The sequence below is a fragment of the Lunatimonas sp. genome (genome assembly GCF_020832325.1).
GTDB lineage: Bacteria > Bacteroidota > Bacteroidia > Cytophagales > Cyclobacteriaceae > Lunatimonas.
This window is the reverse complement of the sequence record NZ_JAFIEU010000044.1, coordinates 57,672-139,754: the sequence shown is the minus strand read 5'-3', so window position 1 is coordinate 139,754 and position 82,083 is coordinate 57,672. Positions and strand designations below refer to the sequence as shown.

Genomic DNA, 82,083 nt, shown 5'->3' with positions numbered 1-82,083 from the left:
TACTCCGGATTATAGACCTGGGGGGTCAACATGCTCCGGATTATTCAAAACGAAGGGGTCAGCATCTGCCGGATTGGCAGCTACTTTTTCACTATTTTTATGTCTCCGGATCGGGGGGTCAGCTTAGTCCGGAATATCCACTTTATAGGTTCGGCGGTGCTTTTCGTGACATTTCGAATGTAGGGAGGGTTAAATTAGGTTGGTTATGGCAAATGGGTTACAGAAAATCTGGGGTGAGTAGTGAAGGTCTTATTTATATTTAACATAATATAAATTATGTAACAAATGAAGATTTCCCAAAACGACTTCCCAGAACAAAAAAGTTAAACTGGTTTTTTGTATCATTGAGCCTGAAAGGTTTTTTATCCCCTTGTTTAACTAAATATTTAACAATAATATGACTGAATTAACCGAAAACGATAAAAAATGGATGAAACAAGCCATTGAATTAGCTAACCAAGGGATGATGCATGGCCAAGGCGGGCCGTTCGGCTGTGTCGTCGTCAAAAATGGCCTAGTAATCGGAAAAGGCTTCAATTCAGTTCTTGCCACCAACGATCCGACTGCGCACGCCGAAATCGTAGCTATACGCAATGCGTGCCAAAACTTGGACTCCTTTCAGCTGACCGGTTGCGACCTATATACCTCCTGCGAGCCCTGTCCCATGTGCTTGGGAGCCATCTATTGGGCGCGACCGGCCCGTGTATTCTATGCCTGTACCAAGCAAGAAGCCGCTGCGGCCGGTTTTGACGACGCCTTTATTTATAAGGAACTGGAACGGGCTCCCGCTGATCGCAAAATACCGTTTATACCTTTCCGAATTCCAACATCCGAAAAACCCTTTCAGAATTGGAAAAAAAAAGAAGACCGTACAAATTACTGAGGACAAAATTATGTAGGTCTCACAACGACGTTTTTCGGAAAAGGCTAGTAATCAGACCTGGTAGGTAGACGGACGCTTATAAAGCGCCCATTCAAACAACGCATAAAAAACCAAGGCAATCCAATACCAATCCGGCTGAAATTGAACAATAACCGCGAGATGCAAGAGAATAAATCCTCTTACCGTGGATTTGATTGGGATCAACGCTCCTACCTCGTTTTTTTCGCTGGTCAAATGGGCAGCCACTTGGCCAAAGACCATCACCGTAGTTCCGGTAACACCAAAAAACCAAAACCAACGTTCCCCTAGCGGTTGTAGCCAAAATAAAAAGAGCGCTAGCAACACAAAAAGATCTCCTACCCAAACCGTTTTGTTCCAACCATATACCACCGGAAAAGTCCGGTAATTGGTGGCTCTATCGGCCTCAATGTCTTTCAGGTAACCGATCAGCACAAAATTGGCATAGCTGATCAGGGTTAGGAATATATATCCATAGCAGGCGGAAGGAAATTCCCAGTCAGTGGGCACGCGGACACCAAAATAACCCATCATAGGAAGTAAAGCAACGATCCAACCGTTGTAAAACGGCCCTCCGAACCAAAAATGCCTCTTGACATAGGAATAGGTGGATAATCCCACCACCGCCGTCAAACTGAAAATGAAACTCAGTGGATGTAGCCAAAAAAGGATCAAGCCAGATAGAAAAAGCCCCAACACACTGGTAATCAAAACCGAACGTATGGAGATGATTTCTTGAGACAAAGGCCTATAAGGAGCCGATAGCTTATCTGTATCGGTTTGAAAACAATCGGTTAGCGCCTGACCAAAGCCATATCCCAAGAAAAAAGGGACAAATGCCAGACACCACTTCCACACAGCCTCATCGCCCTGACTGCCCATAGCGATACCCGTTGCCCCTGCCGCTCCGGATACAAAAAGCAGATAAGGGCGCATTTGAACCCCATAAGCCTTCCAAAAAGGCCATTCGAAAGCGGTAAAAACGGTAGTTGGTGTTTTCATAGGCTAGTCGGTACCTAGTAGTTTGATTGCTTGGTTTTTTACCGAAAACTTTAGCATGCTCCCTTCGGCTGTTTCCCCGTCACATTCAAAAACAAGAGGGTTACTGCAAAGTATCTCTAATCTGTCTGTAAGGGTTGACAGCCGGTATTCGCTGGGCTTAAAATTACCTTTTCCCAGTTGAATCAACGTTTGGATCAGCTGCCATTTGCTCATGCTCCTACAGATATGCAGGCACAATAACCCTGCTTCTGATTGCGGGCCTTGAGGATAACGCAGGTTTCCTGATACAAAGCGGGACCTCAGGAGATGGATATTGGATACCTGCATGTCCGAGTCAACGTCGTTGTATCTGATGCGCAGCCTTCTATTTCGGTGGGTCAGAATGGTCGATAATGCGGTTAATGGTATCGCCGCATCGGTGCTTCTTTTCTTAAGCCATTTGATGAAAAACCCTGGATGATTGAAGCGTCGGTTTCCCTCCGCGGTCACCCCTATGCTGGCGTTTATCAGGAAATATTTCTGCTGTGGTGTCCGAAAACTGTCTTGGTACGAGACTTCTCCTACATCTTGAAGGGTATCCTTCACCACATTAATACGGACGGGAACTTTTCCTATACATGCTTGAAAAGGTTTTAGAAAATCATTGCTCGATCCGAGGCCCACAGCGCCCAAACCTATGTTGCTGGCCCGGCCTGATCGCAAAAGCACATTGGCGAGTTGGTGCATGCTACCATCGCCACCCGCAGAAACGAACGTGCCCTGATGAATCGTGGCAAGGATCTCCCCTACCCGATTGGCCATTTCACTTACACTTTCCGTAATAATTTCCGTTGCGCCGGGAAGTCGCTTTCCCACCTCATCACGAATAGCTTTCCATCTTTTCCATCCCTCTCCTCCGTGACAATAAGGATTGACGAACACAAATACGGGCTTATGCATGTCTGTGGTTAAATGCTGTTTTAAACTAAAGACATCGTACATCAAGTTGCACAGCGTCGCTCGACCGCAGCGGAAAATCAGTTACCAAGTAATACCTGTACCGATTGATCGCTAGGTGGCGGATTGACCGATAGACCATGTCCCCTTTGCGGCAGCATACGAGCAGATGGGTAATTCCGGATTGTTCAAGATCCTCCAATACAAGATTCAAGTGAGCTATGTTGCTTGCCGACTGATTGTAAAGGATGGAAAAGGACAGGATACCTCCTTCGTTTGGGACATCCTTGTATTTGCTCGGATAGAGCCTTTTAAGAATTCCCATACCCCATTTGATTATACCCTGTATCTTTCTGATTTTCAAGGTATATACATGATGCATATGAAAGCACCCCAGGCCACTCCTATAGGCAGTGTAGTACCTATCAGGTATCTTTTCCGCATCGAACAAGCGTACGCCAAAAAGCTCCTTTCCCGCCTTCATATGGGGTATTCCATTGATTCTGGCCTTCGTGGGAATGGTCAGGTAGACAAAATCATACAAGCAGATACGAGAAAGAATTCCTGCCGTCATCCGGATGACAGGGGCATTGGACAATTTGGCTGTAATGAAATTTTTTGTCAATCCATGGAGAGAAAAAAAACGCCTGTACATTTCTTTTGCCATATGTTTACCCACACCCCTATTCCTGGCGCTAGTAGCAACCTTTGCATCCAAACCAAACCCTACAGGCATCGTAGTGCCGTTAATCTGAATCGTGGTCCTTGCAGCGATGGCCGTTCCCAGGATGTCGCCATGCACATCAATAGCCATTCCGGCATAATGCTCTTCAAAAAGCAACGCTCTACTCAGAAAATGTGTTTTTACCATTTGCAATTGGATGTTTGTGCCTTGGACGATGGAGCTTTCAAACTTCAAAAGTTCCTCGTCATAATCTTCCCGATAGGGAATTATTTCGTAGTTAGACGGGCTCATAGACTATTTACATAAGAAAACACCTGATACATCCCTGTACTTTCATCAGAGGTATGATCCCTTACGGAGTTATTGCCTGGAAGCCTGTCCTGCCAACAACCAACCATTCGGTTACGTAGAAAGGTGCGCCACACCAAAACATGTTCTTGGTTGGTTAATTTATCGATCAATTGATACAGGTAATCCGTGTCCTCAAAACTCAAGATATCTGACAAGGAATAAAACACCGGTTCAGTAAGCCCCCAGGTGTTTTGGGTTATAAATCGTAATACATCAACGTGGTGGTATTGGATGGTGATTGATGTTCGTAATAGGTTGGATTTAACCTCGGAAAGCACGGCTTGACGCATAGAAGGCGGCAGATCCGTATCGTCCATGTTATGTAGGTTTCCCTTGAAAATCAGATGAGCCATAAAGCAGCGCTGCATCTTATTGGGGTTGCTCAGTTGCTTCAGCCCTTCAGCGATATAATTCACTTGTGCATCTTTGCTGACAAATGCCATGTCTTTGTTGCCGGCTATGCGGTAAATGGCCCTGAAGGAAAACAGGTTAAGCAACAGGTTCCATCTTATCCTAAGTAATCCTTCGAATGAAGTTCCTCGGTGGAATGCATCCCGAAAGCCCTTTCCAAGATATTTGATCACCCAGGGCCTCAGGCGGCCCAAGAACCGTTCAACATGTCCTGCATGGATAACTCCTCTTTTAATCAGCCTTTTTTCTTCTTCCCAGTAGGCTATACATGAAAGGGAAAGACCCGCTTTCAGTTCTTCAAACCATTTTATTCGGATGGAGGCCGCGGCGGGACTGTGCCCACAAAAACGTAGATAGTCGTCTACACTTAGCATCTTCAGTGCGCAAATTTTTAATTCCAATAGGAAAAGCGCTGCCGCATTTACATCTACAGCATGGACGGTCTGAAGCCCCTTCTTGTCCAACAAGGCAATGACCCGTTCCCCGCTACCGGTTACAGCGACCAGGGTTTTGCAGGATGTCTCCGCAAGCAAGGCCTTTTCCACCCGATTATCCTCGTTTACGTGGGTATAAAACAACCTAGTCATAGTGCGTAAGCGGTTGGGTCGTTCCAGACTTCATCGAGCGCGGTAGCGAGCCCATCGATATCTTCCTTGGTATGAGTGGCCATCAGGCTGACCCGGAAGCGTTGCTTATTGGCCGGCACGGCGGGATATTCAACGGAGTTGACAAATATTCCCTTTTGGTGCAACAACCAAGCTGCTTTTCGAATATCCATTCCAGCCGGTATAGCTAAGGTTAGGATCGCAGCCTGTGGCTCTGCGTACAATCCCAAGTGTCTTAGTTTGCCCACCGCATAGGCCATATTCTGAAGTAACTCAAAACGTAGCCACGGTTCTCGCTCCATCACTTCCAATCCAGCCAATACAGTGGCTGCAACCGGTGGTGGAATAGAGGCTGAAAACATGTACGGTCGGGCGTAGTACCGCATGTATTCCGCCAGAGGCTTGGATGCTGCGACGAATCCACCACAGGTAGCGAAAACTTTGCTGAATGTCCCCATAGAGAGGGCTATTTCTTTTTCGCAGTTCAATTGGGAAGCTGTACCTCTACCTCCTTCACCCAAAACCCCTGTACCATGGGCATCATCGACGATCAATGCAGCACCATGTTGCAGGCACAACGCTGCGATTTCACCTAGCGGGGCCATGTCTCCATCCATGGAGTAAACGCCCTCTACACAAACGTAAACCGAGCCTTCCGTGTCGGCGCCGTAGCTCTCCAGCAGGTGGCTTAGATGGCTTACATCGTTGTGCCTAAATGCATGCGATTTTGCTTTGGTAGTCATCAGGCCATCGTAGAAAGAAGCATGGCTTAATTCATCGTAGATTATGGTATCCCCGTGCTCCGTCAAGGCTCCCAAAATGCCCAAATTGGTCATAAATCCAGAAGAAAACAGTATAGCAGATTCTTGCTGCTTGAATGCGGCCACGCGTTCCTCTGTCTCTTCTATGAGCTTAATGTAGCCATTGAGCAACGGAGGCCCGCCAATTCCAGCGCCGTACCTGTCCATCGCTTTCTTCACTTGTTGAATGACGTAGGGATGGTTGGCGAGGCCGAGGTAATTGTTGGATGCAAACATGAGCATCCTACGGGGCAAACGGGTCAGGGGATCAACCACCTCAACCTCCCTTTCTGAAGCACTGCAGACGGTTCGCCTATAGGTATGTTGCAGGACCGCCATAAACCGTGAAAATTCATCGACCCTTTCCGGTAGTTTTTTCCGCCTAGTCTGTAGGTGCATTGTTTTTAGGTTGGCAAAGGTAGTGTTTGTCATGGCTAAGTTCATTTTTGTGAGCACCAGGAGGTATGCTGCGCGTACAATCGTTCTAGGTAATTGGAAAGGTTGCCCTCTGCTCCAGCATATAAGTTAGGAATAGTGGCTGGCTGGCATTGCACCCGTAGGCCGTCTGTATCAAATGAGAGGTATGGCTCCGCAGTTATCCTTCCCAGATATACCGGGGCCCATTCATCAATCACACAGGCCTTCAAAAACGGCGCATTCAAAGCTTCCGAGACGGTAAATACCAATTCATAGTCTCCGTGGGGCCCGGCCAACAGGATCCATTCGGGAAGATCGGCATGCCTTTGTACAGTCAATGCCTCATCTATCAGCAAGTCGATCACCGGCACCTCCAAGCGACAACCGATGTGGTTAATTTCACATAATACTGCCAGCGCAGGAAGCAACCCATCGCTGCTGTCCATGCAGGCACTTGCAAAACCCCGAATGGTCTTGCTTTCCTTTAGTCTGGCAAACGGCTGATAGCGCAAATCGACAGATGCATCAAAAAAACGGGCATACGCAAATGCATTGCCCGCTCCTGCAAGCGATGTGGTATAGACATGGTCATCGGGAGCCAATCCACTGCGCATCAAAGGCCTGCCCGTTTTGATATGGCCAATTGCTGTTGCGCTGATCGAAAACCCATCGGCAAAGCTTGTGTCTCCACCCAGCACGTAGACGCCATAGAAGCTGCAGGCCGCGCTGATTCCCTTTTGAAGCGCTGTCTCCCAGCATTCCTGCCGGTGTTTGGTTGCCTGCAAGGAAAGTAACAGTCCCCATGGGACTGCACCCACGGCAGCCATATCACTTAGGGGGGCGATAACTGTCATCCAGCCGATCAGAAAAGGATCCGTATACAGCCCGAGGGTAATCTCCTCGTGTATGCCATCCGTCTTTAGCACCAGATACTCCCCGTTGCACCGAATGATCTCCGCATCAGCTTCCATCAGACCATTTACCTGCAAAGGATGTCTCGGAAATACGCCGGCAAGCTTTCGGATGAAGTCAATTTCGAGGTTATTTTCCATGGTATACTACGTCAACACGTTGATCTACTCGGATTAGGCCAATTCCGTTGTCGTCCTATCCCTGTCTTAAACGTTGTTAAAAATCTAAATTAATGTCCGGTAATGGAAATTGAATATTGCTAATCGATCGACTATTTTTTGCAGAAAATACTAAAGTATTTATAGCAATATCTAGCTATATTTGATAGGACGCTAACCTATTAGATATACTAAGTCCCATATATATATCCTATGTTTTTAAGTTCATCTAGCATATTGTCCCATGAAAGAAGATCCACAAAGAAGTGTTTATCCCGAAAATAACAAGGGATTGGAATTTGAAAAATTCAAGTACAAGGTTGAGTTGGTAAAATGGTTTATTGGCAGCGTGACGTTGGTGATCGTTTCCATGGTTATCGAATGGGGATTCCGGGATCGTGCGGCTGGATTAAGTGAAATAAAGGAATACGATAAATATGCAACGGAACTCATAATCCTAAACCACGACCCCGTCAAAAAACGGATGTTGGCGCAATATTTCTCCACGGTCACTCCCTCTGAAAAGCTGAAGCAGGGTTGGCTGGACTATTATAATCAAGTGGATAAGGAATATCAAGCGTTTATGTATCAGGATTCCCTTGATAGGGTTAGAATAGCGCAGCTAAAGGCTGATTCGAAAGCTTTGCTTGATCCAACGACAAAGAATGAACTACAGGAACTGGAAGAACGAATTATCGAAAGCAATAGAATAATGGCGCAACCGCTGATTCTACCCGATAAGCCAAAAGTGCAGCCAGTTGTCTACATACAAATTGGAGATAATGCCGGTCGAAGTAAGGCTAATATGCTAAGGGCAAAGATCGCAACAACCGGAATGCAGGCACCTGGGGTGGAAGTTGTGGAAAGTGCCAAGGGTTTAGCGATACATGAAATTCGGTATTTCTGGGAGGCCGATGCGATCTTTGCCAACACGCTAAAATCTTTACTGGACGCAGATGATATTACAACTGTTGTGAAATTTATACCAGCATTTAAGAGTACTACGAAAGAGGGCACCATAGAATTGTGGTTGAACTCAAATTATTAATAGCCAAAAATCATCCCATTAATTTGGTGCAAACGACGAATTGGGAAGAACGCGAGTCTTCCCAATTCCTTCAAACCCAAAAGACACCCACGGCAGGTGCTTCCCTCCTGATATGGGCAATTCGGGTTATTGGGTGTAGCAAATACTGATATTTCTACGTAGTTTGCAAAGCATTTCTCATTTTAATCCACAAGCCCAAACCACTTCACCGCATTTTGGTAGAAAACCTTATCTACCACTTCCCTGGGCAAAGCCAGCCCTTGAAAAGGCGTATCTATCAGCGAACTCTCCATCGTATTCGAAGTGACAAAAAACTCCCAATCCCTTTTCCAGTTATCTTCCATGGCCTGATTGAGTTGTTCCCGGGTTCGTTCACCGTTATCTGCCAAGTCTGTTCCGTACAGGATGCGGTCCTGATACTGAATAAAAAAATTACGTACTTTATCCCTATTCTCCGCTGTTTGGTAAAACACCTGCCCCATCCTAGCGGCCAGGTCCACCGCCATAGTGGGGAACCGATCGAGGCGCTTGGCCAGTTCATCCACGTCATATTCCAGACTGCCCAAGTGGGCACCCACAAACTTCAGATCCGGGTATCGTTCTAATACCCTATCCCTACGTGCAATCAGCTCTTCGTGGGAAGGCATGTCGGGGTGCAAATACATGTGATACTCCGGATGCCGCCCATAATACCGTCGGTCATTGTTGGTAGTCATCTCTTCAAGCGGCAACCAGCAGTTTTTGGGTTCGGCCAAGTGCCCCATCAGCACTTTGTCCCTCTTCTGAATATGGCTAAATATAGGATCAAACTTCGGGTCGTCGATCTGAATCAGGTTTCCCGCTGTGTCTCGGGATACCATGCCGATATTTTTCCACACCTTCACCCCTACCGCGCCTGCATCAAAGCAAGAATTCAGCCAAGCCAAGGTTTTCGACTCCCATGCAGGGTCATCCCAATCCGACACCGCAAAAGCAGTGACCATATCCACCCATGCCGGTGCTGCCCGATGTTGCGTCAGCCCGAACGAGTACTTGCCGTACACGTCTTCCCATCCCTTCGTATATTCCAATGAGACATTTACCAGTCGGAAGTTATGTTCCTTGGCTAATTCCACAAACAGAGAGCGCTCAGTTTCCAGATGCACGTGCACATCTGCCTTTTTAACCTTGGAATAATCCTCTATCCGATAAAATGTCCCATTTGTTTCACACGAAATCAAAATAACAAATAGAAGCAAGAAGATTCCGTTCTTTCTGATAGTCACGACAAATAAGTTTTGGGGTGAATTGTACTTAAATATATCAAATGAAACGCTATTACAAAAGAAAATTCCAATCGGATTGACCGCAAGAAGCACCTATTTCTGAAATATTTTTTGCGGGTGGTTCCAAAAATAGAGCGTCAAGACTATATTTGCAGGTGTTGCAAATAAATTACCTGAGGGTTAATGGGCTTTGGCTTCTTTTTTGATATGCCGTAGCAACAATATGAATCTTGTGTATTTTTTCTTATTTCACTTACCTTTTGATAGGAATGACAAACATTACTCAAATTACTCCAAAGCGCCATAAATCAAAAAACAATGATTTGGAAAGGATTTATGTTTTGGATGTTCTTCGCGGCCTAACATTATTTGGTATATTGGTTATCCACTCGTTTAATGATTTCACCACCATCCGAGAGGAGTCCATGGATGCTTCGTTGTTAAGCCCTCAGGATCGGATTCTCGACATTGCCATATCCAACTTATTTTCAAAAGTACTCTACAGTATCTTTTCCTTTCTATTCGGATTGAGTTTTGCAATCCAAATGAACAGTGCTATTTCAAAGGGGCAATCATTTTCGGGTAGATTTTTGTGGAGGTTGACTGTTTTACTAATGATTGGGTATGTGCACAGCCTCTTCTTCCCTAGAGATATTCTTCAGTTATACGCATTATTGGGTATGGCATTGATTTTAGTAAAAGATCTAAGCCCCAGCCGACTATTGTGGCTTTCTTTGATTCTATTTGGTTTGAGTATTGGCATTAGTTTTTTCAATGCGGATATAGAAAAAGAGGTAGTCCATCTTGCATCAAAAACCCGGGAATTTATTGTTGTCCAGTTTTTGGGGCTTTCGAAACTAGATTATTTGGTGCTTTCTGGCCGTTTATTTACGGTTTTCTCGCTTTTCATTCTAGGATTATATGCGGGTAAAAGAGGTTTGTTTAATAAGAATCCAGAAAACAGTGTTTTTTTTACCAAGCTGATGTATTGGAGTTTTGGCACAACCCTAGTTGTTGGGGGCATTTACCTCTATTTGAAACATACCTTCGAAGTCCCTGGCAAATACGTTGAGGCGGTGTTTTCAATAGAGCGCATGACACAATCGATTTTCTACGTTTCGCTACTAGTGTATTTGTACCGGTTTAAAATTCTCAAACGATTTTTCGACATGTTGATACCAGTCGGCAAAATGGGTCTTACGGTATATGTAACCCAATCTTTCTTCCTTATTTGGTTGTATGCGAAAGATCCTGCTGAAATTCTAGATTTTGGACTTGTTGGCGTCATGGCAGTGACCACTGGTTTTTTTCTAATACAGCTAACATTTGCATGGGTATGGATGTCAATATTTCGTTTCGGACCTCTGGAATGGCTTTGGCGCTCAGCAACATTTTTACAAGTAATCCCGATTTTACGACGCTAAATCAATCTGTTTTTTATTTAACTGCGAATATTTATTGTTCGGATCCTAGCCGATTTTTATCCGAACGGGATAAAATTTTTCTCAAAATTCCCTTAATTTAGCCACCTGAGCCCAGTGTTCCCAAGTGGCCTTGTCTCATTGAAGTAATATTGAATCGAAAACTCTCTTCAAATTTAATGAAATACACGAGATTTGCGCTGTGTGGCGCCTTTTTTGCGCTATGGTTTAGCGTAGGATGTAATCAGACTACCCGCCCGGCGGAGGAATCGCCTTTGGATAGACTGGATCCAAAACGGGCAGAAGCACCTTATCCACAAATTAATCTTCCCGAAGGAGTTGACTTAGAATCGCCCCGATGGCAGGGGATAGACCTGTCCCCTGTCCCCCCAGTAATGCCGCTTTCTGCCTCCCAGCAAAAAGAGACTTTTATACTGAAACCTGGTTATCGCATTGATCCAATCCTAACCGAGCCACAAATTAAGGAACCGGCAGCCATACAATTTGACGGCAACGGACGCATGTACGTGTTGGAGCTACGCAGCTATATGCAGGACATCGATGCTACCGGTGAACTGTTACCTATCTCCCGAATTTCCCGCTGGGAGGATAAGGATAATGATGGCTATTACGAGACGGGCGTTGTTTTTTTGGACAGCCTGGTATTTCCAAGGTTTGTGGTTCCTTTTGGCCCAAATACCATCCTGACCATGGAATCAAACGAAGACCATGTGTATAAATACACCGATACGAACAATGACGGACGAGCTGATAAGAAGGAGCTGTTTGCCACCGGTTTGGGAAGATCAGGGAATGTAGAACACCAAACCAGCTTCCTGACCTGGGCGATGGACAATTGGATGTACAGTACCTACAATGCAAAACGAATCCGTTGGACCCCCGATGGAGTACTACAAGAACCTACCGGGAACCCTTGGGGGCAATGGGGTGTGACACAGGATAATTATGGGCAGGTATGGTTTCAGGATGGAGCCGGTGGAGTTCCTCAAAACTTCCAGTTTCCCCTCGTATACGGTAATTATCGGGTTGAAGGCCAATTTCAAGAAGGCTTCCGTGTTCCGTACAGTTTGGTGAAGCTCGCTGACTTCGAACCAGGTATGCGGGAAACCAAGCCCGATGGATCGCTGAACAACGTAACCGGAGCCGCTGGAAACGATGTATTCCGAGGAGACCGCTTGCCCAAGGAATTGGTTAACCAGTATTTTTACGGAGAGCCTGTAGGACGGATCATTCGTCAGGTACGTTCGGACAAAAAAGAAGGTCTTACGTATATCCAAAACGAATACATAGAGTCGGAATCGGAATTTATCCAATCCATAGACCCGCTTTTCAGACCGGTAGATATCGCTACGGCACCTGACGGTACCATGTACATTGTAGACATGTATCGAGGGATCATACAAGAAGGAAATTGGACGCAGGAAGGAAGTTACCTGCGGACAAAGCTACTTCAGTATCAGATGGATGATATCATCGAAAACGGGCGTATCTGGCGTGTCACCTACGACGGAATGCCTCGAAGTAAGGAAAAACCCCGAATGTACGAGGAAACCTCTGCCCAACTGCTGAGGCATCTCTCCCACCCCAACGGCTGGTGGCGTGACATGGCCCAGCAGACCATCATCTTAAATCAGGATAAATCGGTTGCTAAGGAGTTGGAAAAACTGCTAAAAACCTCAGACAACGAATTGGCTAGAATCCATGCGCTTTGGACGCTGGAAGGCCTGGGTGTTTTGAATGTGCAACTGGTTAAGTCCCTTTTCACAGATCCTAGTGCTAAGATGCGGGTTCAGGCTCTTCGGGCTGCGGAAACACTGTATAAATTTGGTGAAAAGAGTTTAGAACAGTCTTTCAAAGAGTTGGCCCGTGATAGCGATCCAGAAGTTGCCATTCAGGCTATTCAGAGTGCCTATGTGCTGAAAATTGACGGGCTGGAGGAGTTGCTGAAATCAACCCAACAGACTGTCAAAGCGAAAGGACCCCAGTTGGTCGCCACGCAGTTAGCAGAGCGCATGGAAGAAGCGCAAAAATTGGCAGCTACTCAATACACTGCCGAGGAACGATCGCTGTTTGACCATGGAAAATCTATCTTTGATAGCTATTGTGCTACTTGCCATGGTCCGAAAGGACTAGGAACGCCGACGGGTGGCGCTGGAGGAGAACTGATCGCTCCGGGATTTTCAGGTTCTCCCCGGATTATGGGGCATCCGGAATATGCAGTTAAAGCCCTCCTACATGGGCTTACAGGTGCTATAGAAGGAAAAGAATACGAAGGGGTGATGATTCCCATGGCCGAAAATGATGATAAATGGATCGCATCCGTGGTTTCCTACATACGAAACGACTTTGGTAACAAAGGGAGTTTTGTGTATCCTGATTTCGTGGCTGAAATCAGAAAACACACCGGTGACCGAAAGGAAAACTATCGCTACGATGAGCTGATTCAGGAAGTTCCCAAAGCCCTTTTTCCCCAGGATAACTGGCGGGTGACGGCTAGTAGCACGGCTTTGCAGGGGGTAGGTTCTACGAGAGATCCCTCCTATGCATTTACCTATAAAGGATGGAAAACAGACGGGCCCCAACAGGAGGGCATGTGGTATCAGGTCAGCCTGCCTTCTGCAACTACCGTAACGGAAATCCAATTTGATACGGATGGAGATCAGTTCCCTGTGGCATACAGTGTGGCCGTATCTTCGGATGGGCAATCCTGGCAAGAGGTTGCTGAGGCAGCTGGATCTAAAGGGCTAAACTTCCTCGCTTGGAACCAAGAAGCACCTGTGAAAGCGGTACGCATTCAATCCAAGAAGAACGGGGAGCATCCCTGGGCCATGAAAAAATTAACGATTTTTGCACGGTAAACGCGATGAATGAAAGATAAATAACAAAACTGACTGTTGATTAGAATAATTAAACAACGGTCAGTTTTGTTCAAACCGATATCTTACATGTAGAAAGAGAAGGACGCTCCATTAATTGGATTGTTCGGAACCTTTTAGCCATAGCTTGAGCCAATAAGCATAGAGGGAAACCCTAAGCGGTAACACAAACCGCTCTTTTGCAATCATCTCCTGAATTTCAAAGAGAGAGCTACCTTCCATGAATTTCGCCTGCATTCGCGCTCGAACCTGCCGTTTTTGGAATGCAAAGAGTTTCCGATATTGGCCCCAACGAAATAATACGCCCAAACGGTGCCGCAAATGAGCAATTTGCTGAATACCGAAGCCTATTTGCAACAATGCATCGGTGTTTGCCTTTAAATTCAGCCGCTCTTGGGCTATTTTTCGCAGCTCCAAACCGTCTTGCTTGCGGTATTTGCCAATCTCCCGTTTCATTTCTGATTTCGAAAACTTCCGTTTGGAATAGCGACCGGAACAATTATACCGTACAAACGCCGCAAAGGTATCTGGCTTTAGGTAGCCGTCCCCAAGGTTTCCATTGTAGGAGCGCTTGTCAAAAAGAATACAGGGCCGGCCACATGCCATGGCATCATACACAGATCGTCCGATGCCAATGACTAAATCGGCGTTATTTATTTCCTTGTTTACCCGAAAACTGGGGTTTCGGTGCTTATCGATGGCGCTGAACCGCAGGTTTTCCTCTTCACAGATTTCGGACAGCCATTCGTTTGCTTCCTTGCTTTGGCAGAGTGAGAGAATTTTTCGAGGTTTTTCCGAGATGGGTATTTCCGGAGCAAAGGTCTCCAAATCTATACCGTTCAGTACTACTGTAGATGGAAACCCCAAAGATCCCAAATGGGCTCTTACTTCCTCCGAAACCGCTATGTGATAATCCGCCAAGGGCGAGGGCTGTTCCATTTCCGGAATCGGGCCATGACAAACCTGCAAAATTGGACCCTGCCCAAAAAGGAAATTGACGGTAGTATTGTGGCTCGCGATAATCAGCTCAAATTGGCGGCCTGATTTAAACGGTACACCCAATTCATCCTCGATACGTTCAGAGATCGCACCTCTGACATGGGTAAAATACGAGATTTCGTACTTTCTGAGTTTTTTTAGCGCCTTGATCAGGTAAAAGGTATAAAGCTCCGATCCTCCCACCGTTGCGAGATGATTGCAGGCCACCAGAATGCGTTTTCTTCTAGGTGTGGTCATCCGAATGATATATGGGTAAGTTTAGTTAAACGTAAGCCCGCTGCTAAAGGTTACCCATCTCTACCTATTGCTTTGTCCCAGACCAAGTACCATTTAAGCCGTTTGCGGTGTTTTCCCAGGTGCCTTGTACACTATGGGTTGTCAACGTACCGGTGAACGTGGTTCCGGTAGTTGCGGATCCTGCTGTAGCTTGGAAATCGCCATCCGGAGATACGGTCCCTGTGACTCCATAGGTTTCAGACATGGGCGTAGAGGTCGCAGTACCAGAAATGGTACCATCTTCGATGATCGTCACCTGCCAGGTTCCGTTGTCAACATTTCCTGAATAGGTACCGGACCATATCCCCACAAATTGCTCTACCCCTTCTTCAGGATCGTCGTCGTTGATGCATGAGGAAAGTAGCATGGACGCACTGAAAAAAAATGCTACTAGGATGTGTCGGGTAATAGTCGATCTTTTCATTTTTTTAAATCGGGTTAGTTATATACTTTCACATCGGACAACCGTGGATTTGTCATCATTGAAAGTAGCTTTCGCAGCAAAAAAAAACGTTTTCTGAAACAAACCGATTAATTAGAACCAAAAAAACCTACCTATTATGCTAGTACGACTGATTATTTGCCTAGGTCTTTTCTTTGCTATTCAAAGGGTACATGCCCAAGAACCGGTGAAAAACGATTCCATCATGATCACCATCTTCATGAAGCACCACCAGGATAAGAATATCGATGAGCTAACCGAAATACGGGAACGAAATGGATTTACCGAAAACTTTCCACCTGCATCGGCAAGGGTCATGTCTTGGTATGTCATGATGGGTATCGGACAGGTGGTCACTGTCAAAATTCCGGCATCAGAGCTTCGAAATCTGAATATATCGGTAGAACGAAGTGTTTGGGGTGCCTTTTCTACGGAGTTTTACCCGACTTACGATCTGTATCCGGTGATATTGGAAAATAAGGCAAAACTGGAAAAATAAGCAATCCCTATCCTTTAAGTCTAGGAGTATCCCTTTTTTGCACCAATCGACGCAAATCAGTGATCATTTGTTGTACTGTTTGTCGCTTACAAAAATACGTCTCATCACTGAAAAACTATTTCAGTATCGAAAATTTGCAATAGGCAGGTTAATGCATTTTGCCCTCTTTGCTGAGCTCGTTTTTAATGGCTTGAAAAAGCAGTTCTTTTTGAATCGTTTTTCCTCCGTTGGCCAAAGTTTTTAGCCCCACCTGCTGTACAATGTTCACGATATTCGCGCCGCTAAGGGTAAACCTCCGTGCGAGTTCTTCGATAGCTAGCCCATCTTCCCATGGCACGGAGTCGGGCAGGTTATTTTTCCAAAGGGTATAGCGCTCTTTGTAGCTAGGCATTTCAAAATCCACTACGGTCTGAAACCGCCGTAAAAAGGCTGTATCTATATTTGATTTAAAGTTGGAGGCCAGAATAACCAACCCCGGATGACTTTCTACTCGCTGCAAGAGGTAGGACACTTCTTGATTGGCGTATTTGTCGTGGGCATCCCGCACGGCCGTTCGCTTGCCAAATAACGCGTCGGCTTCATCGAAAAAAAGGATCCAGTCCTTATGGGCCGCCTTGTCGAATAATTGGGAAAGTTGCTTTTCGGTTTCTCCGATGTATTTGGAGACAACCAAAGACAAATCAATTCGGAACACATCCCTTCCAGTATGCTTGCCCAATAAGCCCGCGGTGAGCGTTTTACCGGTACCAGGAGGACCAAAAAACATGACCCGATATCCTGGTTTCACAGCCCGACCCAAGCCCCATTCGTCCATCAAGCGCTCGTGGTATTGAAGCCAATGTTCGATTTCACGGATTTGCTCCAACGTTTTTGTTGGAAGAACCAAATCCTCCCAATCCAGTTCAGTTTCGATGTGTTGGGCAGGAAACTGACTGCTGAAGGCGGGCTTACGGAGTCCTCCAAAAAGCAATTTCTCGAGGTATTCCTCATCCATCAACAAGGCTCCTGAATAGAATGGCTCCTCCTCTCCTGCTGATCCTAACCTGATAATCCCCTTTCTGAAAAGGATGGAATCTTTAAAAAGCGGCAGGTATTTTCTTCGAACATGCACATCCGTACCTGCCAGTAGATACAGGAGCGTTTCCCCAGTCGGAATGATACCCCGATGATTTTTGGTCCTGAGCCCTCCAAACTCCGGAAATTCTCCCCCTTTGGGAATGTACTCTGCCATTTTTTGGGACAAGAACTGAGGCGCCAGATAAGGCAAAAGTGTCAAAAACAACACCAAAAGGTCTTTGTTTTCGAGCTGAAGGCGATTAATCAGGTCCGCCACGGGGTCCTTTTGATCTAGGACGACGTTTGCCTTTGGCTTTATCAGTTTGTCTGATCGCCCAAATTCCCGATCTAAACGAGCTGTCAGTACAGCATCCAGGTAGCTTAGTATGCCCTCCATCCTAGCTTTGTTGGATTTGTTTGATCCGGTCTTTATAAATCAATGCCTTTTGGTGGTCCGACTGAATGGTCAGTGCGCGGTCCAGATAGGTAGTGGCTTCCTCAAATCGTTCCATCCCACATAAAACAACAGCGGTATCCGTCAGTAAATCTGTGTCATCGGGAAAAAACTTCAGTAAGAAGAGGTACTGTTTTAGCGCTTCCTCCCTCCTTCCCATCGCTAAGAGGTTTACCGCTAAAAAATTTCGCGAAGCTTTATCGTCTGGGTTTTCTGCCAGGGCTCGTTTAAATGCACTCTCTGCCCTTCCGTAATTCTTGGCTAAAAACTCAGCCCTTCCTACCTGAAACCAAATTTCCGTGGATTCCCGATTCCTTGCCAGTTTGTAAAGAAGCTGTAGTGCGGTATCAAATTCGCCTTGCTGGATTTGAAGCAGGGCAAGCTGGAAGGGATACTCCTGTTCCTGGCTGATCTCTGTCAATCGTTGGTATGCAGCTATGGCCTCGTTCGATCTGCCTTGATGGGTGTACAGCTTTGCGAGTGATGCAAAGGCAGGGACATAATCATCCTGAAGGTCCAACGCCTTGAGGTAGTTGGCCTCAGCCCCATTTAGATCTCCCTGCATGGCCAGCGCATTGGCCTCATTTACCAAGTAGTTGGATTTGGGTTCTAGTTCAAAGGCCCGCCGAAAGTGCGCGCATGCCTGCGGGAAATTCTTTTGCTGATGCGCCAGAAGGCCTAGGTTATTCCACACTGCTGGGTTCTGTTCATCCAATTCAAGCGCCCTTTCATAACATTCTCTGGCCTTTTCCCACTCCTGCTTGAAGAAATGCGCTACTCCTTGATTGTTCCAGTTAATCGCTTCTTCTCTCATCTAACCAAATAAGTCATTTTTAATGGATCGAGCAAGTCCTACCGCTGTATCTACCACTTGAATATCCGGGTATATAACTTCAATGTCATCGAGCGACATATCAAACGGTTCTCCTTCCTCGTAGTGAATGGGAAAGACAATCCCAAATTGAATGTCGGGCCCCCAATTGAATGAAGCCAGGTTATGCCTCCAGGTTTCCGAAATAGAAAACCAGCCAATACCCAAGGAGGCTCGGGCAAACGCATTGATGTCGAAGGTAAATTTGGGATTTACTATAATACTGCCTCTCGCATCAAGGATCAGTCCTTCCTGAGGTGTCCAGTTGATTTCTACTCCCGCTGCCGCTTCTCCCTCCAGTCCCAAGGTTCCGGCTATTTCTATTCCACCAGAAAGGCTGGCAATAGCCACGCTAACTCCCAGACCAAGGTCTCCACGGAGCGTTAGGCCAGCATCTGCGGGGATCACGAAGCTTCCGCTACCCCGTACGCTGGTTTCTTCTTCGTGATCTGGATTGTAAGTAATCTCAGCCGATAAATTTCGAAGTTGGCCTGGACCAAAACCTGCTTTGAAATCCAGTCCGCCACTTATCTGAGCCACCAAGCCCAAACTACGTGGCCCCAGTGGAATCGCAAAGAGAGGTATCTCTATCGTAGGTGCCCGAAATAGGTTTTTGGTATATTCCTTTCTTGGAAAAACGTCATATGTATCGGTTGCCAGTCGCGCGGTAACCTCCATTTCTCCGTTGGGAAGAAACTTTACCCCGGCAGTAGCGGCAAGCCAAGGGGTAAGCTGAAGGGTGAGCGTGCCACCGCCAAATACCCGTATGGTATCGTCAGGATCTCCCGAGGGTTGCCCATCTTCGCCGATGGTTCGATTGGTCGCACCGACTTCCAAGGATCCGCTAAGCATACCCCGGGAATAGGCAGCGTTGCCCATGATGGTCAGTGCCCCATTTTCATAGGTCACGGATAAGGTCGAGTTGATGCCGGGAATATCGGGTTGGGCCGTGCCGGAGACAAATACGCTGTAGCCTTCTTCTTCATTGCTTTTGGATACCCTGGCCTCTACGTTCCCGCCACGAATGCCGGGCACATCACCGCTGATGGCGAAGTTTCCTCCGATCGAAAATCCGTCCTCTCCATAGGTAACACTCATAGATCCCTTTTCGATACCGGGTATATCCAGCTCAGCTTCCCCTTCTGCGCTGAAGGTGTTTTCGCTGTAGGTAGCAGTTATCGTGGCAGATTTGACGCCGTTCACTTTCCCAGCCGGTATACCGATGGTACCACCGATTGTCCATACGTTGTCTTTATACTCCACATTGATTTCAGCAGGATCAAAAAGTTGTGAGTCAAAATTGAACTTACCGGCCAGTTCAAAAACTCCGGAGGTAGAGGCAGAGGCACCAATAGAGCCTTCTCCTACCCGCTGAATACCAAAATCAATATTGCCGGCAACGCCAAAACCTGAACTGCCCAAAAACACTTCCAGCGAAGATGAATTGATCTCAAATGGGGCAGGAACATCCAGTTCTCCAAAATCAAACAGTTTTCGAAGGCGTACTTGCTGCCCTTCAAAAACGACGTCTATATCCGCTTCGCTTATGAGAGGAATCGACGGGTGCACTTTGCCGATGGCATACAGGTTCATTCCCCCCACGATGTCAATTGACTCTTCATCCAGCTCAACGGGACTCATTTTTTTTAATTCAAAAAAGTTACGCAGGCGGTTTCTTAAACCGGAGACCAAAAAGACGTCAGTCTCTTGTTGTTCTACGTCATAGGGATGAGATTCCGATACTTCGACGTTTTCCTCATCAACCAATGGAATCATCGTAATTGAGTTGATCTGATGGGCTGCTGCGTCACCGTCGACTGTGATACGGAAACTTCCGGATTGGTAACCGTTTGCACTATATGGCACCACATAGCCTCCCCCCCGCTGCGACGTTTTTAAAAAGAAATGACCCTCCGGTACTTCAAAATTGCGTATGTCAATTAAAGCCTCTTTCAGTGGGTTCTGGACCGCCGTTGGGTTCGTAATTTGGGATTGAACAATGGTCGAACCCGCTACATCTATTTCCGGAGAGACCGACTTTACGTAAATATTGTAGTTCTGCACGGCCTGATTGGGATCTTGGGTCACTCCAGCGTTTCTATAATGGTTTAATACTCGTTCGATGTGCTGATTTTTTAAGGTCCTTACCCGCTGACCAAGGTCGTTGTTTACCCCACCTTCCAGCAAAATTAGGTTGCGAATGTCGTCTACGTTTTTATCCCCTCCCGCAACTTGCCAATCGACAATGTGTTCTACTTGATAGGTAGTAGCATTGCCGCCATTGTCCCATTTGGGGATTAATACTTCGTTTACGAGTTGAGTTAGGGTGCCTCCGAATGTGACGGTTGGATTATTTTTTAATACCAACGTATACTTGTTATCTGGAGCAGAAAGACCAGTTATTTTGCTTTCTATAATCTGTCGTACATCTTCTCTAACACTCCGGTTCCAAACCGATATTTGTCGGGTACTGCGTTCTCCGGATTTGGGAAGTTTGTAGTCTGGGCCGTCCCACATTGCACTCAGGTTGCGTTTCACCTTGAAGTTGTTCAGTTCCATTTTATAGGAGCCACCTTCTTCGGAAATTTTCCCATGGGGGGAAGCGGGAATATCGTCCACACTGACGGCAGGTGCCGGATTGGAAGCCTGTCGCTGCACATTTGGTTTGCTGGCCCCCTGCTGCAACGTATGGGTAAGCTCATGGGCCAATAGGTGCTGGCCATCTTTTGAACCGGGATTGTATTTGCCTTCGTTAAAGAAGATATCGTTGCCATGCGTAAATGCCTGCGCCCCCAATTCGCGGCTTAATTGCACTGCATGGCTGTCGGTATGGATGTTTACACCACTAAAGTCGGCCCCAAAGCCACTTTCCATATGTTTCCGCTCGCTGGTACCCAAGGGGGATCCCATGCCTTTGGAAGAACTAATCCCATGCTCCACGGCGGGGTGAAGCCGTCCACCGGAAGAACCGCGGGCCTGTACCTCTTCTTCCTCCTGCCTCTGCGCCTCCTCATCGGTGGATTTTTGGGCTATTTCTTCTTCTTTCGGCTGAACAACATCCTCAGCCTCTAGGGGCTGCTGCTGTACATCCGAATCGGTAACATCTTCCTCAAGAGCTGCCTGAACAGAAGCCTCCTCCTCGTATTCCTCCCCCATTTTGTGTACGGTGTCCTCTTCGGCTTTCGCTTGGACAGGCTCCTCTTTCTCTTCTGATCGCATCAAGGAGTTCCCAGTAAAAAAAGAAGCGTCACCTGGCTTCCGTGCGACCACCTGGTCAGCCGCTGCGTCTGCCTCTTGCTCAAAGGTATCATCGGGCTGATTGACCTCCATTTTAGCTTGAGGAAGGAAAAAATCAGCACTTCCTCCTTTTCTGAAGTAGCTATGCCCTTTTGGTTTAGATTGGGGGTTGGCCTTTTCCATGGTTTTATTGAATTATCACCATTCTACAAATACAAGTTTTTTCTGCCAAGGCAGCTTTACTACCCCTAGGGTAAAGGGCAGACCGTTCAACAGCACATCTTGTGCTTTTCGCTCTACGACAAGGCGGTAGCCATCGGCTTCTTCCAATAACGTGCCCTCTCGCTGGAGAAAACCGTTTCGTACCGTTTCCTTACCTGTGTTCTTCAGCTTCTTCCAGTTTTCCATCAGCGATTCTAGCAGAAGGTCGCATTTATCGAGTTGCTCAACGGTGAGCTCGACCTGCTTTTTAAAGGGTATCAATCCATCCCAACCCACTAAAAACTTCTCAAATCCAAGCTCAAATTCAAAGGGCTTTAGCCTGCCTGTAGCCACATAATGCAGCAGATGCATACCCAAAACCGGCCTTACTATCTTTTTTTCATCTCCTAGGACCCCCACATCTTGAAAAAAAGCGCGCAGAAACGGATGGATAAGGATTAGCCCGGCATGCAATACCGGGAGACTCCTATCCAAATCGGAAAGGGCTGTGTCCTGATTAACTATAGCAGATTTCGAGGAAAGCGTTTGCTCCTGAAATGCTTCTGCATGTAACCTTTTCGCGCCAGATTTTATATTTAAATGAGACTTGTCCGACATGACTAGTGATGAAATCGCATCGGCTGGAGGCTGAAAACCATAAATCGTACTCACCTGCTTCCAAAAAACAGCCCATGCTCTATCCGGTACGGAGAAGTCATCAAACAGTGCCAGAATGTGTTTGGATGAATCTGCAGATTTTGCACCAAATTCTTTTCTCATCCGTATCTCCAACCAACTTGTCAGAAACCATACGCGGTTTATGTGCTGTATGGTGCGATCAAAGGATTTATTCAACCGGTGAAACTCATCCAAATTGGTAGGCAAGTCCATTATATGGCCCATTAAATGGACTATCTCTTCTTCTCCGTGCTGTAAAACGAGCCTGTGCAGGGCCTGTGGCAAAACCAACACCTTACCAGTCAACTCCTTGAATTCTTTCAGTAAAACCCATTGCTTGCCACATGCTGCATAGGTTATATGCTTGGGCTCCATCCCAATCGCAAACCACGGCTTGGAGCCGAACTGAAGAAAGTAAAGCCAAGCATAAAAGCCTTTTTGAATATCATTTATGATCCTATATTTACCTGAATTTAAATTAGATAGGTACTCATTATTTAAGTCTTTTATGGGATGTGGATCTCTCCCCCATGGAGACTGTACGCTATAGATTGCCGATGCATCGGTCTTCTCAATTGAGGAAGCCGAATCGGTGAGTAGCCCTTGCATTTGATCCATTAACTGCTCCGTTAGCACCTGCGAAAGCGCGTTTCCGGAATCTTCGGAGTCCAGTTGCCGAGGATCCCATGCAATGGAAAGAGAGAGATCCGAAAGTTGAAGATGGTAATGTGGGGGAAGCTGAACATTCTCTGATAGCCATTTTTCGATTTGGGGAAATACTCGATTTTCCAAAAAAGTATGGATATTGCTTTCCACAGATTTAGCGGTCTCGGTAGATGCCGTGGTTACTTCAACGGTTACTTTTTGAATGAATATTTCCTCGCTAATCGTAGACATATTATTTGTTTTGTTCCCTTTTTTTTCTACATTTATACCACGGCGACAGTCGATTTTACTGGCAATGTAAGGCGGAGATGGAAAAGGTCGGTATGTTCACAATCTGGGTTTTTGGTACAAACGTTGAGCAGAGTTTCAGTCGTTAAGCTTCTGACTTCAGGTAATAATGTGACGATAACAGGCAGAAGTACAAGGAAGCATGCCCATGAGGGGTCATTCACTATCCGGAAACTAGCTGAATGGCCCCTTTCATCTTGATACTATGTTAGAGGGCCCTGCTATTGTCCCTCCCGTCGCACTTATTCGGATTCGCTCCATTCCATCAATTATCAAATTCCGACGGCCTACTCTTGGACCATCTAGGTAAATATCTACCGCCTCACCTAGGGTCGTAATCAAATTTTCAAAGAATCGCCTGTCCGACTCCCTCCCTAACACCAGAAACAACGAAGCTTTTGTCGCCTGCGTTTTGTGGTGAAGGTTTTGCCTTAGTCGCAAAAACCTAACAATGGGGTCATTTGTATTGGAACTTCCCCCGTACCGGTTGATCATTTCGATACTGACCCAGCTTCCGTCCAGCCAATCTCCCGTTAAGTAAAGCTCAAAGGGTCTACCGGTCGCATTCAATCTATTGAACACACCCATGATGATATTTCGCACGGAAAGAGGTAACTGGTTTTGGCGGGTGATGAACCTAGGATTCACCAAGGAATTTCCGGTTCGGGACAATTGATCGATCAAGCGGTACCACTCCGCCCATTTTCCTTGGTACTTGCCATAGTCATCATCTTTGTTTATGGGAGCAAATTCGCTTTGAAGTTGCCTATAGGTGCTATCGCGATACCTTCTTCGTTCTTCGCTTCGGATCGCGTTCAGTCTGAAAAGTCTATCAGAACGGAACATACCGTCTTCGGTATAGGTAAACGCAGGAGCATTTAAAGAAAGCGTGGTGTCCGCAAAAGTTACTCGAAACTGATCATCGTATGCCCGAATGATTACAAAACGCTTCAGTTCCTCGTTGAAATCAAAAACCAACCCATTGGGAAAGCGTTGGTTGAGTGCTTCGGTAATGGCATGCATGCGGCGCATCAAGATTTGTTCCAAAGGTACCAGCACTTCGGTGCTTCCGGCAACCTGAGACACGCCATTGATGGTGTATTCCCGCACTACCAGCCGGTATACCCTAGGCATTACCCCCACTCTTCGGGGTGTTCCCCGCAAGCTTCTAGCTAAATTGTTTAGGTAACTCAGCGTGCTTATCCAAGGGTACCTGGATTCCGCAACCTTGATATGACTTACGGCTTGGGTCTCTTCAACCACGGAAACCCGATAATCCAATGCCAAGTCCCCGATCACTTCATTGTTGTTACTTAACAAAATCAGCGTACCCGATCGGGGCACCCCCGCCATATGGCGGCAGGATCTGTGAGTCTGTACGAAACTTCTCAGCCTCTCATATTGCTGATAATCAAAGTGAAATAGACTAAAATCCAGGCCAAATTGCCGTTGAATATTGGTGATTGTCTGAAAGACATTTTCGCCATTTCCGCGTAGATGACCTCCTAGGTAGTAAAAATTGCTGTACTCACTTTCATTCAGCAGCGGATTTTCTCCCAAATTGTACCGGTAGGAAATTGGCGTAACCTTAGGTTGAATGGACCAATTTTCAAGCAAGCCAGGCTGATCTCGGTAATAAAAAGGGATACTGCCTACCACCCCACTTGCCGGTTGATCACCGCTCGGAATAAGCCGCACTTCGGTTGCTTCCTGTACGCCGAATGCACGCATCATAAAATAGAGTTTTCGAAGGTAACTAAGGATGCGCTGCTTCCTTTGCTGATACTCGGAATTGGCCGGTGAAGGGTAAAAATCATGCCGATATCCCGTCCCCACCAGTGTACCTAGTAAAAGGTGCTTCGGAAAAGCCCGAATGGAGGGGTTTTCCAGTCCGGAAAAAGTCGCAACCTCGGAAAGTAACCGGCGGTAAACATCCAACAAATCGCTCAGTAAGCGGTACCTATACTGATTGTACTGATACGGAACGTTGGCGGGGAAATTAAAATGTTGGCTCAAAAGGGTTTCAAGCTCCTCGCTAAAACTGGCCAAAGCTATATCCCCCTCCCAAAGAAATTGAACATGGGTTAAAATAGTTGACAATCCATCAGTAAACTCTTCTATGCTGTTTCCTTGTACAATGGCATCACGGTATAGCCGATCTAACTGCACCGGAGTTTGCGCGTTGGTTTCATTCAAAACTACTTTTAATGGGTGGATATAAGAAAGCCCGGATACTGCATTTCGAAGTTGATCGAACCGCTGAAAAATGGTGTCGGAAGCCACCAATGCATCCATTGCATCTGCTTCAACCAGTAGGCACCGTAGGATCGCAACCTGCTCCAGGCCTTGGTTGTCGCAGTTTATGTCTCCACAGATGTCCTGGTCTCGGGAGTAACTTTCCAAATAAAGCACCAGCACCCATTGAGCTAGGTTAGTAAGCCCGGAAAGTGGCAGTGCGCCATCGGCATCTCCATCACATAGCTCCCAAAGCGAAACCACCTGCGTGCCCTCCTCGTGAAACAAGGGGTATTCAGCTTTATCATCTTCAAAGGATCGGTAATGTGTGAATGTGAGCTGATCAATGTCGATAGATGTTTGATTCCGTGGACTGCCGGGAATGTTGGTCTTTAAGGTGAGCAGGTCTCCATCTGTAGTGATGCCATACCCTTGCCCTACTTGAATTTGTCGCACCCCTGCATCTTCTGCTACCGTTACCTTCAGCCCGTTCACGATACCTACGCCTATCAATCCGATGCGGGTGAGTCTATCCTGATCCTCAAAATAAGCTATGCTCTCATTTAACTGCGTATGTGTCAATACCTGATCTGCCTGATATTGCCGATAATGGGTAAGTATGCTGGATAACTTGTTAGTCATGGCCGTAAACTGTTAAAGGGTACCTAAATTCGTTCTGCCTAATATGATTTTTTCCTCCCAATCCCGATCATCTTCCGAGGCGCAATCAAATAGACTGCCCTGTGGGTAGACCGACTTCAAGTTGGAAAGCACCTCAATAAATGCCGCATCTGCGGCCTTGCTACCTCTACCTAGATGTTCCAGGAAGGCTCTGAATGCATTTTCAAACTGCACCAAGGGATGTTGATCATCTGGTATTTCCGGATTGGAAGACCCAATCCAACAGATCTTCGCCAGTACATGGCTAGGCAGTTCCTCTCTGATCAGATTTTCCAGGTAATCCCTAAATACCAAATCCGCTAATCGAAAACTATTGCTTGGAAGCACTACCGTTACCCTGAATGAATAGGGATCCAAGATGCCGTCTGCCTGGCAGTCCTCAGCGCAGAATGGCATAAAACGCCAGTTATCTGCCTCGGAGGGCTCAAAGGAAGGTCTTAAGAGTATATGTTCCACCAGAAAGATCCCTTCATCAAGTGTCTGGTCTGACACAAACTGCATAAATCGCAAAATCGCAGCTTTGATGTTTTGCCTCGAATAATAGCGATACTGACTGGCTATGATTCTCCTCGAATCTCTGGGTCGCTGTATGGCCGGATTAATAATACTGAACGAGTACCGGCCAGAAGGCGATTTGGTGATCCGGAAGCATCCCACATCCTCGGTTTCGTAACCAGATTCCTCCGTTTGTAAGAAATGATCATCAATCTGTTCCGGTGTCATCTGAGAGACTAGCTGCATCACGAGATAGATTTCCTCATAGGCTTGGTTGGGATTTCGATAGTTTTCGGTGGCGGAAAGCAGAATACTTCTATTGGTATCCAACATCCGCCAGCGAAACACCCGCTCACCTCTGGCACTGGTAAACTGATAGAGCTGCACAAAGGAGTTAGAAAGGTGTCTTCTCAAATAGGTCTTAAAACCCGCCAACAAGGAAAGCCGCTTTTCAAACCCGGAAACATTTGGACTATCCCAAACCTGTTCAGGGCGCTTTCGAAAGTAATCAAACGCATTTCCAGACTCTCCACTGATCGCCCCATACTCACGTAAAAAATAGCTTTGTGCTGCCAATACTTGGTCTTGAGCAGCATCTCCATATCTTTTTTTCATCACAAAGGCATATTCGCTGAACTGTTCTCCAAATCGAGCAATCAGGTGATCCAGCAGCATCCTACGTCTTTCCACAGGTTGATCCAAAAATCTCATTAACATATCGGTCAGCTCCGTATTTTCATACCATTCCCCCAAGAATTGACGGGAATCAGCCATATCGAGCACTGCTTGTGTAAAAAGGGTTTTCCGTTGATTGCCATGAACCGAAAGCAGATCCTTTACGTGGGAAAGGTGCTTAAAATACGTCGCCAGAACCTGGTCAAAAAACTGCAAGTAGCCTTTCAATTGCTTCGCCTGCGCCTTACGTAAAGTGCTTACATTCTCTGAAAGACCGGTTTTACCAATGCCGTAGTTCTCTGGAAAATCATTTCGGATGCTGAAGTACCTGTCTATGGCTGTAGAGCTCACCGAGGGTAGCGGAAAAGTGCCCGATTCCAGGGTATACCGCTCCTCCAAGGCTGCAAGGTTCATTTGCGCTTTGTAGCTATTCACCTTATCCAAATCCACGTTCAGCGGTAGCAAGCCTTTGCTGAAATTGAACTTACTCCTGTCGCATAAGTACGGCTTGCATCCCTCCCTAACAGGCACTACCCACCTGTTTTCATCAGACGGCTGATCACAATCCCCCAGCTGAATATCTTTGATTAGCTGAACTCCTGGAATATCCATGATTCGCTTGACAATGTCAGAAAGCCTGACTTCCGTCCGAAGTCGCGCAGCTATCACTTCACCGGGGTCTAAAAACCCGTGACGCAGACTGGGTCCCTCAAGGATTTGATCTGTCGATAATCCCTTTTCGACCATCTCGGCAAACGTGTAGCTTCTAACAGGCGGGGAAAAATAGCGTGAAAGTACGTTTTCAATCTGCGCATGGATCAATTCTTCGTCAGCCGTGGGCTGAATCTCGATTAATGCACAAACGCGCATGGGATGCCTGCCTATCTCGATGACATCTACCAAGTCCTCGCAAAGGTTGCGGTTCTTGTGGTATCGTTGGAAAATTTCCCTTCTCACCTGTTCCAGTGGCATGCTTCCATCCAGATCCAAAAGCACCCTGTGGAGCCCCTTTAGCTCAAAAGTTTTTTGGTGCTTAGGGTCCAGTCCTTCCCACAGGCCAGCGTCATAGGACATTTGACCTCGTTTACAATCCACATAAACCCGCTTGGAAAAGGGCACTAGCCACGCATTGCGGACGCCTTTGCAGTCGATAAATAACATCCGGTAATCCAGTTCGGTAAAGGCTCTTATCGGAAAGATATCTTCTGCCAAATGAAATTGGTCCCCCCAGCCACGTCGACGATCTCCGGCCAACAATTGATGCATAGGAAGCGAAAGCCGGTATTCCAAGTCGGTAATGGCATAACAGACGGCCTCCAGAATAGTAATGCCGGGATCATGGGTATTGTAGTCTGTCCATAGACGGGAGGAAAGAGACTCGATGTACTGCATACCCAGTTCCCGCAAAAAATGGAAATCTTGTCCGTCATTTCTGCGGATATTTTTGGGAATTGAGCTATGTTCGGGATTTGCTGCCATGACTGCTACCTAGGAAATGATCGTAATGCTATGGCTTTTTGCAGATACCAAAATATGTCTGGGGCTGGAAGGCATCACCTGTTTTTGGACAGAAATACCGTTTTTCATCCATACCAAATCACTGATATAAGCTACATAAGCAAGGTTTTCCAAGTAATAAATAAAGGGGCTTTCATGCAGGGAAACACCAAATTCAATTGAATTTTCCCTCCTAATTGCCCAAGGTGACAGGTACCCAATGATGGCCTGCTCTAGCAGATTCCGATGCAATGCAGGATCAAAACCCTGCCGAAACTTTACCGCTATTTGTATCCGAACTTCCTCGTAGACAGGATTGTCTAGGTACAGGTTACTAGCAGGAGATATTTTTGAGATCAAAAAAGTTCGCATCTCATTCAGCCTTCCCGTGCTAAAACGCGGTTGAAATCGATCAAACACATTTTTGTCAACCGTGTCGGGTATTACCAATAGGGTCGTCTCTCCCGGTGCCATAAAGCTGGACGGGCTAGTATGGTTTAGACATTTTGCCTTATAGACATCCGGAAACGCCTCCAGGATCAGGTGCTCGTAGTCCCACAAACTAACTGCACGGTTTTTATGCCGAAGCCGTTCACTCACCCGTATATAAAAGGCTGTGTCCGCTTCCTCTGGTCTACCTCCAAATGAATTGTAGGGCTGAAGTACTGATTTTACGCCGGCCAGCCGTTCGGTCATTTTCGCAATGCTGTTTGCAGGTAATCCTTGGGCCAAATGCTCTAAGCTGTTACCTCTATTTTCAAATTGAACCTCCAGCGCCTGTGGCAAGATGTTCATCAACTGACAGGAGGCATCGAACGCATTGGTTGATACGGCCCTAAGCCAAATTCCTGCCTGACCCATTCGGCTACTTAAATCAAAAGCTGTTTCCGGCAACTGAAAACGGATGATTCCGGACTTGAGCAAATTGTCGGTCCCGTCCGCAATGATTTGCTGGCTACTTAATGAAATCCAGTGATTCCTGATCAACACTTGCCATCTTGTCCTGTTTTGGGTCGCAGCGGGAGTGTTCAATGGGTTTTCACTTCCATCCACCACTTGAAAAAGCAACGAAAGTTGCTGATTGGGGGCCAAATCCCGTATTTGAATAAAAAGCTCTCCCCTTGCCAGTCTGGGAAAAGAAGCTAAAAACACCCGTCGCTCCGATTGGGGGAGGTGTGTTTTTTGGGCTACACTTTCCTCAAAATACCCAAAATCGTCGAACAGAAATAGTCTTAGTCCACTTGCCTGTTGCATGGGAAAGTTCTCCGATGTTTCGTATCCCAAGGTGATTTCCTCCGCCAAAGGCGTGTAGGGTTCATTGGGAATCAAAGTTTCCGGATGCTCACTGGCCATGGCCATGGCGTAAAATCGCGGAAATAGCTCATGCAAAAAAGATTGGTTTAAGGATAGCTTTATGCCCTTGTCAACAGGGAGCTTTGCAGCGGAGCTTAGGTTTAACTTGGTTTTATATACTCCTCCTTCTTTGGAAAACAAGGTTCGCTGACCTGGCTCTGCTTTGATCCAATTCAAACCCTCTCGTGTGTGCAGGTCATAGGTAAAATATCCATCGCCCGGTACCAACAGGTTGGTCGGGGCTGCATTCACCTGCACCTTGGATTCCTTCAGCGCCGTGTGGAGTGCCAAAGGCGTCAAAATCAGATGCTTTAGGTTGGTGATAGAAGCATGATTTGCAACGAAGTGCTGGGCCACATAGGCTTCTTTACTGAAATTTTGGTTGGTAAGGTTCCTATATCCAAAATACAGTGTTCTAAAGTCTTCGGATGTGTTAGCCCATTTGATTTCCAGGGATACGTTGGTAACCCGCTTATTTTCCCAAGACGGTTCCTGAACGTAGAAGCTGCTTCCCTGTTTGGGATAAGAAGAAAATGGCATGAAGGGCTTTGCTGCCTGGAGGACTCCCATATCGCTTTCAATCTGAGGAAGGCGGATGCCTTGGACAGAAGACCGCACTAGAATGGAGGTGCATGGGTTGGAGGAAAGGCCAAGCAGAAAGTCGTACATTCTAGAAGTAGTAACCGGAAAGCCAATACGCACCAACGGGTCGGCGCCGGATTCAAAGCCTTCGTGAACCTTTAAATCTGCATTCACCACACTTGGCAACGCTTCACTGAGCAAAAAGGCAAGCTGGAGGGTATTTCCCTGGCATCTACTGTGAAAGGCGCCGGCATTTATGACTGGATTTACGCGCATCCAACCTTTGGCCATTGTCCAATCCGCGGTCATTAGTGCGGTTATTTCTCCGGGATTTAAGGGAGACGCCAAAGGATCTCTAAAGGTAAAGGTAACTGAAAACTGCCGCGTGGCTCCTTCCGGACTCCTAAAATGCGTATTTGATAAGATGAAACCAAATCTCGCCAGCTCCAAACCCGGGTGACCAAAGGGCCACCACCTGGGAAATTTATCTGGAAATTCGGATCCCTTTCCATCCAGTGAATCGGCCTGCTGACTGAAATAAACCCGTTTCCTTATCGGGTCGTTACATCGGTTTTTGATGGCGACTACCTTTGCTTGATTGGCTGAAAAACCGTGCATGGTCCTGTAAAACAACTTCTTTCCAAGCCTATCCTTCCCTCCCTCAAATACAGTCCCCTCCGGGATATGCACCTGGTTGATTTTCGCCAATTCTAGGATTAAAAAAGCCCGGTCACCCTGTGCCGCTTTTTTTTCAAGGCGCAGAATATCCCGGTAGTAAAAATCCAAGTGGCGCTTCGTCAACATGTTCATGGACTTGGAAGGCCAATCCATCAATTTCAAAAACGCATAAAATAAACTCAAATGAGGCGCGAGGTTTGCCTCTGATTCCATCAACTTAATTTGGGATTTAATTTGGCGTATTAACCGCTGATAGGCATCTGTACCCTTGGTGGGTACCGCTTGCCAGGTTACCAACGAATCAAAAAATCTTGTCCAGTCTCCAATAACTTGCTCTGGGTATTTTGTATCAAAAAACGGAATGTACTCAGCAAAGTTACGTGCAAAGACCAACCAGTCTTCCGCTTCCAAATCCATCAGCCTGACATGGCTAGGATCCAGCTCGGGAAGAAGTCGGGCAGCCTGTGTAGTGCCGGATCTCCATAGTGGCTTTATTTTTTCCAATTTCTCAATAGCCATAACTGGGTTACCTTGCGTTTGCTTCTAGTTTATAAAAAGGGTACACCATGTTCTTGCGGGAATTCGTCGCTCGGATGATATAGTGCAATTCGATAAGGATGATACCCACCTGACCGGGCGCTTCGGACATGTTGATTTTTTCTACACCGATCCGAGGTTCGTGATAGAGAATTGCCGTCTCGATCAAGTCTGCCACGTAGGTGATGGTAGTCCGATTTAGCGGACTGAACTGTAGTTCATCCAATTGGCACCCAAAGGATGGCTGCATGATCCGTTCTCCTAACTTGGTAGAAAGTAAAATTTCCAAGCTGCTCTCGATATCTGCTTCACCGTTAAGCAGGCTTACTTCACCCAAGTTGTAGTCAAATGATGGAGGAAAACTCCATCCCCTACCCAAAAACGCCTGTTCATTTTCCATAGTCCTCTCAATTACTTATCCGATTAACACCGTAGGCTCCCCGGCAAGGATTGTTCCCCCGTGCGCCGTACTGTCGCCCATCCGTGCGGCAGGCATCCCTCCTATCAAGACCGTAGCAGATCCAGCCACGATACTATCGGGAGGCCCGGTACAGGTAGCCATATCTCCCACCCGCGCAGCAGGCATCCCCCCTATCAAAACTGTTGGTTCTCCTGGAGGCAATATCGGTCCTCCCACATGCGGCACGGTCCCGGTTGTCATCGGGCATACATGCATATCGGTGATTCTTGCAGCGGGGCTTCCCATTTCTATTGACTTAGATTTAATTAATTTGAACGATGGACCCCTTCAACACCGCTGCCCCGGAGGTTGTAACTTCCGCACCGCTATTTCCTTCGGCTTTAAATTGTGCTTGGGCCATAAGCGTCACGTTGTTGCCTTCCAATACAATATCGCCTGTACTTTTAAGCGTAATATCTTTACTGCTTTCTAGGGCAATGCCATCCTCCGAAAGTGTAATTTGATGACCGTGATCATCCTTCAGGGTAAGGACATCGTCTTGTTCGCTAATTGTAATTTGCTTTCCATTTGGCGTTTCCAGTTTGACGGATTTTTTCTCGTCGTCAAACAGCAATTGCAGACCACTTCTGCTAACATATCCCTTTTCATGATTGTCGTCCGTTGCAGCAATAGGTGTAGGATGTGCACTGCTAGGAAGCATCCCCAAAACTACCGCCTGATTGGGGTCTTCGTTTATAAACCCTACGATCACCTCATCCCCAATCTCCGGCCTGAATACCATGCCCCTTTCTGAACCTGCATCCAAGCTGCTCCATCGACACCAAATTCCCTGTTCTTGCTCATTGATTATGGGAATCCGCACCATGATTCGTTCTTCTGCCTCGGGGTCATCCTGTAGCTGAGTAACCACTCCGGTTTGCAAACCCCGGATCGCAGCGTACAACCCTGATGCTGGCGCAGCGTGAATGTTATGAGATTCCGAAAACCACTCCGGATTCATGCCAAACTGAATGTCTACGGTCCAGTTTCCTTCGGCGAATTGGTGAAATACGCCACTTACAAAGACATCCCCACTGAAACGATCTCCCACACCCTCCAGGGTGATCAGACCTCCCGGAATCACCTGTGACACACCCTGTACTCGGACACGTCCCCGTGTTTTGGCAAGCTGTTGGAACAGCCATTTGGCGTTTGCCCACTCCTGCAGCTGCACGTCGCCTAGCTTTCCACCGTGTTTCAACTCCAGCGTTTCGTGCTTCATAGATTCAGCCAACGTTGCCACAGATAGATTACCATTCAGTGCCAAACTAGGGTCAGCTCCTTCTACATGTACTATTCTTTGATCGGTCAAACTCCATCCCTGGGCATTGACCTCGGGGTATTGATTTCGCCCATCCATCTCGGCATCGAATTCCAAGATGTTACTTCCGAAACTTGCTGTACCGGTACTCTCTTGATCCAAATTGGGCTTTTTGATCGAAATCTCCCCTCCGTCCACCGCACAAACCATCCCATTGGCTTGGGCTCGAGTGACCATAAAATCCCAGTCTGAACAATGGTATTGTATCAATTCTGGATGAGCATAAGCGGTATCTTCAATCGTCGCAGACAATCCATTCCGAGTGATAAGCGATTCCATCACCTCACTGTCCTTATTATCGTAAAAGTATCCACTACGACGGGTCGATGTCATCTTGGTAGCGGCATCTCGGCACTCCACCATGAGTTGGCTTCCCCCCTCTCGAATACGAACTCGCTGGGAAATAACAATTCCCTGAAATATCCGATCCGTGGCACCATGGTATCCTAAAAAAACCGAGACTTCTGCTCCCGGAAGAAAAAGGGATTCGTTGCTAACCGGAAAATCGGATAAGGATGGATCTCCGTCCAATATCGTAAGCTTGGCATAGGGTACACGATTTAGCTCCTTATGGATCACGACAGCTAGAACCTGTATGGATGCCGGCAGTTCGGTACCATCCACCTTGATCGTATGGGATACAAGATCCATGCTTTCTGCTGCCGACAACAATCTTCCAGAACTCATACCTATTACTTTTTAATGGGAGGAAAGTAAATTTCCTGACCTGGCTGAAGGTTTCTAAAATCCAACAGCTTGTTTGCTTTGACCACTTCCAAGTAATAAGAAGCATCCCCGTAGATCTGAAAGGCCATTAGCGGCAAGGATTCGCCCGCGCGAACCACCCGGTAATGGGTCAGATCAGGAGATTGGTTATTTTCCTTGGCAACCCTCAGGTCATCCTCGACGAACCCCTTGAATTTGGCTTTGGCAACCGCACGCAGGGGGGTTCCGTCAGACCGAAAGAGTTTAAATTCCACGTTCATCTCGGTGAGCGATCCTTTGAACAGGAGGCTGCCCCAGGAGATCATCACATAATTGGGTTTGTGTTGGTCCCCGTTGTAATCCAATACTACCTTTTTGAATTTCTCCAGATCATCGATGATTCCATCGGCTGTCCGTGGACGTTCTGGAATAATACCTGTTCGGTCAAACACAAAATCTATCTGCAATTCCTCGGGAAGCTTCTTGTTAAAGCGCGGAGAAGCTGCGCTAGTGCCGGTTGCTTGCTGTGCATCCTGTTCGATTTTGTAGGTATACACGTACTTTTCCGGGTTCAACAATGTAGAAAACTCTCCGTCCCCCACTTTATTGTTGAACTTAGGATCACTGTATGCGACCACTCTTAGTTTTTCCAACTTGCCTTCCGACATGACTTTACCGTTCTTTTTGAAGTCTCAAAACTTCCATCAAATCCTCCATCAGTTCAGCCTTTTTTTTATTTCCGTCTTCCTGAGTACCCCCGGGCCGATTGGGACGCTGACCTTCCCCACCGTCGGCGACATGGATACGAATCGTGAGCTCTTTAATTTCTATGGGCATCAGGACAGGGTTTTACAGTATTGGTAAGCCAATTCAATGGTTTCGACTACAAGCTTGCTTTCCTGCGCGTTAAACTCATCCACTTCCCACTTTATCGGAAACGCATGGACCACATTCCATGTCATTAGAGGTTCATGTTCTTCGTTTAAAAGCTTGATGGTCAAATCCCGCAGCTCGAACTCAAAGTTCTCAAAGCTGTCCATGCACCAGTCGATTAACTTAGAATTTACCCGAAGTCCTCTCTTTAGCACCAGATTGGCGTGTTTCGTTCGCACGGGCAATTTGTATTTAAACCGGTTTTCTCCTCCCTCTGCTATTTCCTCGGTGTCGATACTCACGGAAAGCCCAGAAACGGACTGAAACTGAGAATCTGCCGTCTCCCCATCCATGCCGGTGAACTCGACACTGAAATGAAAGCCTACAGGAGGATAGTTATTCGTCATGATCAGTCGTTTTGAATGCTTAGCCCTTCGTGAACCAACTCCATTGACTCGATGGCTACTTCGTTACCGTCTGCCTTTAAGTCCGTCGATTGTACTTTTGTAGGCCACGCATTTTTAACCTTCCAACTCACTACCGGCTCGTGCTCTTCGTTTAGCAGGTTGATGGTGATATCTCTTCGTTCGATTTGGTTAAGTGATACAGAATTCCACCACGCATAGAATTCGTTATCGCTCTTAAATGTGCCTCGCTTTAGCGTAATGTTGCTGAACTTCTGAAGACCTGGCATTTTGACTTTGCTGTACTCGGGACTAGCCCCATGACGGTATTCGATGACCTCGGTTTCCACATCCAGTCCGGACACTTCCGTAAAACCAATTTTTGTTCCTCCCCAATCAACGGAGAAATGAAACTTTGACAATGGATAACTCATGATTGAAATGATTTATAGTGAAACCTCTTATGACTCCTGCATTTTATGCGAAAATTTCAAAATGATAAATTCAGCTGGTCGGACGGCTGCCATGCCGATTTCTACGTTCATGCGGCCCTCCAGAATGTCAAGTGCCGTCATCGTTTGTCCCAGGCCTACCCGAACATAAAATGCATGCTCCGGCTTGGCTCCTGCCAATGCTCCGGCCCGCCACTGCAATACCAAAAAATTCTCAATCATCGCCCGCACCTTCACCCAGGTATTGGCATCGTTGGGTTCAAAGACAAATTGTTCGGTTGCTTTTTTTACCGACTCTTCCACCATGTTAAAGAATCTCCTAACCGGCACATAACGCCACTCATTATCGTTTCCAGCCAAGGTACGGGCACCCCAAATAAGTGTACCTTTGCCGGTAAATGACCTTATCGCGTTGATGGACTTGCCAGAGGTAGTATCCACATTGAGCCTGTCCTGCATTTCGTTGGTTACCTTTACAGTTGGCTTAACCACATAATTGAGGGACACATTTGCAGGGGCCTGCCAGACTCCCCGAGTTCCATCAACCCTTGCGTATACACCTGCCACAATTGCCGAGGGCGGCAGTACTACCTTCAGTTTATTGATCCCCGATTTTATTTTGTTGTAGGTCGCACTATCCACTTCTTCTATTTCACTCATCGACATTCCGTCTAATACACCATCAGACTCCATATCCATGTCTTCAATATCCAAAAGTGCATCTACCAATGCAGGGTCAACCAAATCCATGATGCCCTGGAGCAAAGTGGCTACATTGGCGGCGTTGATGGCTGCCAAAGCATCGGCGGAGGCTGTTTTTACCTCGGCCCCATCCGCAGCGCCGGTAATACTCGCCTGTTGATCCGTGAGTGTTTGAATGAGTGTGCCCAGATCTGCATCTGATTCCAATTCAGCGGCAACAGCCGAAGCCGCATCTGCCGCCGCATCTGCAAGATCCGCATCAGAAACAGCCATGGCTGCTACGTTGTTGGCGTTGTCGACGATCTCCTGCATCAGATCGCTATATTCTGAAAGCATGGTAGCTAATTCACCCAAGGAATCTACAACGGAATTCCGGTTAGTGAAGGCATCGGCGTCATCAAGCGCCTGCAATGCTGTATTTGCATCGGTAATCGCCGCTACCTGGGCAGGTATACCAGCTATTATGCCGTCGCCTTCCGACATAATATCGTCCACTTCATCCAAGATATCTGTCACCGGGGTGGAATCCACCACGGTATGGCTAATTGTAATTTCTTCGGGATCGTAGGCATAGTTTAGGATGGTTTCCAGATACGGATAATATACAGCCCCATACTTTCTGTATTCAATTTCCGACGTAATCATATCCCGGACTCCTTCCGGAGCTCCTATCTCTGTAGCAAGGTGATCGGTATAGGTATCGATAATGGCAAATCGGTCACCTAGCTTGCGGCACTGAGTAAGTGCACTGTTGTACACCGCATAAAAATCGGCTGAATCGGGTAAGGAGGTAGCATCGGGAAACAAAATGAGCGTAGGCTCATCTTCCTTTTCCAGCGCCTCTAAACCCGTAACCAAGGCCGCACGCGTAACAGGGTCCACATCCGGTGCATCCTCATATACTCCCACGGAAACTATATAGCAAGGTCCTCCTCCGTTGGCAAAGTAGGCCTGCATCGAATAGTACATCAGAAAGGGCGATTTATCATCCGAATCAGGGGCTTCTACCAAGATACTTCTGTCGCCACTCTGCTCACGCACTGTAACCTGAATACCGATTTCCGCTTCCGGACCACCAAAATACCCCTCGTACTCGAGCATGGATACGATTCTGGTCGGAATATTGATCAGGGTATGGGACGAGTCCTCCTCCTGAGCCTTGGCCTTTTCGGTATAGCCGATAAATGCCGGGATCGCTGTTTCTACTTGTGCAACAGAAGGAGGAAATTTGGATATTTCCTCTATGTACACGCCGGGGGTTCTGTAGTTAGTTGCCATGATTCCTAGAATTATAAATAGATTTCAGATATGAGCTTGTCTCCTTCTCGTTTAAGGAATTGAATATCGGGATTCGGGAAGGGGTGTTCACTGGGCCATTGCGGGCTACCGGAAAAATCCGACTCCAAATCGATGGGTACAAAGCCATCCCGTGTCAGGGGCTTTACGTCCGTAGTTTCTACAGAAAATGCGGCTTCCGGTTTTACGTACCTCCAATAGGTAGCTCTATTGGCGAAGTTTAGGTAAAAGTCAGTCGGAGTCTGCTTTAGGGTACCATTTCCATTCAGAATATTATAAGCACCACTCTGCCCTTGCATCGTTAAAATCAAAAGGCCTTTGCAGTCTGAGGAAAGAGTGATCCCCAACTGTTCGCAAAGTGACCTTTTGACACTGGCATCAGCAATTATTCCCTCGTTAAAAAATATATCCTCTTCCACCGCAATCGGATTATGCGCATCGCCAAGCGGAAAGCGCTCCAGATTATTGCACCAAACCATCGCCTCATCGCTAAGAAAAGGCATCTCGGTGTAGTGCTCGAAAAACGGGTCTTTATAATACAACCCAAAAACCAACGTAAGGTCTGGGGAAACAGGAATAAATGATTCCTGCATATTTTCTGAATCCCTTCGAATCAATGCATCCCAGCGTGTAGGGCTGGATTTGACGACTATTTGGTGGCCCTTTAGCAACCGAGCCGTATTTCCTACAGGCATCCAGGAAAAAAATTGCCGCCAATCATACCGTTCCAATTGCCGATCTCTGGCTCGATCGTCCAACTGCTCAAAGCTGCTTGCTCCCAAGTCTAAAAAGAACCGGTGAAAAATCCGAACAGAAAAGAGCGTATGGTATGCAAGGACAGTCATGACTCCCGGTGTTTGAGTGAATTTTCTACGGTCTCTATTAATGGACCTGTTCCCGATGCTTTTCCAGACTGTATAGGCAAGAGGCATATTTTATATAGAACCGAAGGCAATTGCCTGCCTCCGAGCGTTCCCCATATAAAGTTCAACTCCTCAAAGGAAGGACTAAATAAATCTACCGTAAACCGGAAGGGACCAACGGATGCCATGGAACTTACTTCCCGGTCGTAGGAAGTGTTAGCCTGTGTAAACACCTTCTTGGACTGAAAATATTCCATCACTACAGAAACGTCCTTTAGTGCTTGCGCATACTGCGTTCTGTTTGCACTGAAAAGTGCAAATACATGAATATTTACAATCGGGTTTCGATAGACCGTTTGACTATCGCCTTTTAGATGATTGGGGAAATTTTTGAGTGCGGGCTCTTCCTGAAAATTAACCATGCTCATCACTACCTTATCCCGCATAGCTTCTGCCATATCGGTTGGGCCATCCACAAAAGCAATATTATCCAAAACTACTTCAGAATCGTCTAAACCGACTTCTCGAAAGTAGCGGTTTACCTGCTCGGTCAGTATTTGAAAAATTTCGAAAATCATACAAATGACCAAATTTCATTAGTAGTCCGACATAGAACATTCATTGTGGCTAATTAGGATATTAGGCTTTTTATTACGATAAACTAAACGTTTCTTCACAAAATCAGTAACCAACCCCATAAAAATGTCGATAGCTATGATAACCTTTTATCTGAGTTTTTCGCAAACGACAAAATTAATTACCGAACTACTCAAATTTGGTATTATTAATTCGTAAATCCTAATCGGAAAAAAGATATTTTCTGACTTTCGAAATTTTTCCTTTTACAAAAAAAAAGCTTTATAAACAGCTACTGTATTTATTAAAAATATTATATATCCAAAAAAATTTCATATAACTTTTTACTAATAAAGCGTACTTCAAAGGTTCCGAATGGCCACAACAGTCCTAGCACACTGGAATAGGCTGCCAAACGAGCCTCCGTGTGAGAAAAGCAGAATTAATTAGCGATCAGGAGCTTCCTGGTTTGTCCCTTTGGACTAAAAGGTTTCTCCTACCTTTTCTAAGATCTTATAGGTAATCAAGTAGGTGGGTCGAATTCCTTCCATCCCCAGGGCACCCGAAGCCAATGTGCTGCCAGTTTCCAGGGGATTATCGGAGGCATAATAGGCATAGAGGACTTTCACATTTTTTCGGATACTATTTCGGATTTTACTGGAGGACTGTATCGCCTTTTGATAGTGTGCCCCCTCCATTTCCAATCCGATGGCTTTCCAGGAGGATTCCATAAAGTATTGAAGTACATCTCTGTTTTGCAGGGATGTACCGAGTACCGATATCATGGGTCCCTCAAATACCTGCAATCCATACCCTTCAAAATCTACAGATTTTAGCTCGTTTTTAAACGGATAATTGTCCGCTGTACCCTCGAAGACATGACTACTTGGAATCATTATATCTCCCTTATTGCCTTTTAGGATGCCCGCCTTACCCATGATAGAGGCAGAGATGATGTCCAAGGGAATCTTTTTACCATTTTTTTCAAAGGGCTTAAGGAGTTCGTCAAAACACTCGTAGGCCTGTTCTCCAAAAGCATAATCCATCACGATCAGTACCGGCTTCTTTTTTTCATCCGTTGGAAGGACCACATTCGGTATCAAGGTCTTAGATACCATTTTACTCGTATCAATAAGTTGAACACCGATATTGGTACCGCTTACATCGGGAAGTTGGATTAGTCCATGTTGTTTCGCATAAGCCTCAATCTCTCGAGCTTTGCTGTTTTTTCCGGCCGTCCCAATCTCAAGCGCCTCTTTTTCAATGGCCTCAAAGGAATCCAAGCCAAGTGCTTGATGACCATAAATGGTGTTTAAAAAGCTATGAAGGTTCGCGCTGATAATGTGAATTGGACGGTTGATAAGTGCTTCCTCGTCGAGCACCTGCTTGATCCTCTCTGCCCAAAGTTCGCCATAGACGTGGTGCCCCACCCGCTCTCTCAGCGTTGCCGAAAAGCTGATTTGTCGGTCCTTCTCATCTTTTAACTCCATCATCGATAACTTACCCAAGTGATAAACAATTGAGAAAAGGCTATTGGTGTGGTTGGAAGATTCAAATTTTTCGACCGCCTGATGGGTTTCTTCGAAGGTTCTGCCGGTGATATGGCTAAGGTAGGAACAGGCTGCCTCCCTACTGAAATCCTCGTCTCTTTCTTCCTTCTCCACAATTTGCTCCAGCATCTCCCAGTTTAAATTGGTAGCACCCTTGGGCTCCATACTGTTTCGGGCAATCTTTTTGGATTCGATAAACAAAAAAGTCAGATGGGTAAGAATATCATAAATGTCACTTTTTCCACGGGTCATTTCCACGTACATCTGATCCTCGTCAACCCGGTAGCAGTTTCGGCGGCGTTTGGCGGGAACAATGGGGGTAAATCCGGATTTTTCATATCCCTCCCTACTGATAAGCCTGATATACCGGCATTCTTCTATACCTCTTGGAAGCCGCTCCATCACATAAAGCAACCCATCCAATTCGATTTTTTCGGGGTCTGTCACCGAGCCATAAATCTCCGGACTCAAAATCAACAAGGAGTCAATCAGGGATTCCCCAGAAACGCCGGTTGGCTTGTAGGTACCTCTCGTAAAAAGGTGCCGCATCGTGATGTATAGACGTTCAATGGCGGATCTGGATTGTTGGGCTTTGGTTCGCTTCATAGGTAACTCATTTTTGCTTCAATAGTGTCGTATCTCTTATCGGCATAACCGGTTGACCTTCAGTAAACAGGCGTATTTCAGTTCGAAAAAAACTCCGATAAACCCGGTTTATTTGATTGGATCGTGCATGCACCTGACTGGATCCCTAGCCTGCAAAGATAGCCGAAATCCTTCGGTCACGGGACTATTTAAGTTGGTCACCAAACATTTTTTTAAACTTCTCCACCTTCGGTCGTACCACAAATTGGCAATAGGGCTGTGTTCCGTTCAGCTCAAAATAATTGGTATGATAATCTTCGGCTGGATAAAAATTCGCAAAAGCGGTCACTTCAGTTACAATTGGTTCCTCAAATGCCCGCTCTTGCTGCAATCGATCGATTAGTCGCTGTGCGATCTGTTGTTGTTCCAGAGTATGGTAGAAGATCGCTGACCTGTACTGAGGACCTACATCTGCTCCCTGTCGGTTAAGGGTAGTGGGGTCATGTATGACGAAAAAGACCGCCAATAGATCCTCAAAGCTCACCACTTTCGGATCAAAATGCACCTGCACCACTTCAGCGTGGCCTGTGGTTCCGGTTACCAGCAATTTGTAGCTTGGATCAGTCACATGGCCACCCGAAAACCCCGATCTGACCTGAACAACACCCTTTAATTTCTGAAAAACCGCTTCGGTGCACCAAAAGCACCCAGCCCCTAATGTGGCTACTTCCATACCCTCCGGTGTGTTCACCGCTGTTGTTGGCAATGTTGTCATGACTGGTTTGTTTTTTTGATTGGTTGAATTCTAACAGGCCCCTTTGGTAAAAAGTTTTTGTCCACCTCAATTCCTGCCTGGGTTACCGAAATTAAGTTGTCCCGGTACAGCTTCATCATCGCATGGTGGACGTCTGGCATGAAATGCCGCCAAGCATTTGGGTACATCCAACGTACTACTTCTGATGGACAAAAACTAGCCATCCCACGCATTCTACACATCTCCAATATAGCGATCTCCAAAATAGCTAGGCTCATGATGGAAATAAACTAAGTTGGCCGTTCCCTCTGAATGCTGAAAAATCATAGTCTGGCATGGTTCGGTTGGATAGGTATTTGGTGCTAGCTGCTTGAAACATCTGCCGAATGAGTTCGGCCATCGTGCCCTCCCCTTTCATCCGTCTACCCCAATTGGCATCATTTAGGGAACCCCCGTGTAACGATTGAATCTGATTCAATACTTTGGACGCACGGTCAGGGAAATACCTCTCCAACCAATCCCGAAACAGATCACCCAATTGACCGTTGAGTCGAACCACCGTGTAGCCTGCTTTTAGGGCGCCGGCATCTGCACTTTGTTGTACGATGGAGGTCATGTCTTGCAGGTTTATCCCCGGGATAATCGGGGCCACCATGATACCGCAGGGAATCCCATGTGCTGAAAAATCGGCGAGCAATGTCAATTTCTTTGCTGCTGAGGCTGTTCTGGGCTCCAACATGGATTTAAGTGAAGGATCTAAGTGGTTGATGGAAAAGTACACATGAACAAGGCGATGTTTAGCCAACTCAACGAGTAAATCCATATCACGTTTTATCAATACATTTTTGGTGATAATGCTTACCGGATGCCTGTAGGCAAGACAGGCTTCCAATATTCCCCTCGTAAGTCGATAGGTACGCTCTGCCGGCTGATAACAGTCCGTATTGCCGGAAAGCAGAATGACTTGCGGTTTATAGGATATACATTCAAAGGTTTTCTTTAAGGTTTGGACGATGTCCTTCTTTACCAAGATGGTTGTTTCAAATCCCAAACCACTATCGTAGCCCCAGTATTGATGGCTATTCCTTGCGTAACAATAAATGCAACCGTGCTCACAACCCTGATAAGGATTTACCGAGTAATTTAACAGCAAATCGGGGCTGTCGTTTTTGCTTAAGGGATTCTTCACCTGTACTTCAATAAATTTAGTAGCAGGTTTTTCCGTCAGGATTTCTTCATCCAATCCCTCTATAAATTCCTGAACCAACTCACTTTGTTGGAATTTATTGGGTGGAGAATACCCAGCTCCTCGGCCTTTGGTTAGGTGACGGTTCATTTGGGCCAATTTAATACTTTTGAACCAAACACACAATCAACTCCACGCAATCAGGGCTTGCAAATCATGATCAGCGTAGGAGGGAAATTCTTTAGGGTGAAAGTTGTTTTGATACTTTTAAAATAGGGAGCAAACTGAAACTTTAGTAAATAGGAATAACAAATTTGGATAAATGCCCCGCCATTTTTTAATCCAGAACTTGATTTTTCGTAAATGGCCACCCGGGAATCCTTGGGTATCAGTGAAAATGGCAGCGATGATAAAATCAGGTCTGCTTTTTGCCCTTTTAGATACTCATCAAGGTTTTCTGCCGAATCACAGATCACTTGGATGTTTGGCTGCTTGAACTGCTTTTTCAAATTAACGCAAAAATGTTCGTTGATCTCAAACACAAAAAGTTGCGCCTCGGGATGCATTCTTTCGACAATACCCTGTGTGATACTGCCGTCACCGCCACCTAACTCCACGATGAGGCGCGCATCTTTAAAATCGGCAAATGAAAGCATCTTATTGACCAATGATTTGGAACTAAAAGTCACCGCTCCGGTGGTTTTTATGTTAACAAAAAGCTCTTTAAAGAGAGATCCTCTTCCCATATTCCTTGTGTGATTGTTTTTTGAATAGGGACAAATATAGTTAAAGGAAATCTGACATCTATACTGCAGGGGAATATTACCTATATCAGGAGCGTTTAGCCGACTTACTTACCGTTTAAATACATGCTTTGTAGGAAGCAGGCACCACTCTTCCAAAAGATACCTATTTCTGAATAAAACTATTTTTATATGTAAACCGGCCGGTTAAATTTGAAAGCTCATTGTTGATGTTCCTGTATGTCCTGTAACAAACGTTTCGGCTTAATTTTCATTTTAGGCATTTTTGCTTCTTTTTCTTTTGGATTTGCACAAAGTGACCCTTCCGGAAAAAAGCCTGTCACCCAAACCTACTTGATTCGAAATGCAACGGTCATTTCCGAGCCGGGAGTTGTACAGGAGCGGCAGGATATTCTATTCAAAGACGGGATCATTACATCCCTGGGGAAAAACCTTAGTGCTCCCCCGGAAGCAGCAATAATAGTAGGTGATTCGCTGTTTGTATACCCTGGGTTCATTGATATGGCCAGTAAGGTGGGAGTTTCCAACCCGCCCACGATAGAAAAGCCCAAAGATTTTGATAGCTCCAATCCAGACAACTACTTGGCTGGTATTCATCCTCAGATCAGTGTGCTCGATCATTTGGATACCCAACACCCCCAGCAGGCGGAATGGCGTAAGTTGGGGTTTGCGATGGCACACAAAATCCCGATGGGAATGGGCTTATTACCCGGCAAGACAGCGGTTCTCGGGTACACCCAGCCCCATGAACCGATGGTGTTGATGGACGATGCAGCTGTCTATGCTCGATTTAGTACGGTTGGTGGGATGTATCCGGCAAATAACTTAGGGGTAATGGCCAAGTTTAGGGATCTGTTTGAAAACGCCAAGTTGTTGGATATTCATCAGACCCAATATGCGTCCCAAACGGGCGTACGAATTCCTGAAAAAAACCCTGTGCTGGAGAGTCTGATTCCGGCTACAGATAGAAAAAAAGCACTTTATTTTGAAACAAACACGGAACTAGATATAGGTCGAGCCTTACGTTTGCAGGAAGAATACGGGTTTAAGTTAATTTTGGGTGGGGTAACCGAAGGTGAAGATTACATTTCTACTATACAGGCCCGTCAGATAGCGGCAGTATTAAGCCTGAACCTGCCAGAGGAACCCAAGCAAAAGGCCGACTCCACGCAGAGCGAAGCGACCCAAATCCTTTCTAGTAGGGTTTCCGAAGCATACGAAAGCCGGTTAGCATTAGCCGCTAAATACGAAAAGGCTGGAATTTCTTTTGCTTTCACTACAAAGCAGCTCTCCAAAGAAAAATTATTTACCAACCTTCGCCTACTGATCGAACATGGACTTTCTGAGCAAGCGGCACTCGCCGCACTGACGGTCAATCCGGCTAAAATACTCGGCATAGAACGGACCGCAGGAGATATCCGAGTAGGCAAGCTGGCGAATTTCGTACTATCCACCAATCCGATCTTCGACCGCGAGGCGCAGATCAAATACATGATTGTGAATGGCCACGTATACGAGTTCGATATCCAAAAAAGCGATGCCCTGGAAGCAACGAATGGTGTGGAATATTGGAATTACCATGCCAGTACTCCCGCTGGCGAGTCATCTGGGAATCTCGCGATCTGGCGTGAATCCGGAAAATGGAAAGGTGAAATCACCATCGATGATCCCGAAAAGCCAGGTCAAAAAACCATCCCACTGGAGGATATTAAAAAATCGGCTACCATGTTGAGTTTTGGGTTTAGCTTGGATTCGAGAGATCGGAAAATAAAGCTGTCCGTGCATGGCGATGTGACAGGAGCTAGCTTTAACGGAACATTGGATGTAATGGGTACGGAAAGATTTCCATTCAAAGCCAAAAGGACGGAAAAACCCACTACGTGACGCAGTACCTGCCAAATACGACTCACTATGGGATGACCGAGTTGTACTCGAAATTCCCTCTTAAAAGAAATTCGAAGTAGACCGTCCTCAGTAAATCGGGATAATCTACCTCATCAAAAAGCAATTAGACGCACATGCAACGTGTTAAATTATTGATGACTCTTGCCGCATTGGCCTCCTTTCCCAATTTCCTGCTAGGGCAAGAAACAGCGGCTAACAATTACCTGATCAAAAACGCGACGGTACTGACCATTACCAAGGGTATCATGGAAGATACCGATGTCTGGGTATCCGATGGCAAAATTCGCCAAATCGGAAAAGGCCTTCGCGGATCGAACGCATCCGTTGAAATTGATGCCAGTGGCCTGTTCTTAATGCCGGGAATTATCGATGCCCATTCACACATCGGGTTGGAGGCCGTCAATGAACCTACCAGCCCCATCACTTCAGAGGTAAGTATGCGGGATGTCATCAACCCCTTTGACGTAGGGATCTATCGGGCATTGGCCGGTGGGGTGACCATTTCCCATGCCATGCACGGATCTGCCAACGCCATAGGAGGGCAAAATGTTACTCTCAAACACCGGTACGGTACCAAAGACCCTTATGCCTTGGTAATGGAGGATGCACCCCGAACCATCAAATTTGCACTCGGGGAAAACCCCACAAGGGTACATGGCCGGGGTAAGGGATTGCAGCCCAGAAGCCGAATGGGCGTAGAGGCCGTCATTCGCAACGGATTTGAGGAAGCCATTCAGTACAAAAAGGCCTGGGAAACCTACCGGAATGCCAGTAGCCAGAAAAACAGTACCGAAGCACCTCCAAAATTTAACGCCCGCCTACAGACCATTAGCGATATCTTGGAGGGGAAAATCATCATCCACTGCCACTCCTACCGTGCAGATGAGATTTACATGCTGATCGAGCTTTGTAAGGAATACGGAATTGATAAGATTGTTTTTTCGCATGTCAACGAAGGTTTCAAAGTAGCCCCGGAACTAGCCAAATACACCATGGGTGCTTCGATCTTTTCCGACTGGTGGGCCTATAAATTTGAGGTGTATTACTCTACTGCCTACAATGCTGCCGTATTGGCGAAAAATGGCGTGATAACCTCCATCAATTCCGATTCAGGAGAAGTGATCCGCCACCTATATCACGAGGCGGCCAAAACGCAGCGATATGGAGGACTCAGTGATCAAGAGGCCTTAGCCATGATCACCATCAACCCGGCCAAGCAACTCGGTATAGATGATTTGGTTGGATCTATTGAAGTAGGCAAGCAAGCCGATTTGGTTCTCTTTGACAAGCATCCCCTATCGATTTACGCGATACCGCAAATGACATTCGTAGATGGCATCAAGTATTTTGACCGGAAAGAGGATGACTCGGATCAGCGACTTAAAGTAAGCCCAACCGAAATCGTGGAACCAATTTACCTGTTTTCCCAAGACCATAGTTGCATGCAGGACGTGGAGTTTTATTTCAGCAACTTTGGCCGAAATCTCTTTGAGCACCGACACTAATTCGAAAATGCAGGTTACAAACAGCTCCAAGGACAAGTAATGACCGCTAATAGACACTTAATTACGCACATGATATTTTCCGCAAAATACTTCCTCACCCTAGCAGCCTTCGTAGCGTCCATTTGCTGTCTGTTCGCACAGGAGGAAGGCACCGTGCTGAAAGCAGAAAAGGGAACATTTTTACTGAAGGGTGGTACATTGGTTACTGTAACCCATGGAATCCTTTCGGATACCGACCTGCTCATCGCAGACGGAAAAATCAAGCAAATTGGTAAAATGCTCTCTGGAGACGAAGCGCAAATTATAGATTGCAGGGGTAAATCTGTCTATCCTGGCCTCATAGATTCGGGGACCCGACTTGGCTTGGTTGAGGTGAATTCTTTGGAGGAGACTAGAGATTACCAGGAAATCGGCCACGTCACTCCCAATATGCAGACGCTAGTGGCCATAAATCCCAACGCTGTAGCCATTCCCGTGACACGTGTTAGCGGAGTTACTACCACGCTGTCCTTGCCCTCCGGTGGGCTTTTCCCCGGGACTTCCGCATTGATCCACCTGAACGGATACACCCCGGAGCAAATGTATGCCGGATTCAAAGGAATCGTACTGGCGTTTCCCCACACGGGGAGAACAGGACCCAATGACACCCGCAGCGAAGAAACCGTCGCTAAAGAGGCAAAAGAAGCCATCCAAAAATTGGATGAGGTATGGAAAAATGCAGTGGACTATCACACGTTGCAGGCAGCGGGAGCGTCTTTGGGTTATTACCCTGAAATGGCCCAATTGGCAAAAGTCCTGCGAAAAGAATTACCACTTATCATCGAAGTGAATGCCGCTAGTGATATCTTGAGTGCCCTGGCTTGGGTTAAAGAAAAGGATATACAGATTATTTTTAGTGGGGTTTCGGAAGGTTGGCGGGTAGCCGAACACCTGGCTGATGCGGGAATTCCAGTTATTACCGGACCCGTACTCGCAATTCCTTCACGGCAGTCAGACCGATACGATATCGCCTATGCCAATGCTGGGTTGATGACCAAGGCTGGGGTAAAAGTTGCTCTCCGGACCAATGAAGCGGAGAATGTGAGAAACCTCCCTTTTCATGCGGGCTTTGCCGCAGCCTACGGCATGGGGCAAGAAGAAGCGCTAAAAGCCATCACGATCAATCCCGCCCAGATATTTGGATTGGATAAAGAAATCGGATCATTGGAAGAAGGTAAATTAGCCAACCTATTTGTGTCGGACGGAGACCCCTTTGAGCCGAGGACCCAAATCCACCATGTTTTTATACAGGGATATAAAATTCCGCTCACCAACCGGCAAATTCGACTTTATCAAGAATTCATGGACAGAAGTCCCGGCTTAGCGAAGTGATTGCACACATTAGTATGCAAAGACTGTCTGTTTTTTCCGAATGACCGGTATATTTGCCTAATGCAAACTGGGTTGTCGGCTTTTCGGCCTTTAGAGTCTTAGTTTGTTGCCTTGACCAATGACAACTACCCGTAGAATGAAGAAAGCCACTTACCTCATTTTGTGCGCCATTTCGGTTTTTTGGGCCTCCTGCAGCGAGCCTAGCCACGAAGCGACTATAGTTGAAATCATTTCCTCCATTAAATCGGACTATGCTCCTGACAAACGAGTGGCACTCTGGGAGATCACTTTTGAGGATGGCTTACTCAAAGGAGAAACCAACCTACCTGATGCGCTGATGGAGCTAGTTAGACGGATTGATGAAAGTGGCGTATCTTACCAAAACCAGGTAAATCTACTACCCGATAAGGAACTAGGCGAGCAGACCCAAGCCCTAGTTACCATCTCCGTGGCAAACATTCGCAGCCAACCGAAGCATTCTGCCGAATTGGCCACCCAAGCGCTATTGGGCACTCCTTTAAATGTATTAAAGAAAGAAGACAGCTGGTACCTAGTACAGACCCCAGAAGGGTATATTTCCTGGGTGGATGCAGCGGGAATTGCACTGAAATCCGCGCGGGAAATGGCCCTTTGGTCCGAAGCAGAGAAACTGGTATATACTGAAATGCTGGGTACGGTATTTTCCAAACCGGACAGCTACCAATTGCCCGTTTCAGACCTAACAGCCGGCAATATTCTGAAGAACCTCGGTGACGAAGGTGGTTTTTACTCGGTTGAATTGCCGGATGGCAGAAGGGGATTTGTGCCCAAAGAAGAAACTCTGCTCTATGTATCTTGGCTAGCTTCCAGGGAATTGTCGGACGAAAACCTAATCGGAACGGCAAAGCGCATGATGGGTGTTCCTTATTTATGGGGCGGTACCTCACCCAAAGGATTGGACTGTAGTGGGTTTACCAAGACCATTTTCTTCCTGAACGGCATGATTATTCCCCGCGACGCCTCCCAACAAGTACATGAAGGGCAAGAAGTGGATACGTCCAAGAACTGGGATGACTTAGAGGTCGGCGATTTACTCTTTTTCGGAGTGCCTGCTACAGATAATTCGCCTGAACGGGTAGTGCACGTAGGTATGTGGATTGGAGACCAATCTTTCATCCATTCACGGGGAAGGGTGAGAATCAGTAGTTTTGATCCCAATGATGAAAACTATGACGAATACGAGTTAAACAGGTATCTACGTACGAAGAGAATCCGCAATACTACTGGAAATAACCTTTGGAAAGTAAATAGCCTAATCCAATAGCTGCGAAACAATGTACATTCAAATCATTCCACTAACACGCAATAACAAACTATAATGAAAAAATCCTTTGCCATTTTTCTACTTACCCTTGCTTTCTTTCAGGTAGAAGCACAGGAGCTGCATTACGGTTTTACCAAAGATAACCTGGCAACCCAAAAGCAACTGGAGGCAAAGTTCCTTGAAACGGTTGATTTCTCCCGTTTTAGAGTACATCTCGAGACCATCAGTTCCGAGCCACATGTGGCGGGCAGTGAAGCAAACCACAAAGTCGGAAGGTATCTAGGCGAAACCATGAAAGCTGCCGGATGGAAGGTCGATTTTTATCCCTATGATGTCTATCTGGCGCCAGAACCAGGCGAATCACTCGTAGAAATCATTACGCCAATAAGGAAGCCACTCAATCAGCAGGAATATGTCTTACCGGATGATCCATACTCCAACCATCCCGAACTAAAGAAGGGATGGAATGCCTATTCAGGCAGTGGCGATGTAACGGCTGAGGTAGTGTATGCCAATTACGGTACAAAAGCCGATTTCGAACAATTAAAGACGCTCGGTGTCTCGGTAGAGGGAAAAATTGTCATTGCCAGGTACGGTGGTAACTTCAGAGGCTATAAGGCAAAGTTTGCCGAAGAATACGGGGCCGTGGGCCTGCTTATTTTCACCGATCCAGGTGACAGTGGCTATGCCAAGGGGTTGGTGTATCCGGATGGAATATACTACAACGAAAGTTCGGTACAGCGGGGATCCCTATTGACGGTGCCCTTCACAGGGGATCCCTTGACACCTTTTGAGCCTGCGTTGCCCCTTGACGGAAAGAAACAGGTAACTCGAAAAAAGCCAGAAGACACGGAGCTGCCCAAAATTCCTGTTACTGCCATTCCCTACGGGTCTGCACAGGAAATTATTGGAGCTATGAAAGGCAAGCCGGTGCCTACAGGGTGGCAGGGAGGATTGCCTTTCACCTATCGGGTAGAGGGTGGAGATGCACTTACCGTTCGGTTGAAAGTCGAACAAAAACGGGAATTTGTTCGGATCAATAACGTGGTAGGAATGTTAGAGGGAAGTACGTTTCCCGACGAATGGGTTATCCTTGGGTGTCACTACGACGCATGGTCCTTCGGTGCCACCGATCCCAACAGTGGAACCTCCATGTTATTGGCGCTCAGTGAATCACTTGGAAAAATGGCCAACAGTGGCCAAAGGCCCAAAAGATCTATTCTCATTGCCCATTGGGATGGCGAGGAGCATGGGGTGATCGGTTCTGCTGAGTGGGTAGAGCAACTGAAAGAGGAACTACAGGCCAAAACAGTTGCCTACATGAATTTTGATGCAGGCGTGGCCGGAAGAAATGTCCGAGGATCCTCCTCCCCCAGTCTAAAACATCTCATGGCAGGAGCTACGCACGCGGTTACTCTCCCCGACTCAGATCAAACCATTTTTGATTCTTGGGCAGGAAATAACGCAGAACCGACGATGGGGGCCTTGGGTGGAGGCTCAGATCACATCGCATTTTACATGTTTGCCGGAATCCCTTCGCTAAGTGGCGGTGCAGGTGGCCCCACGCTTTACCACACGAACTACGATAACCTTCACTTTTACGAGAAATTTGCAGACCCCACATTTCAGATGGGTGGAACCGTGGAGCAATGGGTAGGAATCATGGCCCTTCGCGCGGCAAATGCAGATGTAATACCCTACAAACCTAGTCGCTATGCTCAGGACCTAGTCACCCATTTCGAACAAGCAGAGAAACAAATCCATGCATTTTCCGCAAACTTCTCAGGGTTTTCCCGTTCAAAAGCGGCCATCTCAGACTTGGCATCTACGGCTGAAAGGTTTGAGCAGGCACTTGAAAGTGCATTAGATAATAATACACTGTCTAACAAGCAGTTGATACAACTGAACAAGAAATTACTCGAATGGGAAAAAAGCTTTCTGATGAAAGAAGGTATGCCCTTCGGTGGCTGGTATCAATCCTTGTATGGATCGATTGATCCTTTTAGCGGTTATGCTTCCTGGGTACTCCCCGCAATTCAGTATTCCATAGAGTTAAAAGACGTCTCCTCCATGGAAAAGTGGGACCGCACTTACACCGAAGCCATAAAAAAGTTGTCACAGCGCATCGCAAACTCCATGGATCTAATGAAAACAAACTAAAACCGTGGGAAATGTAAAGGTATCGGCCACTGCCACTAGTGAATCCACGGTATATCCCATCCTGTTCACGATCAGCTTTGCACACCTGTTAAATGATTTGGTGCAGTCGGTTATTCCGGCTATTTATCCCCTGCTCAAGGATAACTACGTATTGAGTTTTACCCAGATTGGGTTGATTACTCTCACCTTTCAGGCCACTGCCTCCCTACTCCAGCCTTTTGTCGGATACTTTACCGACAAAAGGCCCCAACCTTTCTCCCTGGCTATCGGCATGGGCTTTTCCTTGCTGGGTTTGCTGCTCTTGGCTTCCGCAGCTTCGTACTGGGTGATTTTGTGCGCGGTTGCTTTGGTAGGCATGGGATCCTCGGTTTTTCATCCCGAATCTTCCCGTGTGGCTTATTTGGCATCGGGCGGCAGACGGGGTTTTGCGCAGTCAGTATTTCAGATTGGCGGCAATGCTGGCTCCGCCATTGGTCCCTTATTGGTGGCCTTGGTAGTTATGCCCTACGGACAGGGAAATGTTCGCTGGTTTGCCCTAGGGGCCATGTTGGCGATTTTGGCATTGTATAAAGTAGGTCATTGGTACCGGGCTAATATAGCCGCGCGAAAGGCCTCGGTGGGAAAATCCTTTACGATTTCCCATCATGGACTGTCCATCGGAAAGGTCAAAACTTCGGTTGCAATCTTGCTGGTACTGATTTTTTCCAAGTACTTTTACATGGCTTGTATGACCAGCTATTTCACCTTTTTTCTCATTGAAAAGTTTCAGGTCAGCGTAGCCACGTCCCAGGTCTACCTGTTCGTATTTCTCGCGGCGATAGCGGCGGGTACCTATTTAGGTGGGCCTATGGGAGACAAATACGGGAGAAAATACATTATTTGGATTTCCATACTTGGATCCGCTCCTTTTACCCTACTCCTACCCCATGTTGGCTTGGCATGGGTGATCATCCTTGCCGTAGTGATTGGGGTGGTATTGGCTTCTGCCTTTTCCGCTATTTTGGTCTATGCCCAGGAGCTCTTGCCCGGCCGCGTAGGCATGATCTCCGGACTGTTCTTTGGCTTTGCCTTCGGGATGGGGGGATTGGGTTCTGCCCTTTTGGGCAAGCTTGCCGATCAGACGGATATCCAATTTGTGTTTTTGGTTTGCTCCTTCTTACCACTGTTGGGCCTGATCACTTGGCTGCTCCCCAATCTGAAGGAGAAGAAGGGACAAGCCTAAATCGTACCTTTTACCCGTGATTATACAGGCCCAAGCATCAATTGGCCTAATATGAGATTATGGCGTATATTTATGGTAGGCAGCAGTAGTCTTTGATTAACCAACCCAAAATCACCATGACGCATCGATTTCACGTAGTCACAGCTACATTTCCGGTAGTCTTTTTTGCTGCCCTCCTTCTTTCCGCCGAGTCCTCTGAGCGGCAAAAAACCCATCCGGTTGAACCATTTTCGAACACCGAAACTGACACTACTGGGCAAATTTCTACGCTTACCTACCAAAATCCTTCATTAATGGTTGACCTAGGTGTGGGTCTATGGGCTTGGCCATTACCCATGGATTGGAACGGCGACGGCTTAATGGACCTCGTCGTTGCCTGTACCGATCGCCCTTCTAACGGCGTTCATGTGTTCCTGCACAGCGGAAAAACAGACCCCGCTACCTTGCTGCCCATCTTTGAACCCAGCTTCCGCATGGGACCCGCAGGAAGGTCACCGCAAATTTCCTACGTGAATAACGAGTGGCGGGTAACCACGTCCGGTGCCTACTACCCCGATTTTAAAAACTCCGGGTTTGAATATCCCCAAGTACTCGGCGATCCCGATCAAATCCATTTAGGGGAGGGCCGTATACGGGCAAATCAATGGAAGTTTGTCGACTTTACGGGAAATGGGGTACTGGACTTGGTTGTTGGTATTGGCTTTTGGGGGGAATACGGCTGGGATGATGCGTGGGATGCAAACGGCAAGTGGAAAAACGGTCCCCTGAGAGGATACACGTACCTATTGGAAAACCGTGGCACCGATGAGCAACCCGACTACGCAAAACCCAGGAAAATTTACACAACTGCCGGTGAGGCCGTTGACGTGTACGGGATGCCTTCTCCAAATTTTGCGGATTTTGACGGAGATGGAGATTTAGACTTACTGTGTGGGGAGTTTCTGGATGGCTTTACCTATTTTGAAAACGTAGGAACCCGTGAAGATCCGAAATATGGACCCGGAAGGAAACTTTCAGTTGCCGGAGTACCGCTTCGAATGGAACTTTGCATGATTACCCCAACGGCCGTGGATTTTACAGGCAATGGCATTGTCGATTTGGTCGTAGGTGACGAAGATGGACGGGTGGCCCTGATTGAAGGAACGGGCGCCGTTGTTGACGGTTTGCCGCAGTTTCTACCCCCTAAGTATTTTAAGCAACAGGCTGATCGGGTAAAGTTTGGAGCACTCGCCGCACCGGTGAGTGTGGATTGGGATGGAGACGGTCTGGAAGATTTGATCGTGGGAAATACAGCGGGATACCTGGGTTTTATCAAAAACCTGGGAGGAAATCCCCCGCACTGGGCACCACCGGTGTACCTGGCAGACCAAAATGGCGTTATTCGCGAACAAGCCGGCCCAAACGGCTCTATTCAGGGACCTGCGGAAGCCAAGTGGGGATATACCAATCCTTCCGTAGGAGATTGGGACGGAGACGGACTGCCGGACATCGTAACCAATGGGATTTGGGGTAAGGTGCTTTTTTACAAAAATATAGGCACTAGGACAAACCCTAGGCTGGCTTCTGCTATCCCATTGGAAGTAGACTACGCGGGTGTCACCCCTACCCCAGCTTGGACATGGTGGAAGCCTAAGGGAAAAGAATTGGTCACCCAATGGCGCACTACACCTCACCTGATAGACTGGAATGAAGATGGCCTGATGGACTTGGTTATGTTGGACCAGGAAGGATTTTTGGCACTATTTGAAAGAACACGAAATGCGGATGGGTCTCTAGGCTTGGCACCGCCACAGCGCGTTTTTTGGGGCGAGGGAGTTTCAGCATACGATGGAAGCGGACGGCCCCAAAACGAAACTTCGGGACTGTTGCGGATGAATCAACGCGATGCAGGAGGAAGTGGTAGACGAACCTTTACTTTTTTTGATTGGGACGGCGATGGCATGTTGGATATTTTGGTCAACAGCGCCACCAATGTGAATGTATTAAAAGGACTTGGAAAGGATTCTGAGGGGATGTGGCGGTTTAAAGACAACGGTCCCGTGCACCATCATCTGTTAGCAGCCCATTCCACTACTCCTACCATTGCCCAATGGGAGGACAAGCGCTATTTGGTCATCGGTGCGGAAGACGGCTATTTCTACTACCTACCTGTCCCCTAGGCAGCTGACAACTACCCTAGTGCACCATATGAAATGTAGCATGCTATAGGAAATCGGGATCTTAGCTTATTGCAGAAGGATCTTGCCATCTTTCATAGTCAACATTCGGTCTGACATCTGAGCCAGGCTTTGGTTGTGCGTCACAATAACGAACGATTGGCCAAACTCATCCCTAAGCCTGAAAAAAAGTTCGTGCAGGGATTGGGAGGAATGCGTATCCAGGTTTCCACTAGGTTCGTCCGCAAAGATGACCGTCGGATTATTTATTAACGCACGGGCCACCGCCACGCGCTGTTGTTCCCCTCCCGATAGTTCAGAAGGCTTATGTTGCAATCTAGGGCCTATGCCGAGCAGATCGGCCAATTCCGCAGCCCGGACTTTTAACGAGTTCTCCTTTCCCCCGGCAATCAATCCCGGGATAATAATATTTTCCTCGGCGGTAAACTCCGGTAGTAGGTTATGAAACTGAAAAATAAAACCGATTTTGGCGTTTCTAAATGCCGCCAATTTGTCTCCCTTGAGGCCGGACAGGTCTATGTTATCTACCAAAAGGGAGCCTTGATCGGCTTCATCCAGAGTGCCCAGGATGTGAAGCAGGGTACTCTTTCCCGCCCCCGATGCCCCCACAATCGACACAATCTCCCCCTTTTTGATTTCCACATCAACGCCTTTCAACACGTGGAGATCTCCATAATACTTGTGTATGTCCTTTGCAACTACTAACATTTGGAATACTTGCTTTTACTTGATGATCAAAATCCGGCCTACGGGGATCCCCCCCAAACTTTAAAAGTAACGGTTTTTCGGCTAAATTCTCAATCCAAGACAGTCATTACAGTATTTTAATTATATCGGCTTGACTGATAAACAGATAAGGAGAGGTCTGAGAATCCAAGACGGTTAATTTAGCTAACAATTCACAAAAACAGGAAAGGAAACCTTGAATTATCGGAGTTTAGCCATTAACTTCGAGCAAAAATTTTACAAGGATGAATATACACGAATATCAGGCGAAGGAAGTTCTCAAATCATACGGCGTAAAAATTCAGGAAGGTATGGTCGCATCAAGCCCAGAGGAAGCGTTGGAAGCAGCCAAAAAGCTACATGCAGAAACCGGTACTTCTTGGTATGTTCTGAAAGCGCAGATTCACGCGGGTGGACGTGGTAAGGGAACAATTAAAGAAACAGGATCGAGGGGTGTGGTTTTGGCCAAGTCGTTGGATCAGGTTCCTGAAATTGCGAAAAACATCCTTGGTGGCACCTTGGTCACCATCCAAACCGGAGAAGAAGGAAAGAAAGTAAAGAAAATCTTGGTCGCTCAAGATGTGTACTATCCGGGTGATTCTGAGCCTAAGGAATATTACCTGTCCATCCTTTTGGACCGTGCCACAGGCAGCAATGTGATCATGGCCTCTGTAGAAGGTGGAATGGATATCGAAGAGGTAGCGGAGCATTCTCCGGAAAAAATAATCAAAGAATGGATCGATCCACAGATCGGCATACAGGGTTACCAAGCCCGTAAAGTAGCCTTTAAATTGGGGCTGGAGGGGAATGCCTTTAAGGAGATGGTTAAATTCATCCTCTCCTTGTATCAGGCTTATGAAAATACCGATGCGTCCCAGGTGGAAATCAATCCAGTCCTCAAAACATCTGATAATCAGATTTTGGCGGTAGATGCAAAAGTGAACTTGGACGACAATGCGTTGTATAGAAACAAGAAACTGGCTGAAATGAGGGACTTGGATGAAGAAGATCCCTTGGAAGTAGAAGCCGGTGAGTCAGGACTGAATTACGTAAAACTAGACGGCAATGTTGGCTGTATGGTAAACGGTGCCGGCTTGGCCATGGCTACCATGGATATGATCAAACTTTCAGGTGGCGAGCCTGCTAACTTCTTGGATGTAGGCGGAGGGGCCAATGCGCAGACAGTGGAGTCGGGATTCCGCATCATATTGAAAGATCCCAAGGTAAAAGCTATTTTGATTAACGTATTTGGAGGTATCGTGCGTTGTGACCGAATTGCAAGTGGCGTGGTAGAAGCTTATAAATCCATCGGAGACATTCGGGTGCCAATCATCGTGAGGCTTCAGGGCACCAATGCTGAAGAGGGAGCAAAAATCATCGATGAATCTGGTCTCAAAGTAACTTCTGCCATCACGCTGAAAGAAGCTGCGGAAAAAGTGCAACAAGTATTGCAAAATGCTTAACTAACATTTTTGAAAGCGCAAAGAAAATCCTATCTTTGCGCTCGAATTGCACCCGTAGTTCAACTGGATAGAATATCGGATTTCGGCTCCGAGGGTTGAGGGTTCGAATCCTTCCGGGTGTACATCTGAAAAAAGGCACGCTTAACGTACGTTGAGGTGCCTTTTTTTTTATGGCTATCGTTTTAGGATTTTGATTCCGATATCTCTTCCATGTCCCTGCACCATCGCCAAGTTAATCCAAAACCAGGCTAGTTGTTCTAAAAGACCAAAGCGGTCGTTACCGCCTATGTCGTAGCACTCCGCAAATCCCGCATCCTTGGCCAATTGGCGAGCCACCAACTTACCTTCCAAACTATCTCCAGCCATAAACATATCCAGCGTTAGTTCTCCGTACAGAGGATTGGCCATGTTGTTGTAGCCTGTAGTGTTAAAACATTTTACCACATCCCTGGTGTTGGTATGGGCCAAGATCGCCTCCGAGACCGTATTAAAACCTTGTGGTCCCCTCCCCAATATGATATTGCCTGCATCCAAGATTACTTTGCCGGTAGTATCTCCCAGCGACTGGGTGATCTCCACCGCATTGGTGGCAGGGGTTGCCATCAGGATCACGTCGCTCTTCGATACCGCATCTGCAATCGGAGATACGGATGTACGGGGATTTGCGAGCAACTCCGTCCCCTTGAAACGCTCCATATCCCGAACTCCCAAGTTAATTTCGTGCCCCTTTTGGGCCCAAGCGGTGGCCAACGCTCCTCCTACGTTGCCCGTACCAATGATGGCGATCTTCATGATGTATCCGATGGTTTATTTGTTACATGATACGGTATGTTTTGTTTGATTACTAGCTTTCCTTAAATCTCCTTGCAAATTCCGCTAGGCCCTCCTGTATTGTTTTTTCCAACTGATCGGGCAATTTCACGATACCTCCCCCTACCGCATACCTTCCGGAGGATGGTTCATTGATCCAACCTAGTACGGCCCATCCGTTATGTAATAAATTCGCTATGTAGCCTAGGTCTTCTTTCACAATCTCTTCCTGAGTTTTTCCACCGAAATCGCTATAAGTTAGCGTCGTAATCGGAGCAATACGTACCTTGTTTCGGATGGGTTCAAATTCCATCGTATCCAAAAACCCTTCCAACTCTCGCATCACTGCTGCTTGGTTAGCTCCCTGTGTGAACGTTTGCCAATCCCCACTGGCATAGGTCTCCCTGATCTTATTCCGTTGCTGAAAGTTCGCTGAATAGGTAATTGCTACTCCCACGTACCCTAGCTCCAGGGTTTCCTTTGCTTTTGCGAGAATTCTTCGTACCTGGTCTCTAGCCGGAATGATGCCGGCGTTGGCTTTAAAAGGTAATTCGAAATCTATAAAACATCCCCGCATAGGTTCTAGTGGTCTTTTCCAAGTTCAACAAAAAGTATCCTACTTGCCTTTCGTCACGTCCATCTGACGAATCGCTTTCTGTATAGTAAGATAATAACAAACATTTAAATAGTTGATGCATGTGCAAAATTTAGTTTATGGATCTGAGACCATTTGACAATGCGCAAAGGATTTTCTAGCAATCAAGAAGTCAACTATCAGCCCTTATTTACCGTATTCGGCCAAAAAAGCAGCATAAACCTAAAAAATTAATCCTAATAAATTAGGTTTTACTAATTATTTAATAGTATATTTATGGTACCGATAGAAAGATTTAGTTTCCAAAAAAGTTGCATACTAAAAACTAAGTGATTAAGTTGTAAGAAAAAAACATGAAAGCATTAACGAAAGCAGAAGAGCAGATCATGCAGATCCTGTGGGATCTCAAGGAAGCATATGTAAAAGATGTATTGGAGCGCATGGACGACCCAAAACCTGCCTACAATACGGTATCTACCTTTATCCGTATACTTGAGACAAAGGGTTTTGTAAAACACCGTCCGATCGGCAAATCACACCAATATTATCCAATCGTGACCAAAGACGAGTACCGCAGCTTCTCGATACGTCGATTGCTATCAGGTTACTTTGGAGGATCCTTTACCAAGATGGCAAGTTTTTTTGCCAAGGAGGAAAATTTGGATGTAAAAGAAATAGAGCGCATTATGGAGGAAGTGAAAAAGGATGTAAAGTAACAGGCTGATGGCTGAGTTTATCAATTACTTCTGGCAAAGCTTTTTTTGTTTATGCTTCTTTTTTGGGGTGTATTGGGTGTTCCTGCGGAATGAAAAAACCTTTCGGTTTAATCGTTTTTACCTATTGATCACTCCTGCACTCGCACTGCTGTTTCCCTTAGTGGAGATTCCCGTAAGTTTTGATAAACCCAGCATTTCCCTGGAAAATACCTTATTGATCAAATCTCTTCGAGACCAGGTAGAAGCGGAAACCATCGGCACATTTGGATTGCCGGAGGTAACAGTTACCGACACCAAACTTCCCATTCTGTGGGAGATACGGGATTACTTGTTGGCAGGCTACCTGACCGTGGTGCTGTTTCTGGCGTTCAAGTTGTTTTGGCAGTACCTTTTGCTGAGACAACTTGAGATGAAAGGGTGGTATCAAACCAAATACAAGCTGAAAGGTGCGTATTTCCTGATTCCCACCTTCGGGCTCGCACCGGTGTTCTCCTACTTTAATAAGCTGTTTTGGGACGATACCCAGCAGCTTACCCCGCAAGAGGAATCACATATCATAGCGCATGAACTGGAGCATATCCATCAAAAGCACTCCTGGGATGTGATGTACTACCAGGTGCTTAGCATCCTGTTTTGGTTTAACCCAGTCATACACCTTATGCGGTTGGCGCTGGTAGACCTACACGAGTATTTAGCAGATGAAAAGGTTTTGGGCAAGGTGGAAGATAAATCCAGCTATCCCAAACTGATCGCCAAAATGGCTTTTAAGGGACTGGATCTTCCTATCGGTAATTACTTTATCCGATCTACTACCTTAAAACGAATTGTCATGATGAAAAAATCCGCTAAAATTAACCGGTTTAAGTTACTGATGGTCATTCCACTGACAGCAATGCTCTTTGGGCTGGTCAGCATGAAAACTGAAAAGGGGCTGGTATTTCTTACCAAGTACCATACCTTGGCACCCAATGCCATCAAGCAACAGGTGTTGGGTTTGAAGGATTCATTGGACATTGGCATAAGCGTACGCACCTTGAAACAGCCGGTACATTATGAGAAGATAGGCATCTTGGAAAATGGCACCTTGAAAGCCCAAATCGGAGAGTTGGAGTATGTTTTCTCCGGCATCTCCTCCGATGACGAATACCTGAAGGTGAGAGAGCTGATCCAAATCTTGCGGGCCAACTCACAGACGCAAAAGTCCTATGAAAATGCCTATCAGCGCACCGCGGTAGAATCCTCACCAAAACCTGAAGCAGGTTGGAGGGAGTTTGAGGATTTCCTTCGATCACAGGTTATTGTCCCTGAGAAAGTTCAGGAGCTGGGTCTCAGTGGTGTGGTGGATCTGGAATTTGTGGTGAATCAAGAAGGAAGAATTGAGTACCCCGTGATCCGAAGGAGTTTTGGTGCAGGGATCGACGAGCAGCTCCTGAGCGCATTGTCCCATCCGGATGCTCCTAAGTGGGAGCCCGGCAAGAATAACCAAAAGGCAGTGGCCGTGGTGATGAACTATCCGATAGGCTTTAATTTTAACAAGGACAATCAACGGATAGCTTCGTTTTTCCCTCTCCCTTCCAGCACGGTACGTCAACCGATCCCTTCTGCTACCAATAATGGAGAAGTCTTTGACGTGGTGGAATCCATGCCCTTTCCTCTAGGAGGTATGGAAGGCTGGAATTCCTACTTAAGCGAAAACCTAGAATACCCAGAACGTGCCAAATTAGGCAATGTGCAGGGTACTGTGTACGTGGTATTTGTCGTAGACCGAGAGGGCAATGTTACCAATCCAGAGATCTTGAGGGGCATCGGTGCCGGCTGTGACGAAGAAGCAATCAGGATAGTCAAAAACTCTCCTAAATGGACACCCGGTATGCAACATGGCCAACAGGTCGATGTCAAGATGCGGTTACCCATCCGTTTTAAACTACCAGAAAACCTAGGTACGAATGCATCCTTTGACGAACTAGTCGCTCTAAATCAAGACAGGCAATTGGAACGAATAGCCCCAACCGATGAATTTAACAAACATCTGCAGAAAAACCTTAAATACCCCAGCGTAGCTAGGCAAACCAACACTACCGGAACGGTACTCACGAAATTGGTATTCGATAAAAGCGGTAAAATCACCGATTATGAAGTGGTAAAAGGGATCTCGGAAGAGTTGAACGAAGAGGCTATTCGGTACCTCAAGAATGCTCCAAACTGGCAGGTCAACGATTCACGTGGCAGCTACCAGGTAATCTATCCCATAAAATTTAAATTGGCAGGCAAAGAATCCCATGATCAACACTACGAAAAGCTTCTGGGTTCCGGCGTGGTGGTCGTTGGTTATGGCACAGTTTCCAGCCTAAAATCGGGAAAAATTGCACAAGGAGAAGTGATGACGATTCGGGTAGTAAATGAAAAAATCGTCAACTTAGGCGGCGAGATCCTAACGATCGATGGGGGGTTATCCAAGTCAATCGCTTCGTTGCTAAAGCAATACGAGCTGGATCCAAAGCAGATTACCGCACGCTTTGAGGCCGAACCTGAGGTGAAAATGGGAACCATTCAGGACGTTCAAGCAGCTTTGAGACAAAACGATATCAACCGAGTTCTCTACACATTTTCGAGTCATCAAGGCAGTGAACCGATCAATGATATTCCCAATGCAAAACCCAATCAACCGCTGTATGTTTTGGATGGAACCGTTATAGGTTCGATCGATGTCTTAGATCCAGTAGACATCGAATCAATCAGTGTCATTCGGGATGCAAAAGCCATCAACCTGTACGGAGATGCGGCTAAAAACGGGGTGGTTATCATTACCACCAAAAAATAGCCTTCATTTCACGGCCACCCTTTACAGATGATTTCAAGGGTGGCCCTATTTTTTTGCCTTGGTTCCGCTTTCTTTTTCCTGACTATCGCTGCGATCAACCCACCTTGACTTGCTCTTTTTTATTTCCGGGAGAAGAGTCGAAATCTCGTGAGTGTCCCAATGGTTTACCACTGCTGCGATCGATCCGCATTTATTCCCTTTGACATCCCAGCAAAACCTGTTAACTTAAGTCGCTAATTGATGTAAATACCAGATTATTCAAGCATAAAGTCAACCATAAAAAGATGAAAACGCCATTTTCACCGTACTTTTTCAGCATTCTACTCCTATTGGGGGCTACGCACCTATCGACAGCCCAGCAAGCTGGCTTCAACTACGACGAATCCAACGTCCCCTCCTACTCCTTGCCTGATCCTTTTGTGAGCACTACTGGGAGAGAGATTACCTCCATCGCTGATTGGACATTCATTCGCCGACCAGAGATTATTTCGCTTTTTGAGGATCATGTGTACGGTAAGCTTCCCCGTGATCTAGATGGGATTGGTTTTACGCTCGTAAACCGGGATGAACAAGCCATGGATGGCCAAGCCATCTTGAAAGAGGTGGACATCGCAGCCCAACGGAATGGAAAATCCATTACCATGCGGCTTACGATATTTATCCCAAAGCAGCAACAGGGGGATGAGGCACCTGTTTTTCTGCTGATTACCCATCGAGCGCCTGAGAATATCGATCCCACCCGCCAAGAAAAATCTGATTTCTGGCCTGCTGAAATGCTGATTAGCCGGGGATATGCAGCTGCGGCCTTTCATGTGCAGGACGTGTCAGACGACAACAAAGAAACATTTAAAGAGGATATCCTAACCACGCTCTATCCCGAGCAGTTAACCATGTCGAATGGCATGCGTGGACTGGGCGCTTGGGCTTGGGGAGCCATGCGGGCCATGGACTATTTTGAGAATGATCCCGACATAGATGCAAAGCGCGCGGGCGTGGTAGGCCACTCTAGAGGAGGAAAGGCCGCTCTCTGGACAGGCGCACAGGATACCCGCTGGGCCATCACCGTCTCCAATGAATCGGGTTGCGGCGGTGCTGCTATTTCCCGCCGTCGTTTTGGCGAAACCGTGACGCGGATAAACACCAATTTCCCATACTGGTTTACAGACAATTTTGACCAATACAACGACAACGAAGATGCCTTGCCTGTAGATCAGCATATGTTGGTGGCGGCCATCGCACCCAGAGCGGTGTATGTGGCGAGCGCGGCGGAGGATCAATGGGCAGATCAGAAGGGGGAATATTTATCGCTTAGGCTGGGATCTAGGATACACCAAGCCATCTATCAAATCCCCGCCAATTTGCCGCAGGAACAGCCAAAAGTCGGAGAATCCATTCATATGGGTCCATTAGGATATCATATGCGGGAAGGTGCCCACAATCTCACGGCATTGGATTGGTCAAACTTCTTAGATTTTGCGGATAAGTTGTATCAAAAATAGCTAACCGATCATGGCAAGAAATCGCAGAGATTTTCTGAAAATGTTCCTACCATGGAGGGCGACAGTAACGATAAACCGGGCTACAGCACCATTGGTACGCTCTTCGCCATGGGATATATGCGAGGATTGATGGAAGGCGTGGTTAAAGAGAACTCGTAACCAATATCCTACCAATAAAAAAATCGTGGCCTTTTTTAGGGGCCACGATTCATATTTAAATTGGAAATTCCTCAGGAACCGAAATTAAAAGCGGTCTAGGTTCATCACTTTTGTCCATGCAGCTACGAAATCATGTAGGAATTTTTCCTTCGCATCATCGGTAGCATACACTTCGGCTATAGCTCGCAACTCTGAATTGGAACCAAAGATGAGGTCCACTCGGGTACCTGTCCATCTTACCTCTCCGGTCTTACGGTCTTTGCCCTCGAACACATCCTTTGCATCGGAAGTTGCTTTCCAAGTAACACCCAGATCCAACAGGTTTACAAAGAAATCATTGCTCAACACACCTGGTGTATCGGTAAATACCCCGTGAGCAGATTGACCAAAGTTTGCATTCAGCGAACGTAGGCCACCTATCAACACGGTCATCTCGGGAGCGGTAAGCGTCATCAGTTGTGCTTTATCAATCATCAACTCTTCCGGCTTTACGGCAAGCCCCGACTTAGTATAATTGCGGAAAGCATCTGCAATCGGCTCTAGCACGGCAAAAGATTCCACATCGGTAAGCTCTTGGGTCGTGTCACCCCTGCCGGGAGTAAATGGTACAGAAATTACATGTCCTGCATCTTTAGCCGATTTCTCAATAGCAGCAGCACCTCCCAATACGATAAGGTCTGCCATGGATACCTGCTTAGCACCTTGTGCATTGAATTCCTTTTGGATACCCTCAAGTACCTCTAGCACTTTGCCTAATTGTGCAGGCTCGTTGACTTCCCAATCCTTCTGAGGGGCCAGTCGAATCCGGGCCCCGTCTGCTCCTCCTCGCTTATCCGAACCTCGGAAGGTAGCAGCAGAAGACCAAGCGGTGTAAACTAACTCTGAAACAGAAAGTCCTGAGGAAAGAATTTTCACCTTCAAACCTTCGATGTCAGCATCATCGACCAACTCGTGCGTAACGGCCGGTACGGGGTCTTGCCAAATAAGGTCCTCGGCCGGAACTTCTGGTCCTAAATACCTGGATTTTGGCCCCATATCCCGGTGCGTAAGCTTAAACCACGCTTTTGCAAAAGCGTCCGCAAACTCATCCGGATTGTCCAAGAAATGCCTAGCCACCTCTTCATAAGCCGGATCCATTTTCAATGCAATGTCTGTGGTAAACATGATAGGCGTATGACGCTTGGATTTATCATGCGCATCCGGCACAGTACGTGCTCCCATACCATGCTTTGGTATCCACTGATTCGCACCAGCAGGACTCTTGGTCAATTCCCAATCGTACCCAAAAAGGTTCCACAGGTAGTTGTTGCTCCACTTCGTTGGCGTGGTAGTCCATGCTCCTTCCAATCCACTAGTGATGGTATATTCCGCATTTCCGCTACCATAGGAATTCATCCAGCCCATGCTTTGCTCTTCGATACCAGCTGCGGCAGGTTCTCTACCAACGTACTCACCTGGGTCTGCAGCGCCATGAGCCTTACCAAAGGTGTGGCCTCCTGCGATCAGCGCTACTGTTTCGTAATCATTCATCGCCATACGGCCAAAAGTCTCCCGGATGTCTCTAGCTGCGGCAATGGGATCGGGATTTCCGTTAGGTCCTTCTGGATTGACATATATCAAACCCATCTGTACCGCGCCGAGTGGGTTCTCCAACTCGCGATCACCAGTATACCGTTTATCTCCCAACCATTCGGTCTCTGAACCCCAATACACATCTTGCTCAGGCTCCCAAACATCTTCTCTACCGCCTCCGAATCCAAAGGTTTTTAAGCCCATAGACTCAAGGGCCACATTGCCGGTCAACACCATCAAGTCAGCCCAAGAAAGCGCTTTGCCATATTTCTTTTTTACAGGCCACAATAACAGCCTTGCCTTGTCCAAGTTTACGTTATCCGGCCAGCTGTTCAGCGGTGCAAAACGCTGCGTACCGTTCCCTGCACCACCACGGCCGTCATGGATACGGTAAGTACCAGCGCTATGCCAAGCCATACGGATCATGAAAGGACCGTAGTGTCCGTAATCGGCAGGCCACCAATCCTGAGAAGTAGTCAATACTTCCTCTATATCTTTTTTAACCTGCGCCAAATCAAGTGCTTTGAACGCCTCTGCATAATTGAACCCTTCATCCATGGGGTTGGATAACGATGAATGCTGACGCAAAATATTCAGCTTCAACTGATTAGGCCACCAATCGTTATTTCCGGTTCCTCCTCCGGCTACTTGGTTCAACGCCCCGTTTAAAAATGGACACTTACCGGCAGATGTGTTCATATCCGCCATTTTTGCCTCTCCATTACTGTGTTTTTCCATGAGTTATTGATTTATTGTTGTGTTCAAATTTCAACTACTAAGTTACTTATAAAAACCCGCAACTAAATAAAAATTCCATAGATAATATCTATTGGTGTTGTCGTTTCATCTATCCCTATACACCTCTCTTAAAGATATTCGTTTTTTACCAGTTATCAAAAGTTCATCCTTCTTCTCGCGCTTTTTATCCCAAATAATCCGATAACCACCCCCCTACGGCAGCAAAAAGGATTCGTCAAGCGCACGATTGAAATTAGCCGGCCAAATTTTCTATCTAAAATTTGAAAATTAACATCTTGTCCTTCGTAATTACGGATAAAAATAAATACTTTTAACCAATCAACTTTCCGCATAACCCACTTACTTTGATTATGATGCAGGCCCTGCGATACCTTGCCTTTTCTTGGATAGTTTTCTTTGCCTGCCATTCTGATACGCCTTTAGATCCTAGATTTCAGGAGGCGTTGGATAACGGCTACTTAGCCCACGAAGGATTTGTGCGATCGTTGCGGTTCGTAGAAGACTGGTTGGTGTATGCCGATCCCGCAACCGGACTTATTCCCCGAAACTTAACGGTGTCAAAGGACTTTTGGAATGCAGAAGACGCCGCTGCCGACAACTATCCTTTCATGGTCCTTACCACCTATTTGCTGGACAAGGAACTGTTTGAAGGTAAGATGAAATCCATTTTAGCCAAAGAAAAAGAATTGACAAACCGGGTCGATCGGCTCCCTGATGATTTTTCATTTAGCCGACAGGGATTTCGAAAGGATGAAATCAATATGGACGGTATTATATTCGGAAGTTCTGAATACATCAAGGATGGATTGCTCCCGCTTACCGAGTATCTTGGAGAAAGCCCTTGGTCAGACCGCATGATTGGCATGCTGGATGACATTTGGAAGCACGCTGTTTACGATACGCCATTTGGCAAAATACCCTCTACCAACGTGGAGGTTAATGGAGAATTGCTCCAGGCGCTTTCCCGGGTGTATTGGATGACCAATGACCCAAAGTATCTTGAATGGGCTATCCGGCTGGGCGACTACTACCTATTAGGGAATCAGCATCCCACGCGGGATTTGTCGCTAATTCGGCTCCGGGATCACGGCTGTGAAATAGTCTCTGGACTGACCGAATTATATGTCAGCTTAGCCTACACCGATCCAGAAAAAAAAGCGCGATACCAACCCCATCTGTATGAAATGTTGGATCGAATTCTCGAGGTGGGCAGAAACGAACACGGTCTTTTTTACAATCAGGTAAACCCCATTACCGGAGAAATTCTGGACGCAGGAATTGCTGATACATGGGGGTATACCTTAAACGCCTACTATTCCGTGTTTTTGGTAGATAGCCATCAGGCCTATAGAGAGCCTGTGCTGGAGGTCTTCCGAAACCTAAATCACTACGAATATTTTGATTGGGAAAGAGGCAGCGCCGACGGGTATGCGGATGCGATAGAAAGTGCCCTAAACTTGCTTAATCGGGAGCCAAGTCCAAAGGCCGAACGCTGGATAGACTCCCAAATGCAGGTTATGTGGTCCATGCAGGACTCTGCCCATCGGACCCAAACGGAAGAATTTAAAGGAACCGGTATCATAGAGGGTTGGCACGGAGATGGTAATTTTGCACGCACCACAATCATGTATTGCCTGTGGAAAACACAGGGTACCACGTTGGACCCTTGGCGTAAAAATGTATTTCTGGGAGCCAAGCTGGACGGAGATGAGTTGGAAATTTCGCTGCTAGCAGAGGAGCACTACTCCGGTAAATTGCAGTTTGATTTTCCGCGTCATAGCGTCCATTTTAACCTACCCTTGGACTACCCCAGAATTAACCAGTTTCCGGAGTGGTTTGTCATCACGAAAGACTCCTCCTATCTGGTCCACTTCGTAAATGACGGCAAAACCCGAAAAATGTCTGGAGCAGAAATACTGGAGGGAATACCTGTTGACTTGGTCCAAAACGTAGGATACTACCTAATCGTGGAGCCTGCAGAAAACTAAGAGCGGGTATTTATCCCGCTCTGATTTATAACAACTGAAACGTTTTTCGAAGTGCAAAGGTCTTCTTGATCTGATCTGCCAATAGGGCACTTTGCTGGAAATTAAGGGTTTGCTGCCCATCGGAATACGCCTTGTCGGGGTTTTCATGGGCTTCGTAAATAATGCCATCCGCACCGGACATCACCCCCGCAAGTGCCATTTGGGGTACAAATTCCCGGATACCAATCCCATGGGAAGGGTCCACGACGACCGGTAGGTGGGATTTAGATTTTAAAATCGGTACGGCATTTAAGTCCAAGGTATTTCTGCTGGCCCGTTCATAGGTCCGGATACCTCTTTCACAAAGAATGATTTTTTCATTACCTCCGGAAAACACATATTCTGCCGATTGCAGCAGTTCTTCGATGGTACCGGAAATGCCCCTTTTGATCATCACGGCTTTATCCACCTTTCCCAATTCATCAAGCAAATTGAAATTTTGCGTATTTCTGGCACCAACCTGGAACACATCCACATAGTCAAGCATCTCATCTATTTGCGAAACCTGCATGACCTCTGTCACGATTTTAATGCCAGCTGCCTTCGCATGGGCATACCAGAGTTTTAGTCCCTCCAAGCCCAACCCACGAAAGGCATAGGGACTGCTTCGGGGCTTAAAAACACCCCCTCGCATCATGGAAATATTGCAGGCTTTGAGGTGTTCAATTACGCGGGCGATTTGCTCCTCTGACTCAATGGAACAGGGACCAGCGATTACCGCCATGGCACCGTCTTCCACCCGGATGCCGTCACCCAAATCGATACTGGTAGGCTTCACCTTCCACTTTTTGGACACCAGCTTATAATCGTCCGAAACGATGTGAATGTCCTGTATACCTTTCAGGTGTCCGATTTTACGAATGTCAAAATCTTTGTTGCCTATACCGATGAGGTAATCCCCCATTTGCGTGCTAACCTCGGTCACTTTGATACCAAAAGCACCGATTTTTTCCTTCAGGACTTCCCGTTCTGATGCATCGGTATGTTTAGAGAGTTGAATGATCATGCTTGGTCTCTTATTACGCTCTGAATATAATCTTTAATTTCCCGCTCCAAGTCTTTCGAATTGCTTAGCACATGGATAAAGGCACTTCCAATAATTGCTCCATGTGCATAGTTTGCGGCAGTCTGAAATCCTGTTCTGTCGGAAATTCCAAAGCCGATTAACCGGGGATTGGAAAGGCCCATGTTTCGGATTCTTTCAAAATAAGTAATCTGCTCTTCCGTAATACCCTTTTTGGCGCCGGTTATACTTGCCGATGATACCATGTAGATAAATCCATCCGAATGCTCGTCAATTTCGCGGATACGTTCTTCGCTGGTTTGTGGCGAAATAAGGAACGTGTTTCTAAGGCCGTATTGATCAAAAATGGCTTTGTATTCCCGAAGGTACTGCAGCATAGGCAGATCGGGCAAAATCACGCCATCCACGCCTACTTCTTGGCATTTTTGACAAAATTTCTCCACTCCGTATTGCACCACCGGATTCAAGTATCCCATAAGGATCACTGGAATGCTGACTTCATCTCGCATTTTCTCCAGCTGCGCGAAGAGTTTCTTCATACTCATCCCGTTGGCTAGTGCGACCATGTTGCTTTCCTGAATAGTAGGGCCATCAGCGATGGGATCGGAATAGGGAATCCCAATTTCGATGATATCGGCCCCGGCAGCTTCAATGGATTTCATAATGGGAAGGGTATCTTCCAAGGAAGGATACCCTGCGGTAAAATATATAGACAGGATATTTTCGGACTTATCCCGAAAAAGTTTATCGATACGGTTCATTTGATTCGTGCTTAGTAGTTGCCCCATTTGATATAGGTTTCCAGATCTTTGTCTCCCCTTCCAGATAGATTGATGACAATCACATCGTCAGGATTATAGGTTAGTTGATTAAGCGCAGAAAGGGCGTGAGCGCTTTCGATCGCAGGAATGATACCCTCTAGTCGACTTAACTCAATGCCGGCTACCATGGCGTCCTCATCTTCTACGGCTACAAACTCACCCCTACCGCTTTCGAAGAGATGCGCATGAACCGGCCCTATTCCTGGATAGTCCAATCCAGCGGAAATGGAATGTGGCTCCACGATCTGCCCATCTTCGGTCTGCATCAGCAGGGTCTGACTGCCGTGCAGGATGCCTATCTTTCCCAGGGCCGTGGTTGCCGCAGACTTGCCCGAGGAAACACCCAATCCAGCCGCCTCGGCAGCTACCAAACGAACGGAAGGTTCATTGTAGTAGTGGTAGAATGCTCCTGCCGCATTGCTTCCTCCGCCTACACAGGCGATAACCATATCGGGGGTTTCCCTACCTTCCTTTTCCAAGAGCTGTACCCGCATTTCTTCGCTGATTACCGACTGAAACCGGGCCACCATCTCGGGATAAGGGTGCGGACCTACCACCGAACCGATGATATAATGGGTGTCCACCGGATTATTGATCCACTGCCTCATGGCCTCGTTGGTGGCGTCTTTTAGCGTTCTGCTTCCCGAAGTTGCGGGTACCACCTTCGCCCCCAGTATCCGCATGCGTTCTACGTTGGGCTTTTGCCGTTCCATATCCACCGATCCCATGTACACGGTACAGTCCATTCCCATAAGGGCACAGACTGTGGCTGTAGCCACGCCGTGCTGCCCGGCACCTGTCTCAGCGATGATACGTTTTTTGCCGAGCTTCCGAGCCAAAATAATCTGGCCTATGGTATTGTTTACCTTGTGTGCACCCGTGTGACAAAGATCCTCCCGTTTCAGGTAGATTTTTGCCTTGTACTTTTCGGACAACCGCGCTGCCAAAAACAACGGGGTGGGCCTGCCCACGTAATCCCGCAACAGATAGCGGAACTCATTTTGAAACTCCTCGGTCTCAATGATCGGGAGGAAGTTTTCCCTCAGCTCCTCGATGTTTGGATACAGCATCTCGGGAATAAAGGCCCCACCGAACCTTCCATAAAAACCGTTTTCGTCAACTTTGATCATATCGTATTCGCTTTGCAACCAACCGGGGTTAGTAGGTTAATCTTAGTTTTTGCATAAATGTTTTGACCATTGCGATATCCTTCACTCCAGGAGACAGTTCAAACCGGGAATTGATGTCTACCCCATGCATAGCAGGAATAGCTCCCATGAGCGCTTTGATTTCCTCCGAGTGGCTCTCCGTGATACCCCCGCTTAGTAAAAACGGCTGATCGAAGGGGTAGCTACGTAGAATATCCCAAGAGAAAGCATGCCCAGAACCACCATATTGAGGTGTTTGGGTATCAAATAGGAACCAATCCACCTGATTGACAAAGGGCTCTGCGTATTTCCACTCCCAAGTAGTGTCAATCCGGAACACCTTGATAATTTTCACTGGAAGAACCACCCGCAAAGAGGCTATATATGTCAGGTCCTCATCACCGTGTAACTGCACGTATTCCAGACCATATTCCCTCACGGCATCCACCAACTCACCGATATGGGCGTTTACGAACACTCCTACTTTGGGAATATCCAGTGAACGGTAAAAACCACGATCTTCGGCTAATTCCGCCACATAGCGGGAAGACTTAGGGTAAAAGATAAGCCCCATAAGATCGGGTTTAGGTGCTTCTATCAATTGCCGGATATTTTCGGGATCCCGCATGCCACAGACCTTGATGATCATGGCAACGACTCCGTAGATTTGAGCGCGAGAAGCTCCCGGTAGCTATTCATGAAGTTGTAAGCTGCCTGATGCGGTCGAATATTTCTCATGAAGTTTTCCCCGATCAGGAATCCCTGGTATCCGGCATCCTGCAAGGTCACCAAAGTACCCGGATCGGAAATACCACTCTCGGAAATCTTGACAAATTCGTTTGGAATCTTATCTACCAATGTCAGCGATGTTTCTACGCTGACATCAAATGTCTTTAGGTTACGGTTATTAACCCCGACGACATCCAAGTAAGGATTTAAGGACCTCTCCAGTTCCGTTTCATCGTGCACCTCCATCAAGACCTCCAAGCCAAGACTTTTCGCGAACTTAGCCAATTCCTCTAGCCTTTTTGGCTCCAAAATGGCGGCAATCAACAAGATACAATCCGCTCCGATCGATTTGGCTTCGACAAACTGGTATTCGTCAATCATGAAATCTTTTCGAAGGATGGGGCAGAAATTAAACTTTCTGGCTGTGATCAAATCTTCATTGCTCCCTCCAAAGAACTCCCTGTCGGTCAAAACAGATAAAGCCGATGCGCCAGCCTGCATGTACCCGATGGTCGTTTTCTCTACCTTGGCGGTTGCGTTTATCCAACCTTTAGAGGGTGATTTTCGCTTAAACTCCGCGATAATGCCTGTTTTTTCGGGATTCAGAAGGTATTTCCGCATGGATACCGTGTGCCCATCGAAAAAAGGACTCTTTTCCAATCTCTTCAGCGGCACCAAAGCCTTATTTTCAGCAACTTCTTGTAGCTTGTGCGCTACAATCTTATCCAATATATTCATCTGTTTATAATTTGTCTTTAAGCGGTCAGATGGAATCTCGCACGTATTACAATCGTTCCTCCGTGTGTCGTTTGCGTCGTACTCGATTTCATTTCTACTTTCAACTTACAGCTACTTTCTTCTTTGGATCAATCAACGCATGAAACACCTTTAAGGCTTGCCCACTCTTTAGTGATTCCCGCGCTTTGAAAACTGCCTCCTGCATGCCCAACGTTAGATCGGCGGTTGCAAGAGCGGCAGCCGCATTGGCGATGACTACTTCTTCCTGTGCAGTGGTCCCCTTTCCTTTTAAAATCGATAAAAACAGGTCTGCCGATTCTGCTACGGTCGCTCCACCCTTGATTTCTTCTGCAGACAACGGACTTAATCCCAAGCTTTCGGGTGAGAGTAGTTTCTCGCCGTGGTTGGAGATCATTTTGAAATTCCCCGTCAGGGATATCTCGTCGTATCCGTCGATAGAATGGATGATGCTAAATTGGGTGTTACTATTTTGATAAAGGTACGCATACATCCGGGCTAATTCCAAGCTAAAGACACCAACGAGCTGCTTACGTGGAAAACTGGGATTTACCATGGGACCAAGCATGTTAAAGAACGTCTTGACGCCAAGTTCCCTCCGTATAGGGCCTACATTTTTCATGGCTGGATGAAACAGCGGTGCATGTAGGAAACATATTTTCGCTTCGTCCAAACTCCTGCGGATCTTGTCCAGGTCATTGGTAAACTCATAGCCAAAATGCGCCAACAAATTAGAAGATCCACAAATGGAGGACACCCCTACATTCCCGTGCTTAGCTACATGCTGCCCAGCCCCGGCAACGATGAAAGATGCCAGTGTGGATATGTTGAAGGTATCCTTTCCATCACCACCTGTACCGCAGAGATCAATCGCATCGTATTCCTCTATTTCCACGGGAATGCACATCTCCAACATGGCCTCCCGAAAGCCCATCAACTCTTCAACACGAACACTACGCATCAAAAAAACGGTCATAAATGCCGCCATTTGACTTTGATTGTAAGCCCCTGAGGTAACTCCTTTAAGTACCTCCTTTGCCTGTTCCTTAGACAGGGTTTTATGCTCAATCAAATGGTTTAGTATTTCCTTCATCAGTTCATTGTTTTATTTCCGCAAAAAAACTCCCATTATCCTTCTAGCCAATTTTGCATCATGGCCACCCCATGCTCGGTGAGGATGCTCTCTGGATGAAACTGTACGCCCCGCACTCGATGCTCCCGATGGCGTACCGCCATGATCTGTCCATCCGGGGTTTTAGCAATTACCTCCAACTCATCCGGGAGTGTGCTTTCGTCAATCACCCAGCTGTGGTACCTGCCTACCGTAAAGGATTCCGGAATTCCTTCAAACAAAAGATCTGGCCGTACTTTAATCTTCGAAGCGACACCGTGTACAACCTCCGTCAGGTTGATCAGTCCTGAACCGTACGCTTCTCCGATTGCCTGATGCCCCAGACATACACCCAATATATCCTTGGAACTGCCATACCTTTTGAGAAGCTGCGGCATGATTCCAGCATCCGCCGGAACACCCGGTCCCGGAGATAGAAGAATCTTATCGTAGATGGCCACATCCTCCAATGACAACTTGTCGTTTCGATAGATATCTAACTGATTGGCGTAGCCAAGGTCTCGGATGATATACACGAGGTTGTATGTAAAGGAATCGTAATTGTCCAGAACAAGTATTTTCATATTTTTTATCAGTGTCATTTAAATCTCTTCTGCTCGCAACAATGCTGCCCGTAACGCCGCCAACTTGTTGCTTACCTCCTGCAATTCTGACTCGATGGACGATTTGGCCACAACCCCTGCCCCTGCCTGAAACCTCAGGAGATTGTTTTCGGATACAAAAGACCGGATCAGGATCGCATGGTTAAAGTCTCCGTTAAAACCCAAGTAGCCGATCGCCCCACCGTAAAAGCCCCGCGCGGTGTTTTCCAGGTCGTCTATCAACTCCATGGCCCTGTATTTTGGCGCGCCGGACAGGGTACCTGCCGGAAAGGTGTCTGCTACCAGCTGTAGCGGGTTAGATCCATCGGGCAACACCCCGGTTACCTTGGACACCAGGTGAATCACGTGCGAGTAGTATTGTATTTCCTTAAACACCTCAACTTCAACCTTTTCAGAAGATCTACTTAAGTCATTTCTAGCCAAATCCACCAACATCACGTGCTCGGAATTCTCTTTTGGATCGTCGTAAAGCTTTCGGGCCAACTCGGCATCTGCCTGATCATTCCCTGTACGCTTGAAGGTTCCTGCAATCGGATAAATGGTAGCCTTATTTCCCTTGATGACTATCTGTGCCTCGGGAGAACTGCCGAAAATTTTATAAGAACCGTAGTCGAAATAAAATAGGTATGGAGATGGATTGATAGACCGGAGGGCTCTGTATACGTTAAACTCATCCCCCTTGAATCCCGACGAAAAAGAACGGGATAAGACGATCTGAAACACATCGCCTTTGAAGCAGTGATCCCTCCCCTTGCTCAAAATATCCAAAAACGCTAAATCGGTATAATTAGACGTTTCCTCACCATCCATTTGGAAGGAATAACTGGGGATATTCTTGTTATTAAGGATCATTTCGATCTTCGGAATACCCGATTCCCCCTTTTCTCCGTCCAGGTAGTGTTCAATGATGTAAAGCTCATTTTTGAAATGATCCACCACGATCATATTTCTGTACACAGCGTAATGCATCATTGGAATACTCGATTCCTTTGGCATTTTCAACTGGATGTCTTCAAAATAAGAAACGGTATCGTACTGGGTATACCCAAAGAGACCTGAGGTGATGAATTTAAACTCCAATTTCTCTTCGTGAAACCGATGAGAGAAGGCCTGCAAGGCATCCATTAACCGGTCTCCCTTTTCCAGGGCGTAAGAAGTGGAAGATCCATCAGGCAAGGTTTCCCGGATCTTTCCGTTAACCAAAGAAAACGTTGCAATGGGATCGCAGCAAATATAGGAGTAGCTGTTTTCGCTGCCATGATAGTCCGAGCTTTCCAATAGAATGGGATTGGCGTATCGGTCCCTGACCTGCAAGTATACACTAACTGGGGTCAATGTATCTGCCAAAAGGCGCTTAAATCGGGTTTTTATGTTGAATGTATGCATCGCTTTGTAATTTCTTTTCAATGGTTAGCTTGAATTTCGGATGATCAATAGCGAGCCCTTTGTATGCCGCTACCGACTTATCTTTCTGTCTTCGGAAGTCTGAACCGTTAATGATGACGAAATGCATTAAAAAAGGCTCACTGGTAGTCCAGCGAGCCTTTGTATGTTGTTTCAAAAAAGGGCAATAGGTAGCTGAACTTCCATCATTTGAAGTAAAACCACCACCAATTTTGAATGTAGAATGCCTTTTTCATAATCTGTGACAAATATAGAAACCACGATTAATTAAAAAAACAATTGTCATTTTTATTTAACCCAATTAATTGCCCTATTGGCGGGGAGGTGCAGCCGGATTTTCCTCCATCATGCGCTGCTGTTGCCAAACAGGTAGCAATTCCTTTTCCTCCAATTGGGTAAGAACCCCCTCCTCAAAAGTCACCAACAAATAGAAACGCTCATCGGTATTGACCCGGTATACTTTTCGTCCGTCACCCAACTGACTGATGACCGCACTCCGGTTTTGACGGAGGAATTTGGATTCCGACATCCCTAATTGGTAAGGAATCCGGGGCTGAAAGATGGTACAAGCACCCATTAGCAATACAAAAGACAACACAAGGAATCCTCTCACTATACGCATCATTTTTTTCGGTTTATGAACAATCTAATCGTAATCCAGCTTTCGAAACATTTCTATACCCTGAGATCCGTAGCTTCTACGGAAAAATAAGCGATACAAAAGACGCTCCGCTAGCCGTCCTATTCAGTATCAATTATGGTGCCGCAAAAGAACGTATGTGCCAAAATGCCCGAAAGCGCGGATGGGGCCTTTGCTATGACCATCAACCAGCCTACCAAGAAAACGCCAAATCCAAAAATATTTTGGATTTGAGAATGAGTTTTTTACACCTTTTTCCGCTGAAATCCGTGGGATCGGCTTGCAGGAAAGGGTAAATTATGTACCTTTGTATCGAGCGGCACGACCAGCTCCTGCTGAATCCCCCAGGTCCGGAAGGAAGCAAGGGTAGGCGGTTGTAGCGGTGCGATGCCGCTTATTTTTTTCTTTTTTTTCCACGTTCCGGTAAACACTGACGCGTTTTAACCATAGAATTATCAACCAAATAAACCATAACTAGCATGAAATTCTTTATTGACACGGCTAACCTAGACGAAATTAGGGAAGCCTACGATCTGGGTGTATTGGATGGCGTCACCACCAACCCCTCCCTCATGGCCAAAGAAGGTATTAGTGGAGACGAAAACGTCACGGCACATTACAAGGCCATTTGCGATATTGTCGACGATAAAGTAAGTGCCGAAGTAATTTCCACCGCATTTGAGGGAATGATCAAAGAAGGCAAGGAATTGGCCAAAATCGATGATAAGATTGTCGTAAAGATCCCCATGATCAAAGATGGTATCAAGGCAATTAAATATTTTCACAGCGAAGGAATTCGGACGAACTGTACGTTGGTCTTCTCGGCTGGACAGGCCATTTTGGCGGCAAAAGCCGGAGCTACCTACCTCTCCCCTTTCATAGGACGACTGGATGACATTTCGTTCGATGGACTGGAGTTGATCGAGCAAATAGCGCACATCTACCAAAACTATGATTTCGAAACGCAAATTCTCGCTGCTTCCGTAAGGCATACCATGCACTTGATCAAGTGCGCAGAAATAGGCGCAGACGTGGTTACCTGTCCACTAAAAGTCATTACCGGATTGTTGAACCACCCTTTAACGGACAAAGGGTTGGCCCAATTCCTGGCCGATCACGCCAAGGTAAACAAAAAATGAGTCCAGCGTAGAGGGTAAAGTCAACAGCTTTACCCTTTTTTGTGTTACAGATACTAAATCGAATCAGCTAATCGGATCTTTTCGGTCCGATTTTCGTTATTTGCAACATAGTCATTTGAAAGAAAGGGTCATGTACATCATCAAAGTGAAAGGAAAGGCGAAAATACCTGATTACATTCAGATCAGGGACGAAAACTTTGTGTTAGTCGCCTACTTTCGGGCGGACCGACCACTTAAAAACATTGAAAAATTCGGCTGGGAAGGCAAAGAAGCAGAGCTGGAATCGCTCATAAAAGACCTCCCATTCGGAAAACTCCAGAAATTAGCCCTCTAAATCGCATGGTTTTTTCCAGTGAACCCGTTGTAAACGTCTCCAATGCCAGTGTATTTCAGGGAATCAACACGGTACTTACAGATTTGAATTTTTCGATCGAAAAGGGAGAGTTTGTTTTTTTAATTGGCCGTACAGGGAGTGGAAAAAGCTCCCTGCTAAAAACGCTCTATGCCGACCTACCCCTCATCATGGGAGAGGGAACTGTGGCCGGCTATCCACTCAATGGTATCAAAACCAAGAACATCCCCTTCCTCCGAAGAAAACTGGGGATTGTATTTCAAGATTTTCAATTGTTCCCAGATCGGACTGTATCGGACAACCTGCATTTTGTCATGCGGGCTACTGGATGGAAAGACAAGACCAAAATGAAAAGCCGCATGATCGAGGTGCTGATGGGTGTAGGTCTTGGCGGTGCTTCCTCCAAATTTCCCCATCAGCTATCAGGAGGGGAACAACAGCGTGTGGTAATAGCCAGGGCCTTATTGAACGAGCCTGCCATCCTATTGGCCGATGAGCCTACCGGTAATTTGGATCCGGAAGTGTCGGATGGGATATTTAAACTTTTTCAGGAGATCAATAAACGGGGTACCGCAATCCTAATGGCGACCCATAATTACGAACTGCTAAAGAAGTATCCATACCGAATTCTCAAATGTGAAAACGGCCGGCTGTTGGACTCGAAAACGACCAAATTCCAGATAGGCCAAGATTGGGCTCTATAGGAGGTTTGTTTGATACCGTTTGGTTTTTGGTAACTAGGGGTTTCGACCCGTGGCATGACGATGAAGTCCTGTGGGCACGTTTTGGCCGCTACCATGGCGATACCGCCCACCAGTTCCCGCCAAAACCTCCTGCAGCTTGGGCAGACATCCGTGCCTTGGCCAAGAAACTACCCGAACTTGGAGACAAGGCAGATTCAGCCTGAATCGGGCTTTGGCGGGGAAGGCAGTGCTGCTTTAAAGCGAAGCATGTATGTAAACGCCGTTGTGAAGCGCAAATTAGGCTTGACTTATACGGACGGATTTTATAAATTTGTACGTATAACTATACATTATGGATACGAAATTAACATTGAAACTCGACAAATACGTGATTGACAGAGCAAAAGCGTATGCTGCATCACACAAAAGGAGTTTGTCAGGCATGATTGAGTCTTACCTTAGAACATTGATTTCCCAGGAAGACGTTCCATCCGGTTCAGACATTGAAATCTCACCATTTGTCAAAAGTCTAAGAACAGGTGTGAAGATTCCTAATGACTATGATTATAAAAAGGCGTATGGCGATTATTTAGGGGAGAAATATAAATGAAAGACAAACTATTTCTTGACACAAATGTGGTTGTCGATTTATTAGGTGAACGCGAACCCTTTTATGAATCGGTAGCTAAAATAGCAACACTTGCAGACAAAGGAGAAATACACTTAGTCGTTTCTGCGCTAACCTATTCAACGGTTTTTTATTTGCTGTCAAGATTTGAAGATAAAGAAGTTGTTAAACAGAAAATCCGAAAATTCAAGGTAATTGCTGAGACTTCGGACCTGACGAGTAAAGTGATTGATAAAGGATTGTTATCTAAGTTTGGAGATTTTGAAGATTCCTTGCAATACTATTGTGCTGTAAATTCGGACTGTAGCATATTAATTACAAGAAATGGAAAAGATTTTAAAGAATCTGAAATACCAGTTTTGACTCCGTATGAATACCTAAAAATTTGGAATGCCAGATAAGTATGTGCTAAAACTAGGTTTTTCCTTGTGGGTCGTAGCATCAAATGGATACGTGCATACTTGGTAGGGGGTTTGCGCAAAGCTATCCGGACAATAGAAAGGGATTCCGCAAAGAATGGCTTTGGCTTCACCAACATTAGGCACCTGATATCGTCAACGAATGTGTACACCCCTACGGGGTTTGCCGCACCATATGTCCAGGGGCGAATTTTGGCGGCAGCTGGGGCGACGGTAGCAGGGTTGAATCATATGGCAAACCATGCAGTAGAATCATTGTTATTAAAGCACTATGTCAGAGGACTACATGGTGTTGCAGATTTGGATGCAGAAAGCAAGTACAGAGAAAATAACGCACACATAGCAGATCAAATAAAGGAGAAATATTTCAAAGGTTATAGTCTGAAAGGAAGGGGCCTTAAGTCAAGGAGCTTTGAAAGTGGCTTGTACGATGGGGAAGAAATTCATTTGTTTTTACTAAAAAATGATGTAAACTTAGATAGTTATGACAAATATAATAACTTGGTGGACTTTGGGTTAAACAGATTCTGGAAAGGTAGCCAGACCATCGCTCTAAGGCAGGGAACGCTAGACTATTTTTTTGCTAGCTTCAAAAGTATCCAAGCTAGGGACAACTTCTTCATAAAGCACTACGATAATAGGTTTTTTAGAAGGTATAATGAATTTGTTAATAGGTTTGGTGGCAAATAAAATGAAAATGAGACTCTATAAGTATTTGATACATTGTATATTGCTCTGCGTTCCATTTCTTGAAGGGTTTTCAAATGATCTGTTACAAAAAAGATGGATAAACCTAAACCCTTTAGATTGCGAAAGTATTGTTATACTTGATTTGCGTGAAGACGAGTCCTACTTTGTATCCAGGGAGGAAAAAACAAAAATCAGATGGGAAGTCAAATCCAATAAATCCTTAATAATTACGAATGAAGAAGGTGAAATATGGAAATTACAGTATAAGATTGAAAATGATTTTCTACAGTTGCAAATGGCGGAACAATCCATAACAATGGCAAACACCGATTCTATCAGCAATATCGATAAAAGTTATTCCTTCTTGATGGGAGATTTGACAGAATCCTGTTGGGTCGACCGCACCAGGTTCAGGGTAGACAGCTA

At 46.5% G+C, this 82,083-nt stretch carries 70 protein-coding genes, 1 tRNA gene and 1 other RNA gene (1 of these 72 cut by a window edge); 28 read left to right on the top strand and 44 right to left on the bottom strand.

The features are described from left to right. Positions 1–263: hypothetical protein (locus JJU34_RS16730; protein ID WP_228693552.1), on the top strand; the 263-nt coding region annotated here is incomplete at its 5' end. Between the two features lie 134 nt (positions 264–397). After that, positions 398–883 carry a nucleoside deaminase gene (locus JJU34_RS16725; RefSeq protein WP_228693551.1) on the top strand — a complete coding sequence of 162 codons (486 nt, stop codon included), beginning with the start codon at positions 398–400 and terminating at the stop codon, positions 881–883. 51 nt (positions 884–934) lie between these two features. On the opposite strand, the gene JJU34_RS16720 is transcribed toward JJU34_RS16725, so the two are convergent. Genes JJU34_RS16720 through JJU34_RS16695 form a run of 6 tightly spaced genes read right to left on the bottom strand, consistent with a single transcriptional unit; the run spans position 935 to position 7,160 of the window. Next, positions 935–1,903 (bottom strand): UbiA family prenyltransferase, encoded by a 969-nt coding sequence (locus JJU34_RS16720; RefSeq protein ID WP_228693550.1) that lies wholly within the window; start codon positions 1,901–1,903, stop codon positions 935–937. A 3-nt stretch (positions 1,904–1,906) separates the two neighbouring features. After that, positions 1,907–2,842 (bottom strand): diacylglycerol kinase family protein, encoded by a 936-nt coding sequence (locus JJU34_RS16715; RefSeq protein ID WP_228693549.1) that lies wholly within the window; start codon positions 2,840–2,842, stop codon positions 1,907–1,909. A gap of 25 nt (positions 2,843–2,867) precedes the next feature. Beyond that, entirely contained in the window at positions 2,868–3,815 is a 948-nt protein-coding gene (locus tag JJU34_RS16710) for a hypothetical protein (protein WP_228693548.1), read from the bottom strand. Beyond that, a complete protein-coding gene (locus tag JJU34_RS16705) occupies positions 3,812–4,873 on the bottom strand; it encodes a DUF3419 family protein (RefSeq protein ID WP_228693547.1) in 1,062 nt (353 codons plus the stop codon). Before JJU34_RS16705 ends, JJU34_RS16710 begins: the two co-directional genes overlap by 4 nt. Next, positions 4,870–6,123 carry a pyridoxal phosphate-dependent aminotransferase family protein gene (locus JJU34_RS16700; RefSeq protein WP_228693546.1) on the bottom strand — a complete coding sequence of 418 codons (1,254 nt, stop codon included), beginning with the start codon at positions 6,121–6,123 and terminating at the stop codon, positions 4,870–4,872. Before JJU34_RS16700 ends, JJU34_RS16705 begins: the two co-directional genes overlap by 4 nt. An 8-nt stretch (positions 6,124–6,131) precedes the next feature. Further along, on the bottom strand, positions 6,132–7,160 hold the full coding sequence (locus tag JJU34_RS16695; RefSeq protein WP_228693545.1) for a thiamine-phosphate kinase: 1,029 nt from the start codon (positions 7,158–7,160) through the stop codon (positions 6,132–6,134). Between the two features lie 262 nt (positions 7,161–7,422). On the opposite strand from JJU34_RS16695, the gene JJU34_RS16690 reads away from it, so the two are divergent. Beyond that, positions 7,423–8,226, top strand: a complete 804-nt coding sequence (locus tag JJU34_RS16690; RefSeq protein ID WP_228693544.1) for a hypothetical protein — start codon at positions 7,423–7,425, stop codon at positions 8,224–8,226. Between the two features lie 182 nt (positions 8,227–8,408). On the opposite strand, the gene JJU34_RS16685 is transcribed toward JJU34_RS16690, so the two are convergent. Beyond that, a complete protein-coding gene (locus JJU34_RS16685) occupies positions 8,409–9,491 on the bottom strand; it encodes an amidohydrolase family protein (protein WP_228693543.1) in 1,083 nt (360 codons plus the stop codon). Positions 9,492–9,760: 269 nt separating this feature from the next. Here JJU34_RS16685 and JJU34_RS16680 point away from each other — a divergent pair, with 269 nt between their 5' ends. Then, positions 9,761–10,915: a DUF418 domain-containing protein gene (locus JJU34_RS16680; protein ID WP_228693542.1), complete on the top strand. Its 1,155-nt coding sequence runs from the start codon at positions 9,761–9,763 to the stop codon at positions 10,913–10,915. A gap of 176 nt (positions 10,916–11,091) precedes the next feature. Beyond that, complete coding sequence (locus tag JJU34_RS16675) at positions 11,092–13,791, top strand: discoidin domain-containing protein (protein ID WP_228693541.1); 2,700 nt, start codon at positions 11,092–11,094, stop codon at positions 13,789–13,791. Positions 13,792–13,902: 111 nt separating this feature from the next. On the opposite strand, the gene JJU34_RS16670 is transcribed toward JJU34_RS16675, so the two are convergent. Then, positions 13,903–15,045: a hypothetical protein gene (locus JJU34_RS16670; protein ID WP_228693540.1), complete on the bottom strand. Its 1,143-nt coding sequence runs from the start codon at positions 15,043–15,045 to the stop codon at positions 13,903–13,905. A gap of 64 nt (positions 15,046–15,109) precedes the next feature. Continuing rightward, positions 15,110–15,508 carry a hypothetical protein gene (locus tag JJU34_RS16665; RefSeq protein WP_228693539.1) on the bottom strand — a complete coding sequence of 133 codons (399 nt, stop codon included), beginning with the start codon at positions 15,506–15,508 and terminating at the stop codon, positions 15,110–15,112. Positions 15,509–15,644: 136 nt separating this feature from the next. Between JJU34_RS16665 and JJU34_RS16660 the strand changes: the two genes are divergently transcribed. After that, positions 15,645–16,025, top strand: a complete 381-nt coding sequence (locus JJU34_RS16660) for a hypothetical protein (protein WP_228693538.1) — start codon at positions 15,645–15,647, stop codon at positions 16,023–16,025. Between the two features lie 148 nt (positions 16,026–16,173). Here the strand turns inward: JJU34_RS16660 and JJU34_RS16655 are convergent, their stop codons facing one another. The 22 genes from JJU34_RS16655 to JJU34_RS16550 all read right to left on the bottom strand — a co-directional run bounded on the left by JJU34_RS16655 (position 16,174) and on the right by JJU34_RS16550 (position 44,682). Continuing rightward, positions 16,174–17,478: an ATP-binding protein gene (locus tag JJU34_RS16655; RefSeq protein WP_228693537.1), complete on the bottom strand. Its 1,305-nt coding sequence runs from the start codon at positions 17,476–17,478 to the stop codon at positions 16,174–16,176. Position 17,479: 1 nt separating this feature from the next. Beyond that, entirely contained in the window at positions 17,480–18,349 is an 870-nt protein-coding gene (locus tag JJU34_RS16650) for a tetratricopeptide repeat protein (protein ID WP_228693536.1), read from the bottom strand. Further along, positions 18,350–21,826: a DUF4157 domain-containing protein gene (locus tag JJU34_RS16645; protein WP_228693535.1), complete on the bottom strand. Its 3,477-nt coding sequence runs from the start codon at positions 21,824–21,826 to the stop codon at positions 18,350–18,352. 15 nt (positions 21,827–21,841) lie between these two features. After that, entirely contained in the window at positions 21,842–23,419 is a 1,578-nt protein-coding gene (locus JJU34_RS16640) for a contractile injection system tape measure protein (RefSeq protein ID WP_228693534.1), read from the bottom strand. Between the two features lie 249 nt (positions 23,420–23,668). Further along, entirely contained in the window at positions 23,669–26,353 is a 2,685-nt protein-coding gene (locus tag JJU34_RS16635) for a hypothetical protein (protein ID WP_228693533.1), read from the bottom strand. Between the two features lie 12 nt (positions 26,354–26,365). Continuing rightward, positions 26,366–29,041, bottom strand: coding sequence for a hypothetical protein (locus tag JJU34_RS16630; protein ID WP_228693532.1), 2,676 nt, complete (start codon positions 29,039–29,041; stop codon positions 26,366–26,368). A gap of 9 nt (positions 29,042–29,050) precedes the next feature. Continuing rightward, positions 29,051–32,191 carry a baseplate J/gp47 family protein gene (locus JJU34_RS16625; RefSeq protein WP_228693531.1) on the bottom strand — a complete coding sequence of 1,047 codons (3,141 nt, stop codon included), beginning with the start codon at positions 32,189–32,191 and terminating at the stop codon, positions 29,051–29,053. Positions 32,192–32,198: 7 nt separating this feature from the next. Further along, positions 32,199–32,609 carry a GPW/gp25 family protein gene (locus JJU34_RS16620; protein ID WP_228693530.1) on the bottom strand — a complete coding sequence of 137 codons (411 nt, stop codon included), beginning with the start codon at positions 32,607–32,609 and terminating at the stop codon, positions 32,199–32,201. Between the two features lie 15 nt (positions 32,610–32,624). Beyond that, entirely contained in the window at positions 32,625–32,915 is a 291-nt protein-coding gene (locus tag JJU34_RS16615; protein WP_228693529.1) for a PAAR domain-containing protein, read from the bottom strand. Between the two features lie 16 nt (positions 32,916–32,931). Next, complete coding sequence (gene vgrG / locus JJU34_RS16610; protein ID WP_228693528.1) at positions 32,932–34,677, bottom strand: type VI secretion system tip protein VgrG; 1,746 nt, start codon at positions 34,675–34,677, stop codon at positions 32,932–32,934. 5 nt (positions 34,678–34,682) lie between these two features. Continuing rightward, complete coding sequence (locus tag JJU34_RS16605; protein WP_228693527.1) at positions 34,683–35,363, bottom strand: LysM peptidoglycan-binding domain-containing protein; 681 nt, start codon at positions 35,361–35,363, stop codon at positions 34,683–34,685. Positions 35,364–35,367: 4 nt separating this feature from the next. Beyond that, positions 35,368–35,532: a DUF5908 family protein gene (locus tag JJU34_RS16600; protein WP_228693526.1), complete on the bottom strand. Its 165-nt coding sequence runs from the start codon at positions 35,530–35,532 to the stop codon at positions 35,368–35,370. Beyond that, entirely contained in the window at positions 35,532–35,975 is a 444-nt protein-coding gene (locus JJU34_RS16595) for a phage tail protein (RefSeq protein WP_228693525.1), read from the bottom strand. The genes JJU34_RS16600 and JJU34_RS16595 overlap by 1 nt, the downstream gene beginning before the upstream one ends. Positions 35,976–35,977: 2 nt before the next feature. Then, positions 35,978–36,406, bottom strand: coding sequence for a phage tail protein (locus JJU34_RS16590; RefSeq protein WP_228693524.1), 429 nt, complete (start codon positions 36,404–36,406; stop codon positions 35,978–35,980). 27 nt (positions 36,407–36,433) lie between these two features. Then, on the bottom strand, positions 36,434–38,404 hold the full coding sequence (locus JJU34_RS16585) for a phage tail sheath C-terminal domain-containing protein (RefSeq protein WP_228693523.1): 1,971 nt from the start codon (positions 38,402–38,404) through the stop codon (positions 36,434–36,436). 11 nt (positions 38,405–38,415) lie between these two features. Then, positions 38,416–39,267 carry a hypothetical protein gene (locus JJU34_RS16580; protein WP_228693522.1) on the bottom strand — a complete coding sequence of 284 codons (852 nt, stop codon included), beginning with the start codon at positions 39,265–39,267 and terminating at the stop codon, positions 38,416–38,418. Next, positions 39,264–39,863 (bottom strand): DUF4255 domain-containing protein, encoded by a 600-nt coding sequence (locus JJU34_RS16575; protein ID WP_228693521.1) that lies wholly within the window; start codon positions 39,861–39,863, stop codon positions 39,264–39,266. Before JJU34_RS16575 ends, JJU34_RS16580 begins: the two co-directional genes overlap by 4 nt. 480 nt (positions 39,864–40,343) lie before the next feature. Next, positions 40,344–42,017, bottom strand: a complete 1,674-nt coding sequence (locus JJU34_RS16570; protein WP_228693520.1) for a hypothetical protein — start codon at positions 42,015–42,017, stop codon at positions 40,344–40,346. Between the two features lie 184 nt (positions 42,018–42,201). Further along, positions 42,202–42,771, bottom strand: coding sequence for a peptide-methionine (S)-S-oxide reductase MsrA (msrA, locus tag JJU34_RS16565; protein WP_228693519.1), 570 nt, complete (start codon positions 42,769–42,771; stop codon positions 42,202–42,204). Then, positions 42,768–42,974: a DUF3253 domain-containing protein gene (locus JJU34_RS16560; RefSeq protein ID WP_301005398.1), complete on the bottom strand. Its 207-nt coding sequence runs from the start codon at positions 42,972–42,974 to the stop codon at positions 42,768–42,770. Before JJU34_RS16560 ends, msrA begins: the two co-directional genes overlap by 4 nt. A 50-nt stretch (positions 42,975–43,024) precedes the next feature. After that, entirely contained in the window at positions 43,025–44,086 is a 1,062-nt protein-coding gene (locus tag JJU34_RS16555) for a PA0069 family radical SAM protein (RefSeq protein WP_228693517.1), read from the bottom strand. Between the two features lie 50 nt (positions 44,087–44,136). Further along, positions 44,137–44,682, bottom strand: coding sequence for a methyltransferase domain-containing protein (locus JJU34_RS16550; protein ID WP_228693516.1), 546 nt, complete (start codon positions 44,680–44,682; stop codon positions 44,137–44,139). Between the two features lie 351 nt (positions 44,683–45,033). On the opposite strand from JJU34_RS16550, the gene JJU34_RS16545 reads away from it, so the two are divergent. From JJU34_RS16545 to JJU34_RS16515, 7 genes are all read left to right on the top strand, one after another. Further along, complete coding sequence (locus JJU34_RS16545) at positions 45,034–46,584, top strand: amidohydrolase family protein (protein WP_228693515.1); 1,551 nt, start codon at positions 45,034–45,036, stop codon at positions 46,582–46,584. Between the two features lie 134 nt (positions 46,585–46,718). Further along, positions 46,719–48,110, top strand: a complete 1,392-nt coding sequence (locus JJU34_RS16540; protein ID WP_228693514.1) for an amidohydrolase family protein — start codon at positions 46,719–46,721, stop codon at positions 48,108–48,110. A gap of 69 nt (positions 48,111–48,179) precedes the next feature. Beyond that, complete coding sequence (locus tag JJU34_RS16535; protein ID WP_228693513.1) at positions 48,180–49,481, top strand: amidohydrolase family protein; 1,302 nt, start codon at positions 48,180–48,182, stop codon at positions 49,479–49,481. A 136-nt stretch (positions 49,482–49,617) separates the two neighbouring features. Continuing rightward, positions 49,618–50,784 (top strand): NlpC/P60 family protein, encoded by a 1,167-nt coding sequence (locus JJU34_RS16530; RefSeq protein ID WP_228693512.1) that lies wholly within the window; start codon positions 49,618–49,620, stop codon positions 50,782–50,784. A 54-nt stretch (positions 50,785–50,838) separates the two neighbouring features. After that, positions 50,839–52,944, top strand: coding sequence for a M28 family peptidase (locus JJU34_RS16525; protein WP_228693511.1), 2,106 nt, complete (start codon positions 50,839–50,841; stop codon positions 52,942–52,944). Positions 52,945–52,948: 4 nt separating this feature from the next. After that, entirely contained in the window at positions 52,949–54,166 is a 1,218-nt protein-coding gene (locus tag JJU34_RS16520) for an MFS transporter (protein WP_228693510.1), read from the top strand. Positions 54,167–54,282: 116 nt separating this feature from the next. After that, on the top strand, positions 54,283–56,325 hold the full coding sequence (locus JJU34_RS16515) for a VCBS repeat-containing protein (protein ID WP_228693509.1): 2,043 nt from the start codon (positions 54,283–54,285) through the stop codon (positions 56,323–56,325). Between the two features lie 66 nt (positions 56,326–56,391). On the opposite strand, the gene JJU34_RS16510 is transcribed toward JJU34_RS16515, so the two are convergent. After that, on the bottom strand, positions 56,392–57,051 hold the full coding sequence (locus JJU34_RS16510) for an ABC transporter ATP-binding protein (RefSeq protein WP_228693508.1): 660 nt from the start codon (positions 57,049–57,051) through the stop codon (positions 56,392–56,394). 263 nt (positions 57,052–57,314) lie between these two features. On the opposite strand from JJU34_RS16510, the gene sucC reads away from it, so the two are divergent. Together sucC and JJU34_RS16500 are read left to right on the top strand one after the other, a co-directional pair. Continuing rightward, positions 57,315–58,532: an ADP-forming succinate--CoA ligase subunit beta gene (gene sucC, locus JJU34_RS16505; protein WP_228693507.1), complete on the top strand. Its 1,218-nt coding sequence runs from the start codon at positions 57,315–57,317 to the stop codon at positions 58,530–58,532. 48 nt (positions 58,533–58,580) lie between these two features. Then, positions 58,581–58,654: transfer RNA gene (locus JJU34_RS16500), tRNA-Arg, on the top strand. 52 nt (positions 58,655–58,706) lie between these two features. Here JJU34_RS16500 and JJU34_RS16495 read toward each other — a convergent pair. Further along, positions 58,707–59,324 (bottom strand): NAD(P)-binding domain-containing protein, encoded by a 618-nt coding sequence (locus JJU34_RS16495; protein ID WP_228693506.1) that lies wholly within the window; start codon positions 59,322–59,324, stop codon positions 58,707–58,709. Between the two features lie 52 nt (positions 59,325–59,376). After that, the gene (locus JJU34_RS16490) at positions 59,377–59,919 is read right to left on the bottom strand and encodes a hypothetical protein (RefSeq protein ID WP_228693505.1); all 543 of its coding nucleotides are present in this window, start codon (positions 59,917–59,919) and stop codon (positions 59,377–59,379) included. 371 nt (positions 59,920–60,290) lie between these two features. Between JJU34_RS16490 and JJU34_RS16485 the strand changes: the two genes are divergently transcribed. From JJU34_RS16485 to JJU34_RS16475, 3 genes are all read left to right on the top strand, one after another. Continuing rightward, positions 60,291–60,653 carry a BlaI/MecI/CopY family transcriptional regulator gene (locus JJU34_RS16485; RefSeq protein WP_228693504.1) on the top strand — a complete coding sequence of 121 codons (363 nt, stop codon included), beginning with the start codon at positions 60,291–60,293 and terminating at the stop codon, positions 60,651–60,653. 7 nt (positions 60,654–60,660) lie between these two features. After that, positions 60,661–63,474, top strand: a complete 2,814-nt coding sequence (locus JJU34_RS16480) for a TonB family protein (RefSeq protein ID WP_228693503.1) — start codon at positions 60,661–60,663, stop codon at positions 63,472–63,474. Between the two features lie 284 nt (positions 63,475–63,758). After that, positions 63,759–64,973 (top strand): acetylxylan esterase, encoded by a 1,215-nt coding sequence (locus JJU34_RS16475; RefSeq protein ID WP_228693502.1) that lies wholly within the window; start codon positions 63,759–63,761, stop codon positions 64,971–64,973. A 243-nt stretch (positions 64,974–65,216) separates the two neighbouring features. Here JJU34_RS16475 and katG read toward each other — a convergent pair whose 3' ends face one another. After that, positions 65,217–67,442, bottom strand: coding sequence for a catalase/peroxidase HPI (katG, locus tag JJU34_RS16470; protein WP_228693501.1), 2,226 nt, complete (start codon positions 67,440–67,442; stop codon positions 65,217–65,219). A 371-nt stretch (positions 67,443–67,813) separates the two neighbouring features. Here katG and JJU34_RS16465 point away from each other — a divergent pair, with 371 nt between their 5' ends. Next, the gene (locus JJU34_RS16465) at positions 67,814–69,451 is read left to right on the top strand and encodes a hypothetical protein (protein ID WP_228693500.1); all 1,638 of its coding nucleotides are present in this window, start codon (positions 67,814–67,816) and stop codon (positions 69,449–69,451) included. A 25-nt stretch (positions 69,452–69,476) separates the two neighbouring features. Here the strand turns inward: JJU34_RS16465 and aroF are convergent, their stop codons facing one another. The 9 genes from aroF to JJU34_RS16420 form a co-directional block, all read right to left on the bottom strand. After that, positions 69,477–70,496: a 3-deoxy-7-phosphoheptulonate synthase gene (aroF, locus tag JJU34_RS16460; protein ID WP_228693499.1), complete on the bottom strand. Its 1,020-nt coding sequence runs from the start codon at positions 70,494–70,496 to the stop codon at positions 69,477–69,479. Then, positions 70,493–71,275 carry a tryptophan synthase subunit alpha gene (trpA, locus tag JJU34_RS16455; protein WP_228693553.1) on the bottom strand — a complete coding sequence of 261 codons (783 nt, stop codon included), beginning with the start codon at positions 71,273–71,275 and terminating at the stop codon, positions 70,493–70,495. The genes aroF and trpA overlap by 4 nt, the downstream gene beginning before the upstream one ends. 11 nt (positions 71,276–71,286) lie before the next feature. After that, the gene (trpB, locus tag JJU34_RS16450; RefSeq protein WP_228693498.1) at positions 71,287–72,465 is read right to left on the bottom strand and encodes a tryptophan synthase subunit beta; all 1,179 of its coding nucleotides are present in this window, start codon (positions 72,463–72,465) and stop codon (positions 71,287–71,289) included. Positions 72,466–72,493: 28 nt separating this feature from the next. Further along, the gene (locus JJU34_RS16445; protein WP_228693497.1) at positions 72,494–73,132 is read right to left on the bottom strand and encodes a phosphoribosylanthranilate isomerase; all 639 of its coding nucleotides are present in this window, start codon (positions 73,130–73,132) and stop codon (positions 72,494–72,496) included. Next, positions 73,129–73,950 carry an indole-3-glycerol phosphate synthase TrpC gene (trpC, locus tag JJU34_RS16440; protein ID WP_228693496.1) on the bottom strand — a complete coding sequence of 274 codons (822 nt, stop codon included), beginning with the start codon at positions 73,948–73,950 and terminating at the stop codon, positions 73,129–73,131. The genes JJU34_RS16445 and trpC overlap by 4 nt, the downstream gene beginning before the upstream one ends. 100 nt (positions 73,951–74,050) lie before the next feature. Continuing rightward, positions 74,051–75,061 (bottom strand): anthranilate phosphoribosyltransferase, encoded by a 1,011-nt coding sequence (gene trpD / locus JJU34_RS16435; RefSeq protein WP_228693495.1) that lies wholly within the window; start codon positions 75,059–75,061, stop codon positions 74,051–74,053. A gap of 35 nt (positions 75,062–75,096) precedes the next feature. Continuing rightward, positions 75,097–75,663, bottom strand: a complete 567-nt coding sequence (locus JJU34_RS16430; RefSeq protein ID WP_228693494.1) for an aminodeoxychorismate/anthranilate synthase component II — start codon at positions 75,661–75,663, stop codon at positions 75,097–75,099. An 18-nt stretch (positions 75,664–75,681) separates the two neighbouring features. Then, a complete protein-coding gene (locus JJU34_RS16425; protein WP_228693493.1) occupies positions 75,682–77,088 on the bottom strand; it encodes a chorismate-binding protein in 1,407 nt (468 codons plus the stop codon). Positions 77,089–77,416: 328 nt separating this feature from the next. Continuing rightward, entirely contained in the window at positions 77,417–77,731 is a 315-nt protein-coding gene (locus JJU34_RS16420; RefSeq protein ID WP_228693492.1) for a hypothetical protein, read from the bottom strand. Positions 77,732–78,057: 326 nt separating this feature from the next. Between JJU34_RS16420 and ffs the strand changes: the two genes are divergently transcribed. The 9 genes from ffs to JJU34_RS16375 form a co-directional block, all read left to right on the top strand. Further along, positions 78,058–78,148: signal recognition particle sRNA small type (gene ffs, locus JJU34_RS16415), an RNA gene on the top strand. A 77-nt stretch (positions 78,149–78,225) separates the two neighbouring features. Further along, entirely contained in the window at positions 78,226–78,885 is a 660-nt protein-coding gene (gene fsa, locus JJU34_RS16410) for a fructose-6-phosphate aldolase (RefSeq protein WP_228693491.1), read from the top strand. 130 nt (positions 78,886–79,015) lie between these two features. After that, a complete protein-coding gene (locus tag JJU34_RS16405; RefSeq protein WP_228693490.1) occupies positions 79,016–79,219 on the top strand; it encodes a fructose-6-phosphate aldolase in 204 nt (67 codons plus the stop codon). A 5-nt stretch (positions 79,220–79,224) separates the two neighbouring features. Continuing rightward, positions 79,225–79,941 (top strand): ATP-binding cassette domain-containing protein, encoded by a 717-nt coding sequence (locus JJU34_RS16400; protein WP_228693489.1) that lies wholly within the window; start codon positions 79,225–79,227, stop codon positions 79,939–79,941. Between the two features lie 26 nt (positions 79,942–79,967). After that, on the top strand, positions 79,968–80,144 hold the full coding sequence (locus tag JJU34_RS16395; protein ID WP_228693488.1) for a hypothetical protein: 177 nt from the start codon (positions 79,968–79,970) through the stop codon (positions 80,142–80,144). A gap of 128 nt (positions 80,145–80,272) precedes the next feature. Then, on the top strand, positions 80,273–80,530 hold the full coding sequence (locus tag JJU34_RS16390) for a DUF6364 family protein (protein ID WP_228693487.1): 258 nt from the start codon (positions 80,273–80,275) through the stop codon (positions 80,528–80,530). Next, positions 80,527–80,949, top strand: coding sequence for a PIN domain-containing protein (locus JJU34_RS16385; protein ID WP_228693486.1), 423 nt, complete (start codon positions 80,527–80,529; stop codon positions 80,947–80,949). Before JJU34_RS16390 ends, JJU34_RS16385 begins: the two co-directional genes overlap by 4 nt. 249 nt (positions 80,950–81,198) lie before the next feature. After that, on the top strand, positions 81,199–81,657 hold the full coding sequence (locus JJU34_RS16380) for a hypothetical protein (protein WP_228693485.1): 459 nt from the start codon (positions 81,199–81,201) through the stop codon (positions 81,655–81,657). Between the two features lie 7 nt (positions 81,658–81,664). Beyond that, on the top strand, positions 81,665–82,083 hold the 5' end (the start) of the coding sequence (locus JJU34_RS16375; protein ID WP_228693484.1) for a hypothetical protein. It continues 565 nt past the right edge of the window; only the first 419 of its 984 coding nucleotides appear in the window; the start codon lies at positions 81,665–81,667; its stop codon lies beyond the right edge, outside the window.

What these genes read in the sequence shown, in the direction of transcription:
- JJU34_RS16725 (WP_228693551.1), top strand. Translation starts at nt 398, where the DNA reads ATGACTGAATTAACCGAAAACGATAAAAAATGGATGAAACAAGCCATT.
- JJU34_RS16720 (WP_228693550.1), bottom strand. Translation starts at nt 1,903, where the DNA reads ATGAAAACACCAACTACCGTTTTTACCGCTTTCGAATGGCCTTTTTGG.
- JJU34_RS16715 (WP_228693549.1), bottom strand. Translation starts at nt 2,842, where the DNA reads ATGCATAAGCCCGTATTTGTGTTCGTCAATCCTTATTGTCACGGAGGA.
- JJU34_RS16710 (WP_228693548.1), bottom strand. Translation starts at nt 3,815, where the DNA reads ATGAGCCCGTCTAACTACGAAATAATTCCCTATCGGGAAGATTATGAC.
- JJU34_RS16705 (WP_228693547.1), bottom strand. Translation starts at nt 4,873, where the DNA reads ATGACTAGGTTGTTTTATACCCACGTAAACGAGGATAATCGGGTGGAA.
- JJU34_RS16700 (WP_228693546.1), bottom strand. Translation starts at nt 6,123, where the DNA reads ATGACAAACACTACCTTTGCCAACCTAAAAACAATGCACCTACAGACT.
- JJU34_RS16695 (WP_228693545.1), bottom strand. Translation starts at nt 7,160, where the DNA reads ATGGAAAATAACCTCGAAATTGACTTCATCCGAAAGCTTGCCGGCGTA.
- JJU34_RS16690 (WP_228693544.1), top strand. Translation starts at nt 7,423, where the DNA reads ATGAAAGAAGATCCACAAAGAAGTGTTTATCCCGAAAATAACAAGGGA.
- JJU34_RS16680 (WP_228693542.1), top strand. Translation starts at nt 9,761, where the DNA reads ATGACAAACATTACTCAAATTACTCCAAAGCGCCATAAATCAAAAAAC.
- JJU34_RS16675 (WP_228693541.1), top strand. Translation starts at nt 11,092, where the DNA reads ATGAAATACACGAGATTTGCGCTGTGTGGCGCCTTTTTTGCGCTATGG.
- JJU34_RS16670 (WP_228693540.1), bottom strand. Translation starts at nt 15,045, where the DNA reads ATGACCACACCTAGAAGAAAACGCATTCTGGTGGCCTGCAATCATCTC.
- JJU34_RS16665 (WP_228693539.1), bottom strand. Translation starts at nt 15,508, where the DNA reads ATGAAAAGATCGACTATTACCCGACACATCCTAGTAGCATTTTTTTTC.
- JJU34_RS16660 (WP_228693538.1), top strand. Translation starts at nt 15,645, where the DNA reads ATGCTAGTACGACTGATTATTTGCCTAGGTCTTTTCTTTGCTATTCAA.
- JJU34_RS16655 (WP_228693537.1), bottom strand. Translation starts at nt 17,478, where the DNA reads ATGGAGGGCATACTAAGCTACCTGGATGCTGTACTGACAGCTCGTTTA.
- JJU34_RS16650 (WP_228693536.1), bottom strand. Translation starts at nt 18,349, where the DNA reads ATGAGAGAAGAAGCGATTAACTGGAACAATCAAGGAGTAGCGCATTTC.
- JJU34_RS16645 (WP_228693535.1), bottom strand. Translation starts at nt 21,826, where the DNA reads ATGGAAAAGGCCAACCCCCAATCTAAACCAAAAGGGCATAGCTACTTC.
- JJU34_RS16640 (WP_228693534.1), bottom strand. Translation starts at nt 23,419, where the DNA reads ATGTCTACGATTAGCGAGGAAATATTCATTCAAAAAGTAACCGTTGAA.
- JJU34_RS16635 (WP_228693533.1), bottom strand. Translation starts at nt 26,353, where the DNA reads ATGACTAACAAGTTATCCAGCATACTTACCCATTATCGGCAATATCAG.
- JJU34_RS16630 (WP_228693532.1), bottom strand. Translation starts at nt 29,041, where the DNA reads ATGGCAGCAAATCCCGAACATAGCTCAATTCCCAAAAATATCCGCAGA.
- JJU34_RS16625 (WP_228693531.1), bottom strand. Translation starts at nt 32,191, where the DNA reads ATGGCTATTGAGAAATTGGAAAAAATAAAGCCACTATGGAGATCCGGC.
- JJU34_RS16620 (WP_228693530.1), bottom strand. Translation starts at nt 32,609, where the DNA reads ATGGAAAATGAACAGGCGTTTTTGGGTAGGGGATGGAGTTTTCCTCCA.
- JJU34_RS16615 (WP_228693529.1), bottom strand. Translation starts at nt 32,915, where the DNA reads ATGGGAAGCCCCGCTGCAAGAATCACCGATATGCATGTATGCCCGATG.
- vgrG (WP_228693528.1), bottom strand. Translation starts at nt 34,677, where the DNA reads ATGAGTTCTGGAAGATTGTTGTCGGCAGCAGAAAGCATGGATCTTGTA.
- JJU34_RS16605 (WP_228693527.1), bottom strand. Translation starts at nt 35,363, where the DNA reads ATGTCGGAAGGCAAGTTGGAAAAACTAAGAGTGGTCGCATACAGTGAT.
- JJU34_RS16600 (WP_228693526.1), bottom strand. Translation starts at nt 35,532, where the DNA reads ATGCCCATAGAAATTAAAGAGCTCACGATTCGTATCCATGTCGCCGAC.
- JJU34_RS16595 (WP_228693525.1), bottom strand. Translation starts at nt 35,975, where the DNA reads ATGACGAATAACTATCCTCCTGTAGGCTTTCATTTCAGTGTCGAGTTC.
- JJU34_RS16590 (WP_228693524.1), bottom strand. Translation starts at nt 36,406, where the DNA reads ATGAGTTATCCATTGTCAAAGTTTCATTTCTCCGTTGATTGGGGAGGA.
- JJU34_RS16585 (WP_228693523.1), bottom strand. Translation starts at nt 38,404, where the DNA reads ATGGCAACTAACTACAGAACCCCCGGCGTGTACATAGAGGAAATATCC.
- JJU34_RS16580 (WP_228693522.1), bottom strand. Translation starts at nt 39,267, where the DNA reads ATGACTGTCCTTGCATACCATACGCTCTTTTCTGTTCGGATTTTTCAC.
- JJU34_RS16575 (WP_228693521.1), bottom strand. Translation starts at nt 39,863, where the DNA reads ATGATTTTCGAAATTTTTCAAATACTGACCGAGCAGGTAAACCGCTAC.
- JJU34_RS16570 (WP_228693520.1), bottom strand. Translation starts at nt 42,017, where the DNA reads ATGAAGCGAACCAAAGCCCAACAATCCAGATCCGCCATTGAACGTCTA.
- msrA (WP_228693519.1), bottom strand. Translation starts at nt 42,771, where the DNA reads ATGACAACATTGCCAACAACAGCGGTGAACACACCGGAGGGTATGGAA.
- JJU34_RS16560 (WP_301005398.1), bottom strand. Translation starts at nt 42,974, where the DNA reads ATGGCTAGTTTTTGTCCATCAGAAGTAGTACGTTGGATGTACCCAAAT.
- JJU34_RS16555 (WP_228693517.1), bottom strand. Translation starts at nt 44,086, where the DNA reads ATGAACCGTCACCTAACCAAAGGCCGAGGAGCTGGGTATTCTCCACCC.
- JJU34_RS16550 (WP_228693516.1), bottom strand. Translation starts at nt 44,682, where the DNA reads ATGGGAAGAGGATCTCTCTTTAAAGAGCTTTTTGTTAACATAAAAACC.
- JJU34_RS16540 (WP_228693514.1), top strand. Translation starts at nt 46,719, where the DNA reads ATGCAACGTGTTAAATTATTGATGACTCTTGCCGCATTGGCCTCCTTT.
- JJU34_RS16535 (WP_228693513.1), top strand. Translation starts at nt 48,180, where the DNA reads ATGATATTTTCCGCAAAATACTTCCTCACCCTAGCAGCCTTCGTAGCG.
- JJU34_RS16530 (WP_228693512.1), top strand. Translation starts at nt 49,618, where the DNA reads ATGAAGAAAGCCACTTACCTCATTTTGTGCGCCATTTCGGTTTTTTGG.
- JJU34_RS16525 (WP_228693511.1), top strand. Translation starts at nt 50,839, where the DNA reads ATGAAAAAATCCTTTGCCATTTTTCTACTTACCCTTGCTTTCTTTCAG.
- JJU34_RS16515 (WP_228693509.1), top strand. Translation starts at nt 54,283, where the DNA reads ATGACGCATCGATTTCACGTAGTCACAGCTACATTTCCGGTAGTCTTT.
- JJU34_RS16510 (WP_228693508.1), bottom strand. Translation starts at nt 57,051, where the DNA reads ATGTTAGTAGTTGCAAAGGACATACACAAGTATTATGGAGATCTCCAC.
- sucC (WP_228693507.1), top strand. Translation starts at nt 57,315, where the DNA reads ATGAATATACACGAATATCAGGCGAAGGAAGTTCTCAAATCATACGGC.
- JJU34_RS16495 (WP_228693506.1), bottom strand. Translation starts at nt 59,324, where the DNA reads ATGAAGATCGCCATCATTGGTACGGGCAACGTAGGAGGAGCGTTGGCC.
- JJU34_RS16490 (WP_228693505.1), bottom strand. Translation starts at nt 59,919, where the DNA reads ATGCGGGGATGTTTTATAGATTTCGAATTACCTTTTAAAGCCAACGCC.
- JJU34_RS16485 (WP_228693504.1), top strand. Translation starts at nt 60,291, where the DNA reads ATGAAAGCATTAACGAAAGCAGAAGAGCAGATCATGCAGATCCTGTGG.
- JJU34_RS16480 (WP_228693503.1), top strand. Translation starts at nt 60,661, where the DNA reads ATGGCTGAGTTTATCAATTACTTCTGGCAAAGCTTTTTTTGTTTATGC.
- JJU34_RS16475 (WP_228693502.1), top strand. Translation starts at nt 63,759, where the DNA reads ATGAAAACGCCATTTTCACCGTACTTTTTCAGCATTCTACTCCTATTG.
- katG (WP_228693501.1), bottom strand. Translation starts at nt 67,442, where the DNA reads ATGGAAAAACACAGTAATGGAGAGGCAAAAATGGCGGATATGAACACA.
- JJU34_RS16465 (WP_228693500.1), top strand. Translation starts at nt 67,814, where the DNA reads ATGATGCAGGCCCTGCGATACCTTGCCTTTTCTTGGATAGTTTTCTTT.
- aroF (WP_228693499.1), bottom strand. Translation starts at nt 70,496, where the DNA reads ATGATCATTCAACTCTCTAAACATACCGATGCATCAGAACGGGAAGTC.
- trpA (WP_228693553.1), bottom strand. Translation starts at nt 71,275, where the DNA reads ATGAACCGTATCGATAAACTTTTTCGGGATAAGTCCGAAAATATCCTG.
- trpB (WP_228693498.1), bottom strand. Translation starts at nt 72,465, where the DNA reads ATGATCAAAGTTGACGAAAACGGTTTTTATGGAAGGTTCGGTGGGGCC.
- JJU34_RS16445 (WP_228693497.1), bottom strand. Translation starts at nt 73,132, where the DNA reads ATGATCATCAAGGTCTGTGGCATGCGGGATCCCGAAAATATCCGGCAA.
- trpC (WP_228693496.1), bottom strand. Translation starts at nt 73,950, where the DNA reads ATGAATATATTGGATAAGATTGTAGCGCACAAGCTACAAGAAGTTGCT.
- trpD (WP_228693495.1), bottom strand. Translation starts at nt 75,061, where the DNA reads ATGAAGGAAATACTAAACCATTTGATTGAGCATAAAACCCTGTCTAAG.
- JJU34_RS16430 (WP_228693494.1), bottom strand. Translation starts at nt 75,663, where the DNA reads ATGAAAATACTTGTTCTGGACAATTACGATTCCTTTACATACAACCTC.
- JJU34_RS16425 (WP_228693493.1), bottom strand. Translation starts at nt 77,088, where the DNA reads ATGCATACATTCAACATAAAAACCCGATTTAAGCGCCTTTTGGCAGAT.
- JJU34_RS16420 (WP_228693492.1), bottom strand. Translation starts at nt 77,731, where the DNA reads ATGATGCGTATAGTGAGAGGATTCCTTGTGTTGTCTTTTGTATTGCTA.
- fsa (WP_228693491.1), top strand. Translation starts at nt 78,226, where the DNA reads ATGAAATTCTTTATTGACACGGCTAACCTAGACGAAATTAGGGAAGCC.
- JJU34_RS16405 (WP_228693490.1), top strand. Translation starts at nt 79,016, where the DNA reads ATGTACATCATCAAAGTGAAAGGAAAGGCGAAAATACCTGATTACATT.
- JJU34_RS16400 (WP_228693489.1), top strand. Translation starts at nt 79,225, where the DNA reads ATGGTTTTTTCCAGTGAACCCGTTGTAAACGTCTCCAATGCCAGTGTA.
- JJU34_RS16390 (WP_228693487.1), top strand. Translation starts at nt 80,273, where the DNA reads ATGGATACGAAATTAACATTGAAACTCGACAAATACGTGATTGACAGA.
- JJU34_RS16385 (WP_228693486.1), top strand. Translation starts at nt 80,527, where the DNA reads ATGAAAGACAAACTATTTCTTGACACAAATGTGGTTGTCGATTTATTA.
- JJU34_RS16380 (WP_228693485.1), top strand. Translation starts at nt 81,199, where the DNA reads ATGGCAAACCATGCAGTAGAATCATTGTTATTAAAGCACTATGTCAGA.